Origin of the sequence: Enterobacter ludwigii (assembly GCF_001750725.1) — a bacterium.
GTDB classification, from domain to species: Bacteria; Pseudomonadota; Gammaproteobacteria; order Enterobacterales; family Enterobacteriaceae; genus Enterobacter; species Enterobacter ludwigii.
Genome location: NZ_CP017279.1, coordinates 3,436,637 through 3,551,979, shown reverse-complemented (window position 1 = coordinate 3,551,979; position 115,343 = coordinate 3,436,637). Strand labels below are relative to the sequence as shown.

Annotated in this window: 105 protein-coding genes, 9 tRNA genes, 3 rRNA genes, 2 pseudogenes and 1 riboswitch (1 of these 120 cut by a window edge); of the genes and pseudogenes, 47 read left to right on the top strand and 72 right to left on the bottom strand. The window is 54.6% G+C overall.

All coding sequences use genetic code 11. From position 1 onward, the window contains the following. Positions 1-20: 20 nt before the first annotated feature. Positions 21-578, top strand: a complete 558-nt coding sequence (locus BH714_RS16740) for a YtfJ family protein (RefSeq protein WP_014168347.1) — start codon at positions 21-23, stop codon at positions 576-578. On the opposite strand, the gene cysQ is transcribed toward BH714_RS16740, so the two are convergent. After that, the gene (cysQ, locus tag BH714_RS16735) at positions 572-1,312 is read right to left on the bottom strand and encodes a 3'(2'),5'-bisphosphate nucleotidase CysQ (RefSeq protein WP_014168346.1); all 741 of its coding nucleotides are present in this window, start codon (positions 1,310-1,312) and stop codon (positions 572-574) included. The two genes, BH714_RS16740 and cysQ, sit on opposite strands and share 7 nt — an antisense overlap. Positions 1,313-1,502: 190 nt before the next feature. On the opposite strand from cysQ, the gene BH714_RS16730 reads away from it, so the two are divergent. Beyond that, on the top strand, positions 1,503-3,446 hold the full coding sequence (locus BH714_RS16730; RefSeq protein ID WP_040018475.1) for a bifunctional 2',3'-cyclic-nucleotide 2'-phosphodiesterase/3'-nucleotidase: 1,944 nt from the start codon (positions 1,503-1,505) through the stop codon (positions 3,444-3,446). A gap of 44 nt (positions 3,447-3,490) precedes the next feature. Here BH714_RS16730 and BH714_RS16725 read toward each other — a convergent pair whose 3' ends face one another. Then, positions 3,491-3,877, bottom strand: a complete 387-nt coding sequence (locus BH714_RS16725; RefSeq protein WP_040018473.1) for a winged helix-turn-helix transcriptional regulator — start codon at positions 3,875-3,877, stop codon at positions 3,491-3,493. Positions 3,878-3,961: 84 nt separating this feature from the next. On the opposite strand from BH714_RS16725, the gene BH714_RS16720 reads away from it, so the two are divergent. The 3 genes from BH714_RS16720 to BH714_RS16710 all read left to right on the top strand — a co-directional run bounded on the left by BH714_RS16720 (position 3,962) and on the right by BH714_RS16710 (position 6,757). Beyond that, entirely contained in the window at positions 3,962-4,810 is an 849-nt protein-coding gene (locus BH714_RS16720) for an SDR family oxidoreductase (RefSeq protein ID WP_040018472.1), read from the top strand. 81 nt (positions 4,811-4,891) lie between these two features. After that, entirely contained in the window at positions 4,892-5,716 is an 825-nt protein-coding gene (locus tag BH714_RS16715; RefSeq protein WP_040018471.1) for an AraC family transcriptional regulator, read from the top strand. A 75-nt stretch (positions 5,717-5,791) separates the two neighbouring features. Further along, positions 5,792-6,757: a DMT family transporter gene (locus BH714_RS16710; RefSeq protein WP_040018470.1), complete on the top strand. Its 966-nt coding sequence runs from the start codon at positions 5,792-5,794 to the stop codon at positions 6,755-6,757. On the opposite strand, the gene BH714_RS16705 is transcribed toward BH714_RS16710, so the two are convergent. Further along, positions 6,754-8,403: a methyl-accepting chemotaxis protein gene (locus BH714_RS16705; protein WP_014168340.1), complete on the bottom strand. Its 1,650-nt coding sequence runs from the start codon at positions 8,401-8,403 to the stop codon at positions 6,754-6,756. The genes BH714_RS16710 and BH714_RS16705 overlap by 4 nt on opposite strands. 244 nt (positions 8,404-8,647) lie before the next feature. Here BH714_RS16705 and ytfE point away from each other — a divergent pair, with 244 nt between their 5' ends. Then, entirely contained in the window at positions 8,648-9,310 is a 663-nt protein-coding gene (gene ytfE / locus BH714_RS16700; protein WP_040018469.1) for an iron-sulfur cluster repair protein YtfE, read from the top strand. 65 nt (positions 9,311-9,375) lie between these two features. Here the strand turns inward: ytfE and cycA are convergent, their stop codons facing one another. Continuing rightward, positions 9,376-10,785: a D-serine/D-alanine/glycine transporter gene (cycA, locus tag BH714_RS16695; protein ID WP_014168338.1), complete on the bottom strand. Its 1,410-nt coding sequence runs from the start codon at positions 10,783-10,785 to the stop codon at positions 9,376-9,378. A gap of 313 nt (positions 10,786-11,098) precedes the next feature. Beyond that, on the bottom strand, positions 11,099-11,719 hold the full coding sequence (gene fklB / locus BH714_RS16690) for an FKBP-type peptidyl-prolyl cis-trans isomerase (protein ID WP_025205816.1): 621 nt from the start codon (positions 11,717-11,719) through the stop codon (positions 11,099-11,101). Positions 11,720-11,952: 233 nt separating this feature from the next. Here fklB and BH714_RS16685 point away from each other — a divergent pair, with 233 nt between their 5' ends. Next, positions 11,953-12,597 carry an OapA family protein gene (locus BH714_RS16685; protein ID WP_020882930.1) on the top strand — a complete coding sequence of 215 codons (645 nt, stop codon included), beginning with the start codon at positions 11,953-11,955 and terminating at the stop codon, positions 12,595-12,597. A gap of 45 nt (positions 12,598-12,642) precedes the next feature. Here the strand turns inward: BH714_RS16685 and BH714_RS16680 are convergent, their stop codons facing one another. The 5 genes from BH714_RS16680 to rpsF form a co-directional block, all read right to left on the bottom strand. Next, positions 12,643-13,572, bottom strand: coding sequence for a DMT family transporter (locus BH714_RS16680; protein ID WP_025205818.1), 930 nt, complete (start codon positions 13,570-13,572; stop codon positions 12,643-12,645). A gap of 150 nt (positions 13,573-13,722) precedes the next feature. Next, a complete protein-coding gene (rplI, locus tag BH714_RS16675) occupies positions 13,723-14,172 on the bottom strand; it encodes a 50S ribosomal protein L9 (protein ID WP_014168334.1) in 450 nt (149 codons plus the stop codon). A gap of 41 nt (positions 14,173-14,213) precedes the next feature. After that, positions 14,214-14,441 (bottom strand): 30S ribosomal protein S18, encoded by a 228-nt coding sequence (gene rpsR / locus BH714_RS16670; RefSeq protein WP_000135199.1) that lies wholly within the window; start codon positions 14,439-14,441, stop codon positions 14,214-14,216. A 4-nt stretch (positions 14,442-14,445) separates the two neighbouring features. Further along, entirely contained in the window at positions 14,446-14,760 is a 315-nt protein-coding gene (gene priB, locus BH714_RS16665; protein WP_003856035.1) for a primosomal replication protein N, read from the bottom strand. A 6-nt stretch (positions 14,761-14,766) separates the two neighbouring features. After that, positions 14,767-15,162 (bottom strand): 30S ribosomal protein S6, encoded by a 396-nt coding sequence (gene rpsF, locus BH714_RS16660; protein WP_014068637.1) that lies wholly within the window; start codon positions 15,160-15,162, stop codon positions 14,767-14,769. A gap of 341 nt (positions 15,163-15,503) precedes the next feature. Between rpsF and yjfY the strand changes: the two genes are divergently transcribed. Beyond that, entirely contained in the window at positions 15,504-15,779 is a 276-nt protein-coding gene (gene yjfY / locus BH714_RS16655; protein ID WP_025206244.1) for a DUF1471 family protein YjfY, read from the top strand. Positions 15,780-15,920: 141 nt separating this feature from the next. On the opposite strand, the gene BH714_RS16650 is transcribed toward yjfY, so the two are convergent. The 6 genes from BH714_RS16650 to ulaA are packed head-to-tail and all read right to left on the bottom strand — an operon-like array spanning position 15,921 to position 20,329. After that, positions 15,921-16,607, bottom strand: coding sequence for an L-ribulose-5-phosphate 4-epimerase (locus tag BH714_RS16650; RefSeq protein ID WP_032679424.1), 687 nt, complete (start codon positions 16,605-16,607; stop codon positions 15,921-15,923). After that, positions 16,600-17,460, bottom strand: coding sequence for an L-ribulose-5-phosphate 3-epimerase (locus BH714_RS16645; protein ID WP_040018467.1), 861 nt, complete (start codon positions 17,458-17,460; stop codon positions 16,600-16,602). The genes BH714_RS16650 and BH714_RS16645 overlap by 8 nt, the downstream gene beginning before the upstream one ends. A 9-nt stretch (positions 17,461-17,469) precedes the next feature. Continuing rightward, positions 17,470-18,120 carry a 3-keto-L-gulonate-6-phosphate decarboxylase UlaD gene (gene ulaD, locus BH714_RS16640; protein WP_008502901.1) on the bottom strand — a complete coding sequence of 217 codons (651 nt, stop codon included), beginning with the start codon at positions 18,118-18,120 and terminating at the stop codon, positions 17,470-17,472. A 13-nt stretch (positions 18,121-18,133) separates the two neighbouring features. Next, positions 18,134-18,601, bottom strand: a complete 468-nt coding sequence (ulaC, locus tag BH714_RS16635) for a PTS ascorbate transporter subunit IIA (protein ID WP_014168330.1) — start codon at positions 18,599-18,601, stop codon at positions 18,134-18,136. Between the two features lie 9 nt (positions 18,602-18,610). Then, the gene (gene ulaB, locus BH714_RS16630) at positions 18,611-18,916 is read right to left on the bottom strand and encodes a PTS ascorbate transporter subunit IIB (protein ID WP_014168329.1); all 306 of its coding nucleotides are present in this window, start codon (positions 18,914-18,916) and stop codon (positions 18,611-18,613) included. Positions 18,917-18,928: 12 nt separating this feature from the next. After that, positions 18,929-20,329 carry a PTS ascorbate transporter subunit IIC gene (gene ulaA / locus BH714_RS16625; protein WP_020882935.1) on the bottom strand — a complete coding sequence of 467 codons (1,401 nt, stop codon included), beginning with the start codon at positions 20,327-20,329 and terminating at the stop codon, positions 18,929-18,931. A 358-nt stretch (positions 20,330-20,687) separates the two neighbouring features. On the opposite strand from ulaA, the gene ulaG reads away from it, so the two are divergent. Continuing rightward, positions 20,688-21,752, top strand: a complete 1,065-nt coding sequence (ulaG, locus tag BH714_RS16620; protein ID WP_020882936.1) for an L-ascorbate 6-phosphate lactonase — start codon at positions 20,688-20,690, stop codon at positions 21,750-21,752. Positions 21,753-21,863: 111 nt separating this feature from the next. Next, positions 21,864-22,619 (top strand): HTH-type transcriptional regulator UlaR, encoded by a 756-nt coding sequence (ulaR, locus tag BH714_RS16615; RefSeq protein ID WP_014168326.1) that lies wholly within the window; start codon positions 21,864-21,866, stop codon positions 22,617-22,619. On the opposite strand, the gene yjfP is transcribed toward ulaR, so the two are convergent. After that, a complete protein-coding gene (gene yjfP, locus BH714_RS16610; RefSeq protein ID WP_040018466.1) occupies positions 22,616-23,338 on the bottom strand; it encodes an esterase in 723 nt (240 codons plus the stop codon). The two genes, ulaR and yjfP, sit on opposite strands and share 4 nt — an antisense overlap. Positions 23,339-23,475: 137 nt before the next feature. Here yjfP and bsmA point away from each other — a divergent pair, with 137 nt between their 5' ends. From bsmA to BH714_RS16595, 3 genes are all read left to right on the top strand, one after another. After that, a complete protein-coding gene (bsmA, locus tag BH714_RS16605; protein ID WP_088202980.1) occupies positions 23,476-23,805 on the top strand; it encodes a biofilm peroxide resistance protein BsmA in 330 nt (109 codons plus the stop codon). 148 nt (positions 23,806-23,953) lie between these two features. Further along, positions 23,954-24,229 (top strand): DUF1471 family protease activator YjfN, encoded by a 276-nt coding sequence (gene yjfN / locus BH714_RS16600; RefSeq protein WP_025206250.1) that lies wholly within the window; start codon positions 23,954-23,956, stop codon positions 24,227-24,229. 172 nt (positions 24,230-24,401) lie between these two features. Continuing rightward, positions 24,402-26,333, top strand: a complete 1,932-nt coding sequence (locus BH714_RS16595) for a methyl-accepting chemotaxis protein (protein WP_040018464.1) — start codon at positions 24,402-24,404, stop codon at positions 26,331-26,333. On the opposite strand, the gene BH714_RS16590 is transcribed toward BH714_RS16595, so the two are convergent. Continuing rightward, on the bottom strand, positions 26,330-27,952 hold the full coding sequence (locus BH714_RS16590; protein WP_025206252.1) for an isovaleryl-CoA dehydrogenase: 1,623 nt from the start codon (positions 27,950-27,952) through the stop codon (positions 26,330-26,332). The genes BH714_RS16595 and BH714_RS16590 overlap by 4 nt on opposite strands. A gap of 194 nt (positions 27,953-28,146) precedes the next feature. Between BH714_RS16590 and BH714_RS16585 the strand changes: the two genes are divergently transcribed. After that, positions 28,147-29,421 carry an MFS transporter gene (locus tag BH714_RS16585; RefSeq protein WP_040018462.1) on the top strand — a complete coding sequence of 425 codons (1,275 nt, stop codon included), beginning with the start codon at positions 28,147-28,149 and terminating at the stop codon, positions 29,419-29,421. Between the two features lie 67 nt (positions 29,422-29,488). On the opposite strand, the gene rlmB is transcribed toward BH714_RS16585, so the two are convergent. The 14 genes from rlmB to nnr form a co-directional block, all read right to left on the bottom strand. Continuing rightward, entirely contained in the window at positions 29,489-30,223 is a 735-nt protein-coding gene (gene rlmB / locus BH714_RS16580) for a 23S rRNA (guanosine(2251)-2'-O)-methyltransferase RlmB (protein ID WP_014168319.1), read from the bottom strand. A gap of 69 nt (positions 30,224-30,292) precedes the next feature. Further along, positions 30,293-32,734: a ribonuclease R gene (gene rnr, locus BH714_RS16575; RefSeq protein WP_025206255.1), complete on the bottom strand. Its 2,442-nt coding sequence runs from the start codon at positions 32,732-32,734 to the stop codon at positions 30,293-30,295. Between the two features lie 38 nt (positions 32,735-32,772). After that, a complete protein-coding gene (gene nsrR, locus BH714_RS16570) occupies positions 32,773-33,198 on the bottom strand; it encodes a nitric oxide-sensing transcriptional repressor NsrR (RefSeq protein ID WP_014168317.1) in 426 nt (141 codons plus the stop codon). Positions 33,199-33,390: 192 nt separating this feature from the next. Continuing rightward, positions 33,391-34,689 carry an adenylosuccinate synthase gene (locus tag BH714_RS16565; RefSeq protein WP_040019069.1) on the bottom strand — a complete coding sequence of 433 codons (1,299 nt, stop codon included), beginning with the start codon at positions 34,687-34,689 and terminating at the stop codon, positions 33,391-33,393. A 104-nt stretch (positions 34,690-34,793) separates the two neighbouring features. Then, positions 34,794-34,991 carry a DUF2065 domain-containing protein gene (locus BH714_RS16560; RefSeq protein ID WP_014168315.1) on the bottom strand — a complete coding sequence of 66 codons (198 nt, stop codon included), beginning with the start codon at positions 34,989-34,991 and terminating at the stop codon, positions 34,794-34,796. A 71-nt stretch (positions 34,992-35,062) separates the two neighbouring features. Next, entirely contained in the window at positions 35,063-36,067 is a 1,005-nt protein-coding gene (hflC, locus tag BH714_RS16555; RefSeq protein ID WP_014168314.1) for a protease modulator HflC, read from the bottom strand. Between the two features lie 2 nt (positions 36,068-36,069). Next, on the bottom strand, positions 36,070-37,332 hold the full coding sequence (hflK, locus tag BH714_RS16550; RefSeq protein WP_014168313.1) for an FtsH protease activity modulator HflK: 1,263 nt from the start codon (positions 37,330-37,332) through the stop codon (positions 36,070-36,072). 56 nt (positions 37,333-37,388) lie between these two features. Next, complete coding sequence (gene hflX, locus BH714_RS16545) at positions 37,389-38,669, bottom strand: ribosome rescue GTPase HflX (protein WP_020882944.1); 1,281 nt, start codon at positions 38,667-38,669, stop codon at positions 37,389-37,391. Between the two features lie 74 nt (positions 38,670-38,743). Next, entirely contained in the window at positions 38,744-39,055 is a 312-nt protein-coding gene (gene hfq / locus BH714_RS16540) for an RNA chaperone Hfq (protein WP_014168311.1), read from the bottom strand. Between the two features lie 85 nt (positions 39,056-39,140). Continuing rightward, the gene (miaA, locus tag BH714_RS16535; RefSeq protein ID WP_014168310.1) at positions 39,141-40,091 is read right to left on the bottom strand and encodes a tRNA (adenosine(37)-N6)-dimethylallyltransferase MiaA; all 951 of its coding nucleotides are present in this window, start codon (positions 40,089-40,091) and stop codon (positions 39,141-39,143) included. Beyond that, a complete protein-coding gene (gene mutL / locus BH714_RS16530; protein WP_025206257.1) occupies positions 40,084-41,928 on the bottom strand; it encodes a DNA mismatch repair endonuclease MutL in 1,845 nt (614 codons plus the stop codon). Before mutL ends, miaA begins: the two co-directional genes overlap by 8 nt. A gap of 9 nt (positions 41,929-41,937) precedes the next feature. Continuing rightward, the gene (gene amiB / locus BH714_RS16525; RefSeq protein ID WP_040018459.1) at positions 41,938-43,275 is read right to left on the bottom strand and encodes an N-acetylmuramoyl-L-alanine amidase AmiB; all 1,338 of its coding nucleotides are present in this window, start codon (positions 43,273-43,275) and stop codon (positions 41,938-41,940) included. Between the two features lie 16 nt (positions 43,276-43,291). Next, a complete protein-coding gene (gene tsaE, locus BH714_RS16520; protein WP_020882947.1) occupies positions 43,292-43,753 on the bottom strand; it encodes a tRNA (adenosine(37)-N6)-threonylcarbamoyltransferase complex ATPase subunit type 1 TsaE in 462 nt (153 codons plus the stop codon). Further along, the gene (gene nnr / locus BH714_RS16515) at positions 43,746-45,269 is read right to left on the bottom strand and encodes a bifunctional ADP-dependent NAD(P)H-hydrate dehydratase/NAD(P)H-hydrate epimerase (protein WP_040018457.1); all 1,524 of its coding nucleotides are present in this window, start codon (positions 45,267-45,269) and stop codon (positions 43,746-43,748) included. Before nnr ends, tsaE begins: the two co-directional genes overlap by 8 nt. Here nnr and queG point away from each other — a divergent pair. After that, positions 45,268-46,407 carry a tRNA epoxyqueuosine(34) reductase QueG gene (gene queG, locus BH714_RS16510; protein ID WP_040018456.1) on the top strand — a complete coding sequence of 380 codons (1,140 nt, stop codon included), beginning with the start codon at positions 45,268-45,270 and terminating at the stop codon, positions 46,405-46,407. The genes nnr and queG overlap by 2 nt on opposite strands. 269 nt (positions 46,408-46,676) lie before the next feature. Here queG and BH714_RS16505 read toward each other — a convergent pair. The 4 genes from BH714_RS16505 to orn all read right to left on the bottom strand — a co-directional run bounded on the left by BH714_RS16505 (position 46,677) and on the right by orn (position 47,737). Continuing rightward, a tRNA-Gly gene (locus BH714_RS16505) sits at positions 46,677-46,752 on the bottom strand. A gap of 36 nt (positions 46,753-46,788) precedes the next feature. Continuing rightward, a tRNA-Gly gene (locus BH714_RS16500) sits at positions 46,789-46,864 on the bottom strand. 36 nt (positions 46,865-46,900) lie between these two features. Continuing rightward, positions 46,901-46,976 (bottom strand) — tRNA-Gly (locus BH714_RS16495). 215 nt (positions 46,977-47,191) lie between these two features. Next, positions 47,192-47,737, bottom strand: coding sequence for an oligoribonuclease (gene orn, locus BH714_RS16490; protein WP_013095280.1), 546 nt, complete (start codon positions 47,735-47,737; stop codon positions 47,192-47,194). Between the two features lie 107 nt (positions 47,738-47,844). Between orn and rsgA the strand changes: the two genes are divergently transcribed. The 3 genes from rsgA (at position 47,845) to mscM (ending at position 53,306) form a co-directional block, all read left to right on the top strand. Further along, on the top strand, positions 47,845-48,897 hold the full coding sequence (rsgA, locus tag BH714_RS16485; RefSeq protein WP_020882951.1) for a small ribosomal subunit biogenesis GTPase RsgA: 1,053 nt from the start codon (positions 47,845-47,847) through the stop codon (positions 48,895-48,897). A 97-nt stretch (positions 48,898-48,994) separates the two neighbouring features. After that, a complete protein-coding gene (gene asd, locus BH714_RS16480; RefSeq protein WP_020882952.1) occupies positions 48,995-49,963 on the top strand; it encodes an archaetidylserine decarboxylase in 969 nt (322 codons plus the stop codon). A 19-nt stretch (positions 49,964-49,982) separates the two neighbouring features. Beyond that, complete coding sequence (mscM, locus tag BH714_RS16475) at positions 49,983-53,306, top strand: miniconductance mechanosensitive channel MscM (protein ID WP_025206261.1); 3,324 nt, start codon at positions 49,983-49,985, stop codon at positions 53,304-53,306. Positions 53,307-53,345: 39 nt separating this feature from the next. Here mscM and yjeM read toward each other — a convergent pair whose 3' ends face one another. Together yjeM and epmA are read right to left on the bottom strand one after the other, a co-directional pair. Beyond that, entirely contained in the window at positions 53,346-54,845 is a 1,500-nt protein-coding gene (gene yjeM, locus BH714_RS16470) for a glutamate/gamma-aminobutyrate family transporter YjeM (RefSeq protein ID WP_040018454.1), read from the bottom strand. 200 nt (positions 54,846-55,045) lie between these two features. Beyond that, a complete protein-coding gene (gene epmA, locus BH714_RS16465) occupies positions 55,046-56,023 on the bottom strand; it encodes an elongation factor P--(R)-beta-lysine ligase (protein WP_020882955.1) in 978 nt (325 codons plus the stop codon). A gap of 310 nt (positions 56,024-56,333) precedes the next feature. Between epmA and frdA the strand changes: the two genes are divergently transcribed. From frdA to frdD, 4 genes are read left to right on the top strand one after another with little or no spacing between them, the layout of a single operon-like run. Continuing rightward, entirely contained in the window at positions 56,334-58,124 is a 1,791-nt protein-coding gene (gene frdA, locus BH714_RS16460) for a fumarate reductase (quinol) flavoprotein subunit (RefSeq protein WP_040018452.1), read from the top strand. Continuing rightward, positions 58,117-58,851 carry a fumarate reductase iron-sulfur protein gene (frdB, locus tag BH714_RS16455; RefSeq protein ID WP_020882957.1) on the top strand — a complete coding sequence of 245 codons (735 nt, stop codon included), beginning with the start codon at positions 58,117-58,119 and terminating at the stop codon, positions 58,849-58,851. The genes frdA and frdB overlap by 8 nt, the downstream gene beginning before the upstream one ends. Before the next feature lie 10 nt (positions 58,852-58,861). Further along, positions 58,862-59,257, top strand: coding sequence for a fumarate reductase subunit FrdC (gene frdC / locus BH714_RS16450; protein WP_040018451.1), 396 nt, complete (start codon positions 58,862-58,864; stop codon positions 59,255-59,257). A gap of 10 nt (positions 59,258-59,267) precedes the next feature. Next, positions 59,268-59,627 (top strand): fumarate reductase subunit FrdD, encoded by a 360-nt coding sequence (gene frdD / locus BH714_RS16445; protein WP_020882959.1) that lies wholly within the window; start codon positions 59,268-59,270, stop codon positions 59,625-59,627. A gap of 29 nt (positions 59,628-59,656) precedes the next feature. On the opposite strand, the gene ampR is transcribed toward frdD, so the two are convergent. Continuing rightward, complete coding sequence (ampR, locus tag BH714_RS16440; protein ID WP_040018449.1) at positions 59,657-60,532, bottom strand: LysR family transcriptional regulator AmpR; 876 nt, start codon at positions 60,530-60,532, stop codon at positions 59,657-59,659. Between the two features lie 132 nt (positions 60,533-60,664). On the opposite strand from ampR, the gene blaACT reads away from it, so the two are divergent. After that, on the top strand, positions 60,665-61,810 hold the full coding sequence (blaACT, locus tag BH714_RS16435) for an ACT family cephalosporin-hydrolyzing class C beta-lactamase (RefSeq protein WP_040018448.1): 1,146 nt from the start codon (positions 60,665-60,667) through the stop codon (positions 61,808-61,810). 98 nt (positions 61,811-61,908) lie between these two features. Continuing rightward, positions 61,909-62,439, top strand: coding sequence for a lipocalin family protein (locus BH714_RS16430; protein ID WP_014168292.1), 531 nt, complete (start codon positions 61,909-61,911; stop codon positions 62,437-62,439). On the opposite strand, the gene sugE is transcribed toward BH714_RS16430, so the two are convergent. Next, the gene (gene sugE / locus BH714_RS16425) at positions 62,436-62,753 is read right to left on the bottom strand and encodes a quaternary ammonium compound efflux SMR transporter SugE (RefSeq protein WP_014168291.1); all 318 of its coding nucleotides are present in this window, start codon (positions 62,751-62,753) and stop codon (positions 62,436-62,438) included. The genes BH714_RS16430 and sugE overlap by 4 nt on opposite strands. Positions 62,754-63,015: 262 nt before the next feature. Between sugE and BH714_RS16420 the strand changes: the two genes are divergently transcribed. Then, positions 63,016-63,615, top strand: a complete 600-nt coding sequence (locus BH714_RS16420) for a LuxR C-terminal-related transcriptional regulator (RefSeq protein WP_040018447.1) — start codon at positions 63,016-63,018, stop codon at positions 63,613-63,615. 38 nt (positions 63,616-63,653) lie between these two features. Here the strand turns inward: BH714_RS16420 and ecnB are convergent, their stop codons facing one another. From ecnB to efp, 3 genes are all read right to left on the bottom strand, one after another. Then, positions 63,654-63,800: a lipoprotein toxin entericidin B gene (gene ecnB / locus BH714_RS16415; protein ID WP_014168289.1), complete on the bottom strand. Its 147-nt coding sequence runs from the start codon at positions 63,798-63,800 to the stop codon at positions 63,654-63,656. Between the two features lie 108 nt (positions 63,801-63,908). Further along, a complete protein-coding gene (locus BH714_RS16410; protein WP_025206267.1) occupies positions 63,909-64,040 on the bottom strand; it encodes an entericidin A/B family lipoprotein in 132 nt (43 codons plus the stop codon). Between the two features lie 58 nt (positions 64,041-64,098). Continuing rightward, positions 64,099-64,665: an elongation factor P gene (efp, locus tag BH714_RS16405; RefSeq protein WP_014882207.1), complete on the bottom strand. Its 567-nt coding sequence runs from the start codon at positions 64,663-64,665 to the stop codon at positions 64,099-64,101. A 40-nt stretch (positions 64,666-64,705) separates the two neighbouring features. Between efp and epmB the strand changes: the two genes are divergently transcribed. Then, positions 64,706-65,734 carry an EF-P beta-lysylation protein EpmB gene (gene epmB, locus BH714_RS16400; RefSeq protein WP_040018445.1) on the top strand — a complete coding sequence of 343 codons (1,029 nt, stop codon included), beginning with the start codon at positions 64,706-64,708 and terminating at the stop codon, positions 65,732-65,734. 63 nt (positions 65,735-65,797) lie between these two features. Here epmB and BH714_RS16395 read toward each other — a convergent pair whose 3' ends face one another. The 3 genes from BH714_RS16395 to BH714_RS16385 form a co-directional block, all read right to left on the bottom strand. After that, positions 65,798-66,151 carry a DUF4156 domain-containing protein gene (locus BH714_RS16395; RefSeq protein WP_020882965.1) on the bottom strand — a complete coding sequence of 118 codons (354 nt, stop codon included), beginning with the start codon at positions 66,149-66,151 and terminating at the stop codon, positions 65,798-65,800. Between the two features lie 137 nt (positions 66,152-66,288). Then, positions 66,289-67,932 (bottom strand): chaperonin GroEL, encoded by a 1,644-nt coding sequence (groL, locus tag BH714_RS16390; protein WP_014168284.1) that lies wholly within the window; start codon positions 67,930-67,932, stop codon positions 66,289-66,291. A 32-nt stretch (positions 67,933-67,964) separates the two neighbouring features. Continuing rightward, positions 67,965-68,258, bottom strand: coding sequence for a co-chaperone GroES (locus BH714_RS16385; RefSeq protein ID WP_003855929.1), 294 nt, complete (start codon positions 68,256-68,258; stop codon positions 67,965-67,967). Between the two features lie 178 nt (positions 68,259-68,436). On the opposite strand from BH714_RS16385, the gene yjeH reads away from it, so the two are divergent. Continuing rightward, entirely contained in the window at positions 68,437-69,675 is a 1,239-nt protein-coding gene (gene yjeH / locus BH714_RS16380; protein ID WP_040018443.1) for an L-methionine/branched-chain amino acid transporter, read from the top strand. A gap of 42 nt (positions 69,676-69,717) precedes the next feature. Here yjeH and BH714_RS16375 read toward each other — a convergent pair whose 3' ends face one another. Beyond that, complete coding sequence (locus BH714_RS16375; RefSeq protein WP_020882967.1) at positions 69,718-70,182, bottom strand: FxsA family protein; 465 nt, start codon at positions 70,180-70,182, stop codon at positions 69,718-69,720. Positions 70,183-70,517: 335 nt separating this feature from the next. Between BH714_RS16375 and aspA the strand changes: the two genes are divergently transcribed. From aspA to BH714_RS16345, 6 genes are all read left to right on the top strand, one after another. After that, complete coding sequence (aspA, locus tag BH714_RS16370; RefSeq protein ID WP_020882968.1) at positions 70,518-71,954, top strand: aspartate ammonia-lyase; 1,437 nt, start codon at positions 70,518-70,520, stop codon at positions 71,952-71,954. 116 nt (positions 71,955-72,070) lie between these two features. Beyond that, complete coding sequence (locus BH714_RS16365) at positions 72,071-73,372, top strand: anaerobic C4-dicarboxylate transporter (RefSeq protein WP_006178930.1); 1,302 nt, start codon at positions 72,071-72,073, stop codon at positions 73,370-73,372. Between the two features lie 113 nt (positions 73,373-73,485). Then, positions 73,486-73,809, top strand: coding sequence for a divalent cation tolerance protein CutA (cutA, locus tag BH714_RS16360; protein WP_014168278.1), 324 nt, complete (start codon positions 73,486-73,488; stop codon positions 73,807-73,809). Next, the gene (locus BH714_RS16355) at positions 73,785-75,488 is read left to right on the top strand and encodes a protein-disulfide reductase DsbD (protein WP_040018439.1); all 1,704 of its coding nucleotides are present in this window, start codon (positions 73,785-73,787) and stop codon (positions 75,486-75,488) included. Before cutA ends, BH714_RS16355 begins: the two co-directional genes overlap by 25 nt. A 49-nt stretch (positions 75,489-75,537) precedes the next feature. Continuing rightward, positions 75,538-76,113 carry a transcriptional regulator gene (locus tag BH714_RS16350; protein WP_020882970.1) on the top strand — a complete coding sequence of 192 codons (576 nt, stop codon included), beginning with the start codon at positions 75,538-75,540 and terminating at the stop codon, positions 76,111-76,113. 126 nt (positions 76,114-76,239) lie between these two features. Beyond that, positions 76,240-76,315 (top strand) — tRNA-Phe (locus BH714_RS16345). 315 nt (positions 76,316-76,630) lie between these two features. On the opposite strand, the gene rrf is transcribed toward BH714_RS16345, so the two are convergent. The 4 genes from rrf to BH714_RS16325 form a co-directional block, all read right to left on the bottom strand. Beyond that, a 5S ribosomal RNA gene (rrf, locus tag BH714_RS16340) occupies positions 76,631-76,746 on the bottom strand. Positions 76,747-76,809: 63 nt separating this feature from the next. Next, positions 76,810-79,716 (bottom strand): 23S ribosomal RNA (locus BH714_RS16335). 192 nt (positions 79,717-79,908) lie between these two features. Beyond that, a tRNA-Glu gene (locus BH714_RS16330) sits at positions 79,909-79,984 on the bottom strand. 85 nt (positions 79,985-80,069) lie between these two features. Then, positions 80,070-81,609, bottom strand: a 16S ribosomal RNA gene (locus BH714_RS16325). The 16S, 23S and 5S rRNA genes sit together here with 1 tRNA gene alongside, the layout of an rRNA operon. A 563-nt stretch (positions 81,610-82,172) precedes the next feature. On the opposite strand from BH714_RS16325, the gene purH reads away from it, so the two are divergent. Next, a complete protein-coding gene (gene purH, locus BH714_RS16320; RefSeq protein ID WP_040018438.1) occupies positions 82,173-83,762 on the top strand; it encodes a bifunctional phosphoribosylaminoimidazolecarboxamide formyltransferase/IMP cyclohydrolase in 1,590 nt (529 codons plus the stop codon). A gap of 15 nt (positions 83,763-83,777) precedes the next feature. After that, positions 83,778-85,070 carry a phosphoribosylamine--glycine ligase gene (gene purD / locus BH714_RS16315; protein ID WP_032679369.1) on the top strand — a complete coding sequence of 431 codons (1,293 nt, stop codon included), beginning with the start codon at positions 83,778-83,780 and terminating at the stop codon, positions 85,068-85,070. A gap of 43 nt (positions 85,071-85,113) precedes the next feature. Here the strand turns inward: purD and BH714_RS16310 are convergent, their stop codons facing one another. From BH714_RS16310 to hemE, 5 genes are all read right to left on the bottom strand, one after another. Next, complete coding sequence (locus BH714_RS16310; RefSeq protein WP_040018437.1) at positions 85,114-85,806, bottom strand: DUF1481 domain-containing protein; 693 nt, start codon at positions 85,804-85,806, stop codon at positions 85,114-85,116. An 11-nt stretch (positions 85,807-85,817) separates the two neighbouring features. Then, positions 85,818-86,090 (bottom strand): nucleoid-associated protein HU-alpha, encoded by a 273-nt coding sequence (gene hupA, locus BH714_RS16305; protein ID WP_002445246.1) that lies wholly within the window; start codon positions 86,088-86,090, stop codon positions 85,818-85,820. Between the two features lie 186 nt (positions 86,091-86,276). After that, the gene (locus tag BH714_RS16300) at positions 86,277-86,867 is read right to left on the bottom strand and encodes a YjaG family protein (protein ID WP_014168169.1); all 591 of its coding nucleotides are present in this window, start codon (positions 86,865-86,867) and stop codon (positions 86,277-86,279) included. Positions 86,868-86,911: 44 nt separating this feature from the next. Then, entirely contained in the window at positions 86,912-87,580 is a 669-nt protein-coding gene (gene nfi / locus BH714_RS16295; protein ID WP_025206412.1) for a deoxyribonuclease V, read from the bottom strand. 9 nt (positions 87,581-87,589) lie between these two features. Further along, a complete protein-coding gene (hemE, locus tag BH714_RS16290) occupies positions 87,590-88,654 on the bottom strand; it encodes a uroporphyrinogen decarboxylase (protein ID WP_020882986.1) in 1,065 nt (354 codons plus the stop codon). 1 nt (position 88,655) lies between these two features. On the opposite strand from hemE, the pseudogene BH714_RS24505 reads away from it, so the two are divergent. Further along, a pseudogene (locus tag BH714_RS24505) lies at positions 88,656-88,745 on the top strand (hypothetical protein); the annotation flags it as partial. Here BH714_RS24505 and nudC read toward each other — a convergent pair. Beyond that, positions 88,714-89,466, bottom strand: a pseudogene (gene nudC, locus BH714_RS16285) (NAD(+) diphosphatase); the annotation flags it as partial. The pseudogenes BH714_RS24505 and nudC sit on opposite strands and share 32 nt — an antisense overlap. 95 nt (positions 89,467-89,561) lie before the next feature. On the opposite strand from nudC, the gene BH714_RS16280 reads away from it, so the two are divergent. From BH714_RS16280 to BH714_RS16235, 10 genes are all read left to right on the top strand, one after another. Then, positions 89,562-90,059: an Rsd/AlgQ family anti-sigma factor gene (locus BH714_RS16280; protein ID WP_014168165.1), complete on the top strand. Its 498-nt coding sequence runs from the start codon at positions 89,562-89,564 to the stop codon at positions 90,057-90,059. Between the two features lie 99 nt (positions 90,060-90,158). Beyond that, positions 90,159-90,268, top strand: a riboswitch (TPP riboswitch). Between the two features lie 78 nt (positions 90,269-90,346). Next, the gene (thiC, locus tag BH714_RS16275) at positions 90,347-92,242 is read left to right on the top strand and encodes a phosphomethylpyrimidine synthase ThiC (RefSeq protein ID WP_040018436.1); all 1,896 of its coding nucleotides are present in this window, start codon (positions 90,347-90,349) and stop codon (positions 92,240-92,242) included. Beyond that, positions 92,242-92,877 carry a thiamine phosphate synthase gene (gene thiE / locus BH714_RS16270; RefSeq protein WP_032679970.1) on the top strand — a complete coding sequence of 212 codons (636 nt, stop codon included), beginning with the start codon at positions 92,242-92,244 and terminating at the stop codon, positions 92,875-92,877. The genes thiC and thiE overlap by 1 nt, the downstream gene beginning before the upstream one ends. Further along, positions 92,870-93,625, top strand: coding sequence for a HesA/MoeB/ThiF family protein (locus tag BH714_RS16265; RefSeq protein WP_040018434.1), 756 nt, complete (start codon positions 92,870-92,872; stop codon positions 93,623-93,625). Before thiE ends, BH714_RS16265 begins: the two co-directional genes overlap by 8 nt. Then, positions 93,609-93,809, top strand: coding sequence for a sulfur carrier protein ThiS (gene thiS / locus BH714_RS16260; RefSeq protein WP_040018433.1), 201 nt, complete (start codon positions 93,609-93,611; stop codon positions 93,807-93,809). The genes BH714_RS16265 and thiS overlap by 17 nt, the downstream gene beginning before the upstream one ends. Before the next feature lies 1 nt (position 93,810). Beyond that, positions 93,811-94,581, top strand: a complete 771-nt coding sequence (gene thiG, locus BH714_RS16255) for a thiazole synthase (protein WP_014168160.1) — start codon at positions 93,811-93,813, stop codon at positions 94,579-94,581. Further along, positions 94,578-95,711, top strand: a complete 1,134-nt coding sequence (gene thiH, locus BH714_RS16250; protein WP_014168159.1) for a 2-iminoacetate synthase ThiH — start codon at positions 94,578-94,580, stop codon at positions 95,709-95,711. The genes thiG and thiH overlap by 4 nt, the downstream gene beginning before the upstream one ends. 329 nt (positions 95,712-96,040) lie before the next feature. After that, positions 96,041-97,582 carry a sensor domain-containing diguanylate cyclase gene (locus BH714_RS16245; protein ID WP_040018432.1) on the top strand — a complete coding sequence of 514 codons (1,542 nt, stop codon included), beginning with the start codon at positions 96,041-96,043 and terminating at the stop codon, positions 97,580-97,582. A gap of 180 nt (positions 97,583-97,762) precedes the next feature. Then, positions 97,763-98,068 carry a PTS sugar transporter subunit IIB gene (locus BH714_RS16240; protein WP_014068453.1) on the top strand — a complete coding sequence of 102 codons (306 nt, stop codon included), beginning with the start codon at positions 97,763-97,765 and terminating at the stop codon, positions 98,066-98,068. A gap of 3 nt (positions 98,069-98,071) precedes the next feature. Further along, on the top strand, positions 98,072-98,389 hold the full coding sequence (locus tag BH714_RS16235) for a PTS lactose/cellobiose transporter subunit IIA (RefSeq protein ID WP_014168157.1): 318 nt from the start codon (positions 98,072-98,074) through the stop codon (positions 98,387-98,389). Positions 98,390-98,448: 59 nt separating this feature from the next. Here BH714_RS16235 and rpoC read toward each other — a convergent pair whose 3' ends face one another. The 13 genes from rpoC to BH714_RS16165 all read right to left on the bottom strand — a co-directional run bounded on the left by rpoC (position 98,449) and on the right by BH714_RS16165 (position 112,514). Continuing rightward, on the bottom strand, positions 98,449-102,672 hold the full coding sequence (gene rpoC / locus BH714_RS16230; protein WP_014168156.1) for a DNA-directed RNA polymerase subunit beta': 4,224 nt from the start codon (positions 102,670-102,672) through the stop codon (positions 98,449-98,451). Positions 102,673-102,748: 76 nt separating this feature from the next. Next, on the bottom strand, positions 102,749-106,777 hold the full coding sequence (rpoB, locus tag BH714_RS16225; RefSeq protein ID WP_020882980.1) for a DNA-directed RNA polymerase subunit beta: 4,029 nt from the start codon (positions 106,775-106,777) through the stop codon (positions 102,749-102,751). A 319-nt stretch (positions 106,778-107,096) separates the two neighbouring features. Beyond that, positions 107,097-107,462 carry a 50S ribosomal protein L7/L12 gene (gene rplL / locus BH714_RS16220; protein WP_014168154.1) on the bottom strand — a complete coding sequence of 122 codons (366 nt, stop codon included), beginning with the start codon at positions 107,460-107,462 and terminating at the stop codon, positions 107,097-107,099. Positions 107,463-107,528: 66 nt separating this feature from the next. Then, positions 107,529-108,026 (bottom strand): 50S ribosomal protein L10, encoded by a 498-nt coding sequence (rplJ, locus tag BH714_RS16215; RefSeq protein ID WP_004097644.1) that lies wholly within the window; start codon positions 108,024-108,026, stop codon positions 107,529-107,531. A 291-nt stretch (positions 108,027-108,317) separates the two neighbouring features. Beyond that, positions 108,318-109,022, bottom strand: coding sequence for a 50S ribosomal protein L1 (gene rplA / locus BH714_RS16210; RefSeq protein ID WP_006810530.1), 705 nt, complete (start codon positions 109,020-109,022; stop codon positions 108,318-108,320). 3 nt (positions 109,023-109,025) lie between these two features. After that, a complete protein-coding gene (gene rplK, locus BH714_RS16205) occupies positions 109,026-109,454 on the bottom strand; it encodes a 50S ribosomal protein L11 (RefSeq protein ID WP_008808007.1) in 429 nt (142 codons plus the stop codon). 155 nt (positions 109,455-109,609) lie between these two features. Further along, positions 109,610-110,155, bottom strand: coding sequence for a transcription termination/antitermination protein NusG (gene nusG, locus BH714_RS16200; RefSeq protein ID WP_003862341.1), 546 nt, complete (start codon positions 110,153-110,155; stop codon positions 109,610-109,612). 1 nt (position 110,156) lies between these two features. Continuing rightward, positions 110,157-110,540, bottom strand: a complete 384-nt coding sequence (secE, locus tag BH714_RS16195) for a preprotein translocase subunit SecE (RefSeq protein ID WP_003862342.1) — start codon at positions 110,538-110,540, stop codon at positions 110,157-110,159. 229 nt (positions 110,541-110,769) lie between these two features. Continuing rightward, positions 110,770-111,954, bottom strand: coding sequence for an elongation factor Tu (gene tuf, locus BH714_RS16185; RefSeq protein ID WP_014830236.1), 1,185 nt, complete (start codon positions 111,952-111,954; stop codon positions 110,770-110,772). A gap of 118 nt (positions 111,955-112,072) precedes the next feature. Beyond that, positions 112,073-112,148 (bottom strand) — tRNA-Thr (locus BH714_RS16180). Between the two features lie 6 nt (positions 112,149-112,154). Beyond that, a tRNA-Gly gene (locus BH714_RS16175) sits at positions 112,155-112,229 on the bottom strand. Positions 112,230-112,345: 116 nt separating this feature from the next. After that, positions 112,346-112,430, bottom strand: a tRNA-Tyr gene (locus tag BH714_RS16170). An 8-nt stretch (positions 112,431-112,438) separates the two neighbouring features. Continuing rightward, positions 112,439-112,514: transfer RNA gene (locus BH714_RS16165), tRNA-Thr, on the bottom strand. 315 nt (positions 112,515-112,829) lie between these two features. On the opposite strand from BH714_RS16165, the gene coaA reads away from it, so the two are divergent. After that, on the top strand, positions 112,830-113,780 hold the full coding sequence (coaA, locus tag BH714_RS16160) for a type I pantothenate kinase (protein WP_025206418.1): 951 nt from the start codon (positions 112,830-112,832) through the stop codon (positions 113,778-113,780). A 50-nt stretch (positions 113,781-113,830) separates the two neighbouring features. On the opposite strand, the gene dppF is transcribed toward coaA, so the two are convergent. Continuing rightward, positions 113,831-114,844: a dipeptide ABC transporter ATP-binding subunit DppF gene (gene dppF, locus BH714_RS16155; protein WP_040018430.1), complete on the bottom strand. Its 1,014-nt coding sequence runs from the start codon at positions 114,842-114,844 to the stop codon at positions 113,831-113,833. Further along, positions 114,841-115,343 carry the 3' portion of a dipeptide ABC transporter ATP-binding protein gene (gene dppD / locus BH714_RS16150; RefSeq protein WP_014168148.1) on the bottom strand. The gene runs 481 nt beyond the window's last position, so only the last 503 of its 984 coding nucleotides appear in the window; its start codon lies off the right edge, out of view; its stop codon occupies positions 114,841-114,843. The genes dppF and dppD overlap by 4 nt, the downstream gene beginning before the upstream one ends.

Genomic DNA, 115,343 nt, shown 5'->3' with positions numbered 1-115,343 from the left:
GCAAACAATAAGGAAACACCATGACCCTACGTACTATCCTTGCAGCAGCCTGCCTGCTTCTGCCCCTGTGGGCTAGCGCTCACGCGATTGAAAAAGGACAACGAGTACCACCAGTCGGCATTGCTGACCGGGGAGAATTGATTCTCGACAATGATAAGTTTAGCTACAAAGCGTGGAATAGCGCGCAGCTCGCAGGCAAAGTGAGAGTTGTACAACATATTGCCGGTCGTACATCCGCAAAAGAGAAAAATGCCAACCTGGTGGAAGCGATCAAGGCCGCAAAATTCCCACACGACCGCTACCAGACCACCACGATTGTTAATACTGACGATGCCATTCCTGGCTCCGGCATGTTTGTGCGTTCAAGCCTTGAGAGCAATAAAAAACTCTATCCGTGGTCGCAGTTTATTGTCGATAGCAACGGCGTGACGCGTAAGGCGTGGCAGCTGGAGGAAGAGAGTTCCGCAATCATCGTGCTGGATAAAGACGGCCGCGTGCAATGGGTGAAAGACGGGGCATTAACCCAGGAAGAGGTGCAGCAGGTTGTCGCCCTGCTGCACAAACTGCTGGCTCAATAAATAGAGACGCGGAAGCCGGGGTTAAGGAAGGATTCGCGCGGGGTGTAGTCCAGCGGCTTACCCTGCCAGTCATGAACATGTGCCCCGGCGGCCGTGGCGACCGCATGCCCTGCCGCGGTATCCCAGACGTTCGTTGGCCCAAAGCGAGGGTAGAGCTGAGCATGACCTTCCGCCACCAGACAGAATTTCAGTGATGAACCAATCGAGGTCGTCTGGTGTTCACCCAGCTGTTGCAGATATTCCTGCAGTTCGCTGTCGCTGTGCGACCGGCTGATCACCACCAGCGGTGGACGCGCATCGCGCACCTGAATCTGCTTACGCACGCCGCACTCTTCCTTCCACGCCTTACCGTCTGCAGCGCTGTACATGACTTTCATCACCGGCGCGTATACCACCCCAAGCACCGCTTTGCCTTTTTCAATCAGCGCGATGTTGACGGTGAACTCACCGTTACGCTTGATAAACTCTTTGGTGCCGTCGAGGGGGTCCACCAGCCAGTAACGCTGCCAGTGCTGACGTTCGTCCCAGCTCTGCGGCGCTTCTTCTGACAGGACCGGGATATCCGGCGTTAAGGCCTGCAGCCCTTGCAGGATCACCTTGTGAGCCGCGATATCTGCCGCGGTGACCGGAGAGTCATCTGCCTTGCTGACGACCTCCATCGGTTTTGCACCGTCATACACCTGCATGATGGCATCTCCCGCATCCCGTGCGAGCTGACAAATCTTATCTAACATTCTCCACCTCTTTGTTAACGCAGTGGGGTTAACTCTTTGTTTTAGTTATATCGTAATGGGAACAATTCCGCTATCTGTGAAGCAATTCTGGTTTCATGGCGCTTTTTTCTGTCAGGATTCACATTTCTGTAAGCAACACGCTATAGATACATACTCTTTTGTGGCCTGGATCGAAAAAAGGACTCCTCTGATGATTAAGTTTAGCGCAACGCTCCTGGCGACGCTGATTGCAGTGAGCGTACAGGCGGCGACGGTAGACCTGCGAATTCTGGAAACTACCGACCTGCACAGCAACATGATGGACTTCGATTACTACAAAGATACCCCGACGGAAAAATTCGGACTGGTACGCACGGCAAGTTTGATCGCTGCCGCCCGCAATGAAGTTAAAAACAGCGTACTGGTCGACAACGGCGATCTCATTCAGGGTAGCCCGCTCGGGGACTATATGGCGGCGAAGGGGCTGAAGAAAGGCGAGATCCACCCGGTGTATAAAGCGATGAACACCCTGGACTATACCGTCGGCAACCTGGGCAACCACGAATTTAACTACGGCCTGAAGTACCTGCACGATGCGCTGGCTGGCGCGAAATTCCCGTACGTTAACGCCAATATCATCGACGTTAAGACGCAGAAGCCGCTCTTTACCCCCTATCTGATTAAAGAGACCGAGGTTGTCGATCAGGACGGTAAAAAACAGACGCTTAAAATCGGCTATATCGGCTTTGTACCGCCGCAAATCATGATCTGGGATAAAGCCAACCTCGACGGTAAAGTGACCGTTAACGATATTACCGAAACTGCGCGCAAATACGTGCCGGAAATGCGCGAAAAAGGCGCAGATCTGGTGGTGGTGGTTGCGCACTCGGGACTCTCCGCCGATCCGTATCAGGCCATGGCGGAAAACTCCGTTTATTATCTGAGTGAAGTCCCGGGCGTCGATGCGATTCTGTTCGGCCACGCCCACGCGGTCTTCCCGGGTAAGGACTTTGCCAACATTAAGGGTGCAGACATCGAGAAAGGGACGCTCAATGGCGTGCCGTCGGTGATGCCGGGCATGTGGGGCGATCACCTTGGTGTGGTGGATCTGGTCCTCAATAACGACGGCGGCGACTGGAAGGTCACTCAGTCAAAAGCAGAGGCGCGCCCGATTTACGACGCTGCGGCTAAAAAATCACTGGCCGCCGAAGATAAAAAACTGGTCGACGTGCTGAAGCACGATCACGACGCCACCCGCGACTTCGTCAGCAAGCCGATCGGTAAATCGGCGGATAACATGTACAGCTACCTGGCGCTGGTGCAGGATGACCCGACTGTTCAGGTGGTTAACATGGCGCAAAAAGCCTATGTCGAACACGTTATTCAGGGCGACCCGGACCTGGCAAAACTGCCGGTGCTGTCGGCCGCGGCACCGTTCAAAGTGGGCGGGCGTAAGAATGACCCGGCAAGCTACGTTGAAGTCGAAAAGGGCCAGCTGACCTTCCGTAACGCCGCCGATCTCTACCTCTATCCGAACACCCTGGTGGTGGTCAAAGCGACGGGCAAAGAGGTGAAAGCGTGGCTGGAGTGCTCCGCCGGGCAGTTTAATCAGATTGATCCGCACAGCAGCAAGCCGCAGTCGCTGATTAACTGGGACGGGTTCCGGACCTATAACTTTGACGTGATTGACGGCGTAGAGTATCAGATTGATGTTACCCAGCCTGCAAAATATGACGGTGAATGCCAGGTCATTAACCCGCAGGCCGAGCGCATCAAAAACCTGACCTTTAAGGGCAAAGCCATCGACCCGAATGCCACCTTCCTGGTGGTAACCAATAACTACCGCGCCTACGGCGGCAAGTTTGCCGGCACGGGAGATAGCCATATTGCCTTTGCCTCACCGGACGAGAACCGCTCGGTGCTGGCGGCGTGGATCAGCGCGGAGTCCAAAAAAGCGGGGGGCATTCATCCGGCAGTGGACAACAACTGGCGCCTGGCTCCCATTCACAGCGACACGCCGCTGGACATCCGTTTTGAAACTTCACCGTCCGATAAAGCGGCGGCGTTTATTAACGATAAAGCCCACTATCCGATGAAGAAAGTTGCAACGGATGATATTGGCTTCGCCATTTATCAGGTGGATTTAAGCAAGTAACGCGGTGTGTGCCGGGTAGCGGCTTCGCCTTACCCGGCCTGCCTTTACGCCGCGCGTTCTTCCCGGTTCGCCATCACCTGCGGCGTATGCACTTCTATCCAGTCCGCCAGCGCGGCCACTTTCTCACTCACCTCTGTCCCTAACAGCGTCAGGCTATACTCAACGTGCGGTGGTACAACCGGATACGAGACGCGATTAACAAACCCGTCCTGTTCCAGCGCCTGTAGCGACTGGGCCAGCATCTTTTCGCTGACGCCTCCCATTTTTCGGCGCAGGTCGCTGAAACGGTGGGTTCCCTGCCGCAGGGCCACCAGAATCAGCACGCCCCAGCGGCTGGTGACATGTTTGAGAACCTCTCTGGAAGGACACTGTTCCGCGAAGAGGTTGCCATCGCGCATTTGTTCGCTGAGTGTCGGTATCGTTGTTTTCATACTTACCTTTATGTACGTACTTACTAAAAGTTAGCTATGGTGCTAGTGTGCCACAACACCAGACAAACACGAAGAGGATTCATCATGATCGCAATTACCGGCGCAACCGGCCAGCTTGGCCAGCTCGTTATCGAACAGCTGTTAAACACCGTACCGGCAAACCAGATTGTGGCGATTGTCCGCAATCCGGCAAAAGCTGAAGCCCTGAGCCAGCAGGGAATTACCGTTCGTCAGGGGGATTACGCTGACGAAAGCACAATGACCTCCGCGCTTAAGGGCATAGATAAGCTGCTGCTGATCTCCTCCAGCGAAGTGGGTCAGCGCGCCACCCAACATCAGAACGTCATTAATGCTGCCAAAGCCGCTGGCGTGAAATTCATCGCCTATACCAGCCTGCTGCATGCGGATAAATCGCCGCTGGGTCTGCACGTTGAACACGTCACGACGGAGAAGGCGCTGGCAGAGTCCGGCATCCCTTACGCCCTGCTGCGTAACGGCTGGTACACCGAAAACTATCTGGCGAGCGCACCGCCCGCGCTGGAGCACGGCGTATTTATTGGCGCGGCCGGTGAAGGCAAAATCGCCTCGGCCACCCGTGCGGATTACGCGGCTGCCGCGGCAAAAGTCATCTCCGGGGACGGCCATGCAGGCAACGTATACGAGCTGGCCGGCGACCACGCCTGGACGCTGAGCGAACTGGCAGCCGAACTCAGCAAACAGAGCGGCAAAAACGTGACGTATCAGAACATGAGCGAGGCGGATTTTGCCGCGGCGCTGAAGGGCGTTGGCCTGCCTGCCGGGCTGGCGGATATGCTGGCAGACTCCGATGTGGGCGCGTCTAAAGGCGGTCTGTTTGACGACAGCCATACGCTGAGCAAACTGATCGGGCGTCCAACCACACCGCTTTCAGAGAGCATTAAAGCCATCCTGTAAATGTTGCAAAATGGTTATTTTTTGTAGCATCCCCTCGGGTCATCTCTGATAATGGAGAGATGACTCATGAGGAGGTTCACCGTGCAGGGCGTACCGGAACAGTTCATTGATGAGAGAGACAGCGCGCGCTTTCGCCATCTGGCGCATTTGCCGGGCCTGGAGCTTTATCACGCGCATATTTCTGACTACGCCTTTGAGCCTCATACGCATGAAGCCTTCGGCATCGGCACCATTGAAACCGGTGCCGAACGCTTTCGCTATCGCGGTACTCAGCATCTCGCGGCGGAAAAATCCGTCGTGACCATGAACCCGGACGAGATCCACACCGGGGAATCGGCGACGGATGGCGGCTGGCGCTACCGGATGGTTTACATTGAACCCGATCTGCTGGAAGAGGTAACCGGTCTTCGCCACTGGTGGTTTAGCGACGTAACCCGCCATGACCCGCTGCGCTCACAGCAAATCGGCAGGCTTATCTATGGCCTGTGGCATACGGACGACCCGCTGGCGCAAAAAGGCTTGCTGCTGGATCTGATCGAGACCTTCCAGCCGTTAGCCCGCCACGCGCCGGTTACCCGGGAAGGTGCACACCGGTTCGAACGGGTTCGTGAGTATATGCACGACAACTACATGCACGCCCTGACGCTGGACGAGCTGGCCAACGTAGTCTCACTCAGCCCCTACCATTTTCAGCGCCAGTTCAAGGCGCATTTCCATGTCACTCCGCATCAGATGCTGATGGCTATCCGCCTGTGGCGCGCCAAAGCGTTTCTCACACACGGCATGCCCGCCGCCGAAGTCGCCACCGCGACCGGGCTGACCGATCAGTCCCATTTGACTCGCGCCTTTACCCGCCGCTATGGCATTACCCCCGTGCGCTACCAGAAACAGGTCGTTAAGCGCTGATGCGCAACCTCATACAATACGCGCGCCCTTCCCCCTCCTACACTGAACGCAGAATAAACCGATGTGGATGGAAAAATGATTAGTGGTGTGTTGTATGCCCTGCTTGCGGGTCTGATGTGGGGACTGATTTTTGTCGGCCCGCTGATCGTGCCGGAGTACCCGGCAATACTGCAGTCGACCGGACGTTATCTGGCACTGGGACTGATTGCTCTCCCGCTGGCGTGGCTCGGTCGTGCACGTTTGCGTCAGCTCGGCCGGCAGGACTGGTTCACCGCGCTGGCGCTGACCATGATGGGCAACCTTATCTATTATGTTTGCCTGGCGAGCGCCATTCAGCGAACCGGGGCACCGGTATCTACCATGATTATCGGCACGCTGCCCGTGGTGATCCCGGTCTTCGCTAACCTGCTTTACAGCCACCGCGACGGGAAACTGGCGTGGTCAAAAATGGTACCAGCGTTGGTGTGTACCGCCGTGGGGCTGGTCTGCGTCAACATTGCCGAGCTGCAGCATGGGCTGGAGAACTTCTCACTGTTGCGTTACGGTTCTGGCATCCTGCTGGCATTCGTTTCCGTGGTGTGCTGGGCGTGGTATGCCCTGCGCAATGCGCGCTGGCTGCGGGAAAACCCGGATAAACACCCGATGATGTGGGCGACGGCTCAGGCGTTGGTCACGCTCCCGGTTTCGCTTATGGGCTATGTGGGGGCCTGTCTCTGGTTAGGCCATCAGCAACCGGATTTCGCTCAACCGTTCGGGCCGAGACCGTGGGTCTTTGTCGGGCTGATGCTGGCGATTGCGGTGCTCTGCTCGTGGGTGGGTGCGCTGTGCTGGAATATCGCCAGCCAGAAGCTGCCGACGGTGATTTTAGGGCCGTTGATTGTATTCGAAATGCTGGCCGGGCTGCTTTACACCTTCCTGATGCGCCAGAGCGTACCGCCGCTGTTAACCGCCTGCGGGATTATATTGCTGGTCGTTGGGGTCGTGATGGCGGTGAGAGCAAAGCCGGAAAAACCGATGGTCGTTCCGGCTTCAGAGAGTTAAAACGTTTCCCAGTTCGCTTCAGACGTCGCCGCGACAGGTTTAGCCGCTGGAGTGTAGCTTTTCACCGGCGCGGCGTTGACCACCGGGTTGCGGGTAATTTTAAACACCGCCACCGCTTCGTTCAGGCGTGCCGCCTGATCTTCCAGCGCGGCCGCCGCTGCCGCAGACTCCTCTACCAGCGAGGCGTTCTGCTGGGTCACGCGATCCATCTCGGCCACCGCCTGACCTACCTGATCGATACCGCGGCTCTGCTCGTCAGAGGCAGAGGCAATCTCGCCCATGATGTCGGTCACGCGGGTGACCGCATTCACGATCTCCGCCATCGTCGCCCCGGCTTCGTTTACCAGCTGTGAGCCGGCATTCACGCGCTCGCCGGAATCATCGATCAGCGCTTTAATCTCTTTTGCCGCCTGAGCGCTACGCTGGGCCAGGGTACGCACCTCACCTGCGACCACCGCAAAGCCACGGCCCTGCTCGCCTGCACGCGCGGCTTCCACCGCCGCGTTCAGCGCCAGGATGTTGGTCTGGAAGGCAATGCCGTCGATTACGTTGGTAATTTGCGCAATTTTGCTGGAACTGGTCGCAATGTCGTCCATGGTGCGCACCACACCCTCCACCACGTTACCGCCCTTCTTCGCGGTTGAGGAGGCATCGAGCGCCAGACGGGAAGCCTGACGTGCGTTATCGGCGTTTTGTTTTACCGTGGCGGTCAGTTGTTCCATGCTGGCAGCCGTCTCTTCCAGAGAGGCGGCCTGCTGCTCGGTACGGGAAGAGAGGTCGTTGCTGCCCGCAGAGATTTCCCCTGCACCGGTGTAAATGGTGTCTGCACCTTCACGCACCACGCCCACCGTGTTTGCCAGCGAGGTTTGCATCTCCTGAACGTTGCGCGCCAGGATTGCCATTTCATTCTTACCCTCTGCCTGAATCGGCTGGGTCAAATCCCCTGCGGCAATGGCGCGGATATGGCCAATCACATCCTGCAACGGCAGCAGCAGAACGCGGCGCATCGCAATCCAGCTGGAGACGATCACGGCAATCACCAGCAGCATGACCGCAGAGAGGATCCACAGGATACGTTTATAATCGTTTTCGTTATCTTTAATCCCTCTGTCCGTGAGGACGGCCTGCGCTTCACGCCATTCACGGTACACGTTCTGCATCGCGGTCTGTTTCTGCTCCGCATTCTGCTTGAACATATCTTCCAGATTGCCCTGGCCCAGCAGGACGTTCATTTGCGTCAGCGTGGCGGAGTAAATACGGTACTGCTCTTCCAGACGGTTAGCCAGATTCTCGTCCAGACCCGGAGTATTAGGCAAAGCGTAGTATTTATCGTAATGGGACTGCGCATCCGCCAGCAGGTTCTTCGCCGTGTTCACCAGTTCATTCAACTGGCCGCCGTTAATCTGAGACGCCATGCTGCTTTGCAGACGCAGCATGCCGCGGTTCAGGGTCACGCGGGCCTGGTTGAGGCTGATCCATGCATCGGTAAACTCGGCGACATTCTGGCTTGAGAGCTGCGAGACGGTGAAGTTATCTTTGTCGTTATTCAGCGCGTTGATAAAAATGCCGGCGGAAATGACTTGCATGATGCCGAGCACAAGCAGCACCGAAATAAGAAGGGTAATGACTTTTATACGTTTAAACATGCGTTGCCTTTTTTATATGCAGGTTTGTCTGACGTGGATATATCGGCAGGCACGGCGAGTTGTTTACTGTTTCCCCACGTTAAAAAACTTTCTAAAGTAATTTCCTGCATTCATTCAGCAAGTTAAAAGTCATTATTTTTTGTGATCTGGTTCTCACTTTGCCCCTTCCCTCTAAAGGGTTATAGCGTCGCCTTAAAGATGCATTTAAAATGCACTTTATATTATTGATGATGAGGTAACTGCTATGGCCTTCCGCGACCAACCCCTTGGCGAGCTGGCGCTCTCCATCCCGCGCGCGTCCGCGCTGTTTCGTAAATACGATATGGATTACTGCTGTGGCGGTAAGCAAACCCTGGCACGTGCCGCCTCGCGTAAAGAGCTGGATGTGGGGCTCATTGAAGCGGAGCTGGCGCAACTGGCTGAGCAGCCTATTGAGAAAGACTGGCGCACTGCAGCCCTTGCCGACATCATCGACCATATCATTGTGCGTTTTCACGACCGTCACCGTGAACAACTGCCTGAACTGATCCTGCAGGCGACAAAAGTGGAGCGCGTTCACGCCGACAAACCTTCCGTACCGCGCGGTCTGGCGAAATACCTGACCCTGCTTCACGAAGAGCTTTCCAGCCACATGATGAAAGAGGAGCAAATCCTCTTCCCGATAATCAAACAGGGTATGGGCGGCCAGGCGATGGGGCCCATCAGCGTCATGGAAAGCGAACATGATGATGCAGGCGAACTGCTGGAAGTGATTAAACACACTACCCATAACGTTACACCGCCACCAGAGGCGTGCACCACGTGGAAAGCGATGTACAACGGCATTAACGAGATGATCGACGACCTGATGGAGCACATCAGTCTTGAGAACAATGTCCTGTTCCCGCGTGCCCTCGCAGGTGAATAAAAAAAGGCGCCCGAGAGCGCCTTCCTGAGGTTATCATTCGGCCACAGCATCTGTGGCCTTTTTTATTAACGCATGCCTGCCATACGTTTCTTACCGATAAATAACCATCCCAGCCCCAGCGCGATGAACCACAGTGGCGTGACGATTAACGCCTGACGGGTATCGTCTTCCAGCGTCAGCAGAACCAGCACGAAGACGAAGAACGCCATGCACACCCAGCACATCAGCTTGCCCAGCGGCATTTTGTAGATCGATTTTTCATGCAGGTGCGGACGCTGTTTGCGGTACACCAGGTAAGAACACAGGATGATGGTCCAGACGAACATGAACAGGATCGCAGAGACCGTGGTGATCATGGTAAACGCACCGATCACACTCGGGTTCACATAGAGCATCACCACACCGCCCAGCAGGCAGATACAGGAGAAGGTCAGCCCTTTCGCCGGCACCGCACGCTTAGACAGTTTGGCAAACGCGCGTGGCGCAACCCCTTCCTGTGCCAGACCAAACAGCATACGGCTGGTAGAGAACACCCCACTGTTGGCCGAAGAGGCCGCGGAGGTCAGCACCACGAAGTTAATCAGGCTTGCCGCCGCAGGCAGTCCAACCAGCACAAACAGCTCAACGAACGGGCTCTTGGTCGGTACAACGGAGCTCCACGGCGTCACGGACATGATGATAATCAGCGCGAACACGTAGAACATAATGATACGAATCGGGATGGAGTTAATCGCGCGCGGCAGGGATTTCTCCGGATCTTTAGTTTCCGCCGCCGTGGTACCGACCAGCTCAATCCCCACAAAGGCAAACACCGCAATCTGGAAACCGGCAAAGAAGCCACTGATGCCTTTCGGGAACCAGCCGCCGTCATTCCACAGATGCGCGAACGAAGCCTGAACGCCGGTTGGAGACTGGAAGTGCGTCAGTACCATCACCAGGCCGACAACAATCAGGGCGATAATCGCCACGATTTTGATCATCGCAAACCAGAACTCCATCTCACCGAACATTTTAACGGTGGCGAGGTTAAGGCTCAGCAGCAGAACAATCACCGCCAGCGAGGCCACCCAGTCCGATAACCCAGGGAACCAGAACTGCGCGTAGGCCGTGATGGCGACCACATCCGCCATGCCGGTCACCACCCAGCAGAACCAGTAGGTCCAGCCGGTGAAATAGCCCGCCCAGGGGCCAAGCAGGTCGGAAGCGAAATCGCTAAAGGACTTGTATTCGAGGTTCGAGAGCAGCAATTCACCCATTGCACGCATCACGAAGAAGAGCATAAAACCGATGATCATATAAACGAAAATGATCGACGGCCCGGCAAGACTGATGGTTTTACCTGACCCCATAAACAGCCCGGTACCGATGGCACCCCCAATGGCAATGAGCTGAATATGACGGTTTGTGAGATTGCGCCGTAGCGACTGTTCAGACGACGCCTCTTCGTCGGCGACGACTTTAACCTGATCTACCATGTGATATTTTCCTGTTTATGCCTGTCTGTGTTGTTAAGGCTCTTCTGGCCTTTAAATACGTCAAAAAAATAACGGTCCCCATGAAAGGACTCATCGATATTAGGTAAGAATCGGCGGGATGAATACTATGATTTGGATATTATGTTAATAATATGTTTAAAGTGAGTGTCATATCACTCATACAACGCGAAACAGCTCACAAAAATACACGCAACAGTTTCGTTTGCAAGATAAAATGTTGATTCCGTCGTAACTATAGGTTTTATCACTATATTCCTCTCCCCCGAAGAAGAGAGGAAATAAGAAAAGCTGATTACAGAATTTCCAGCAGCTCGACTTCAAACACCAGGGTGCTGAATGGCGGGATGGACGCACCAGCGCCACGCTCGCCGTACGCCAGGTTGTGCGGGATAGTCAGTTCCCATTTGGAACCCACTGGCATCAGGGTCAGCGCTTCGATCCAGCCCGCGATAACGCCGTTAACCGGGAATTCAGCCGGTTCGCCACGTGCTACAGAGCTGTCGAACACCGTACCGTCGATCAGTTTACCGGTGTAGTGCACGCGAACGTGGTCAGTACGCGCCGGGATTGCGCCGTCGCCCTGATTGATCACGCGGAACTGCAGGCCAGACTCGGTGCTGTTCACGCCTTCACGCTCACGGTTCTCTTCCAGATATTTCACGCCTTCTGCAGCCATCTCTTCGAAACGCGCGCGACGCACGGCGTCAGCACGTTCGTGGATTTCACGCAGCGCACGGTGCACAACATCAACCGGAACTGCCGGGTTGTTGCCTTCCAGCGCATCAGCGATACCCGCCACCAGCGCTTCGGGTAACAGACCTTCCAGGCCGGATTCGCTCAGCTGCTGTCCTACCTGCAAGCCGATACCGTAACTTGCCTGCGCTTCGATAGTGTCAAAAGTCGGGGTGGTCATGGGTTTTCCTTCCATCACATTTAAAGTAGCGGGCAGCATATCAGCCATGCCCTTATGGGTAAAACTTTGTCTGAAGTTAAGGTGACAAACCGCGACGAAACAGAAACAATAGAGAGAACCAGGATTAATCCCGAACGAATGTCACGGATGTCGGGTTTGCTACGCCGTTCAGGCAGTTAGCAAACTATACTTCGGAGCACAGGATAAAAAAGACGCGGAGCAGGAGGAGAGCCATGCCCGGGCGATTTGAACTGAAACCTACCCTGGCGAAAATCTGGCAGGCGCCGGACAATTTTCGCATCATGGACCCGCTGCCGCCTCTGCATCGCAGAGGGATCATCATTGGCGCGCTGATGGTGATCGTGGGTTTCCTGCTTCCTTCCGGTGGCGATGACGCCGACACCGCGACGGTGACCCGCAATGCCCAGCTGGATATTCAGTCGCAAACGCGACCGCAGCCGGACACCCAGCCTGTGCAGACGCAACTGGTCACCCCGTCGAACGATCCGGGACAGGTTGCGCCTGTTGAACCGGAACCCATTCAGGATGAACAGCCACAGGAACAGGCAGCGGCCCCGGCAGAGCCACAGGCTCAGCAGCCAACCGGCATTGAGCAGCAGTGGCGTTCCTATCGCGTAGAGCCAGGTAAAACCCTTGCGCAGCTGTTCCGCGACCACAATCTGCCGCCAACCGATGTGTATGCCATGGCGCAGGTGGAAGGCGCGGGCAAGCCGCTCAGTAATTTGCAGAACGGCCAGCTGGTGCAGATACGTCAGAATGCCAGCGGCGTCGTCACCGGGCTCACGATTGATACGGGAAATGGCCAGCAGGTGCTGTTTACCCGCCAGCCTGACGGCAGTTTTATCAGAGCACGTTAATGTTCCGGCCGGGTAAGGCGAGCCAGCCCCCCGGCAATGCCCTTCTTAGTGACTCCGCTTATTGACCCACCAGATCCCCGAGCAGACCAGCACCAGCGCAATCGCATATTTGATGTCCAGAATGTTTTCACCGAGGAAAATGGCGGACAGCACCGTCCCGGCAACGGGGATCACAAAGTTGAACGGGGCAATCATACTTACGCGGTTCACTTTCAGCAGCGCGCTCCAGAGGGCGAACGCTACCGAAGAGAGTAACGTCAGATACCCCAGCACCGCGACGGCCGTCATGCTATGCACTTCCAGCGTCCCTCCCGTGAGATAGCCACCCGCCACCAGCGCCGCGCCGCCGATAGCCAGCTGCCAGCCGGTCATTACTGTCGGGTCGACGGTCTGGGAGATGCGTTTTCCGTAAAGCGTGGCGGCAGAAAGGATAAAGGCTGCCAGCACCACAAACCCGTCGCCCTTCCAGACGAAGCTGAATTCGCTTAACCCGCCGTGGAAGTTAACCAGCATCACTCCGGCAAAGCCCAGAATACAGCCAAGCGTTTTGTTATAGCTGAGCTTGTCGTTGTGGTAGATGAAGTGCGCCAGCAGCACGCTGAAGAAAGTGCCGGTGGCGTTCATGATCGAGCCGTTCACACCTGTCGTGTAGGCCAGTCCGATATAAAAGAAGGTGTACTGAATGCTCGTCTGCGTCAGTCCCAGGACGGTCAATTGCCCAAACTGCCCGGGCGTGAACCTGCCGATGGGCTTGCGCTGTGCTAACGCAAAGAGAAGCAGCAGCACACCCGCAAACAGAAAACGGTAACCGGCGAACACGACCTTTGAGGGAATATCATCGGTGGCAATCTGGAAGAGTTCATAGCCGCTTTTTATGGCCGGGTAAGAGCTACCCCAAAGCAGACAGCAGAGCGTGGCGCAGGCATAGGCCACCTTTCGACGGGCAAATACGGGCGTGGGCAGAGCGGTTTCCATGTCGAATCTCATAAATAAAATTGCGTTTCATTTTATTATCAGAGAATGCGCCAGGAATAGCGACCCTACAAGCACTAAAGCGCGAGCCTGGTCCCTTAAAAAAGCAAAACGCCGGCACAAGGCCGGCGCTTCGACGTGAGCAGAGTAAAATTACTCAGCTACAACGTTAACAACCAGTTTAGCGAACACTTCGCTGTGAACCTGGAAGTCCACTTCGTGCTCACCAGTGGTACGCAGAACACCGTTCGGCAGACGAACTTCGCTCTTAGCCACTTTAACGCCAGCTGCAGTTACTGCATCAGCGATATCGCGGGTACCGATGGAACCGAACAGTTTACCTTCGTCGCCAGCTTTGGAAACGATGGTAACAGTGCCCAGTGCGTTGATTGACTCAGCGCGAGCATTAGCAGCCGCCAGAACGTCAGCCAGTTTGGCTTCCAGTTCAGCGCGACGTGCTTCGAAAAACTCTACGTTTTTCTTGGTAGCTGGAACAGCTTTACCCTGTGGAACCAGGAAGTTACGAGCGTAGCCCGCTTTAACGTTTACCTGATCACCCAGGCTGCCCAGGTTTGCTACTTTATCAAGCAGAATAACTTGCATTACCTTATCCTCTTAAAGTCGTATTAATGGACCGTGCCCGATTACTGATGACGATCAGTGTACGGCAGCAGGGACAGGTAGCGAGCGCGTTTGATAGCGCGAGCCAGCTGACGCTGGTATTTTGCACGAGTACCGGTGATACGGCTTGGGACAATCTTACCGCTTTCGGTGATGTAGTTTTTCAGCGTTGCGATATCTTTATAGTCGATCTCTTGAACGCCTTCCGCGGTGAAACGGCAGAACTTGCGACGACGGAAATAACGTGCCATATGGCTAGTCTCCAGAATCTATCAAATCAATCTGCTCGGCATGCAGAACCATTTTGCTCAGGCCGTTCTTTGCCTTGTGGCAAGAAATGAACCCCTGAACGATTACTGCGCTACCGACCGTTAAACTGTGAGTAATGGCCTGGTTTTCGTGTCCGCTAATAATAACGGGCATTTGGCACCACGCCTGCCGGTGAAAGCCGGCTTCCTCTTGCACAGAACGATGCTCAAGCACGAACTGGCAATGCGGAATTCCTGATGGACTGACCTTACGAAGGGGGGTCCTGCACACGGTACCGGACAACACCAGACGGTTGGTCATCAGAAATTACTCTTCAGAATCCCCAGCATCAGAATCATCTGCGGTTTCGTTTGCGAAATCATCGCGACGCTCACGGCGCTCGTCTTTCGCTTTAACCATCGGAGATGCTTCGGTCACTGCGTTTTTGGTACGCATAACCATGCTGCGGATAACGGCATCGTTGAAGCGGAAGGTAGTTTCCAGCTCATCGATCACTTCCTGCGGCGCTTCAACGTTCATCAGAACGTAGTGTGCTTTGTGCAGTTTGTTGATCGGGTAAGCCAGCTGACGGCGGCCCCAGTCTTCCAGACGGTGGATCGTACCTTCTGCACCAGTGATGGCAGCAGAGTAGCGCTCGATCATGCCCGGAACCTGTTCGCTCTGGTCAGGATGGACCATAAAAACGATTTCGTAATGACGCATCGAATTGCTCCTTACGGATTATTCAGCCTCCTGTCTGGGTCAGCCGAGGCCCGGGGAGGCAAGGAACGTGTTAAAGGTCGGCTGAAAAATTGACGCGTCATAATACTTGCGCGCCCCTGGAAACTCAAGCTGATTGCACAAATAATTCGCACAAAGCGTAAAGCTGGTCTAAGTGGGTGATTTAAAATTAATCACATCAGGAAGCGTTGTTTTTTTGAACAACAGCATCAGAAATGGTCACGCATCCCCGCCGGATAAATGATTACACTTTAATCAGAGACCTTATTTATAAAAGGAGAGCAACACCCCCTTTCACAGCACGCAGTCGTGGAGCGCATATCATGAAAAAAATCGCATTTGCCGTAATGGCTGCACTTTTGCTCAGTGCAAACGCGATGGCAGCCATCAAGATAGACGGCCGGCAGGCCCAAAACATGGATGATGTGCAGAGCTTAGGCGTAATCTACATCAATCATAATTTCGCCACTGAAAGTGAAGCAGATCAGGCACTCAATCAAGAGACCGATGCTCAGGGTGCACAATATTATCACGTCATACTGATGCGTGAGCCCGGCAGCAACGGCAATATGCACGCCAGTGCAGATATCTACCGATAACGCTTTAACGCTAGCACCAGGAAAGCCAACAAAGAGAACATAGCCATAGTTTAACTTGCCCCCTGCCCGGGGGCTTTTTTTTGCTAATGGCTCTGAAATACCACCGGTTACAACTGTTTTTCGGTATTCCAGAGCACTTATTCACTTCTGCCCGTAATAGGCGTTGGGCCCATGTTTACGCATGAAATGTTTATTCATAAGGTAATCATCAATGCCCTGAAGCTGCGGATTGATGCCGCGGGCGATCCACGCCATTCGCGCCACTTCCTCCATCACCACCGCGTTATGCACGGCATCGTGAGCGTCTTTTCCCCACGAGAATGGACCGTGCTGATACACCACAATACCCGGCGTATGCAGCGGCTCACGCTCAGCCAGCGTGTCGATAATGACGCGACCGGTGTTGAGTTCATACTCCCCTTCCACTTCGGCCTGCGTTAATGCCCGCGTGCAGGGAATATCGCCAAAGAAGTAGTCTGCATGCGTGGTGCCAAGAGCCGGAATGGGCAGCCCTGCCTGCGCCCAGGCCGTGGCATGGGTCGAGTGTGTATGTACAACGCCGCCCAGGGAGGGATAACGCTGATACAGTGCCAGATGGGTGGCGGTATCAGAAGAAGGACGCCACTTTCCGTCAACCACGTTGCCATGGAGATCGACAACCACCATGTCGTCGGCGGTCATGGATTCATAGGGCACACCGCTGGGCTTAATCACGACCCGCCCCTGCTCACGGTCAATGGCGCTGACGTTACCCCAGGTAAACGTCACCAGACCGTAGCGAGGTAGATCCATATTGGCCTCAAAGACCTGCTGCTTAAGCTTATGCATGCTCAGCCTCCATCAACCCAGCCCGCGCCATACGTTCACGGACCCAGTCCCGCGCCTTCGCCACTTCGGCTGCCGGGTCGTCCGACGTTTCACTCCACATCTCAATCAGGTAAGGCCCGCAATACCCTGTCTGTTTGAGCGTCTGGAAGCACCGTTCGAAATCCACCACCCCGGTGCCGAACGGAACATTTTTGAATACACCAGGCCGGGTATCTTTGACATGAACCGCCACGATATGACCAATACCCGCCTGCAGTTCCATCTGCACGTCGTTATCCCAGGCTGACAGATTGCCGATATCAGGGTAGAGCTGGAACCACGGATTATTCAGGTAGTGCGCGTAACCCAGCGCCTTGCTGATGGAGTTCATTAACGGATAATCCATGATCTCCATCGCCAGCGTCACCTGAGCACGGCTGGCCATGTCGACGCTCTCTTTCAGGCCGTCACGAAAACGACGGCGCGTTTCATTATTGGCGTCCTGATAGTAAACGTCATACCCCGCCAGCTGGATCACACGGATGCCGACATCCTGGGCAAAGCGAATGGCTTTACGCATGATCTCCAGCCCCTGAGCACGCACAGCATCATCTTCACTGCCAAGCGGAAAACGACGATGGGCGCTGAGGCACAGGGAAGGCACACGTACCCCCGTTTCAGCAATGGCGCTAACCAGTGCCAGACGCTGTTCGCGGCTCCAGTCCAGGCGAGACAGGCGTTCGTCCGTCTCATCCACTGACATTTCAACAAAATCGAAGCTGAGTTGTTTCGCCAGTTGCAGCCGCTCCAGCCAGCACTCCCCCGCAGGGAGTGCCTTTTCATAGATGCCGAGCGGGACTTGTTTAGACAACATACCCGCTCCTTAGCCCCAAAGCTGAGCGATTGAGCGTTTGAACTGACGCGCGGCTTCTACCGGAGAGGCGGCATCACGGATGCTACGGCCTGCGATAAAGACATGAATTGGGATACCTTTGAACAGCGGCAGATCTTCCAGCGCCAGGCCTCCGGTCACGGTCACTTTGAAGCCCATATCGGCCAGACGCTTAATCGCGCTGATATCCGCTTCCCCCCACGCTACCCCAGCGGCCTGCGCATCACGGCTGCGGTGATAAACCACCTGTTGAATGCCCGCGTCACGCCACTCCTGCGCCTGCTCCCAGGTCCAGAACCCGGTCAGCTCAATCTGCACATCACCGTTGAACTCTTTTGCCACATCCAGCGCACCTTTAGCCGTGTTGATATCCGCACAGCAAATAACGGTGACCCAGTCGGCATTGGCTTCAAAACACATACGGGAAAGAATTTTGCCCGCATCGGCAATCTTGGCATCCGCCAGCACGATTTTATGCGGATACAGCGCCTTCAGGTCGCGGACGGCGCGAACGCCTTCGCCCACGCATAGAATGGTACCGACTTCAATGATGTCCACTTCTTCCGCAATCAGGCGGGTGGTTTCGTAAGCGTGAGACAGCGTCTGGTTATCCAGCGCGACCTGCAACATTGGTAATGACATTTTCAATTCCCTCTTAAACTGCCGCCGCAGTGGCGTTATCAATTAAATCCAGCACATCCTGCTCGGTGCGGCAGGCGCGTAAACGGTCGAAGTTGGCCTCATCATCAAACAGATTCACGATCTGCATAATGCCCACCTCCTGGTGGGTGTTGGCATCAACAGCCGCCATGGTGATGAGGATGTCGACCGGGTCGTTATCTTCGTGGTTGAAAGCCAGTGGTGTTTTCAGCGTAACCAGCGCAAAGCCGGTTTTTTTAACACCCTCTTCCGGGCGGCCATGCGGCATCGCCAGCCCTGGTGCAATCACGAAGTAAGGGCCGTGCTCTGCAACGCCATCCAGAATGGCCTGGTAATAACGCGGCTCGACAACATCGGCTTTTACCAGCAGATCTACGCTAAGTTTCACCGCCTCCTGCCAGGTGCTGGCGTCGGCCTGTAAAAGGATGGAGCTGTTCTCTGCCAGCGAATCACGTAGTTTCATGTTGCGTCCTTACTTCACATCTTGTGGGAAATGCGCGTTGATCACTTCCAGCAGCTTTGGCCCAAAGTCGGCTGGCGACAGCATGTTGCGCACGCCTACCACATATTTGTTGCCTGTCACGGTGATCTCACCGGCGATGTGGGTAGAGGCGATGATGATGTCCGCGCCGTTCAGTTCACTTTTGTATTCGCCCACTGCGCAGCTGTTCACCGTGTGGTCGATGTTTGACTGGGTTAAAAACTGGTCCACTTTCATCTTCATGATCATGGAACTCCCTTGCCCATTGCCACACACAGCCAGGATACGTACGGTCATAATCGAAACTCCTTAATGAGCAGAAACTTCTGCTGTTTGTTTTTCTGCATCTTCTTCAGCCCGCAGAGTGCGACCAGCGAAGAACATATAAGCCAGAGCAATGAGGATGATGACAGCCATAAAGATCAGGCCAACGGAGGCGAAGCCCTGCATCATCGGTGGTGCCAGAATTGACCAGTCGGCCATGCCCATCCAGGCGCTCATACCGGTGAGCTTGACCGCCCACACACACCCGAAGATTTCCACCATCCCCATCACCAGGCAGATCTTGAGCGCCGCTCGCCAGCCACCAAAGTGGTTCGCAAAGACGCCGATGGTGGCGTTGGAGAAGAACATCGGGATAAAGCCAGGAATGATCAGAATGGAAGAGCCGCAGCCCACCAGGATACCCACCGCAATCAGCTGGCCGATGGTGCCCCACATGAAGCCCCAGACCACCGCGTTTGGCGCGAAGCTGTAGATAGCCGCGCAGTCAATCGCCAGTACCGCACCGGGAATCAGACGCTGAGAGATACCGTTGAAGGCTTCGGACAGCTCGGCAACGAACATACGCACGCCCTGGGTGATAATGAAAATCGCCACCGCGAAAGAGAAACCTGTTTGCAGGATATAGACAGTCCAGTGGGTTTTACCCGCCATCGCCTGTACGACGTCAATGCCAAAGGAGAGCAGAATGGCACCGAAGAAGAGGGTCATCACAATCGCCGTAGAAACGATATTGTCGTGGAAAATATTCAGCCAGCCCGGCAGTTTAAGATCTTCCACGCTCTCTTCTTTTTTGCCCAGATACGGCGCGACTTTATAGGCAATCCAGGAGGCAAACTGCTGCTGGTGGCCGATGGAGAAGCCGCAACCGTCGGTGACGTCCTGCGTGGGCTTGTACATCATGTTGGAGGTGATACCCCAGTAGAGCGAGACCAGCACCGCGGTGCAGATAATGGTCGTCCACATTGGGTAGCCAAAGATAAAGAAGGAAACCGCAATCAGCCCTGCCTGCTGGAACATGATATGGCCAGTCAGCATGATGGTGCGAATACCGGTAATGCGGCGCAACAGAACGTAAATGATGTTCAGCGCCAGCGCGAGCAGGACCGCATACCCTACCCAGCTGTAGGCATCGCCCATGCGATCGATGGTGGCCATCATCGAGGCGTAGGTGTCAGAGATGGCGCCGTTGATGCCATAGACTTCCGACATTTTGGCCACTACCGGCTTGAAGGTGCCGGTCAAAATGCCTGAACCCGCCTGCAACAGCATGAAACCGATGATGGTTTTAATGGTGCCTTTAATAATAACGCTGACGCTTTTACGCAGCAGGATATAGCCAAGGCACGTCACGATGCCCAACAACAGCGGGGCATTAGTCATTACCTGATTAAAGAACACGGTAAAGACGTTGTAGAGGATCTCCATAACTCTCTCCAGAAATGAGAACACGAGGGGCAATCCCTGTGCGGTTGGTGACAACACTCTATTAATCACAAATAATCATCACAAGATTAAATCTGATTATTTGTGACGCATCACGCAAATTATTTCCCTGGTGTTAGTAATGATTTTCACTTCGGCATGCCACATAGAATTATTTCCATATAATTCATGCAATTAATGATTAATACGGTAAAAGATAACAAGAAGCGAGAAGAGCGTCCGTGACGTCAGGCAGATAAAATTACACATTTTGATCGTTGCAATGCGCGTGAAATGGTGCCAGCATTAATCACAACAAATCACCAGTTGATTACTTTTGATTAAACCAGGAGTCAAAACGATGAGTAAAGTGAACACCATTACCCGTGAATCATGGATTCTGAGCACTTTCCCGGAATGGGGTAGCTGGCTGAATGAAGAGATTGAGCAGGAACAGGTTGCTCCTGGTACCTTTGCAATGTGGTGGCTGGGGTGCACGGGGATCTGGCTGAAATCAGAAGGTGGCGCGAATATTTGTGTCGATTTCTGGTGCGGCACCGGCAAACAGAGTCACGGTAACCCGCTGATGAAAAAAGGCCATCAGATGCAACGCATGGCGGGCGTGGAAAAACTTCAGCCAAACCTGCGTACCACACCGTTTGTTCTTGATCCGTTCGCCATTCGCCAGATCGATGCCGTTCTCTCTACGCACGATCATAACGATCATATTGATGTCAACGTGGCGGCAGCGGTCATGCAAAACTGTGCCGATGACGTACCGTTCATCGGGCCGCAAACCTGCGTGGATTTATGGATCGGCTGGGGCGTACCGAAAGAGCGCTGCATCGTCATGAAACCGGGCGATGTGGTCAAAATTAAAGACGTTGAGATCCACGCGCTGGATGCCTTTGACCGCACTGCACTGATTACCCTTCCGGCCGATCAGAAAGCCGCAGGCGTACTGCCAGACGGTATGGACGAACGTGCGGTGAACTACCTGTTTAAAACGCCCGGCGGTTCCCTGTACCACAGCGGTGACTCTCACTACTCAAACTACTATGCAAAGCACGGCAATGAGCATCAGATTGATGTGGCGCTCGGCTCATACGGGGAGAACCCACGCGGCATTACAGATAAAATGACCAGCGCCGATATGCTGCGCATGGCGGAAGCGCTGAACACCAAAGTAGTGATCCCTTTCCACCACGATATCTGGTCAAACTTCCAGGCCGACCCGCAGGAGATACGCGTACTGTGGGAAATGAAAAAAGATCGCCTGAAGTATGGCTTTAAGCCGTTCATCTGGCAGGTAGGAGGCAAGTTCACCTGGCCGCTGGACAAAGACAATCTCGAGTATCACTACCCACGTGGCTTTGATGATTGCTTTACTCTTGAGCCAGACCTGCCGTTCAAGTCATTCCTCTGATTATTAAGGCCCATCGCCAGACCCGAGTGTCTGGCGGTTTCATATTTCTTTTAGTAATTTCACGCTATTTCAAATATCATCTTTTAAAATCAATTCTTATCGGAATAGCTCATGACGGAAGCGCAACGGCATCAAATATTACTGGAACTCCTGGCGCAAACAGGGTTTGTCACCGTTGAGAAAGTGATCGAACGTTTAGGGATTTCCCCGGCAACAGCGCGGCGGGATATTAATAAGCTGGATGAAAGCGGTAAGCTGAAAAAAGTCCGCAACGGTGCGGAAGCGATTAGCCAGCAGCGTCCACGCTGGACGCCGATGAACATTCATCAGGCGCAAAATCATGATGAAAAAGTCCGTATTGCCAGAGCGGCATCGCAGCTGGTGAACCCCGGCGAGAGCGTGGTGATCAACTGCGGCTCCACGGCGTTTCTGTTAGGTCGGGAGATGTGCGGAAAGCCGGTACAAATCATCACGAACTACTTGCCGCTCGCCAACTATCTTATCGATCAGGAGCATGAAAGCGTGGTCATCATGGGCGGCCAGTACAACAAGAGCCAGTCCATCACACTCAGCCCGCAGGACAGCGAAAACAGTCTTTATGCCGGACACTGGATGTTTACCAGTGGCAAAGGCCTGACCGCGGATGGCCTCTACAAAACCGATATGTTGACCGCCATGGCAGAACAAAACATGCTTAACGTGGTGGGCAAGCTCGTTGTGCTGGTCGACAGCAGTAAAGTGGGCGAACGCGCAGGAATGCTGTTCAGCCGTGCTGAACAGATAGACATGGTGATCACCGGCAAAGGTGCCAACCCTGAGATCCTCCAGAAACTGAAAGATCAGGGTGTCAACGTCCTGTGCGTTTAAAGGTGCTGGCGGAAGAAGTCCACCGTGGCGTCCAGCGCCGTTGGCGTAATGCGGTGGCGAACGCCCGCTTCCCACAGGCAGGTCAGGTTGCCATCCAGCCCCTCGTGCTGTAGCGCCTGCTGAAGCCGGAACGTTTCTCCGGGTGGAACCACATCGTCCGCATCACCATGCCATAACAGCAAAGGACGATCGGCCAGACGCGGTAACGCCCGGGTAACCTCCCACTCTGCAAGCGCCGCCTCAACCTCTGTGAGTGCCTGAGGTGGAAAAAGCGTCTTCGCCAGTGAGGTAAAGTAGCCCGAGCCCATCAGACAAGCCACTGACTTCACTTCTGGATGGTGCGTCATGATCCCCAGCGCCGCCATCCCGCCCATCGATGCCCCAGCCACGGCCAGCCGATTATCAGCCACCAGCCCTGCCTGGTAAAGCGCATCGCGCAGCCCGGCAAACTCGGTCAGGCTACCATGCAAAATGTGCCAGAACTGCCCAAGTCGCGCCTGTTCGTTGCCGGTAAAACGTGCGCCGTGGTCAGGTGCATCCGGCATGACCACACGAAAACCGGCCTGCGCGAGTGCCACCGTAAAATAGCTGTAGACCAGCTTCGATGAGGTAAATCCATGATAAAACACTATAACAGGCAGTGGTTCCTCACGTTTTCCGGCGGGTGTTGCGTGTAATATTTCACGATCACCCAGATGGCGTATTTCAATTTCAATCATTGTCGACCCTGTAATGATGAATGATTCATAATGTTGAGAACTGGGTTACGATTTCACGCTATTTTCATTCGAAAATTACGCCCCAGCTAACACTTCGGGAACATTCCCCCAAAACTAAATTCACAGACAACTACACTTTGGCTATCAGGAAACGAGATATGTTTATGCGCAGGTTTGCTGCTTTATTGCTGATGTTACTGCTCAGTGGCTGTAGCGCGCTGCAGGGAACGCCACAACCCGCTCCCCCGGTCGCCGATCACCCGCAGGAAATCCGTCGTAATCAGACGGAAGGATTACAGCGTATGGGTACCGTCTCTGCGCTGGTTCGCGGCTCCCCGGATGACGCGGAAGAAGCAATAAAGGCACAAGCCGTCGCCGCCAAAGCAGATTATTACGTCATCATTATGATCGACGAAACCATCATTACGGGACAGTGGTACTCACAGGCCATTCTGTATCGTCAATGATCGTCTTCATTTGAACGACATTTACACTGCTTTGCGTCCATAGACACTTTCCTGTCCACAATAAACTCCATGCCCGCAACAATGGAAGTGAGTTTATTCGCGAAGGATTGCCCGGCGGATACCGGAGACATGTGAAATGGAGCTGACGATGAAACGAACTCTTGCTTTGACCACACTGTTGCTCTCAGCAGGTCTTGTGAGCACAACCGCGCAGTCAGCTGAATTTGCCAGTGCTGATTGTGTGACTGGCCTGAATGAAATTGGCCAGATCTCCGTGAATAATATTTCGGGGAGCCCGCAGGACGTTGAACGTGTCGTTGCATTAAAGGCCGATGAGCAGGGTGCTTCATGGTATCGCATTATCCAGATGCAGGAAGATCAGTACATCGATCACTGGCGGGTACAGGCCATTCTCTACGCGTAATCCACCCTCCGATAAAAGCCACTTACTTTTAGTGGCTTTTCGTTTTTGCAAATTTTTTATCTTTTAGCAAACCAATTAAAAACAATTAAATAACATTTTGTTACACTAAAACAGTAAACGTTATCTCTGCTGTGCCGTTGAAAAGCCATACCTTTTCAATGATGAGCAATTTATGATCAACTTTTTCCGTCGTGCAGGTCTGGGTGCAAAGCTGTCGCTGCTTACCGGTGCCAGTGTCGCCATCCTGTTTCTGTTTTTCACTTTTCTGCTCAGCCAAAAAGCCAGCCAGCAGCTTGAAGCCCTCGCGATAGAAGACCTGCATAATCAGTCCACCGGCATGGTCGATATGGTGCAGATGTTTAACACCAGCCTGAGTGAAGAGGTCGAGAGTTATACCCGGCTGTTTACCTCCTTTTTGCCCCAGCCACTGAGCGTTGATAACACTCAAACCCAGACGATTAACGGGATTAACGTTCCGCTCCTGAAAGGAGGGGAAACCGGACTGCATGAAAACAATTCCCTTTCAGACGATTTTCTGAGCCGGACAGGGGCAATTTCTACCCTGTTTGTGCGTAGCGGTAACGACTTTGTGCGCGTCGCCACATCGCTGCGCAAAGAGAACGGCGAGCGGGCAATGGGCACCGTTCTGGATACCACCAGCCCGGCCTTTGCCGCCGTCACCCGGGGCGAGGTTTATCGCGGTCTGGCGCTGCTGTTCGGCAAGCGCTACATCACCCAATACCAGCCGGTTAAAAACGCGGACGGCCAGGTCATTGCAATCATCTTTGTTGGTGTGGACATCACTCACTCCTGGAACGTCATGCGCGAGAAAATCCTCAACCGTCGACTGGGCGAGAGCGGTCACTTCTTTGTTCTGGACCGCAGCCACGGCAAAACGCGCGGGCAGTATCTGTTCCACACCAGCGCGGAGGGAAAAGTACCGGAGTGGGATAGCGCTATCCAGCAACAGCTGTTGAGTGATAAATCCGGCACGCTGGAGCGCGTCAGTGCCGATGGTCGCACGCTGACCATGGCGTATACGCCGCTGCCAGGCTGGAACTGGGCCATTGTCGGCGAAGTGGATAAATCGGTACTGCTCTCAAGCGTGACCGCCATGCGCGACCGCTTCCTGCTGGCAGGGGTGGTGCTGTCAGTGCTCTTCGCGGGTCTGTTTGTGGTCATTATACGACGCATACTGACACGCCCATTGCGCAATGTGATCCACCTGGCCCGACAGTATGCCGCAGGCGATCTGCGCTCCAGCCTGCCCGTGACCCGCCAGGATGAGGTCGGTCAGCTCATCGATGCCATTAACGGTATCGGAGGGGGACTGCAGAAAATTGTTCTTCAGGTGCGCGAGGCCGCAGCGGAGATCCATATGGGCACCAACGCGCTGGCATCCGATAGCGAAGAAATCTCCGGGCAGATTAACAAGCAGGCCAGCAGTGTAGAAGAGACGTCTGCCAGCATGGAGCAACTGGCCGCGACCGTGCAGCAAAATGCCGCCAACATGGAACAAACGCAGCAACTGGTAGGCGAAACGTCGCGCGCGGTACACCAGGGTGGTGAGACGGTCACCCACGCTGTCGCTACCATGGATGATATTCGCGAAGCATCAAAGCGAATCGAAGACATCACGCGCGTGATTGAATCCATCGCGTTTCAGACCAACATTCTGGCGCTTAACGCAGCGGTTGAAGCAGCCCGCGCAGGCGAGCACGGAAAAGGTTTTGCGGTGGTGGCGCAGGAAGTACGCGCGCTGGCAGGACGCAGCGCCAACGCGGTGAAGGAGATTGAACAGCTCATCGGTGATACGCTTAGAAAAGTCAGCGAAGGCCATGCGCTGTCTGAACAAACGCGTCTGGCGATGGATTCCATCATCGTGCATATCGATAACATCAACAAGCTGGTCACGGAGATTAACCATGCGTCCCGCGAGCAATCCGCGGGAATAGGCCAGGTTAATCTGGCCATGACCCACATTGGCGAAGCGTCGCACATCAACGCCGACCGCGTCCTACGCAGCGAACAAACCGCACACACGCTGCGTGAGAAAGGCTCACACCTCACCCAACTGGTGAGCCTGTTCCAGCTAAAGAGTTAGCCAACCCTGCCCGTGGCACGCAACAGCAGGTCATTTTGCACCTGCTCGCTCATCAGCGTACCGCCGCGGGTATCAAGCATCATGCGGCACCACGCCTGCGCCACGGGTGGCGATGCGTGCCGCAGCATCTGACTTCCGGCCCCCAGCAGGAAAAGCTGTTGCGTGATCTCCCGCCCCTGCGCCTCCTGCGGTTTTCGCAGTTTTTGCTGAAGCTGACGCCAGCTGCGATCGAAGTGCCTGTCCTGCCCTTTTACCTGGGCAAAATCATCCACAAGCAGGTCGAGGATGCCGGATTGCTTCGTCAGTACACGCAGAACGTCCAGGCACATAATATTGCCGGACCCTTCCCAGATGCTGTTCACGGGCATCTCACGGTACAAACGGGGAAGCTCACTCTCCTCGCAGTAGCCTGTGCCGCCGAGCACTTCCATGGCTTCCGCCGCAAACGGGATACCCGCTTTGCAGACGCTGTATTTCGCCGCGGGGGTGAAAAGCCGTGCCCAGGCGGCCTCCTGAGGATCGGCACGCCTGTCCCACGCCCGGGCCAGACGGAACAACAGTGCCGTCTGGCCCTCCAGCATCAGCGCCATGCGGCTCAGCACATCGCGCATGAGCGGCTGGTCGATAAGGTTTTTACCAAACGTCTGGCGTTGATGCGCATGGTAAAGCGCCACGGATAAAGCCCGACGCATCAGCCCATGGCTGCCCAGCGCGCAGTCAAACCGCGTCAGCCCGCCCATTCGGAGGATCTGGCGTACCCCTTCTCCTTCTTCCCCCAGCAGCCAGCCGGACGCATCCAGGAACTCCGCTTCGCTGCTGGCGTTAGAGCGGTTGCCGAGCTTCTCTTTTAGCCGCTCCAGACGTACGGCATTGCGTTGCCCGTCAGGCAAAAAGCGTGGAACAAAAAAGCAGGACAGCCCCCCTTTCGCCTGGGCCAGCACCAGATGCGCATCGCTTTGCGGCACAGAGAAAAACCATTTATGCCCGATAAGCCGGTAGCTGCCGTCACTGCACTTTTCCGCTTTGGTGGTATTGCTGAGTACGTCCGAGCCGCCCTGTTTTTCTGTCATCCCCATGCCAATCAGCAGGCCACGCTTTTGCGCCCCCGGCGCAAGATGAGGATCGTAACGATCGCTCATTAACGGCGTGATCCAGTCACGGAACGGCTCGGGCAGCGCCTGTTGCAGCAGCGGTGTAGCAGCAAAGGTCATGGTGACAGGGCAAAGCGTGCCCGCTTCTACCTGAGCGTGCAGGACAAAACGTGCAGCTCTGGCGACAAACGCGCCTTTGCGCGCCTCCTCTTCCCACGCCAGGTTATGGACACGGTTGGCGCAAAGTCCCTGCATTAAGAGGTGCCATGCGGGATGAAAGCGAACATCATCCAGTCGCTCCCCGGTGGCGTCATAGCGTAATAACTCCGGTGGATTAACGTTCGCCAGCCTGCCCAGTTCCAGCGATTCCGCGGTTCCTAACTGCTGGCCGATGCTGGCAAGAAGCTCGATATCCCACTCGGCGCCTTCGCGAACAACCGCGTCACGCAGAGCGCAATCAGAGAGGAAAAGGTTGCTGTTTGAGAGCGGTGCAGGTTGATTAAAAACGGTATGGGTCTGCCAGTGCATGCTGTCTCCCTCCTTCAGTGGCAATGAAGATAAGTATGGACAGGCCACGTGCACGCTGCATGGGAGTGAGGTCACACGATGACGATCCCGCTGATATCATTCGTGAAATAGCTCACAGAACATAAGAATAAACTATTTCGCGCATTCGCTTTTGTTGAATAATTTATTCTTACCCCCTTTCAGTGAGGAACGTTATGCAACCGGACGCGCACAAGCGTGCATTAATTGCAGGCTCCATTGGTAACTTTATCGAGTGGTATGAGTTTGCGGTCTATGGTTTTCTGGCGACCGTAATTGCGAAGAACTTCTTCCAGCTTGAGGGGGACGCGGGGCTGACCAGCCTGATCCTCACCTACGCTTCCTTTGCCATCGCCTTCTTCTTCCGCCCGCTGGGCGCGGTGGTGTTTGGCAGAATAGGTGACCGGATAGGCCGAAAACCGACGCTGATTATTGTACTGGTGCTGATGACGCTGGCCACCGCCGCAATCGGTATTGTGCCGGTCTATGCCAGCATCGGTATTGCCGCCCCGCTGATTATCACGCTGCTGCGCATCCTGCAGGGATTGTTCGCCGGTGGTGAGTATGGTGGCGCCGTCTCGCTGATGACCGAATTTGCCCCACGCGGCAAGCGGGGCCTCTACGGTGCATGGCAGTCATTTACCGTCGCGCTGGGCCTGTTAGCAGGCGCTGGCATTGTCGCACTGCTCTCCGCCCTTCTGACACCGGAAGCCCTGCATGACTGGGGCTGGCGCATCCCGTTCTTCCTGGCATTACCGATGGGCGTGGTGGCGCTGTGGCTGCGGGTGAGTATGGAAGAGACGCCAAGCTTTGTGCAGCAGCAGGAAAAGCCGGTTGCCGCTCAGGCTGATACCGTCGCCACGCTCAACGCCATTGCGATGGGCATTGGCCGGGTGATGGTCTGGTCAGCGGCAGGTTATACCTATCTGGTGATTATGCCCACCTATCTGCAGTCGGCGCTGCATACCGGGTTTAACCAGGCGCTGTTGATTGCGGTGATTTCGAATATCGGTTTTGCGCTGACGATTATTCCATCCGGGATCCTGAGCGACAAAATCGGACGCCGCACGGTGATGATCGTCGCCACCACGTTGCTGCTGCTCCTTGCCCTGCCGCTGCTGAAGGTTTTACAGGCGGAGTCCAGCACGCTGGCCATCAAAGCGCTGGTGGTGCTGATTGCGGGTGGTCTGGTGGGGATGCTGGCAGGCCCCGGGCCGGCGATGCTCTCAGAGATGTTCCCGACGCGCGTACGGTATACCGGGCTTGGGCTGGCTTATTCCCTGTCGAACGCCCTTTTCTCGGGCTGCGCGGGGTTGATTATTACCGGGCTGATTAAAGAGACGGGCAACCTGGATATTCCGGCTTATTACGTCATGGCGACGGCGGTAGTGAGTATCTTCGCGCTAATGACGCTCAGGAAGGATGACCATTTGCGGTCACTGGAGGAGTGAGTTTTTCACCGTCTGGTGACCCTCCCACAGAAAATATGAAAGGCCGTCCTCAGGACGGCCTTGCTGTTTATTCCCCGCGCTGACGTACCGCTTCAAACAGGCAGATACCTGTTGCCACGGAGACGTTCAGAGACGACACGCTGCCCGCCATTGGAATGCTGATCAGCTCATCGCAATGCTCACGGGTCAGACGGCGCATACCTTCGCCCTCGGCACCCATTACCAGTGCCAGACGGCCGGTCATCTTGCTCTGATAAAGAGTATGATCAGCTTCACCCGCGGTACCGACGATCCAGATATTCTCTTCCTGCAGCATACGCATGGTGCGCGCCAGGTTGGTGACGCGGATCAGCGGTACGTTTTCCGCTGCGCCACAGGCCACTTTCTTCGCCGTCGCGTTAAGCTGTGCAGAGCGATCCCTCGGCACGATAACGGCATGAACACCTGCCGCATCTGCGCTTCGCAGACATGCGCCAAGGTTGTGCGGGTCGGTCACGCCGTCAAGGATCAAGAAGAATGGATTTTCCAGCCCGGCGATAAGATCCGGCAGATCGTTTTCCTGATACTGACGGCCTGGCTTAACGCGGGCAATAATGCCCTGGTGAACGGCACCTTCACTTTTCTCATCCAGGAACTGGCGGTTCGCCAGCTGGATCACGACACCTTGTGCTTCCAGGGCGTGGATCAGCGGCATCAGACGTTTGTCTTCACGCCCTTTCAGAATAAACACTTCCTGAAAACGCTCCGGTGCGCGCTCCAGCAGGGCCTGCACCGCGTGGATGCCGTAAATCATTTCACTCATTGATGGTTCTCGTTCTGTCTTTTCTTTTCCCTCTCTCCGCAGGAGAGAGGGTCAGGTTGAGGGGGAGAATTACTCCGCCTGCTGTTTCTTCGCTGCGCGCTTTGCCCTGGTGGCAGCCGCGATTTTCTGCGTTTTGGTGGACGGCTTTTTCGCCTTCCGGGCCTCTTTCTTTGCGGCCTTCGGCTTCTGTTTCTTCTCACCGCGGAACGCGCTGTCTGGCTCGAAGTTTACCTTCTTACCCGCCTGACGACGTTTGCCACCGGTGTTGCCGTTGCCCCCTTTTTTCGTCTTTTCACGCGCCGTTTTACCCACATTACGCGGGGCACGCTCGCTGGAGATCAGGCTAAAGTCGATTTTACGGTCGTCCATATTAACGGCTTCGACCTTCACTTCCACGCGATCGCCAAGACGATAGGTCTGGCCGCCAGATTCACCAATCAGGCGCTGCCCGACCTGGTCGAAACGGTAGTAGTCGTTATCCAGGCTGGAGACATGCACCAGACCGTCGATAAACAGTTCATCCAGACGGACGAAGAAACCAAAGCCGGTGACGCTGGCAATCACGCCTTTAAAGACGTTACCCACCTGGTCCAGCATAAAGTCACACTTCAGCCAGTCTGCCACGTCGCGCGTCGCTTCATCTGCACGACGTTCGGCCATGGAACAGTGCTGACCGAGTTGCAGCATCTCTTCCATTGAATAATGGTAGCCACCGGTTTCGGTCGTATTACCTTTATGACCCTGCTCCTGCGCCAGCAGATACTTGATCGCGCGGTGCAGGGAAAGGTCCGGATAACGACGGATCGGCGAGGTAAAGTGGGCATAAGACTGCAGCGCCAGGCCGAAGTGACCGCGGTTTTCCGGATCGTAAATCGCCTGCTTCATGGAACGCAGCAGCATGGTCTGCAGCATTTCTGCATCCGGGCGATCGCCAATCGACTCCAGCAATTCAGCGTAATCACGCGGCTCTGGCTTGTTACCGCCAGGCAGTTCCAGACCCAGTTCAGCCAGCACGGAGCGGAACGCAGTGATGGCTTCGGTCGACGGTTTATCGTGAATACGGAACAGCGCAGGTTCTTTGGCTTTCTCAACAAAACGTGCCGCCGAGATGTTTGCCAGAATCATACACTCTTCAATCAGCTTATGGGCATCGTTACGCTGGGTCTGCTCAATACGTTCAATGCGGCGTTCAGCGTTAAAGATGAACTTCGCCTCTTCGCTCTCAAACGAGATCCCGCCGCGCTCTTCACGCGCCTGATCCAGCGTTTTGTAGAGGTTATGCAGCTCTTCGATGTGTTTCACCAGCGGCGCATACTGCTCACGCAGATCCTGATCGCCCTGCAGCATATGCCAGACCTTGGTGTAGGTCAGGCGCGCATGGGAGCTCATTACCGCTTCGTAGAATTTGTAACCCGTTAAGCGCCCTTTGGTGGAGATGGTCATCTCGCAGACCATGCAAAGGCGGTCAACCTGCGGGTTCAGGGAGCACAGGCCGTTAGACAAGACTTCCGGCAGCATCGGGATTACCTGCGACGGGAAGTAGACCGACGTTCCACGGCTGCGCGCTTCGTTATCCAGCGGAGTATGCGGGCGCACGTAATAGCTTACGTCAGCGATGGCAACCCACAGACGCCAGCCGCCGCCGCGTTTTTTCTCGCAATAAACGGCATCATCGAAGTCGCGGGCATCTTCACCATCAATAGTCACCAGCGGCAGATCGCGCAAATCCACGCGGCCCACTTTGGACTCTTCCGGCACGTCTTCTTTCAGGCCGACAACCTGCTCTTCAACCGCTTTCGGCCAGACGTAAGGAATTTCATGAGTACGCAGCGCCATATCAACGGCCATGCCGGTGCCCATGTTATCGCCTAACACTTCGACGATTTTCCCGACCGCCTTGGTGCGTCGGGTAGGACGCTGGGTGAGTTCAACCACCACCACAAAGCCCATACGGGCGCCCATCACCTCTTCAGGCGGGATCAGGATATCGAAGCTCAGGCGGCTGTCGTCCGGCACCACAAAGCCCACGCCTGCATCGGTAAAGTAGCGGCCAACAATCTGGCTTGTTTTAGGGACCAGGACACGCACCACGCGCGCTTCGCGGCGGCCTTTACGGTCCGCGCCCAGCGGTTGCGCCAGGATCTGGTCACCGTGAATGCACATCTTCATCTGTTCAGAGGAAAGATAAAGATCGTCTTTACGGCCTTCTACGCGCAGGAAGCCATAGCCATCACGGTGGCCGATAACGGTGCCTTTCAGCAGGTCAAGACGTTCGGGAAGCGCATAGCACTGACGGCGGGTAAAGACCAGTTGCCCGTCGCGCTCCATCGCGCGCAGGCGGCGGCGAAGGGCTTCAATTTGCTCTTCACCTTCAATGTTTAATTCAACGGCAAGTTCTTCACGATTGGCGGGTTTTTCGCGTTTTGTTAAGTGTTCAATGATGAACTCGCGGCTGGGGATAGGATTCGCGTATTTTTCGGCTTCGCGTTCCTGGAAAGGATCATGTGACATATCGGTTCCTCCGTTGTCAGCTCCGGTGGAAATTTTCTTCATTCCACCAGCAATAATTTATAAAGTGGTTGATTCTCTTCAACCAAATCGGCCAGCGTGTAGTTATCCAGTTCCTTGAGAAAACTTTGCACGGCCAGAGAAAGTGCCTGTTTAAGGCGACAAGCGGGCGTAATGTGGCAGAACGCGCTGCTGCAGTTCACCAGAGACAACGGCTCCAGTTCACGTACCACATCCCCAACACGAATACTCTGCGCCGGTTTACCGAGACGGATCCCACCATTCTTCCCGCGGACGGCAGCAACGTATCCGGCACGACTAAGTTGATTGATTATTTTGACCATATGATTACGGGACACACCGTATACCTCTGTAACCTCAGAGATACTGGTCATTTTCCCATCGGGTAACGACGCCATGTAAATCAGCGCGCGTAAGCCGTAATCGGTGAAACTTGTTAACTGCACATCAACCTCAGGAAAAAGGGAAAACGCGGATAAACCGCACAGATATTCATTAATGATGATAAACCAGCCAGATAGTAAGCGGCTAATTTATTTGACAGACGGGGCGAAAAAGCGGAGATCGAGGAGCGTTCGCCGGATGGCGCGACGCGTATCCAGCCTGCGGGTTGTCCCGCAGGCCAGCAGTCACGAAGATTATGCGTCGAACGGGTCGCGCAGGATCATCGTTTCAGTACGATCAGGGCCGGTAGAGATAATGTCGATCGGCACTTCGGTCAGTTCTTCAATACGCTTGATGTAATTCAGTGCTGCCTGTGGCAGACCGCTACGCTCTTTCACACCGAACGTCGTTTCAGACCAGCCTGGCATGGTTTCGTAGATTGGCTCGATGCCTTTCCAGTCATCCGCAGCCAGCGGAGTGGTGGTCACTTCGCGACCATCAGGCATACGGTAGCCTACGCAGAGTTTCACCTCTTTCAGACCGTCCAGCACGTCCAGTTTGGTCAGGCAGAAACCAGACAGGGAGTTAATCTGTACTGCGCGACGCACGGCTACCACGTCCAGCCAGCCGGTACGACGACGACGACCGGTGGTCGCGCCAAACTCGTTACCCTGCTTGCACAGGAACTCGCCGGTTTCATCAAACAGCTCAGTCGGGAATGGACCCGCACCCACGCGAGTGGAGTAAGCTTTGATGATGCCCAGAACGTAATCCACATAACGTGGACCCAGACCAGAACCGGTCGCAACGCCACCTGCGGTGGTGTTAGAGGAGGTGACGTACGGATAGGTACCGTGGTCGATGTCCAGCAGCGTACCCTGCGCACCTTCGAACATGACGAAATCGCCACGCTTGCGCGCCTGGTCCAGCAGATCGGACACATCAACAACCATACCGGTCAGAATGTCAGCAATCGCCATGACGTCATCCAGCACTTTCTGGTAGTCAACAGCGTTAGCTTTATAGAAGTTCACCAGCTGGAAGTTGTGATATTCCATCACTTCTTTCAGTTTTTCAGCGAACGTCTCTTTATCAAACAGATCGCCCACGCGCAGACCGCGACGAGCAACTTTGTCTTCATAAGCCGGGCCGATACCACGACCGGTCGTGCCAATCGCTTTCGCGCCACGCGCTTTTTCGCGCGCTACGTCCAGCGCCACGTGATAATCAAGGATCAGCGGGCAGGCTTCGGAGAGCAGCAGACGCTCGCGAACGGGGATACCACGGTCTTCCAGACCTTTCATCTCTTTCATCAGAGCAGCCGGAGACAGCACAACGCCGTTACCGATGATGCTGGTGACGTTTTCGCGAAGAATGCCTGATGGAATAAGATGGAGGACGGTTTTTTCACCGTTGATTACGAGAGTATGGCCTGCGTTGTGACCGCCCTGGTAGCGTACAACATATTTAGCCCGTTCAGTCAGAAGATCAACAATCTTCCCTTTACCTTCGTCACCCCATTGGGTGCCCAGTACGACGACGTTGTTACCCATTTTTTTCAAAATCACCGTTTGCTTAAAAATGGATTCTACCATCGCTTTTTCAGATATACAGCACTTTTTGACCTCAAAATACGCCAAACCAGATTACTTTTTGATCAGCCAATCGTTTTCCTCAACATGTAGTAGATAACGATGCCGGCAACCACAAGTCCGCCCCCAAATCGACGCAAAATATTATCCGGCAACTGGCTCAGAGAGGCTATCATCCGACGCCATGCACGCGGATAAAGCATCGGTCCAAGGCCTTCCAGCACCAGAACCAGGGCCAGCGCAAGCCAAATCGTTGAATTCATTTTTCATCCTTATAAAAGAAAACCACCGCTCCGTTGAGAGCGGTGGTTTGAATACTCAAACTGGCCTGAGTTTATCGCGTTGCGTTAGCCGGCGTCTTCATGTAACGGAAGAAATCGCTGTCCGGGCTGAGCACCATCACATCCTGGTTGCTCTGGAAGCTGTTCTCGTAAGCACGCAGGCTACGGATAAAGGCGTAGAAGTCGGGATCCTGGCTGAAGGCATCGGCAAACAGTTTTGCCGCTTCGGCATCCCCTTCACCGCGCAGAATACGGCCCTGACGCTCAGATTCTGCCAGCGTCTTGGTCACTTCGTAATCCGCTGCCGCACGCAGTTTCTCCGCCTCTTCCTGACCTTGTGAACGATGACGACGGGCTACCGCTTCACGCTCGGCGCGCATACGGTTGTAAATCGCCTCGGACACTTCCGCTGGCAGGTTGATCTGCTTGATACGGACGTCGACCACTTCGATACCCAGAGCAGCCATACTGTTCGGGTTGATCACCGGCACTTTGCCGTTGGTTTCAGCCTGAACGCGTTCTGCCGCTTTGGCAATGGCATCATCCGCTGCCGGGGTGGTGACTTCGTCTTCGGTTCCTGCAGAACCGGAGTTCAGCGCATCACGCACTTCCAGCGTCAGACGACCACGGGAGTCGGTGACGATGTCTTTCACATCCAGACGACCAATCTCAGAGCGCAGACGGTCAGAGAACTTACGTTTCAACAGCACTTCCGCCTGAGAAACGTCGCCACCGCCCGTTGCCAGGTAGTAGCGGCTGAAATCACTGATACGCCATTTGATGTAGGAATCAACGATCAGGTCTTTCTTCTCTTTAGTCACGAAACGGTCGGCCTGGTTATCCATGGTCTGGATACGGGCGTCGAGCGTTTTCACCGATTCAATCAGTGGCATTTTAAAGTGCAGGCCCGGCTCAAACACCAGCGGCTTGTTCTCGCTGTCGCGCAGAACTTTACCAAAACGCAGGGTAATTCCACGCTCGCCCTCTTTCACCACAAAGATAGAGGTATAAAGCACGACCAATACGATGATGATGATCGCAATAACTGACTTACGCATCCTTATTCCCCCTGACGCTGGTAGTCGTTACGCTGCGCGTTAGCACGGCGTTGGTCCATAATGTCACCATCGTTCGAAGAAGGCGTGGTTGTGGCGCTTGAGCTACCGGATGCCGCAGGTGGCAGACGCAGCAGGTTGTTGGCACCGCTGGTATCCGCCTTTGCCGCCGGCGCCGAACCGCCTTTCAGCATCTGATCCAACGGCAGTACCATCAGGTTTCCACCTTTGCTGTCGTTAACCAGTACCTTACGCGTATGGCTCAGCACTTTTTCCATGGTCTCAATATAAAGACGTTCACGGGTAATCTCCGGAGCCGCTTTATATTCTGGCAAAATCTTCGCGAAACGCGCCACTTCACCCTGAGCTTCCAGGACGGTCTGAGTTTTATACGCACGCGCTTCTTCAAGAATACGCTGCGCCTGACCGTTAGCACGTGGCTGAACTTCGTTGGTGTACGCTTCCGCTTCACGGATGTACTGTTGTTCGTTTTCACGGGCGGCAATCGCGTCATCAAACGCGGCCTTCACCTCTTCCGGCGGACGAGCAGCCTGGAAGTTGACGTCCAGCAGGGTGATACCCATGTTGTACGGGCGAATGGTCTCTTCCAGCTCACGCTGGGTATCGCTACGAATAACGGTACGACCTTCGGTCAGAATGCGGTCCATGGTGTATTTACCGATCACACCGCGCAGCGCACTGTCTGTGGCCTGGCGCAGACTGTCATCTGCACTGGTCACGCTAAACAGGTAGTGCTGCGGATCGGTGACGCGGTACTGGACGTTCATCTCAACGCGCACAACGTTCTCGTCGGAGGTCAGCATCACGCCGGAGGCCGCCAGTTCACGCACAGACTCCACGTTCACCGCGGTCACGTCGTCAATGAAAGTCGGTTTCCAGTTCAGACCTGGCTCAACCAGATGGCTGAACTTCCCGAAACGGGTGACCACACCGCGTTCCGCTTCTTTAATGGTGTAGAACCCGCTGGCAGCCCAGATGATCACCACGGCAGCGGCAACAATGCCCACCACGCGGCCCCCTAACTGCGGGCGCGGCCCCTGAGTGGAACCCCCACCAGAGCCAGAACCTTTACCTCCGCCAAGGCCACCAAGCTTCTTGCTTAGCTTGCGGAAGATATCATCCAGATCCGGCGGCCCCTGCTCGCGACCACCTTTGTTGCCATTTCCCCCAGAGTTGCCGCCTTGATTATTGCTGCTTCCCCACGGGTCGCGGTCTTGTCCGTTATTACCGGGCTGATTCCACGCCATGTATATGCTCCATATTTGTTATGCAAGGGCGAATTATTCAGGCATCCCCTTTCTGATCAGACGATATAGTCGACCAGCGCAGGTTCTTGTTTACAGAGGCGACGCCAGTCAACGATCGGCAAACGCACCTGCATCCCCACGCTGCCGTCATCCTCCATCCACTCTTTTTCTATCGCCTGAAGCTGATAAAACCGGCTGCGCAGCCTGCCTTCCTGTGGCGGCAATCGCAGCGTGTGCTGGGCTACCTCACCGGAAAGACGTTCTGTCAAAGCCTGGAAAAGCAGTGGCACACCAATACCGGTCTGAGCGGAAAGCCAGACCCGAATCGGTTTGTTCTCTTCATCTCGGTCGATACGCGGCTCAAAATCCTCCAGCATATCGATCTTGTTCATCACCAACAGCGTTGGGATGTCGTCGGCGTCGATCTCGTCGAGCACCACGTTTACCGCGTCGATGTTCTCCTGCAAGCGAACGTCTGCAGCATCAATGACGTGCAGCAGCAGGGTCGCCTGACGCGTCTCCTGCAGGGTGGCTTTAAACGCAGCCACCAGGTCATGCGGCAGGTGACGGATAAACCCTACGGTATCCGCCAGCACCGTTTCACCGACGTCGGCGACGTCAATACGACGCAATGTGGGGTCCAGGGTCGCAAACAGCTGGTCTGCGGCATAAACCTGGGCCTCAGTAATCTGGTTAAACAGGGTGGATTTACCGGCGTTGGTATACCCCACCAGCGACACCGTCGGGATGTCAGCTTTCGATCGCGCCCGACGTCCTTGCTCACGCTGTTTTTCAACGCGTTCCAGACGTGAAAGGATCTGGGTAATACGGCCACGCAACAGACGGCGGTCGGTTTCAAGCTGGGTCTCACCCGGACCGCGCAAACCAATCCCGCCCTTTTGTCTTTCAAGGTGGGTCCAGCCACGCACAAGCCGCGTTGCCAGATGGCGCAACTGCGCCAGCTCAACCTGCAGCTTACCTTCGTGAGTACGCGCACGTTGAGCGAAAATATCTAAAATCAAACCCGTGCGATCGATAACACGGCATTCGCAAAGACGTTCCAGGTTACGTTCCTGAGCCGGAGACAGCGCATGATCAAACAACACGACTGACGCGCCGGTTGCTTTTACGGCATCCGCAATTTCAACTGCTTTACCTTCACCAACAAAATACTTTGGGTGCGGCGCTTTACGGCTACCGGTAATCACCTGCATTGCTTCGACACCGGCGGAAGAGACCAGAGATTCAAACTCCTGGAGGTCTTCCATATCTTTGTCTTGCGTAAAATAGATGTGTACCAGCACCGCCTGCTCACCGGCATCATAACGGTCAAACAAGCGTAAATTCCTCAAAAAAGATCAGCGGGGAACGCAGGATCCCTGGCTCCCCGTGTGGATAACAGCCCGAAACCTTATTCGGTATCTTCGCTGTCCTGCGCAGGAGAAGAAGAACCCTGCGCGCTGCTGCCATGATGGTAGTTACTACCCGTGCCGCCGCCAGTGTTATTGCTGTGATGGGATACCGGACGAGACGGAACAACTGTAGAAATAGCGTGCTTATAGACCATCTGACTGACCGTGTTTTTCAACAGGATCACGAACTGATCGAAAGATTCAATCTGACCTTGCAGCTTAATACCATTCACCAAATAAATAGAAACTGGAACACGTTCCCGACGCAATGCGTTCAGGAACGGATCTTGTAAAGATTGCCCCTTAGCCATTCTATCTTTTCCTTATATGCTTGTTTTGTACTTAGAACCTTGCGATTCTGAAAAATTGCGCACGATACGACTCAATTGTACACATTCAGTGAGCGATATCACCAACAACCTCAATCACTTCGTTTAACGCCTGTTGCGGTTTTTCACTGTCTAACCAGTGAACACCGTCCCAACCGCGCAACCAGGTGATCTGGCGCTTCGCTAACTGTCTCGTGGCGCAAACACCTCGATAAACCATTTCATCATATGAAATCTCGCCTTCAAGATATGACCACATCTGGCGGTATCCCACACAACGAACGGAAGGCATATCCGTATGCAAATCTCCACGGGCAAATAGCGCCCGCACTTCTGCTTCAAAATCTGAAGCTAACATCTGATGAAAACGCTGCTCAATTCGTTGATGGAGCAGTTCACGGCTCGCCGGGGCGATGGCGAACTGATGCACCTGATACGGCAGAGCGTCTCCTGACGTTTGCGTCAGTTCCGTTAAAGTTTTACCCGAAATGAAAAAAACTTCCAGTGCCCGGGAAAGCCTTTGCGGATCATTTGGATGGATCCGTGCTGCGGCAACCGGGTCAATCTCGGCCAGTTGCTTATGCAAAACGTCCCATCCCTGCTCTGCCGCCTGCTGCTCAATTTTTGCTCTTACTTCCGGATCCGCTGATGGCAGAGGTGAAAGCCCCTCCAGCAACGCCTTGAAATAAAGCATGGTTCCGCCAACCAACAGCGGTATACGTCCCGCCGCCGTTATCTCGGCCATCTCGGCTAATGCATCGCGGCGGAAATCCGCTGCGGAGTATGCCTGAGCCGGGTCGAGAATATCCAGCAAACGATGCGGTGCCGCACGCAGTTCGTCTGCGTCAGGCTTCGCCGTGCCGATGTCCATCCCTCGGTAGATAAGGGCAGAATCGACACTAATCAACTCTACAGGCAAAACTTTACGCAACTCAATGGCCAGTGCCGTTTTGCCGGAGGCCGTGGGGCCCATTAAAAAAATCGCCTTTGGCAGGCTCGCCTTGCTTACGTCAATCATGTTTCAGGGCATTCATCGCCGTTTGTAAATCAACAGGTTGTAATAACCCACCTGGCGGTGTCTTCACCAGATGCGGACAAAGGCGTTCAACCTCCGCCAGCACGCTAATGGCCTGCGCCATACTCCACGGCGCATGTTCGCTTGCCAGATGGCGGGCGATCCACTGCGCGGTGTTGGCGGCATCAAACGACGTTTGCTGCGCCAGGTAGCCTATCAGTTCAGGAATCAAGTTTTGTAAATTTTGTTGGCGTAAGGGTAAAGGCACTGCGCGAATCGTCACATGTTGTGGTTCGAGCACCATTTCAATGCCCATCTGCGCCAACAGGGCCTCTGCGCGACGCAGTACCCCTGTTTCTTCAGGGGATATTTTTAGCCGAACGGGGATCAGCAGCGGTTGTGCACAGGCCGCGTTTTCACCCGGCGTAAGCTGCACTTGTTTAAGCCAGCGTTCCGCCACTGGCAATGCCAGAAGCATCACGTGGCCTTCGCGCTCCAGCAGCGCCATATCCGGGGCAATAATCGTCAGAACCCGGCCAAAACTCTGGCTGTGGCCGTCCAGTGAAGGCGCTGGCACCGCGACAGGCGCTTTGCGCTCCACCGCGGGGGTTTCCAGCAATTTCCGGTACAACGCTCCCTGCTGTTTTTGATAGCCAGGTTGGGCGTTTGGATAGTTCGCTCCCGTTGGGCGCGGTGTGCTACCCGCAGCAGAGAAACGCGGGGCATCCGGCTCACGCGCCACGGCAGGTTCAGCAAAATGGTTCCGGCCCGCTGCAACACGGTTTTCCGGAAACGCGCGCGGGGCGGGTTCTTCTTTTTCCAACGGCAGCGTCGGTTCAGCCTGCTGTTGCAATACGCTCAGCACGCCCTGATAGATAAAATCATGCACCAGACGTGACTGGTGGAACCGCACTTCATGCTTGGCAGGATGGACGTTAACGTCCACCTGGTGTGGATCGATTTCTAGATAGAGCACAAACGCCGGTTGCTGATCTGCACCCAGTTTATCTTCACAGGCCTGACGAATGGCGTGATTGATGAGGCGGTCACGCATCATACGACCGTTCACGTAGCAATACTGGATCTCAGCGAAGGCGGCGCTGCTCGCGTTGGGGTCAGCCACCCAGCCGCGCATGGCCAAATCGCCATGCTGCCACTCAATGGCCAGCGCGTGCTCGAGAAACGGTACGCCGCAGATAGCGCCCAAGCGGCGCTCTTTTTGCCCACCTTCCGCCACGGCGCGGTACTGGCGCATGACTTTGCCGTTATGGCTAAGGTTAATGGTCACGTCAAACCGCGCCAGGGCAATGCGACGAATGATCTCATCGATATGCCCAAACTCGGTTTTTTCGGTACGCATAAACTTGCGTCGGGCGGGGGTGTTATAAAACAGATCCAGCACTTCCAGCGTCGTACCGACCGGATGCGCCGCTGGTTTAATCGTCACGTCCATATCACGCCCTTCGGCGTACGCCTGCCAGGCTTCCTGCTGTTCAGCGGTACGGGAGGTGAGCGTGAGGCGGGAAACGGAGCTGATACTGGCCAGCGCTTCCCCGCGAAAACCGAGGCTAATGATCGCTTCCAGGTCATCAAGAGAGGCAATTTTACTGGTGGCATGACGCGCCAGCGCTAACGCCAGCTCGTCTTTTTTAATTCCACAGCCGTTGTCACGAATGCGAATCAGCTTTGCGCCGCCGCGTTCGATATCAATATCAATGCGGGTGGCCCCCGCATCAAGGCTGTTTTCTACCAGCTCCTTCACCACCGATGCAGGGCGCTCCACCACCTCACCGGCGGCGATTTGGTTCGCGAGCTGCGGCGGTAGAACCTGAATCGGCATGAATTCTCCTTAATTGGTCGCGGTCATCTCACCTGGCTGCGCTGCGCTGGCCGTCTGGGCGGCACCGCCCTGTGGCGCGGACTGCAGCGGATGCGCATCAAAGTATTTACGCAGACCGTTATAGATCGCTTCGGCAATTTGCTGCTGATAGCTGTCGCTGCCCAGCAGGCGTTCTTCAGCGTTATTACTGATAAAGCCTGTTTCCACCAGAATCGATGGAATATCCGGCGATCGCAGAACGCCCAGGCTCGCATGCTCCGGACGGCGCTTGTGCAATGACCCGATGCCCTGCAGCTGATTCAATACATTTGTGGCGACATCATACCCGACGCGCTGGGAATGACCGAATTGTAAATCCAGCACCGCCTGGCTGAGATACGGATCGGCCTGGCTGTTTGCCAGCACATCACCCGCGCCACCTAACAGTTCGGACTGTTTCTCGTGCTCTTCAAGCCAGTTTGCCATTTCACTGTTCGCCCGACGGTTTGACAGCACCCACACTGAGGCTCCCGTGGCGTTACGGTTTGGCGCGGCATCTGCATGAATGGACACCAGGAAATTGGCATTTTGCTTACGTGCCACATCCGAGCGGCCCATCACCGAGATAAAGTAATCGCCGTCGCGCGTCAGCACGCCTTTAAACATAGGGTCGTCATTTAGCAGCGTCCGCAGCTTACGGGCAACCGCGATGGTGACATTTTTCTCCCGCGTACCGCCCGGGCCAATTGCGCCGGGATCCTGACCGCCGTGCCCCGCATCAATGGCGATAATCACTTTATCACCGCTGACCGCGCGACGTGCGCTGGCCGCCGGCCGCGTCACGGTATTGCTGCTGGTAACGCTGGTAATGCGGTCGCTGTCCGTTTTAAACGGATTACGTGCCGGTTCAGATGGGCGCGGGGTATAAACCGGCTCTTCCACGCGTTTCGCCAACACCGGTGGAGGCGGAGGCGGCGGAGGGGCGTCAGCGTTGATGGTAAAGACCACCGTATAATTCGCACCGTTTTGCTGCTTAACCGCTCTGGTTTTACCCTTTTCGGTTAGGTCGACCACCAGACGCAATGACTGGCTATCTTTTGGCGAGCCGGAACGAATGCTTTTAACCAGATTATTGCCGCTGAACTGGAGCGGTAACCCCTGGATAACCCCGGTTTGTTTGATATCCAGCGCCACGCTGTGGCTGTCTGGCTGTGAAAAAGCATATTCCGGATCGCCCATAAAGCTGAACGTGATCCTGGCCTGGCTTTCGCCGTTCGACACCTGAATATCCGAGAGGCTTGCCGCCCCGGCCTGCGCGCACAGCAGCACCGTGGCAGCCAATAACCAACCTTTAACGCGACTAATCATCCCGTCATCCCTACGCTTAACCGGCCAGACGCGCCAGTAAGGAACTACCTGATGAGGAAACAGCACTGATGCGTGCCTCACGCCCTTGTGCCTGGTAATCTAAGTGAATTTCGACATCCGGGTCAGGCAACACACCCGCACCTTGTTGCGGCCACTCCACCAGGCAGATGGCATCATTGGCAAAATAATCACGGATCCCCATAAATTCCAGCTCCTCGGGATCCGCAAGGCGGTATAAATCAAAGTGGTACACCATGAGATTTTCAAGGGTGTACGGTTCTACCAGCGTGTAGGTTGGGCTTTTCACATTGCCTTTATGGCCTAACGCCTGCAGAAAACCCCGGCTGAAGGTGGTTTTACCCGCACCTAAATCACCATACAGATAAATGACGGTTGCCCCCTGACAGGCCTGTGCCACGCGTTTGCCAAGATCTAAAGTGGCTTGTTCATCAGGTAAAGAAATCGCTCGATTAGTCATTTTCTACGTCAATCACATCCGGGTTAACAACACGCCGTAGCGTGCAAAAAAGATCGGTGGCCAGCATTCCGCGTGTACCGTAACGTGCCGCCAGCTTATCCGCCGCGACACCATGGGCCACACAGCCAGCGCAGGCTGCATCATAAAGGGGAAGTTTCTGTCCAAGCAATGCGCCAATGATGCCGGAAAGCACATCGCCCATTCCGCCGCTCGCCATGCCCGCATTTCCGGCATCGACAATGCCCAGTGCCTCGTCGCTGGCGACAACGGTTCCTGCCCCTTTCAGAACGGCAACACCTCCGTAACGTTTTACCAGACGCCGGGCAGAAAGTAAGCGATCGCTTTCAATTTCTGCCACGCTGCAGTTAAGCAGGCGCGCGGCTTCGCCGGGGTGCGGCGTCAGAATGCGATTGTGACGCTTATCAGGATTGATTGCCAGAAGGTTCAGCGCGTCGGCATCCCACAGCATCGGTTTACGAAAATTCTCGACCTTCTGCAGGGCCTGTTTCCCCCAGGCCTGCTGCCCAAGCCCCGGGCCAATGACCACGACATCCGCCCATTCGAGACTCTCTTCAAGCGACTGCGGCGTCAATTCATGCACCATCAGCTCCGGACGGGCCGTAATAATTGGCGCACTATTTTCGATGCGCGTCAGCACCCGCACTAAACCGGCACCACAACGCAATGCCGCTTCCCCCGTCATGCGGATAGCCCCCGCCGTGCCGTGGTCACCTCCAATGATCACCAGCCTGCCGTGATCGCCTTTATGGGACGTCGGGCGGCGCGGCGGTAGCCACTGTGCCAGCAGCGAAGCATCAACGCGCGAAACGTGGGTTTCCTGTCCGGCAAGCCAGCTCTCCAGCCCCAGTGCGTTATGGTGCAACGTTCCCGTGACATCCCGCGCTTTACCGGTAAGCAGCCCCGGTTTCAGGGCGATAAAGGCAACGGTGTGCGCGGCCTGAATCACCGCGCCCGGCGTCGTGCCGGTTTGCGCCATCAGGCCAGAAGGTATATCCAGGGCCACCACCGGCGCGCTGTGGGCATTGGCACGTGCAATCAGGGTGGCAACCGGGTCGCGCGGCGCACTGCGTAGTCCGGTGCCCAGCAGGCCATCAATAATCACATCAATCTCTTCCGGCCAGACGATATCGGTGGCATGAATAACACCGCCCGCGTTCAGCCAGGCTTCCCGCGCCGCACTGGCCTCTTCTGGCAGCGGTTTATCGCTCTCCAGCGCCAGCAACGTCACGTGGATCCCGGCGGCAACCGCCAGTCGGGCGACGACATAACCGTCACCGCCGTTATTGCCGTGTCCGCATAAAATCAGCCAATGCGACGATTCAGGGTAAGCCGTGCGGGTAACGTTAAACGCCGCTTCGCCCGCGCGTTGCATCAGTTCATACAGGGTAATGCCGAGGCTGTCTGCGGCCTCTTTTTCGGCGTGCCGGAGGTCATCCGCATGCCAGATGGAATGTGGTATACTTTCGGGGTTTTTCTTCACAGTATGGTCCGTCATGTCACAGCCCCTCGATCTCAATGAATTAGCGCAAAAAATTAAACAGTGGGGTGCTGAGCTTGGCTTCCAGAAGGTGGGTATCACCGATACCGACCTTTCCGCCAGCGAGCCGAAACTGCAGGCATGGCTGGATAAACAATACCATGGCGAAATGGAGTGGATGGCGCGTCATGGCATGATGCGTGCCCGCCCACACGAGCTGTTACCCGGTACATTACGCGTCATCAGCGTACGCATGAACTACCTGCCCGCCAACGCGGCGTTTGCTCGCACGTTAAAAAATCCCGCTCTCGGTTACGTCAGCCGGTACGCCCTGGGCCGTGATTACCATAAGCTTCTGCGTAACCGTTTAAAAAAACTTGGGGAAACTATTCAGCAGCACTGTGTGTCGCTGAATTTTAGACCGTTTGTAGACTCTGCGCCTGTTCTTGAGCGCCCGATAGCAGAAAAAGCCGGGCTTGGCTGGACAGGTAAGCACTCACTTATCCTTAGCCGAGACGCCGGATCGTTCTTTTTCCTCGGTGAACTGCTCATAGATTTGCCGCTGCCGGTAGATGGTCCGGTAGAGGAAGGTTGCGGGCGCTGCGTGGCCTGCATGACCATTTGCCCGACGGGTGCCATCGTTGAGCCTTATACGGTGGATGCGCGCCGCTGCATCTCCTATCTCACCATTGAACTCGAAGGGGCGATACCGGAAGAATTCCGTCCGCTTATCGGGAACCGTATCTACGGCTGCGATGACTGCCAGCTGATCTGCCCCTGGAATCGTTACTCGCAGCTTACGGATGAAGACGATTTCAGTCCTCGTAAAGCGCTTCATGCGCCTCAGCTTATCGAGCTCTTCGCCTGGAGTGAGGCCTGGTTCCTGAAAGTCACCGAAGGATCCGCCATTCGGCGTATTGGGCATCTGCGCTGGTTACGAAATGTCGCCGTTGCGCTGGGTAATGCGCCCTGGGATGAAGCCACTATTCAGGCGCTCGAAAGTCGCAGAGGTGAGCACCCACTTCTTGATGAACACATAGAATGGGCGATTGCGCAGCAAATCGAGAAGCGCAATGCCTGCGTTGTCGAGGTGCAACTGCCGAAGAAACAACGGCTGGTGAGAGTGATTGAAAAAGGGCTTGTACGGGATGCTTGATATATTCACAGCCTGTGAATAAAAATAAAAACTCAAGCGCCATCGGGGCTGGCAATGAGGTCAAGTGATCTAAATAACATTTTGAAATGAAATTTACTTCATTAAATTCAGTACGTTACGAAGATATTATTCACCCTGCTAATTTTCTTCTGGTCTGTAACTGAGTAGGGCTTCTGTGGATAACTCTGTTCACAAGAGTATTTCAGATGCAATAGAAAACGTCCCCAACGAAGCATTCCGCTGTGGATAATCTGGAGATGATAAGAATTTGGAGCGGGAAACGAGACTCGAACTCGCGACCCCGACCTTGGCAAGGTCGTGCTCTACCAACTGAGCTATTCCCGCTTGGGTGGTCCGTGCTGTGGAAGCACTTTCAAATTTTGGAGCGGGAAACGAGACTCGAACTCGCGACCCCGACCTTGGCAAGGTCGTGCTCTACCAACTGAGCTATTCCCGCTTGGGTGGTCTGTGCTTTAGAAGCACCTTCAAATTTTGGAGCGGGAAACGAGACTCGAACTCGCGACCCCGACCTTGGCAAGGTCGTGCTCTACCAACTGAGCTATTCCCGCAAATTTGCACTGCTTTTGTTGCTGTCGTAACGTGTATTTCTCTGTCGTTACGGGAGGCGCATTATACGAGAAATCCGTTTAGCTGCAACCCCCCTAAAAGCGTTTTTTGTGAAATTCAGTTCAAGTGATGGAATATTCATCGCTTTGCACGTTTTTACACCATTCATGCGTTCTGTAGGCCGGGTAACGCGCAACGCCCCCGGCAACCGCCTGAATTACAGCTTAATAAAGTTCTCGCGATAATACGCCAGTTCGGCCACGGACTCACGGATATCGTCCATGGCCTGATGCGTTCCCTGCTTTTTAAAGCCATCCAGGATTTCCGGTTTCCAGCGACGCGCCAGCTCTTTCAGGGTGCTCACATCCAAATAGCGGTAATGGAAGTAAGACTCCAGCTCCGGCATGTACTTAAACAGAAAACGGCGATCCTGACCGATGCTGTTACCACAGATAGGTGATTTGCCCGCCGGAACCCACTGTTTCAGAAACTCAAGCGTTGCCAGCTCCGCCTCGCGATCGCCCATGGTGCTGGCCTTAACGCGCTCCACCAGCCCGCTCCCCGTATGGGTGCGCACGTTCCACTCATCCATTAACGCAAGCTGGTCGTCGGACTGATGAACCGCGATAGTCGGCCCTTCCGCCAGAATATTCAGGTTGGCATCGGTCACCAGGGTTGCAATCTCAATAATGCGATCGCGCTCGGGATCCAGCCCGGTCATTTCAAGATCGATCCAAATCAGGTTGTTTTCATCCGCGCTCATGTTATTTTCCACCCTTCTCGCATAACCGGCTGTAGCAGGTTAACTAGTATTAATTAGAGTGTATCATAGAGGTTTTGCCCCTTACGGGCGACCAGGAGCCAGCGCGATTGAGTAAAAATAAACTCTCCAAAGGGCAGCAGCGCCGTGTGAATGCCAATCACCAGCGCCGTCTTAAAACCACTTCGGAGAAGGTCGATTACGACGACAACCTGTTTGGCGAACCGATGGAAGGCATCGTCATCAGCCGTTTCGGTATGCACGCCGACGTGGAATCCGCCAACGGTGAGATTCACCGCTGCAACATCCGCCGGACGATTCGTTCTCTGGTGACCGGCGATCGCGTGGTCTGGCGCCCGGGTAAAGAAGCGGCGGAAGGCGTCACGGTAAAAGGCATCGTTGAGGCGGTCCACGCGCGTACGTCGGTACTGACCCGTCCCGATTTCTACGACGGGGTTAAACCTATCGCAGCCAACATTAACCAGATCGTTATCGTCTCGGCGATTTTGCCCGAACTTTCGCTCAATATTATCGACCGATACCTTGTCGCCTGTGAAACGCTGCAGGTTGAACCGATCATCGTACTCAACAAAATCGATCTGCTCGATGAAGACGGTATGAACTTCGTCAACGAGCAGATGGATATCTACCGTAACATCGGGTATCGCGTTCTGATGGTTTCCAGCTATACCAAAGATGGTCTGAAACCGCTTGAAGAGGCGCTTACCGATCGCATCAGCATCTTTGCGGGACAGTCCGGTGTGGGCAAATCGAGCCTGCTGAACAACCTTCTCGGCCTCCAGCAAGAGATCGTGACCAACGATGTGTCTGATGTTTCTGGCCTGGGCCAGCACACCACAACCGCGTCACGCCTGTATCACTTCCCGCACGGCGGTGATGTCATTGACTCCCCGGGCGTGCGTGAATTCGGTTTGTGGCACCTTGAGCCGGAACAAATCTTCAACGGATTTGTCGAATTCCATGATTATTTAGGTGCTTGCAAATACCGCGACTGTAAACATGACAATGACCCGGGCTGCGCTATCCGTGAAGCGGTCGAGAAAGGCGAAATAGCGGAGACCCGCTTTGAAAACTACCACCGCATTCTCGAGAGCATGGATCAGGTAAAAACGCGTAAAAACTTTTCTGATTCTGATAACTGACAACTAAGCTAAGCATCGCTAAAATCGTCCCCTTTTTTCAGGTTCCGGCGCTTTGCGGCCGGATCAGGAACGACAAAACAATGGCCTGGAGGCTACCTTGTTAAACTCATTTAAACTTTCGCTTCAATACATTCTGCCGAAACTGTGGCTCACTCGCCTGGCGGGCTGGGGCGCGAGCAAACGAGCGGGCTGGCTGACCAAACTGGTCATCGACCTTTTCGTAAAATATTACAAGGTCGACATGAAAGAGGCGCAGAAGCCGGATACCGCCAGCTACCGCACCTTCAACGAGTTTTTCGTCCGCCCACTGCGCGACGACGTGCGCCCGCTGAATACGGACCCTAACGTGCTGGTGATGCCTGCAGATGGCGTGATTAGCCAACTGGGTCACATCGAAGACGACAAAATCCTGCAGGCGAAAGGTCATAACTACAGCCTGGAAGCGTTGCTGGCAGGTAACTACCTGATGGCGGATCTGTTCCGTAACGGGACCTTCGCGACCACCTATCTCTCACCGCGCGACTATCACCGCGTGCACATGCCGTGCAACGGCATCCTGCGTGAAATGATCTACGTTCCGGGCGATCTGTTCTCCGTGAACCACCTCACGGCGCAGAACGTACCTAACCTGTTCGCCCGTAACGAACGCGTCATCTGCCTGTTTGATACTGAATTCGGCCCTATGGCGCAGATTCTGGTGGGCGCGACCATTGTCGGCAGCATTGAAACCGTCTGGGCTGGCACCATCACCCCACCACGTGAAGGCGTGATCAAGCGCTGGACCTGGCCTGCCGGTGAAGAAGAAGGCTCTGTCGCCCTGCTGAAAGGTCAGGAGATGGGTCGCTTCAAGCTGGGCTCAACCGTTATCAACCTGTTTGCACCGGGTAAAGTTAAGCTGGCCGAACAGCTTGAAAGCCTGTCGGTCACCAAACTGGGTCAGCCGCTGGCCGTCTCTACCGAAACCTTCGTAACGCCGGTGGCAGAACCTGCACCGTTGTCCCAAGAAGAGATCGACGCCGAGCACGACGCCAGCCCGCTGGTTGACGACAAAAAAGACGAAGGCTAATAACAGAAGGATCGCTGACGTGCGCCCGATTATCGTTCTACTGATGGCCTGGTGCCTCAGCATGGGGGCGTACGCAGCGACAGCCCCCGACGCAAAACAGATAACCCAGGAACTGGAGCAGGCAAAAGCGGCAAAACCCGCTCAGCCAGAGACCGTTGAGTCGCTCCAGTCCGCCCTGAACGCGCTCGCGGAGCGAAAAGGCTCCCTTGAGCGTGCGCAGCAATATCAGCAGGTTATCGACAACTTCCCCAAACTCTCGCAAACGCTGCGCTCGCAGCTCAGTAATCTGCGTGATGAACCGCGCGATATACCGGCGGACATGTCTTCTGATGCGCTGAATCAGGAGATCCTCCAGGTCAGCAGCCAGCTTCTGGAAAAGAGCCGTCTGGCTCAGCAGGAGCAGGAGCGGGCGCGTGAAATTGCCGACTCGCTCAGCCAGCTTCCCCAGCAGCAAACCGATGCCCGCCGCCAGCTTAATGAAGTTGAGCGTCGCGTTGGCACGCAAAGCGGCAACACGCCGCAAGCGCAGGCGCAGAATCTGGGGCTGCAGGCCGAATCTGCTCGCCTCAAAGCCCTTGTCGATGAACTGGAGCTGGCGCAGCTGTCCGCCAATAACCGCCAGGAGCTGTCGCGGATGCGCTCTGAGCTGGCGCAGAAGCAGAGCGAACAGCTGGATGCATATCTGCAGGCCCTGCGTAATCAGCTTAACAGCCAGCGACAGCGCGAAGCCGAGCGTGCGCTTGAAAGCACCGAACTGCTGGCGGAAAACAGCGCGAACCTGCCCAGCGGCATCGTTGAGCAGTTTAAGGTCAACCGCGAGCTCTCTGCGGCGCTGAACCAACAGGCGCAGCGTATGGATCTGGTGGCCTCGCAACAGCGTCAGGCTACCAATCAAACCCTGCAGGTCCGCCAGGCGCTTAACACGTTGCGTGAGCAGTCCCAATGGCTAGGGTCATCAAACCTGCTGGGTGAAGCGTTACGCGCGCAGGTCTCACGCCTGCCGGAAATGCCCAAACCGCAGCAGCTGGATACCGAAATGGCTCAGCTGCGCGTGCAGCGACTGCACTTTGAGGATCTGCTCAACAAACAGCCGCAAATCCGCCAGATCCGTCAGGCTGACGGACAGCCGCTGACCAGCGAGCAGAACCGCATTCTGGAAGCCCAGTTGCGTACCCAGCGTGAACTGCTGAACTCCCTGCTCCAGGGCGGGGATACGCTGATTCTGGAACTGACCAAGCTGAAGGTCTCTAATAGCCAACTGGAAGATGCGCTGAAAGAGGTGAATGAGGCAACGCACCGTTATCTCTTCTGGACCTCCGACGTGCGGCCGATGACCTTCTCGTGGCCGATTGAGATTGTTCAGGATCTGCGCCGCCTTATTTCGCTGGATACCTTCAGCCAGCTGGGCCAGGCCAGCGTGATGATGCTCACCAGTAAAGAGACCATTTTCCCGCTGCTGGCCGCACTGATTCTGGTGGGCTTCAGCATTTACTCACGCCGGTATTTCACCCGATTCCTGGAACGCTCCAGCGCCCGGGTGGGGAAAGTTACGCAGGATCACTTCTGGCTGACGTTACGCACCGTCTTCTGGTCGATTCTCGTCGCCTCACCGCTACCGGTCCTGTGGATGACGCTTGGATATGGCCTGCGGGAAGCCTGGCCCTACCCGCTCGCGGTGGCCATTGGCGATGGCGTCACTGCCACGGTGCCACTGCTGTGGGTGGTAATGATTTGCGCCACGTTCGCGCGGCCCAACGGTTTGTTCATCGCTCACTTCGGCTGGCCGCGTAATCGCGTTGCACGCGCCATGCGTTACTACCTGATGAGCATCGGACTGATTGTGCCGCTGATTATGGCGCTGATCATGTTCGATAAACTCAACGACCGGGAATTCTCAGGGTCGCTGGGCCGCCTCTGCTTTATGCTGATATGCGGGGCGCTGGCAATTGTCACGCTCAGCCTGAAACGCGCCGGTATCCCGCTCTATCTGGATAAATCCGGTAACGGCGACAACATGTTCAACCGGCTGCTCTGGAACCTGCTGCTGAGCGCACCGCTGATTGCCATGCTGGCAGCGACGGTGGGTTACCTGGCGACCGCCAAGGCGCTGCTGGCGAGGCTTGAAACCTCGGTGGCGATTTGGTTCCTGCTTCTGGTGGTGTATCACGTGATACGCCGCTGGATGCTGATCCAGCGCCGCCGCCTGGCGTTCGACCGTGCCAAGCACCGGCGGGCAGAGATCCTCGCCCAGCGTGCGCGTGGCGAGGAAGAGCCAAACCATGTCAACAGCACAGAAGGCACGACGGAAGCTGACGAAGTCGAGCTGGATCTGGATGCCATCAGTACCCAATCCCTGCGACTGGTACGCTCCATCCTGATGCTGATTGCCCTGCTGTCGGTGATCTTCCTGTGGTCGGAAATTCACTCCGCGTTTGGCTTCCTGGAAAACATCTCTCTGTGGGACGTAACGTCCACGGTACAAGGTGTGGAGAGCCTGGAGCCGATTACCTTAGGCGCGGTGTTGATTGCCATTCTGGTGTTGATCATCACCACCCAACTGGTGCGTAACTTCCCGGCGCTGCTGGAGCTGGCCCTGCTGCAGCATCTCGATTTAACCCCGGGGACGGGATACGCAATTACCACCATCACCAAATATCTGATCATGCTGTTTGGCGGGCTGGTCGGCTTCTCAATGATTGGCATTGAATGGTCGAAACTGCAGTGGCTGGTGGCGGCACTTGGTGTGGGGTTAGGGTTTGGCTTACAGGAGATCTTCGCCAACTTTATCTCTGGCCTGATTATTCTGTTCGAAAAACCGATTCGTATTGGCGATACGGTAACGATCCGCGACTTGACCGGCAGCATCACCAGGATCAACACGCGCGCCACCACGATCAGCGACTGGGACCGTAAAGAGATCATCGTGCCGAACAAGGCGTTTATTACCGAGCAGTTTATCAACTGGTCGCTGTCAGACTCCGTCACGCGTGTGGTGCTGACGGTACCTGCGCCGTCGGATGCCAACAGCGAAGAGGTCACTCAGATCCTCTACACCGCCGCGGAGCGCTGTTCATTTGTGATCGACAACCCGGCGCCGGAAGTGTTCCTGGTGGATTTACAACAGGGGATCCAGATTTTCGAACTGCGTATTTACGCCGCCGAAATGGGACACCGTATGCCACTGCGTCATGAGATCCACCAGCTGATTCTGGCAGGGTTCCGTGAGCACGGCATTGATATGCCGTTCCCACCGTTCCAGATGCGTCTGGAAAGCCTGGACGGGCGTAAAACGGGAAGAACGTTAACGTCAGCGGCGCGCACACGCCCGGCAGGAAGTCTGTAACCCTTCTCCCCTCCCTTCCGGGAGGGGAATGTTTAACCGCTACGCCACTTCCGTCAGCAACGCCACAGAACGTCGGCGGTAATTCTCATAAATCCCCATCGCCAGCAGTGAGAAGAAGACTGGGCCGCCCACCATCCACAGTGCGCTACTCCAGTCATTCGCCTCAATCACCGGCTGAATAACGGTAAAGATGTTGGCGAATGCCACTACCAGCACCACCACCGTGGTTGCCAGCAGCGTGGCGGCGCGCGTTTTGAAAATCACAAACGGACGCTCAAGATCCTGCTTCGCCTTAAAGAACGGGAAGGCCAGGCTCAGAAAGAGATAAGGCAGCGTCATCGACACGTTCGCCATCAGGGTCAGCTTGTTATAAAACGCTGACGCGGTATCCCCACCAAACGACACCAGCAAAATGAACACGCTGACCAGCAGGCACTGCATCCACATGGCGTTGGCGGGCATACCTGCGGTATTCAGTTGCGTCATGCGTGCAGGCCACAGCGCTTTTGGCGTGCCCTGAATTATCGCTTTCAACGGAGAGTAAATCAGCGTGAAAAACGCGCCGGTATAGGCAAGGAACATGGACAAGCCGGTGATGCGTGCAAACCAGACGCCCATCGTTGCCGCCGCTTCCGGTGTCAGATTCATCGCTTGTCCCAGCGTCATCCCCAGGCTTTTCATCAGCACATAGGTAATGTTGCCCAGGTTAGTGGTGTTGTTGCTGAGTACCTGCTGCCAGTTGGTGCTGACGCCCCAGAGGAAAATTGCCAGTGAATAACCAATGGAGATAACTATCGCGGCAAAAATAATGCCTTTCGCAAAGTTCTTTTCCGGGTTCTCGGTCTTGTCGACCAGACCGCCCACCGCCTCAATACCGCCGTACGCAAAAATGGCAAACACCACAAAGGAGAGCATAGCGAGCCCGGACTGATAGCTCGGGTTGGGCGAGGAAACGAAGTTCACCTCCTGAGCGAAATGTCCGCCGTTCAGGCACAGAATGGCAATGCTGACCACCAGCAGCACCAGATTCAGGCACATCACCGAGATCCCGCCCACGGCGGTAATGCGGGCAATTTTGTTGATGCCCTTAGACGCCACCAGCGTTACAACCACCATCCAGCAGACGGCCAGAATCCCGACCACCTGCGTGGAGCTCAGACCGGCCAAAGACCAGACCTGAGTGTGATCGCTACCGAAAACAAACGTCGAAAACGGTACCCAGACCTTGGCCGCCGTACTGACCATCCAGACCACATACGAGGAGAACCACATAAACGTGCCGATAAACGCGTAGCGCGGGCCGATGCTGTTGTTCATCCAGGAATAGATCCCGCCCTCTTCTTTGCGGTAGGCCGCCCCCATTTCCGCCATCATCAGCGCAAACGGTATGAAGAAAAACAGGGCCGAGACGATGTAGAACGGCGTTGCGCTGTAGCCCATCAGATAGAAAGCCGACGGGCTGTTGGCAAAGCCAAAGACGGAGGTAAAAATCATCAGGATGAGCCCGGTGAGGGTCATCTTTTTAAGTGACTGGGACATAGCGCCATCCAAAGGAAGTTAAACTGCGCGGATGGTAGCAGAAGACCAGACTAATATTGTGGCTATTAGGGGCAAATTAAGAAAAAGACCTGCGTACAGAGAATGTGGCAGTTTTTAATGTTGTCGTGCGGAAATGGAAAGGTTAATTGACATCAGAGGTGAGCCGGGTAAGCGACAGCGCTACCCGGCAATGCGATGCGTTATGCGCGATCGACCGTAAACGCGATCACTTCGCCCAGCTGTTCTGCACCCAGCGCCAGCATCACCAGACGATCAACGCCCAGCGCCACGCCGGAGCAGTCCGGCAGGCCCGCCTTCAATGCTTCCAGCAGATGGGTATCAATCGGCTGCTGCGGCAGACCACGTGCCGCGCGCTTGCGGTTATCCTGCTCAAAACGCTGCTGCTGTTCGCGTGCGTCGGTCAGTTCGTGGAAGCCGTTCGCCAGCTCGATACCTTTGTAATAGACCTCAAAACGCTCCGCCACGCGGTGATCTTCGGTGCTGATCTGCGCCAGCGAAGCCTGGCTTGCCGGGAAGTGATATACAAACGTCGGCCGGTCTTTGCCAATTTGCGGTTCAACGCCAAAGGTGAAGAGCAGTTGCAGCAGCGTGTCGCGGTCTTCTTCGGTATCTGCCACGTTGCTCAGATCCAGTTTTGCCGCCACTTCGCGCAGCTGCGCTTTATCCGCAGAGAGCGGATCAATTTCCAGGTAACGCTGGAAAACCTGCTGATAAGAGAGCGTTTCCGCTTCTGAGCACTCCAGCACCTGCTGCAGCAGATCGTCCACCTCGTTCATCAGGCGGTACATATCATAATGCGGACGGTACCACTCCAGCATGGTGAATTCCGGATTGTGGTGACGCCCCATCTCTTCATTACGGAAACTGCGGCACAGCTGATAGACCGGGCCACACCCTGCCGCCAGCAGGCGTTTCATGTGGTATTCCGGACTGGTCATCAGATACAAATTCATGCCCTGTGAGTGGCCAGGACCAACAAAACGGGTTTCAAACGGGACCAGATGAATATCCGTTACCGTTGCCTGACTCATGCACGGGGTTTCCACCTCAAGGACGCCGCGGTCGGCAAAGAAGCGGCGGATCTCCGCCATAATTGCAGCGCGTTTTAGCAGGTTGGGGATGGATGCGCTCGGCTGCCAGGTGGCCGTTTCGCTCATGAGTTTTTCTCCGATTTCAGACAAGGGCACGAAGTCTACTCGTTACCAGGGACGGAGACAAATTTTGCGCAGTAAAAAAGCGCATTTCATTTAGGCGAACAATTGCGCGACGAAATTCATTACTCACCGCGATAAATCGCCGCACAGAACAGCAAAAAAATCGAACACGTCAAATTTCCCTGACATACACGCGGTTATACTGCTTTACCCATAAAGGAGCAGTGGAAACGCTTTCGCAATCGTCCTTTTGGACGGGTGAACTACCTTTAGTTTATCGCGTTGCGAAATAACAAAAATCTGGAGGAATGTCGTGCAAACTTTTCAAGCCGATCTTGCCGTTATAGGCGCTGGCGGGGCTGGATTACGTGCTGCGATTGCTGCAGCACAAGCTAATCCCAACGCTAAAATCGCATTGATTTCAAAAGTCTATCCGATGCGCAGCCATACGGTTGCCGCAGAAGGAGGATCCGCCGCCGTTGCGCAGGATCATGACAGCTTCGAATACCATTTCCACGACACGGTTGCAGGGGGCGACTGGCTTTGCGAGCAGGATGTCGTTGACTACTTTGTACACCATTGTCCTACGGAGATGACCCAGCTTGAACAGTGGGGATGTCCGTGGAGCCGTCGTCCGGACGGCAGCGTCAACGTTCGCCGCTTCGGCGGGATGAAGATCGAACGCACCTGGTTCGCCGCCGATAAAACCGGCTTCCACATGTTGCACACCCTGTTCCAGACCTCCCTTCAGTTCCCACAGATTCAGCGCTTTGACGAACATTTCGTCCTCGACATTCTGGTTGATGATGGTCAGGCGCGCGGTCTGGTGGCGATGAACATGATGGAAGGCACCCTCGTCCAGATCCGCGCCAACGCAGTGGTAATGGCTACCGGCGGTGCGGGGCGTGTTTACCGCTACAACACCAACGGCGGTATCGTCACCGGTGACGGCATGGGCATGGCGCTTAGCCACGGCGTGCCGCTGCGGGATATGGAGTTCGTGCAGTATCACCCTACTGGCCTGCCGGGCTCCGGCATTCTGATGACGGAAGGCTGCCGTGGTGAAGGCGGGATCCTGGTCAATAAAAATGGCTACCGCTATCTGCAGGATTACGGCATGGGCCCGGAAACCCCGCTCGGCGAGCCGAAAAACAAATACATGGAACTGGGCCCGCGCGACAAAGTATCTCAGGCCTTCTGGCACGAGTGGCGCAAAGGCAACACCATCTCCACGCCACGCGGCGATGTGGTCTACCTCGACCTGCGTCATCTTGGCGAGAAGAAACTGCTGGAACGTCTGCCGTTCATTTGCGAACTGGCAAAAGCCTACGTTGGCGTCGATCCGGTGAAAGAGCCGATTCCGGTACGTCCAACGGCCCACTACACCATGGGCGGTATCGAAACCGATCAGCAGTGCGAAACCCGCATTAAAGGGCTGTTTGCCGTGGGCGAGTGCTCCTCTGTCGGCCTGCACGGTGCTAACCGTCTGGGGTCAAACTCACTGGCGGAGCTGGTGGTCTTTGGCCGCATGGCGGGCGAACGCGCGATGGAGCGTGCTGCCACCGCCGGCGAGGCGAACAGCGCGGCGCTGGATGCCCAGGTCGTTGACGTCGAAAAACGGCTGAAGAGCCTGGTGAACCAGGAAGGAAATGAAAACTGGTCGAAAATCCGCGACGAGATGGGCCTGTCGATGGAAGAAGGCTGCGGTATCTACCGTACCCCTGAACTGATGCAAAAAACCGTGGATAAGCTGGCAGAGCTGCAGGAGCGCTTCAAGCGCGTGCGCATTACCGATACCTCCAGCGTGTTCAACACAGACCTGCTCTATACCATCGAGTTGGGTCACGGCCTGAACGTGGCGGAATGTATGGCGCACTCTGCGCTGGCACGTAAAGAGTCACGCGGCGCGCATCAGCGTCTTGATGAAGGCTGCACCGAACGTGATGACGTCAATTTCCTGAAACACACTCTCGCCTGGCGCGATGCGGATGGCACCACCCGTCTGGACTACAGCGACGTGAAAATCACGACGTTGCCACCGGCTAAACGCGTGTATGGCGCAGAAGCAGAAGCCGCCGAGAAGAAGGAGAAGGCGAATGGCTGAGATGCAGAAACTGAAAATCGAAGTGGTGCGCTACAATCCGGAAGTGGACACCGCACCGCACAGCGCATTCTATGAAGTCCCTTATGACGAGCAAACCTCTCTGCTGGATGCGCTCGGCTATATCAAAGATAACCTTGCGCCGGACCTGAGCTACCGCTGGTCGTGCCGTATGGCAATCTGCGGCTCCTGCGGCATGATGGTCAACAAGGTGCCGAAACTGGCCTGTAAAACTTTCCTGCGTGAATACACCAAAGGCATCAAAGTAGAAGCGTTGGGTAACTTCCCGATTGAACGCGATCTGGTGGTCGATATGACCCACTTTATCGAAAGTCTGGAAGCGATTAAGCCGTACATCATCGGCAATCCACGTACGCCGGATCAGGGGACGAACACCCAGACGCCAGCTCAGATGGCGAAATACCATCAGTTCTCCGGCTGCATCAACTGTGGTCTGTGCTACGCCGCGTGTCCACAGTTTGGCCTGAATCCAGAGTTTATTGGCCCGGCGGCCATTACCCTGGCGCACCGCTATAACGAGGACAGCCGCGACCACGGTAAAAAAGAACGTATGGCGCAGCTTAACAGCCAGAACGGCGTCTGGAGCTGTACTTTTGTGGGCTACTGCTCCGAAGTCTGTCCGAAGCACGTCGACCCGGCCGCCGCTATTCAGCAGGGTAAAGTGGAAAGCTCGAAAGACTTTCTTATCGCCACCCTGAAACCACGCTAAGGAGTGCATAATGACGACTAAACGCAAAGCCTACGTGCGGCCAATGCCGTCCACCTGGTGGAAGAAACTGCCGTTTTATCGCTTCTATATGCTGCGTGAAGGCACCGCGGTGCCGGCGGTCTGGTTCAGCCTGGAGCTGATGTACGGCGTTTATGCCCTCAAACATGGCCCTGAAACCTGGGCCAGCTTTGTCGGCTTCCTGCAAAACCCCATCATCGTGATCCTGAACCTGATTGTGCTCGCGGCAGCGCTGCTTCATACCAAAACCTGGTTTGAACTGGCGCCAAAAGCGGCGAACATCATCATTAAAGACGAGAAAATGGGGCCAGAGCCTGTCATTAAAGGGCTATGGGGAGTGACGACCCTCGTCACTGTGGTCATTCTGTTTGTCGCACTGTTCTGGTAAGGAGACTACTGTGATTAATCCAAATCCAAAACGTTCTGACGAGCCGGTCTTCTGGGGACTGTTTGGCGCAGGGGGGATGTGGAGCGCCATCATCGCGCCGGTCATCATCCTGCTGGTCGGTATTATGCTGCCACTGGGGCTGTTTCCGGGCGATGCGCTGGGTTACGAGCGAGTACTGGCCTTTGCCAGCAGCTTTATTGGCCGTGTGTTCATCTTCCTGATGATCGTCCTGCCGCTGTGGTGTGGCCTGCACCGTATTCACCACGCGATGCATGACCTGAAAATCCATGTCCCGAGCGGGAAATGGGTGTTCTACGGTCTGGCAACCATCCTGACGGTGGTTACGCTGATTGCCGTGGTTACTATCTGATACATCAGGCCCGCATCCCGGCGGGCCTGTCATTTCTGCATTTTCCCCACCAGCCACTGTGCAAACTCACGCATTGCAGGGGTTTCTGTCCGTGACTGCAATCGGGTTAACCAGTAACTGCCCAGCTCAATCTGTGTCGCAAACGGCTGAATGATACGTTCGCTGTTCAGCAGATGAGTGAACATACTCACAGGCGCGATAGCAATTCCCACGCCGGCCTGCGCGGCTTCCAGCATGGTAACGGATGAATCAAACACCATCACCCGATGCGTTGGTGACGGCGGGAGTTCGCCCGCGGCCTGCATCCACGCCGACCATTCGTCGCGTCGGTAGGAGCGCAGCAGCGTAAATTTTAGTATGTCCGCCGGTGCTTGTAGCCCGACGGCAATTTCAGGCGTGCACAGCGGAGCCAGCGGCGCAGAACACAGAAACGTCGCTTCAGTGCCATGCCACGCCCCTCCACCGTAGCGGATCGTGTAATCAAGCCCTTCGGCGGCCGGATCGACTCGGTTATTATGGGTCGAAAGATGCAGATCGATATGCGGATAGCGGCGACGGAAATCATCCAGCTGCGCGAACAACACCCCGGTCGCAAAAGTCCCCACCACGCCAATTTTAAGCTTCTCCAGCGCGCGATGACTGGCAAAGCGATCCAGCATGCCGGCGATACGATCAAACGAATCGTTCAGCACCGGCAGCAGATTCTCGCCCTCTGTCGTCAGCATCAATCCGCGCGAAACCCGGACAAACAGCTGACAGTTCAGATGCTGTTCCAGCGTCTTAACGTGCTGACTGATGGCTGAATGGGTGACATTCAGCTCAATGGCAGCATTAGTAAAACTGAGGTGCCTTGCAGCGGCTTCGAAGGCACGAAGCGAATTAAGCGGTAAATAGCTGCGTGTCATCGACCCATCCGTTAGAAAAATTAACAGCTAATGCTAAATTTAACCGTTTGTCAGCCACAGTCAAATCCAACAGACTGGGTATGTCTGACGGGCCCAGACACTCCCTTGACTCGCTATTACGGAAGATAACTGATGATGAAAAAATCCCTGTGCTGCGCCCTGCTGCTCAGCATCTCCTGCGCTACATTAGCCGCACCTCTGTCAGAAACACAGCTGGCGAAGGTCGTGGAACGTACCGTTACGCCCCTGATGAAAGCGCAGTCTATTCCGGGTATGGCGGTCGCCGTGATCTATCAGGGCCAGCCGCACTACTTCACCTTCGGCAAGGCCGATGTCGCCGCGAACACACCCGTCACTGCACAAACGCTGTTTGAGCTGGGCTCAATCAGCAAAACCTTCACCGGCGTTCTGGGTGGCGATGCTATTGCTCGCGGTGAAATGTCGCTGGGCGATCCGGTGACCAAATACTGGCCTGAACTGACCGGCAAACAGTGGCAGGGCGTTCGCATGCTGGACCTGGCAACCTATACTGCCGGTGGCCTGCCGTTACAGGTGCCCGATGAGGTTACCGATAATGCCTCGCTGCTGCGTTTTTACCAGTCCTGGCAACCACAGTGGGCGCCAGGAACCACGCGTCTTTATGCGAATGCCAGCATCGGTCTGTTTGGGGCTCTGGCAGTGAAACCTTCTGGCATGCGCTTTGAGCAGGCGATGACGGAGCGGGTCCTGAAGCCGCTTAACCTGAACCATACGTGGATTAACGTTCCGAAGGCAGAAGAACAGCATTACGCCTGGGGTTATCGTGACGGTAAAGCGGTTCACGTTTCGCCGGGCATGCTCGATGCCGAAGCATATGGCGTGAAAACCAACGTGAAGGATATGGCGAGCTGGGTGGTGGCTAACATGGCCCCCGATGGGGTACAGGATGCCTCACTGAAGCAGGGCATGGTGCTTGCACAGTCTCGCTACTGGCGCACAGGCTCGATGTACCAGGGCCTGGGCTGGGAGATGCTCAACTGGCCGGTAGAAGCCAAAACCGTGGTGGAGGGCAGCGACAACAAGGTAGCGCTTGCACCGTTGCCCGTGGCAGAAGTGAACCCTCCGGCTCCACCGGTAAAAGCGTCATGGGTACATAAAACAGGCTCGACGGGCGGATTTGGCAGCTACGTGGCATTTATTCCTGAGAAGGAACTCGGCATCGTTATGCTGGCGAACAAGAGCTACCCGAACCCGGCACGCGTGGAAGCGGCATACCGTATTCTGAGCGCTCTGCAGTAAAATCTTGCCGGGTGATGCTGATGCCCACCCGGCCTGCAAAATTCCCGCATTTTCCTTGCTGTCATCTACACTTAACAAAAAACAGTAAGGAAACTCCTATGCGCATTTTGCCTGTTATCGCCGCAGTGACAGCCGCGTTTTTAGTGGTTGCCTGCAGCTCCCCTACTCCCCCTCCCGGCGTCACCGTTGTCAGCAATTTCGACGCACAACGTTTTCTTGGAACATGGTATGAAATTGCGCGCCTTGACCACCGTTTTGAACGGGGTTTAGAGAAGGTCACAGCAAATTACAGCCCGATGGATGACGGCGGTATTCAGGTTATCAATCGGGGCTATAATCCGGACCGTGAAATGTGGCAGCAGTCGATTGGACAAGCGTACTTTACCGGCGACCCGCGACGGGCCGCGCTCAAAGTCTCCTTCTTCGGCCCGTTCTATGGCGGATATAACGTGATCGCGCTCGACAGAGAGTACCGTCACGCGCTGGTCTGCGGGCCGGATCGCAACTATCTGTGGATCCTCTCTCGCACCCCAACCCTTTCACCTGAGATGAAACAGCAGATGCTGGACGTCGCGACCCGGCAAGGGTTTGATGTGTCGAAACTCATCTGGGTAGAACAACCCCATTAATGGGTGCTGAGCTTCAACCCAATAATACCGGCCACAATCAGGGCGAGGCTGGCGATACGCGCCAGACTCGCTGACTCCCCCAACAGCAGGATCCCCGTGATGGCTGCCCCCACGGCGCCAATTCCCGTCCAGACGGCATACGCTGTCCCCACCGGTAAAGAACGCATCGCCCACGAGAGCAAAACGATACTCACAATCATCGCGGTGATGGTAATAACGCTGGGTGTCAGGCGGGTAAAACCGTGGGTGTACTTCAGACCTATCGCCCATACAACTTCGAGCAGGCCAGCAATAACAAGAATGATCCAGGACATTTCAGGCTCCTTAACTTAAATGCAAGTTGGGGCCGTCCCCGATGAAGGAAGCGCTTACGGGTCGTCCCGCAAGGCAAAGATTACGCCTCATATTTTGGTTAGCGTGCGATTTTTTTTCAATCCTTTTGTGCTGAACATGTTAAGGCAAGAAATAGCCGCAGTATGCCGCGCAGTTCAGGCATTTATCACTCATCCGACTTCTCTATGATGATGTGCTTTCTGATGGCAGGAAGCCAAACCACTAGCCGACTGCGAATATAATATGTTCAAAATTCTTTTGATTGACCGTTGTCACTTCACCCGCACCGGGTTTGAAGCATGGCTCAATCATTCCGGTTTATTTCCGGAAAACGTCGTTGTGACCGGCCTGAATAATCTTTTCCTCGCCAGAGAGCACATTCTGCAATGGAAACCGACGCTGGTTATTGCTGACCTGCATGGGTTCAGACAAGATGTACATCCCTTTCAGTCCCTCTCATCTTTGCTGAACGCCAGCGAAAGAGTGCCCTTTATTTTGCTGCAATCGGGTGAGGATAGTGAAATGACCGCCTGGCTGAAGCAATTCCCGGTCTGGTCATCGCTGTTGAAAAATGCCCGTCTTGAACAACTGGGGACAGTTATCCAAGACGCACTAATTTCGCACGCGAACAGTGAAAAGCCAAAGGTAACCGCGCCTTTGCTGACGCGCCAGGAGGAGAAAGTGCTGACGTTGTGGATGGAGGGTGCCAGCAATCAGAAAATTGCGGCTCACCTGAGTATTAACGGTAAAACGGTCTATACCTATAAACGGAATATCCGCATGAAATTGCATATGGATACGCGTTATTCACCGTTTTTATCCCTGCAGGAATCAGAAAGCTGACGGTACGAAACCCGTCTGGTTCCGTACCGTTTATTCAATTACTGCTGTGCTTTACTTGCCGCACCAGAGATTGCGCTACCACCTTCAGAAATATCCTGACCAACGCCACGCGTGGTATTACAGGCTGTTAATACTGAAGAAAGTACCAGGACTGAAAAGATCGCTGCAATTGTCTTCTTAACCATAATATCTTCCTTTTATAGCCAAAGTTGTTTTGTGTATAGCAACTTAAGAATAGACAATATCCCGTCGTTTGACGGAAAAGGACGCATTTTTAGGAAAATTAGACGGGGTTAACTGGCCGCGTGAGAAATGATATGGCCGAGATCCTGGATATCTTCCCCCATTCCACGCGTGGTGTTACAGCCGGAAAGCAACGCGCTGGACAGCGCTAACAGAAGCAGAATTTTAACGGTACGGTTCATCATCCCTGCCTGCAAAAAACAGGCGCAGCGGGCGCTGCGCCTTCAGTCTTGACGTAAATTACTTCACGCGAGATACGTATTCGCCGGAGCGGGTATCTACTTTGATCACTTCACCAGTCTGTACAAACAGTGGAACTTTAACCACTGCACCGGTGGACAGGGTAGCTGGCTTGCCGCCAGTACCTGCGGTATCACCTTTCAGACCTGGGTCGGTTTCAACGATTTCCAGCTCTACGAAGTTTGGTGGGGTAACAGCGATAGGCTGGCCGTTCCACAGGGTCACGATGCACTCAGCCTGGTCCAGCAGCCATTTTTCGCTATCGCCAATCGCTTTAGCATCCGCAGACAGCTGCTCGAACGTTTCGTTGTTCATGAAGTGCCAGAACTCACCGTCGTTGTACAGGTAAGTCAGGTTCATATCGACAACATCAGCGCCTTCAGCGGAGTCAGTAGACTTGAAGGTTTTCTCAACACGGGTACCGGTCAGCAGGCGACGCAGCTTAACGCGCGCGAATGCCTGGCCTTTACCTGGTTTAACGAATTCGCTGGCTTCAACCGCGTACGGTTCGCCGTCCATCATGATTTTAAGACCAGCACGAAAATCGTTGCTATAGTACGTTGCCATAAGGCCCTCTAAATTTGTTAACTGGTAGCTAAGCCACAAAATGGCGCATATTGTAACCCTAAACACCCCGTCCAGAGAAGATTGGTTATCGCAACTTGCCGATGTAATCACCAGTCCTGATGAATTGCTGCGTCTGTTAGACCTCGATCAGCACCCAGAGTTGCTTGCAGGCCGCGAGGCTAAGCGACTTTTTGCCCTGCGTGTTCCCCGCGCGTTTGTTGCCCGTATGGAGAAAGGAAACCCTGACGATCCATTATTAAAACAAACGCTTACTACGCAGGAAGAGTTTATATCGGCGCCAGGATACAGCACCGATCCTCTGGAAGAGCAGAACAGTGTGGTACCGGGTTTACTGCACAAATATCTCAACCGTGCTCTTCTGCTGGTGAAAGGCGGCTGCGCGGTAAACTGCCGTTATTGTTTCCGTCGCCACTTCCCGTATGCCGAAAATCAGGGTAATAAACGCAACTGGCAGGTCGCCCTGGACTATATCGCCGCCCATCCGGAACTGGATGAGATCATTTTTTCAGGTGGCGATCCGCTGATGGCAAAAGATCATGAGCTGGACTGGCTGTTGACCCAGCTTGAAGCCATTCCACACATTAAGCGTTTGCGCATCCACAGCCGTTTACCGATTGTTATTCCGGCACGTATTACGGACGGTCTGGTATCTCGCCTTGAGCAGTCTCGTTTACAGGTTCTGCTGGTGAACCATATCAACCATGCGAATGAAATCGACGAGGCATTCCGTGCGGCGATGGCGCGTCTGCGCAAAGCGGGTGTGACGCTGTTGAACCAGAGCGTGTTGCTGCGCGGTGTGAATGATAATGCCCGGGTTCTGGCGGAGCTCAGTAATGCGTTATTCGATGCGGGCGTGATGCCCTACTACCTGCACGTACTGGATCGTGTGCAAGGCGCGGCGCATTTCATGGTCACGGATGATGAGGCCCGGCAGATTATGCGCGAACTGTTAACGCTGGTTTCAGGCTATATGGTGCCGAAGCTGGCGCGAGAGATTGGCGGTGAGCCGAGTAAGACGCCGCTGGATTTGCAACTGCGGCAACAATAATGGCAGGTGGCGCTACGCTTATCCGCCCGGTGGGGTTGGGCGCAGCGCCATCAGCAATGTAGATCAGTTAGGGCACTTATAGACCTGGCCATTCATCTGGCTGGCCGTTGGCACGAAGCTGGACAACATCCCTTGCGACGGGCTGCTCACACCATAAATCACGTTGCCACCCATCTCTGCAGCCTGGTTACGCAGCGCGTTAGCGGCACCGCGCATAGATCCACCTTCTTCACCATGCTGACCCGACATCCAGTTGCTTTGCTCACCGGTTGCCGTGCCTAAAAACTGGCACTCGTTACCCGGCTTATCTTCAACAAAGCGAACGCCCTGACCTGCAGCAGACAGCTCATTGCTGGAGCTACAACCCGCCAGCAGCAATGCTGCTCCTACGATCCCTGCACAGACTTTTACGCGCATGTTATTCCTCGTTTTCAATAAGCTGGACAGCAGATGTTGTCCGTGTGTAAACCTTATACTAAAAAGATGACCAAAAGAAAAACCCCCGAGCATTTCTGCCCGGGGGTTTTTCTCATTCTAAGCGGTAAAGCGCACGATTACATCATGCCGCCCATACCACCCATGCCGCCCATACCCGCAGCACCTAAGTCAGGTGCGTCGCCTTTAGGCATGTCGGTCACCATGCACTCGGTAGTGATCATCAGACCCGCTACAGAGGCCGCGTACTGCAGTGCAGAACGGGTCACTTTGGTTGGATCCAGGATACCGAAGTCGATCATGTTGCCGTATTCTTCAGTTGCAGCGTTGTAACCGTAGTTACCTTCGCCCGCTTTCACCATGTTCGCAACCACGGATGGCTCTTCACCGGCGTTGGAAACGATCTGACGCAGTGGTGCTTCCATTGCGCGCAGCGCAACTTTGATACCCACGTTCTGATCTTCGTTCTGAGCAGTCAGGCCAGCCAGTTTAGCGGCAACACGCACCAGCGCGACACCACCACCAGCTACCACGCCTTCTTCTACTGCTGCACGGGTCGCGTGCAGAGCATCGTCAACGCGTGCTTTCTTCTCTTTCATTTCAACTTCAGTTGCCGCGCCCACTTTGATTACTGCCACGCCGCCTGCCAGTTTCGCTACGCGCTCCTGCAGTTTTTCACGGTCGTAATCAGAGGTTGCTTCTTCAATCTGCTTACGGATCTGAGCAACACGGCCCTGAATAGCCGCTTCTTCACCCACGCCATCGATGATGGTGGTGGTGTCTTTGTTGATCACAACGCGTTTAGCCTGGCCCAGGTCTTCCAGGGTCGCTTTTTCCAGCTCCATACCGATCTCTTCAGAGATTACGGTACCGCCAGTCAGGGTAGCGATATCCTGCAGCATCGCTTTACGGCGGTCGCCGAAGCCAGGTGCTTTAACCGCAGCCACTTTCACGATGCCACGCATGGTGTTAACCACCAGGGTCGCCAGTGCTTCACCTTCAACGTCTTCAGCAATGATAACCAGCGGCTTGCCTGCTTTCGCAACGGCTTCCAGCACTGGCAGCATTTCACGGATGTTGGAGATTTTCTTATCAGCCAGCAGGATGAATGGGCTTTCCAGCTCAACAGCGCCCGTTTCTGGCTTGTTGATGAAGTATGGGGACAGGTAACCGCGGTCGAACTGCATACCTTCAACCACGTCCAGTTCGTCTTCCAGACCGGTACCGTCTTCAACGGTGATCACGCCTTCTTTACCGACTTTGTCCATCGCTTCCGCGATCAGTTTACCTACGGTTTCGTCGGAGTTAGCGGAGATAGTACCAACCTGAGCAATCGCTTTAGAGTCGGAGCATGGAACGGACAGCGCTTTCAGCTCTTCAACCGCCGCAGTAACCGCTTTGTCGATACCGCGCTTCAGATCCATTGGGTTCATACCCGCAGCAACGGCTTTCAGACCTTCGGTGATGATAGCCTGTGCCAGTACGGTTGCGGTGGTGGTACCGTCGCCTGCAGCGTCGTTCGCTTTAGAGGCAACTTCTTTCACCATCTGCGCGCCCATGTTTTCGAACTTGTCTTCCAGCTCGATTTCACGTGCTACTGAAACACCGTCTTTAGTGATGGTTGGCGCGCCGAAGGATTTATCCAGCACTACATTACGGCCTTTCGGGCCCAGGGTCACTTTAACTGCATCTGCCAGTACGTTTACGCCGCGGAGCATTTTTACACGAGCGTCGTTACCGAATTTTACGTCTTTAGCTGCCATGTTCTTATTTCCTCAAATTCTCGTGCGTAAAATTACGCTTCAACAATTGCCAGAATGTCGCTTTCGGACATGATCAACACTTCTTCATTGTCGATCTTCTCGGATTTCACGCCGTAGCCATCGTTGAAAATTACGATGTCACCAACTTTAACGTCCAGTGGCTGCACAGTTCCGTTTTCCAGAATGCGGCCCTTACCGACAGCGATGATTTCGCCACGCGTTGATTTTGCTGCTGCAGAACCAGTCAGAACGATGCCGCCAGCAGACTTGGTTTCAACTTCTTTACGTTTGACGATCACACGATCATGTAACGGACGAATACTCATTGATAGCTCTCCTTTGAGAAAGTCATTATCAGTTATGGATGACGCCGGTCCGCACGCGGTTTTCCGACTAGTGCCCTGAGAGATGGGGATAGCTTTTTCCCCCTTCAAGGGGCAGACGAAAAAAAATTTGCGAAAGTGTTACCATCGCCTCTCTTTTGATCGTGGCAGGGCGATGTCAATGAGTGGACTAAAACAGGAGTTGGGACTGGCGCAGGGCGTGGGTCTGCTGTCGACCTCCTTGTTAGGTACGGGTGTGTTTGCGGTACCCGCGCTGGCAGCTCTGGTGGCCGGCAATAATAGCCTGTGGGCGTGGCCAGTGCTGATTGTGCTGGTGTTTCCGGTCGCGGTCGTGTTTGCCATCCTCGGACGGCATTTCCCCAGCGCGGGCGGCGTAGCGCACTTTGTCGGTATGGCGTTTGGTCCGCGACTGGAGCGGGTCACCGGCTGGCTGTTTCTTTCTGTTATTCCGGTCGGTCTACCGGCAGCGTTGCATATCGCGACCGGTTTTGGCCAGGCGCTGTTTGGCTGGCATAACGAGCAACTGCTGCTGGCCGAGCTGGGTACGCTGGCCATCGTCTGGTGGGTCGGCTCACGGGGTGCCAGCTCGAGTGCCAACCTGCAAACCGTCGTTGCAATACTGATTGTGGCCCTCATTGTCGCCATCTGGTGGAAAGGGGATATTACGCTGAAGGAGATCCCCTTCCCCGCGGTAAGTGAGGTCAACCATTCGCAGCTGTTCGCTGCGCTATCGGTAATGTTCTGGTGTTTTGTCGGGCTGGAGGCGTTCGCCCATCTGGCCTCTGAGTTTAAACAACCGGAACGGGATTTCCCGCGCGCCCTGATGATTGGCCTGCTGTTAGCAGGTACCGTTTACTGGGCCTGTACCGTGCTGGTACTGCATTTCAACGCGTTCGCCGCGGATAAAGCGGCCGCTGCCTCGCTGCCGGGCATTGTGGTGCAACTGTTTGGTCTGAAAGCGCTGTGGGTCGCCTGTGTTATTGGCTATCTGGCTTGTTTCGCCAGCCTCAATATCTACATCCAGAGCTTTGCGCGTCTGGTGTGGTCGCAGGCGCTTGATAAACCAGAGAGCCGCCTTGCGCACCTGTCTAAACGTCAGCTGCCGTTGAATGCGCTTAATACCGTGCTGGGCTGCTGCGTCTTGAGTTCGCTATGTATTTACGGGCTGAATATCAATCTTGATGCCCTGATCGTGTACGCCAACGGGATTTTCATCATGATCTACCTGCTGTGCATGCTGGCGGGTTGTCGTCTGCTGAAAGGTCGCTATAAAGCGCTGGCAGTGGTTGGTGGCGTGCTTTGCCTGCTGTTGATGGCGATGGTGGGGTGGAAAAGCCTGTATGCGATTAGCATGCTGGCGGGGCTGTGGCTGTTTTTACCGAAACGCGGCACCCTGTAAAACAACGCCCGGTAGCGATTCGCTTACCGGGCCTGGCCTCTTTTACCGATCGTCTTTATGGTCTAAACGGTCGCGCTGTTCATCTTTACGCTGATACTCCCCTTCGAAAGTATCCCCCGGCCCTGTACTGAATCCACCGCCCGGCATACGGCTAAAACGCAGATGCGGCAGTAGCTTCATGGTCAGGTGTTTTTGCACCGGTGGCAGAAGCAGCAGCAGGCCGAGGAAGTCGGTGAAGAACCCCGGCAGGATCAGCAGCAAGCCAGCAATAATCAGCGAGACGCTTTTGATCATCTCTGCGGCCGGGCTTTCGCCTGCGGCCATCTTCTGCTGCATTATCAGGAAATTTTTGAAACCCTGATTACGCACCAGCGACATGCCGATCACCGAAGTGAAAATCACCAGAATCAGCGTTAACAGGACACCCAGTACATGGGCGACCTGGATAAAAATTGAAATCTCGATGTAAACATAGAGAAAGAAAGCAATAAATGGTACCCAGCGCACTGGCATCTCCTGTGTGGCAGGTGCCCTCAGGCCCCTGTCTGAATGTGTTCGCGAAACGCGTCTGTAAGAAATGGTGACGGTTAGCCAAAATTCAATCGGTTTGCACGGATATTTTTTCTGGAAATTTTAAAGCGGTGACTCATTTCACAGATTAATAATTATCATGGAATCGGGTCGATAATAAGTGATCCAGATTACGGCAATTCGCTATCATCAGCATATGATCTCGAACATCTGGCTGATTGAGGGAATAATCGTCGGTCAGAAAATATTCAAAACCACATAAATACTGTGTGTTTAGTACAATCCATCGGCAGCTTGAAAAGAAGGTTCACATGTTAAACAACATTCGTATCGAAGAAGACTTGTTGGGTACCAGGGAAGTTCCAGCGGATGCCTACTATGGTGTTCACACTCTGAGAGCGATTGAAAACTTCTACATCAGCAACAACAAAATCAGCGACATCCCTGAATTTGTACGTGGCATGGTGATGGTGAAAAAAGCCGCAGCACTGGCCAATAAAGAGCTGCAAACCATTCCGAAAAGCGCGGCAAATGCGATTATCGCTGCCTGCGATGAAGTGCTGAACAACGGCAAATGCATGGATCAGTTCCCGGTCGATGTCTATCAGGGCGGCGCGGGCACCTCCGTTAACATGAACACCAACGAAGTACTGGCAAACATCGGCCTGGAGCTGATGGGTCATCAGAAAGGTGAATACCAGTATTTGAATCCGAACGACCACGTTAATAAATGTCAGTCCACTAACGACGCCTACCCAACCGGCTTCCGTATCGCGGTGTATGCCTCCGTGGTGAAACTGGTGGACGCCATTAATCAGCTGGGTGATGGCTTCCAGCGCAAAGCCGTTGAGTTCCAGGACATCCTGAAAATGGGTCGTACCCAGCTGCAGGACGCGGTTCCGATGACCCTCGGTCAGGAATTCCACGCGTTTAACGTGCTGCTTAACGAAGAAACTAAAAACCTGCTGCGCACCTCCGAGCTGCTGCTGGAAGTGAACCTGGGCGCAACCGCCATCGGCACACGTCTGAATACGCCGGACGGTTACCAGCAGCTGGCGGTACAGAAGCTGGCTGAAGTCTCTAACCTGCCGGTTGTGCCTGCGGAAGATCTGATTGAAGCCACCTCCGACTGCGGCGCGTACGTTATGGTTCACAGCGCCCTGAAACGTCTGGCGGTGAAACTCTCCAAAATCTGTAATGACCTGCGCTTGCTCTCTTCCGGTCCGCGCGCTGGCCTGAATGAAATCAACCTGCCAGAGCTGCAGGCCGGTTCGTCCATCATGCCGGCGAAAGTGAACCCGGTAGTGCCAGAAGTGGTGAACCAGGTCTGCTTTAAAGTCATCGGTAACGATACAACCGTGACCATGGCCTCTGAAGCTGGCCAGCTGCAGCTGAACGTCATGGAGCCGGTCATCGGCCAGGCAATGTTTGAATCCATCCACATTCTGACCAACGCCTGCTATAACCTGCTGGAGAAATGCGTTAACGGCATCACCGCAAACAAAGAAGTTTGTGAAGGGTATGTCTACAACTCCATCGGCATCGTCACCTACCTCAACCCGTTCATCGGCCACCATAACGGCGACATCGTCGGTAAGATTTGCGCCGAAACAGGTAAGAGCGTGCGTGAAGTCGTTCTGGAGCGTGGACTGTTGACCGAAGCCGAGCTGGACGATATCTTCTCGGCCCAGAACCTGATGCACCCGGCATACAAAGCGAAACGATATACCGATGAAAGCGAACAGTAGCAGTTCAGGCTAGGCTTCCTTAAGGCACGTCACTTGTGACGTGCCTTTTTTCTTTATAGGCGTTACCAAAATACAACAATTCAATATCAACTTGTTAATAAGCAAGGCAGGTCCTTATGTTTGGAGCAGAACTCGTCATCGTCCTGTTGGCGATTTATTTGGGAGCAAGACTCGGGGGTATCGGCATTGGTTTTGCCGGCGGTCTCGGGGTGCTCGTACTTACCCTTATCTTTCAGATTAAACCCGGCGCAATCCCTTTTGACGTTATCGAAATCATCATGGCGGTTATTGCCGCTATCGCAGCCATGCAGGTGGCAGGCGGTATGGACTACCTGGTGAGCCTGGCGGAGCGTATGTTACGCCGCCATCCAAAATACATTACCTTCCTTGCCCCGCTGGTGACGTGGTTTATGACCATTCTCGCCGGTACTGGCCACACCGCCTTCTCCACGCTGCCGGTCATTACCGAAGTGGCGAAAGAGCAGGGCATCCGTCCGTCTCGTCCACTCTCGATTGCCGTGGTCGCGTCCCAGATTGCGATTACCGCATCACCTATCTCCGCTGCGGTGGTCTTCTTCGCCGGTATCCTTGAGCCTATGGGCGTGAGTTACCTGACGCTGCTGGCCATCTGTATTCCGGTGACGCTGATTGCAGTGATGATCACCGCCGTGCTGTGTAACTTCCTCGGCGCCGAACTGAAAGACGATCCGGTTTATCAGGAGCGTCTGGCAAAAGGTGAAGTGAAACTGCGTGGTAGCCAGGTCTTCGAACTGAAGCCGCATGCAAAACGCTCTGTCTTGCTGTTCCTGATCGGTATCGTTGCGGTCATGTTCTACGCAACCGCCATCAGTGACACCGTGGGTCTGATCCAAAACCCGGTCCTGCCGCGTAACGAAGCGATTGTGGTATTCATGCTGACTATCGCTACGCTGATCAGCATCACCTGTAAAATCGACACCAGCGAAGTGCTCAACGCCAGCACCTTTAAATCCGGTATGAGCGCCTGCGTGTGTGTACTGGGTGTGGCCTGGCTTGGTGATACCTTCGTGAAAGCTCACATCAGCGATATCCAGACCGTTGCGGGCGACCTGCTGCACAACTATCCGTGGCTCCTGGCTGTGGTGCTGTTCTTTGCCGCAACCCTGCTTTACTCTCAGGCGGCCACCACCAAAGCCCTGATGCCTGCGGCGCTGATGCTGGGTGTTACCCCGCTGACGGCTATTGCCTCGTTTGCTGCCGTTTCTGCACTGTTCGTTTTACCCACCTACCCAACCCTGCTGGCGGCGGTTGAGATGGATGACACTGGCTCGACTCGCATCGGTAAGTACGTGTTTAACCATGCGTTCCTGATCCCGGGCGTGGTGGCTATCTCGCTGTGCGTGATCCTCGGCTTTATCATTGGCGGCATCGTGCTGTAAACAATGATGGGTTGTAAAAATAGTTAAAAACGGGCCGCTCTGCGGCCCGTTTCATTAATGACCAATAGCCTTGCGTGATATAGTGAAGACTTTCGTGATGAGGAGGTCGACTTGTGAACACGCCTGATGCTGTTGTTGTCCTTTGTACCGCCCCTGATGAAGCCTCTGCCCAGGATCTCGCCGCCAAAGTGCTGGCCGAAAAACTGGCAGCCTGCGTGACGCTCCTTCCTGGCGCCACCTCCCTTTACTACTGGGAAGGTAAACTGGAGCAGGAGTACGAAGTCCAGATGTTGCTCAAAACCAATCTGGCGAACCAGCAGGCACTCCTGGACTGCCTCAAATCTCATCATCCTTATCAAACCCCCGAACTGCTGGTATTGCCAGTGGTCCACGGCGACAACGATTATCTCTCATGGCTCAACGCTTCCTTACGCTGATCCTGCTGCTGTGCAGCACATCAGTTTTTGCCGGGTTATTTGACGCTCCCGGCCGTTCGAACGTTATTTCTGCCGACCAGGCATTTGTTTTCGATTTTCAACAAGATCAGCATGACCTGAATCTTACCTGGCAGATAAAAGAGGGGTATTACCTCTATCGCAAGCAGGTCAGCATCACGCCTGCTCAGGCAAAGGTAGGCCCACTTCAGATGCCTGCGGGCGAGTGGCATGAAGACGAGTTTTTCGGCAAAAGTGAAATCTATCGCCAGCGGTTAAGCGTGCCCGTGGCGGTCAATCAGGCCGATAAAGGCGCCACCGTGACCGTCACGTATCAGGGCTGTGCCGACGCGGGCTTCTGCTATCCGCCGGAAACCAAAGTCATTCCGCTGAGCGAAGTTAAAGCGGCCGACAGTATGCCTGCGCCTCCCGCAGATGAGAGCGCCGGAATGAAGGACGACGGTCACACAGCACTGCCCTTCTCCGCCTTGTGGGCTTTACTGATTGGTATCGGCATCGCCTTCACGCCGTGCGTGCTGCCCATGTATCCGCTTATCTCCGGGATTGTCCTCGGCGGCAAGCAACGTCTTTCAACCACACGCGCCCTGCTGCTGGCCTTTATCTACGTGCAGGGTATGGCGTTGACCTACACCGCACTGGGCCTCGTGGTTGCTGCTGCCGGACTGCAGTTCCAGGCTGCACTTCAGCACCCTTATGTGCTGGCTGGCCTGTCGATCGTATTTATTCTGCTGGCGCTGTCGATGTTTGGTTTGTTCAGCTTACAGCTGCCGTCCGCGTTGCAGACTCGCTTAACGCTGATGAGTAACCGTCAGCAGGGTGGCTCCCCGGGCGGCGTGTTCGTGATGGGTGCCATCGCCGGGTTGATTTGCTCACCGTGCACTACCGCGCCACTGAGCGCAATCCTGCTGTATATTGCCCAGAGCGGTAACATGTGGCTCGGCGGTGGTACGTTGTATCTCTACGCGCTGGGAATGGGTCTGCCATTGATTCTGGTAACGGTATTTGGCAACCGTCTGCTGCCCAAGAGCGGCCCGTGGATGGAGACGGTGAAAACCGCGTTTGGTTTTGTCATTCTGGCGCTGCCGGTGTTCTTGCTCGAGCGTATTATCGGCGACGTCTGGGGGATGCGCCTGTGGGCAATGCTCGGTGTTGCCTTCTTCTGTTGGGCGTTTATCACAAGCCTGGCAGCGAAAAAGCCGTGGATGCGTCTGGTGCAAATCCTCCTGCTCGCCGCCGCGCTGGTGAGCGTACGGCCACTGCAGGACTGGGCATTTGGCACACCCGCGGGACAAACGCAGACGCATTTGAACTTCATCCAGATAAAGAACGTGGATGAACTCAACAGCGCGCTGGCACAGGCGAAAGGCAAACCGGTCATGCTGGATCTGTATGCGGACTGGTGTGTCGCCTGTAAAGAATTTGAAAAGTACACGTTTAGCGATCCGCAGGTGCAAAGTGCACTGAAAGAGACGGTTCTGCTCCAGGCGAACGTCACCGCCAACAGTACAGCGGATAAGGCACTGCTGAAGCAACTTAACGTGCTGGGTCTGCCAACCATTCTGTTCTTCAATGAACAGGGCCAGGAGCAGCCCGCACAGCGTGTAACCGGGTTTATGGACGCGACGGCATTCAGCGCGCATTTGCGCAATCGCCAACCGTAAACAACACTTGAAACGGGACAAACCGTTGGGAATAACGGAGGAGATAACCGTGCAACGCGAAGACGTACTGGGACAAGCCCTGCAATTACTTGAGATTCAAGGGATCGCCAGCACCACGCTTGAGATGGTAGCCGACCGTATTGATTATCCTCTGGATGAACTCATGCGCTTCTGGCCGGATAAAGAGGCGCTGCTTTACGATGCCCTGCGTTATCTCAGCCAGCAGGTTGATGTCTGGCGCAGACAGCTGATGTTAAATGAAGAACTGACTGCGGAGCAAAAGCTGCTGGCGCGTTATACCGCCCTGAGTGAATGCGTAAGCAACAACCGTTATCCGGGTTGCCTGTTTATTGCCGCCTGCACCTTTTACCCTGACCCCGGCCATCCTATCCATCAACTGGCGGATCAGCAAAAGCGGGCGGCGCATGATTTCACGCACGAACTGCTGACCACGCTCGAAGTGGATGACCCGGCGATGGTCGCTAAGCAGATGGAGCTGGTACTGGAAGGTTGCCTGAGCCGCATGCTGGTAAACCGTAGCCAGGCCGATGTGGATACAGCACACCGTCTGGCCGAAGATATCCTGCGTTTTGCGCAGTGTCGTATGGGTGGTGCGCTGACGTAATCTGTCTGAAGAATTTGACCTGTTCGGCGCGTAAACCGTCAGATTGCCGCAAAGTTAAGCAGTTGAACGGCTTTTCCCGAAATAGTGTTGACGATCAGGCGCGATTGCGGTTTAATGCGCTCCGTTGCCCGGATAGCTCAGTCGGTAGAGCAGGGGATTGAAAATCCCCGTGTCCTTGGTTCGATTCCGAGTCCGGGCACCACTATTTAAAGAACCCAGCCTATGGCTGGGTTTTTGCTTTTCTGCGTCTGATGAACTCTCCTGTAACCACTCTCTGGTCACATCCTCGTAAACCTGTTCCTGCAGTATTTCATGGCGCTTAAAGTGGTCCTGTGCACGCTAAATTCCGTACTGATCTGAAGTGTTTGGGGGATCCTGAAGGGAGATGATGGTGTTTGGGGTTACCGTATCGTGGCTTCGCCTTGTCTGGCGGCACTCTTTGGGGAATTCAGATGTGTATTTCGCGCCCCAAAGCAAAAAACCCCGCACCATACGGTACGGGGTTCTTTTAATTGATGCCTGGCAGTTCCCTACTCTCACATGGGGAGACCCCACACTACCATCGGCGCTACGGCGTTTCACTTCTGAGTTCGGCATGGGGTCAGGTGGGACCACCGCGCTAAAGCCGCCAGGCAAATTCTGTTATCTGTATCAGCTGAAAATCGTCTCTCATCGCCAAAACATCTTCGGCGTTGTAAGGTTAAGCCTCACGGTTCATTAGTATCGGTTAGCTCAACGCATCGCTGCGCTTACACACCCGACCTATCAACGTCGTAGTCTTCAACGTTCCTTCAGGAGACTTAAAGTCTCAGGGAGAACTCATCTCGGGGCAAGTTTCGTGCTTAGATGCTTTCAGCACTTATCTCTTCCGCATTTAGCTACCGGGCAGTGCCATTGGCATGACAACCCGAACACCAGTGATGCGTCCACTCCGGTCCTCTCGTACTAGGAGCAGCCCCCCTCAATTCTCCAGCGCCCACGGCAGATAGGGACCGAACTGTCTCACGACGTTCTAAACCCAGCTCGCGTACCACTTTAAATGGCGAACAGCCATACCCTTGGGACCTACTTCAGCCCCAGGATGTGATGAGCCGACATCGAGGTGCCAAACACCGCCGTCGATATGAACTCTTGGGCGGTATCAGCCTGTTATCCCCGGAGTACCTTTTATCCGTTGAGCGATGGCCCTTCCATTCAGAACCACCGGATCACTATGACCTGCTTTCGCACCTGCTCGAGCCGTCACTCTCGCAGTCAAGCTAGCTTATGCCATTGCACTAACCTCCTGATGTCCGACCAGGATTAGCTAACCTTCGTGCTCCTCCGTTACTCTTTGGGAGGAGACCGCCCCAGTCAAACTACCCACCAGACACTGTCCGCAACCCGGATTACGGGTCTACGTTAGAACACCAGCCATTAAAGGGTGGTATTTCAAGGTTGGCTCCACGCAGACTGGCGTCCACGCTTCAAAGCCTCCCACCTATCCTACACATCAAGGACCAGTGTTCAGTGTCAAGCTATAGTAAAGGTTCACGGGGTCTTTCCGTCTTGCCGCGGGTACACTGCATCTTCACAGCGAGTTCAATTTCACTGAGTCTCGGGTGGAGACAGCCTGGCCATCATTACGCCATTCGTGCAGGTCGGAACTTACCCGACAAGGAATTTCGCTACCTTAGGACCGTTATAGTTACGGCCGCCGTTTACCGGGGCTTCGATCAAGAGCTTCGCGTTACCGCTAACCCCATCAATTAACCTTCCGGCACCGGGCAGGCGTCACACCGTATACGTCCACTTTCGTGTTTGCACAGTGCTGTGTTTTTAATAAACAGTTGCAGCCAGCTGGTATCTTCGACTGATTTCAGCTCCACCCGCAGGGGCTTCACCTACATATCAGCGTGCCTTCTCCCGAAGTTACGGCACCATTTTGCCTAGTTCCTTCACCCGAGTTCTCTCAAGCGCCTTGGTATTCTCTACCTGACCACCTGTGTCGGTTTGGGGTACGATTTGATGTTACCTGATGCTTAGAGGCTTTTCCTGGAAGCAGGGCATTTGTTACTTCAGCACCGTAGTGCCTCGTCATCACACCTCAGCGTTAACAAGGAACCGGATTTACCTGGAACCTCCGCCTACATGCTTAAACCGGGACAACCGTCGCCCGGCTAACATAGCCTTCTCCGTCCCCCCTTCGCAGTAACACCAAGTACAGGAATATTAACCTGTTTCCCATCGACTACGCCTTTCGGCCTCGCCTTAGGGGTCGACTCACCCTGCCCCGATTAACGTTGGACAGGAACCCTTGGTCTTCCGGCGAGCGGGCTTTTCACCCGCTTTATCGTTACTTATGTCAGCATTCGCACTTCTGATACCTCCAGCACCCCTCACAGGACACCTTCAACGGCTTACAGAACGCTCCCCTACCCAACAACGCATAAGCGTCGCTGCCGCAGCTTCGGTGCATGGTTTAGCCCCGTTACATCTTCCGCGCAGGCCGACTCGACCAGTGAGCTATTACGCTTTCTTTAAATGATGGCTGCTTCTAAGCCAACATCCTGGCTGTCTGTGCCTTCCCACATCGTTTCCCACTTAACCATGACTTTGGGACCTTAGCTGGCGGTCTGGGTTGTTTCCCTCTTCACGACGGACGTTAGCACCCGCCGTGTGTCTCCCGTGATAACATTCTTCGGTATTCGTAGTTTGCATCGGGTTGGTAAGCCGGGATGGCCCCCTAGCCGAAACAGTGCTCTACCCCCGAAGATGAGTTCACGAGGCGCTACCTAAATAGCTTTCGGGGAGAACCAGCTATCTCCCGGTTTGATTGGCCTTTCACCCCCAGCCACAAGTCATCCGCTAATTTTTCAACATTAGTCGGTTCGGTCCTCCAGTTAGTGTTACCCAACCTTCAACCTGCCCATGGCTAGATCACCGGGTTTCGGGTCTATACCCTGCAACTTAACGCCCAGTTAAGACTCGGTTTCCCTTCGGCTCCCCTATACGGTTAACCTTGCTACAGAATATAAGTCGCTGACCCATTATACAAAAGGTACGCAGTCACCCCATAAAAGAGGCTCCCACTGCTTGTACGTACACGGTTTCAGGTTCTTTTTCACTCCCCTCGCCGGGGTTCTTTTCGCCTTTCCCTCACGGTACTGGTTCACTATCGGTCAGTCAGGAGTATTTAGCCTTGGAGGATGGTCCCCCCATATTCAGACAGGATACCACGTGTCCCGCCCTACTCTTCGAGTTCACAGCCTGTGTGCTTTCGTGTACGGGACTTTCACCCTGTACCGTGCGACTTTCCAGACGCTTCCACTAACACACAAGCTGATTCAGACTCTGGGCTGCTCCCCGTTCGCTCGCCGCTACTGGGGGAATCTCGGTTGATTTCTTTTCCTCGGGGTACTTAGATGTTTCAGTTCCCCCGGTTCGCCTCGTTAACCTATGTATTCAGTTAACGATAGTGTGTCGGAACACACTGGGTTTCCCCATTCGGACATCGCCGGGTCAAAGGTTCATATCACCTCGCCGGCGCTTTTCGCAGATTAGCACGTCCTTCATCGCCTCTGACTGCCAGGGCATCCACCGTGTACGCTTAGTCGCTTAACCTCACAACCCGAAGATGTTTCTTTCGATTCATCACCGGTTTGCGAAAATTTGAGAGACTCGAACACACATAACATGTGTGTCGTTTCAATTTTCAGCTTGATCCAGATTTTTAAAGAGCAAATATCTCAAACGTCACCCGAAGATGAGTTTTGAGATATGTCGGCAGGTGACTTTCACTCACGAACCAGCAAGTGGCGTCCCCTAGGGGATTCGAACCCCTGTTACCGCCGTGAAAGGGCGGTGTCCTGGGCCTCTAGACGAAGGGGACACTGAAGTCTCAATCGCAAGACGCCTTGCTATTTACTTTTCATCAGACAATCTGTGTGGACACTACAAAGGCAGGTTCTTTAAGGTAAGGAGGTGATCCAACCGCAGGTTCCCCTACGGTTACCTTGTTACGACTTCACCCCAGTCATGAATCACAAAGTGGTAAGCGCCCTCCCGAAGGTTAAGCTACCTACTTCTTTTGCAACCCACTCCCATGGTGTGACGGGCGGTGTGTACAAGGCCCGGGAACGTATTCACCGTAGCATTCTGATCTACGATTACTAGCGATTCCGACTTCATGGAGTCGAGTTGCAGACTCCAATCCGGACTACGACGCACTTTATGAGATCCGCTTGCTCTCGCGAGTTCGCTTCTCTTTGTATGCGCCATTGTAGCACGTGTGTAGCCCTACTCGTAAGGGCCATGATGACTTGACGTCATCCCCACCTTCCTCCAGTTTATCACTGGCAGTCTCCTTTGAGTTCCCGGCCGGACCGCTGGCAACAAAGGATAAGGGTTGCGCTCGTTGCGGGACTTAACCCAACATTTCACAACACGAGCTGACGACAGCCATGCAGCACCTGTCTCAGAGTTCCCGAAGGCACCAAAGCATCTCTGCTAAGTTCTCTGGATGTCAAGAGTAGGTAAGGTTCTTCGCGTTGCATCGAATTAAACCACATGCTCCACCGCTTGTGCGGGCCCCCGTCAATTCATTTGAGTTTTAACCTTGCGGCCGTACTCCCCAGGCGGTCGACTTAACGCGTTAGCTCCGGAAGCCACGCCTCAAGGGCACAACCTCCAAGTCGACATCGTTTACGGCGTGGACTACCAGGGTATCTAATCCTGTTTGCTCCCCACGCTTTCGCACCTGAGCGTCAGTCTTTGTCCAGGGGGCCGCCTTCGCCACCGGTATTCCTCCAGATCTCTACGCATTTCACCGCTACACCTGGAATTCTACCCCCCTCTACAAGACTCTAGCCTGCCAGTTTCGAATGCAGTTCCCAGGTTGAGCCCGGGGATTTCACATCCGACTTGACAGACCGCCTGCGTGCGCTTTACGCCCAGTAATTCCGATTAACGCTTGCACCCTCCGTATTACCGCGGCTGCTGGCACGGAGTTAGCCGGTGCTTCTTCTGCGGGTAACGTCAATTGCTGCGGTTATTAACCACAACACCTTCCTCCCCGCTGAAAGTACTTTACAACCCGAAGGCCTTCTTCATACACGCGGCATGGCTGCATCAGGCTTGCGCCCATTGTGCAATATTCCCCACTGCTGCCTCCCGTAGGAGTCTGGACCGTGTCTCAGTTCCAGTGTGGCTGGTCATCCTCTCAGACCAGCTAGGGATCGTCGCCTAGGTGAGCCGTTACCCCACCTACTAGCTAATCCCATCTGGGCACATCTGATGGCAAGAGGCCCGAAGGTCCCCCTCTTTGGTCTTGCGACGTTATGCGGTATTAGCTACCGTTTCCAGTAGTTATCCCCCTCCATCAGGCAGTTTCCCAGACATTACTCACCCGTCCGCCACTCGTCACCCGAGAGCAAGCTCTCTGTGCTACCGTTCGACTTGCATGTGTTAGGCCTGCCGCCAGCGTTCAATCTGAGCCATGATCAAACTCTTCAATTTAAGTTTGATGCTCGTGAATTAAACTTCGTAATGAATTACGTATGTTCACTCAGAGACTTTGGTATTCATTTAGTGTCCGAAGACATTAAGAATCCATGTCACTTTGAGTGCCCACACAGATTGTCTGATAAATTGTTAAAGAGCAGTTGCGACGCGGCTTACAGCTCACCGTCGCGAGGTGGCGTATATTACGCTTTCCTCTTTCAGAGTCAACCCTGAAGTTCAGGATTTTTTCTCTTCAACCGACCGGGTTATCTGTGAAGTGATTCACATCCGCCGTGTCGATGGAGGCGCATTATAGGGAGTTCTCTGCAGGCCGCAACCGCTAAATGACAGAAAAATGACTGACTGCTGCATTCCCCAGCAAAACCCCGCCTTATACCCTTTTACACACAGACTTATCCACAGGGATGCGAAAAAGTGAAAATTCGCGAGCGTTGCGCAAACGTTTTCGTTAAAATGCTCGCGCTTAACAAGGATGCCTCGTCAGGTGTGTTAGATGAGTTTTTCGCTGGAAAATTCATCTAACGCTCTCTGTAATCGTGAAATCCAGGGGATTTACCATGCAACAACGTCGTCCAGTCCGCCGCGCTCTGCTCAGTGTTTCTGATAAAGCCGGTATCGTCGAATTCGCTCAGGCACTTTCTGCACGCGGTGTGGAGCTGCTTTCTACAGGTGGTACCGCTCGCCTGTTAGCAGAGAAAGGTCTGCCGGTAACCGAAGTGTCCGATTACACCGGTTTTCCGGAAATGATGGATGGACGCGTCAAGACCCTGCACCCGAAGGTCCACGGCGGTATTCTTGGTCGTCGCGGCCAGGACGACGGCATTATGGAAAAGCATGATATCGCGCCAATCGACATGGTCGTCGTTAACCTCTACCCGTTCGCACAGACCGTTGCCCGCGAAGGCTGCTCTCTGGAAGACGCCGTCGAAAACATTGATATCGGCGGCCCAACCATGGTGCGCTCAGCGGCTAAGAACCATAAAGATGTTGCCATCGTGGTGAAGAGCAGCGACTACAACACCATTATTAATGAGATGGATGCCAACGAAGGGTCGCTGACGCTGGAGACGCGTTTCGACCTCGCCATCAAAGCATTCGAGCACACCGCCGCGTACGACAGCATGATCGCCAACTACTTCGGTAGCCTGGTGCCTGCTTATCATGGCGAAAGCACTGAACCTTCCGGCCGCTTCCCGCGTACGCTGAACCTGAACTTCATTAAGAAGCAGGATATGCGTTACGGTGAGAACAGCCACCAGCAGGCTGCCTTCTATATAGAAGAAGAGGTAAAAGAAGCCTCTGTTGCGACCGCACAGCAGGTTCAGGGCAAGGCACTCTCCTATAACAACATCGCTGACACCGATGCAGCGCTCGAGTGCGTGAAAGCGTTCAGTGAACCCGCCTGCGTAATCGTGAAGCACGCGAACCCATGTGGCGTAGCGGTAAGCACCTCCATTCTCGACGCCTATGATCGCGCGTATAAAACCGACCCAACCTCTGCATTCGGCGGCATTATCGCCTTCAACCGCGAGCTGGACGCTGACACAGCACAGGCCATCATCTCCCGTCAGTTTGTCGAAGTGATCATCGCTCCTTCTGCATCCGACGAAGCCCTGAAAATCACCGCGGCAAAACAGAACGTGCGCGTACTGGTGTGCGGCCAGTGGGCTGAGCGCGTACCGGGTCTGGACTTCAAACGCGTGAACGGCGGTCTGCTGGTTCAGGATCGCGATCTGGGCATGGTCACCGCGGGCGATCTGCGCGTCGTGACGAAACGCCAGCCTACCGAGCAGGAACTGCGTGACGCGCTGTTCTGCTGGAAGGTTGCGAAGTTCGTGAAATCCAACGCGATTGTCTATGCAAAAGAGAACATGACCATCGGAATAGGCGCAGGCCAGATGAGCCGCGTTTACTCCGCGAAAATTGCGGGTATCAAAGCAGCCGATGAAGGTCTGGAAGTGAAAGGCTCGGCAATGGCCTCTGACGCCTTCTTCCCGTTCCGTGACGGTATCGACGCTGCTGCGGCAGTGGGCATTACCTGTGTTATCCAGCCTGGCGGCTCAATCCGTGACGACGAAGTCATTGCCGCTGCTGACGAACACGGTATTACGATGATCTTCACCGACATGCGTCACTTCCGCCATTAATCCACGGAGCAGAAAATGAAAGTATTAGTCATTGGTAATGGCGGGCGCGAGCACGCTCTGGCGTGGAAAGCGGCCCAGTCGCCGCAGGTGAAAACCGTCTTTGTGGCACCGGGTAATGCCGGTACTGCGCTGGAACCCACGTTACAGAACGTCGCTATCGGCGTGACCGATATCCCGGCCCTGTTGAGCTTTGCTCAGCAGGAGAAAATCGATCTGACCATCGTGGGTCCGGAAGCGCCGCTGGTGATTGGCGTCGTTGACGCCTTCCGGGCTGCTGGCCTGCAAATCTTCGGCCCAACGGAAGGGGCTGCACAGCTGGAAGGTTCGAAAGCCTTCACCAAAGATTTCCTTGCACGTCATAACATCCCGACGGCGGAATATCAGAATTTCACCGAAGTAGAGCCAGCCCTGGCTTACTTACGTGAAAAAGGTGCGCCTATCGTTATCAAAGCCGACGGTCTGGCCGCCGGTAAAGGCGTTATCGTGGCGATGACACTCGAGGAAGCCGAAGCCGCGGTTCAGGATATGCTGGCAGGCAACGCCTTTGGCGATGCGGGCCATCGCATCGTGATTGAAGAGTTCCTTGACGGTGAAGAGGCGAGCTTTATCGTGATGGTCGACGGCGAGCATGTTCTGCCGATGGCCACCAGCCAGGATCATAAACGCGTTGGCAATGCAGATACCGGGCCGAACACCGGCGGTATGGGCGCTTACTCCCCTGCCCCTGTGGTCACTGACGAAGTGCATCAGCGCACCATGGACCGCATTATCTGGCCAACCGTCAAAGGCATGGCTGCTGAAGGTAATACTTACACCGGTTTCCTCTATGCAGGCCTGATGATCGACAAGCAGGGCAATCCGAAGGTGATTGAGTTCAACTGCCGCTTCGGCGATCCGGAAACACAGCCAATCATGCTGCGCATGAAATCTGACCTGGTGGAACTGTGTCTTGCCGCCTGTGAAGGTAAGCTGGATGAGAAAACGTCTGAGTGGGATGAACGTGCTTCTCTGGGCGTGGTGATTGCTGCAGGCGGTTATCCGGGCAATTACAATACCGGTGATGAGATCCACGGTTTACCGCTGGAAGAATTGGAAGGCGCGAAGGTATTCCACGCCGGCACGAAGCTGTCTGACGACGATCGCGTGCTGACCAATGGCGGCCGTGTACTGTGTGCGACCGCGCTGGGTCACACCGTTGCAGAAGCACAGAAGCGTGCCTATGCGCTGATGGCAGATATTCACTGGAACGGTAGCTTTAGCCGCCAGGATATCGGCTATCGCGCAATTGCGCGTGAGCAGGGCGAGTAATTCTTCAGCCAGCCCCTCTCCCGTCAGGGAGAGGGGACGTCACTCAAAAACTCTTTTCTGTCGGCTGCCAGGTGCAGAAGTCTTCGTTCGCGACCAGCAGCAGTTGAGAACCTTCCGGCGCTTCCAGCCACGCCACACTCACTTCCATGGATGAATGCCGCTGACGGCGCTCAATATGTTCGGTTGCCCAGGCTTCAAGCTCAGGCTTAACGGTTTGCCCTTCGCAGGTTGTTACCGTGCCATCGGCATGCCAGCGCCCCTGGCGCAGCACAACGCGTCCCTGACGCAGCGCATCGCTGGTCTGGCGGATTTGTTCGGCACGATAACGATAGAGTGCGACTTGATCGCTGGAAAGCTGCTGTTTTTGACCGCTGACTTCCCGCTGCATAAAGCTCAGCTCGCCATGGTCATCAAAACGCACTTTCACATGTTCGGGGGTCTTGCTGTAGACATTCAGTTCTATCAGCGACAGGTCATCGCCCTGCCAGCGATACTCCGCGGTCGACGTATTGCCGTTATGCCACGGACTGAAAGCAGAAAGCAGATGCACTTCGCCGCCAGAATCTTTGCGCCAGATCCTCACCGCACCCTGGTTGTCAGCGTAGCCGCTGGCGGTAAACGGTGGCAGAGAGGTGTCGTGGCTACAGGCGGACAGAAACATCACGCTCGCCAGCGCGAAGAGACCACGCCAGACAGACAAAAGGGGCGTTGCCGCCCCTTCGTTAAAACTGTTCACTGCCACGCGTCTTACTTAACAGCGTCTTTCAGTGCTTTACCAGAAACAAATGCCGGCACGTTAGCTGCGGCGATTTTGATTTCTTTACCGGTCTGCGGGTTGCGGCCAGTACGCTCAGCGCGGTGGTTCACTTTGAAGGTACCGAAACCAACCAGTTGTACAGCATCACCTTCTTTCAGAGACTCAGTAATAGCAGCCAGGGTAGATTCCAGAGCAGCTTTAGCCTGCACTTTAGACAGATCAGCCTTGTCCGCAATTACATCAATCAGTTGAGTCTTGTTCATAAGTTATCCTTTCAATGTGTTTATCGCTTGCTAAGCATCGAGTGCGACGAAAATGCCAAAAAAGCACTCTCCTGCATACACGCACCGATAGCCACTTTTTTTCGCCCCCCAAATGTAGACCAGACAAGGGGCGAAAGGGAAGAGTCGAGGAGCGACAAAACGAGCGTTATATCAAGTTTTGTTGTCTCATTGGTTAAAAATTATACCAATATTGCTCTCACCAGCCTCACGTAAGTCCGCACGGAGCCCTTTTATCAGCTCAATATCGCGTTCTTCACACTCTGCCAGCAGGCGGAAAATTTCCCACTGGATATCCCATTCCTGCTCAACAGCGGGGTTCACTCGCAGCTCTTCGTCGGTCATTTCCCGACCTTCCTGGGTCATTTCCAGCATCGCGACGGTCGTAATGGATGCCTTGCTGACTTCGATAGCATGCTCCAGCGTTTCACCGCTCAGACGGGAATGAATCAGCTCGCTTAATGCCACGCAGGCATCAATGGCCGGATAGACCCCATACAGGTCGTAGTCATCCGCCGCCGGGATCGCCTCTTCAAGCTTTTCAAGCTGAGAGTCGAAGTTCACCTTAGCGTCTTTGACCGTCAGCGTCTCCCAGATTAAATCCAGGATGCGGCGATAAATCTGCCCTTCACCAAAGCCTGTCTGCTTGCAGAACGCGGCATAGTTGGGATACATGCGCTCGCACAGGCAAGCCATAAAAGTCACGTGCTGCCAGCTTTCCAGCTTCTCAAGGCGCAGATGAATCGGGTTTTGTAGCATGATGAGGTCTCGAATCGAAAATTAGCCGCAGTTTACCTGAATCATCACTGAATTTCTTGCCAACGCGTAAAAGCCGGACGCCCTGACGCTACCGCATCAGCCCAGCGGGTGGGCTCCGGTAAGCGATACCCTTTCATGCAGCGTTGCACCCAGGCCAGCGCACTGTCCGTGCTTACCCGATGCCCGGTGGCGATAAACAGGGGGTTACAACGCGCTTTACTGCGCCAGACCCACGCCAGTTGCTCACCCTTATCGATGAGAGGTGCCAGCGCGCCTGGCTCGGCGGAGAGCGGCTCAAACGCACCGCACAGGCGTTTTTTAGCCACACCGATAGTAGGGACATCCACCAGCAGCCCAAAGTGGCTGGCGACGCCTAAGCGGCGCGGATGAGAGATACCATGGCCGTCGACAAACAGCAGGTCGGGTTTTTGCGAGAGTTGCTCCCACGCTGCCAGCAGCGCGGGATATTCACGGAATGAGAGAAAGCCAGGAATGTACGGCATGGTGGTGGCGATACGCGCCACCTTGTACTCCACCAGTTCCAGCGAGGGATATTTCAGCAGCACCATTGCCGCCCGCGTCACTTCACCTCCCTGCTCAAACCCCACATCTGCTCCGCCAATGTACTGCGGCGGGTCTGTGTCCAGACGATCCTCGCGGATCACGGATGAGGCCAGTTCTATCTGTTGAGCGCGTAATGACGCGAGATCCATAACCACTCCTTACTGATGATAATGTGCAGAAAGTCGGTGCACCGCCTCCACAAACGCGCCAGCGTGTTCTGGCGGTACATCCTGATGAATACCGTGCCCGAGGTTGAACACGTGTCCTTCGCCCTGGCCGAAACCAGCAAGAATGGAGGCCACCTCTTCCTCAATACGGGCAGGCTGAGCATAGAGCATAGACGGGTCCATGTTGCCCTGCAGCGCCACTTTGTCACCCACGCGACGGCGCGCATCGGCAATATCGGTTGTCCAGTCGAGACCCAGCGCGTCACAGCCGGTTGCGGCCATGGCTTCCAGCCACTGTCCGCCGCCTTTAGTGAACAGCGTCACCGGCACCCGGCGACCTTCGTTTTCACGCAGCAGGCCATCGACGATTTTATGCATGTAATACAGCGAGAACTGCTGGTAATCGCGCCCGGTCAGCACGCCGCCCCAGGTATCGAAAATCATCACCGACTGCGCGCCTGCTTTAATCTGCGCGTTAAGATAGAGTGTGACGCTCTTCGCCAGCTTGTCGAGCAGCGTATGCAGCGCCTGTGGCTCCGCGTACATCATCTTTTTAATGACGGTAAAGGCTTTGCTGCTGCCACCTTCCACCATATAGGTCGCCAGCGTCCACGGGCTGCCTGAGAAGCCAATCAGCGGCACTTCGCCTTTCAGTTCACGGCGAATTGTGCGCACGGCGTTCATCACGTACCCCAGCTCCTGCTCAGGATCCGGTACCGGCAGCTTATCAACGTCGGCTTTGCTTTTGATCGGGGAGGTGAAACGCGGACCTTCACCGGTTTCGAAATAGAGCCCAAGGCCCATGGCATCCGGAATGGTCAGAATGTCCGAAAAGAGAATAGCGGCATCCAGCGGGTAGCGGCGCAGCGGCTGGAGCGTCACTTCGCAGGCCAGCTCGGCATTTTTGCACAGCGACATAAAATCACCCGCCTGCGCACGCGTGGCTTTGTACTCTGGCAGATAGCGCCCCGCCTGGCGCATCATCCACACCGGGGTGACATCAACGGGCTGGCGCAGCAGCGCACGCAGATAACGATCGTTCTTCAGTTCGGTCATTTTGCAGTTCCTTATTGCGTCAGTCCGTGAGTGTAACACTACTCATACTCGGCCCGACACATTGCCACGGTATCTTCTATCAGCCGACGGGCTACCGTTCCCGGCGGGGGTAACAGTGGCAAATCGTCATAACGGTACCAGTTCGCGTCCAGCAGCTCTTTCTGGTCGATAACAATCTCACCGCTATCGTATTCGGCCATAAACGCCGTCATCAGCGACTGCGGGAACGGCCACGGCTGAGACGTTACGTAACGCAGGTTCTTCACCCGGATCCCGCTCTCTTCCATCACTTCACGCGCCACCGCCTGCTCCAGCGTTTCGCCCACTTCAACGAACCCGGCAAGAACAGTATGAATGCCGTTGCGATGGCGGGTATGTTGCGCCAGCAGAATGGAATCGTCACGCCGGATAGCGACGATAATGCACGGCGCAATCTGCGGATAATAGCGTTCACGGCAGTGGCTGCAGAGCATGGCCCACTCGGTTTTGCTCGGGTGCATGGTATGCCCGCAGTAGCCGCAGTATTTATGCGATCGGTAAAACTCGGCCAGCTGCACGCCACGGCCTGCCAGCTGGAACAGGCCCACATCAAGATCCAGCACCTGACGAACTGATCCCATGTCCTGGCGGCGAGGCTGCTGGATCAACCACACCGGCTCCCCTTGCCACTCGCCGATCTTCAGCGCAGGCTGACCAACGAGATCGAAACGATCGGCAGTGCCATAGGGTATTTCCCCACCGGGCAGCCATAATTTTTGTTCGTGACTGACAATCCACCAACCCAGATCTGATTTTTCAATAATACGATCCATATCTATTGCACTACCTTCGCTTCACTGACATGTTGTTAGCATTGTGGTTACATTTTGGATAAGCAGAATCAATTCTAAACCTTGCGGAGTCGAACATGTTAAACCAGCTAGAAAGCCTGACTGAGCGCGTTAGAGGAAGTAACAAACTGGTGGATCGCTGGCTACATGTGCGCAAGCATCTACTCGTGGCTTATTACAATCTGGTCGGTATTAAGCCTGGCAAAGAATCGTTTATGCGGCTGAATGAAAAAGCGCTGGATGATTTTTGTCAGAGCCTGGTCGACTACCTGTCCGACGGCCATTTCAATATTTATGAACGCATTATCCGCGAAATGGAAGGCACTAGCCCGTATTTAACGGCATCCAAACTCTACCCGCTGCTGGAAGCCAATACCCAGCAGATCATGAATTACTACGATTCCACCCTCGAGAACGCCATCGATCACGACAACTACCTTGAGTTTCAACAGGCGCTGTCCGATCTCGGCGAAGCGCTGGAAGAGCGATTCTCGCTGGAAGATAAGCTGATCGCCCTCGTGCTGGATAACGATTCTAAGGCCAGCAACGAAGATAACATCGCGCGGCCTGCTTGAGTTCTTAATCGTTAACGAGTAGTTTACAAACATTCGCCCCTCTCAGGAGGGGGGTATTACACGAAATCATTCATGCGATAGCGTGAACGATGGCGTGTAAATTTCTTGTCGGAGTGCCCAGTGTGAAAGCACGGGCTGAGACCGTTAATTCGGGATCCGCGGAACCTGATCAGGCTAATACCTGCGAAGGGAACAAGAGTAAAACTGCTGTAGTATCGCCCCCGGGCGATCTCCTCTTGCTTCATCCGTCGTCTGACAAGCCATGTCCTTCACTTTTGGAATGAGCTATGTCTACTACTAAACTGACCCGCCGCGAACAGCGCGCACACGCCCAACACTTCATCGACACCCTGGAAGGCACCGCTTTCCCGAACTCTAAGCGTATTTACATCACCGGCTCTCAGGCGGATATCCGCGTTCCGATGCGCGAAATCCAGCTTAGCCCGACGCTTCTTGGCGGCAGCAAAGAAAACCCGCAGTATGAAGACAACGAAGCCGTGCCGGTCTACGACACGTCTGGCCCGTACGGCGATCCTGATGTGGCCATTAACGTGCAGCAGGGTCTGGTAAAACTGCGCCAGCGCTGGATTGACGCGCGTAACGACTGCGAAGAACTGACGGTTCGCAGCTCTGCCTACACCAAAGAGCGTCTGGCCGACGATGGCCTGGATGAACTGCGCTTCGCGGGCCTGCTGACGCCGAAACGTGCGAAAGCGGGCAAATGCGTTACCCAGCTGCACTATGCGCGTCAGGGGATCGTCACCCCGGAGATGGAGTTTATCGCTATCCGTGAAAACATGGGCCGTGAGCGCATCCGTAGCGAAGTGCTGCGCCACCAGCATCCGGGCGAAGGTTTCGGTGCCCGCCTGCCGGAAAACATCACCCCGGAGTTTGTACGCGATGAAGTGGCCGCTGGCCGCGCGATTATCCCCGCCAACATCAATCACCCGGAATCCGAACCGATGATTATCGGCCGCAACTTCCTGGTGAAGGTCAACGCCAATATCGGTAATTCCGCGGTCACCTCCTCCATCGAAGAAGAGGTCGAGAAGCTGGTCTGGTCAACGCGCTGGGGCGCGGACACGGTAATGGATCTCTCCACCGGGCGTTATATCCACGAAACCCGCGAGTGGATCCTGCGTAACAGCCCGGTGCCTATCGGAACGGTGCCGGTCTATCAGGCGCTGGAGAAAGTGAACGGTATCGCTGAAAACCTCACCTGGGAAGCGTTCCGCGACACGCTGCTGGAGCAGGCTGAACAGGGTGTAGACTACTTCACCATCCACGCGGGGGTGCTGCTGCGCTACGTGCCGATGACCGCGAAGCGTCTGACCGGCATTGTCTCGCGCGGGGGCTCAATCATGGCGAAGTGGTGTCTGTCTCATCATCAGGAAAACTTCCTCTACGAACACTTCCGCGAGATCTGCGAAATCTGTGCCGCTTACGACGTCTCGCTGTCGCTGGGCGACGGCCTGCGCCCTGGTTCCATTCGTGATGCCAACGACGAAGCGCAGTTTGCCGAACTGCACACGCTGGGCGAGCTGACCAAAATCGCCTGGGAGTATGACGTGCAGGTGATGATTGAAGGCCCGGGCCATGTCCCCATGCAGATGATCCGCCGCAATATGACGGAAGAACTGGAGCACTGCCATGAAGCACCATTCTATACCCTGGGGCCGTTGACCACCGATATTGCCCCGGGTTACGACCACTTCACCTCCGGAATTGGTGCGGCGATGATCGGCTGGTTCGGTTGCGCCATGCTCTGCTATGTGACGCCAAAAGAGCACCTCGGTCTGCCCAACAAAGAGGACGTGAAGCAGGGGCTTATCACCTACAAAATTGCCGCCCACGCTGCGGACCTGGCGAAAGGCCATCCGGGCGCGCAAATTCGCGATAACGCGATGTCGAAGGCCCGCTTTGAATTCCGCTGGGAAGATCAGTTTAACCTCGCGCTCGACCCGTTTACCGCCCGCGCCTATCACGACGAAACCCTGCCGCAGGAGTCCGGCAAAGTGGCCCATTTCTGCTCCATGTGTGGGCCAAAATTCTGCTCAATGAAGATCAGCCAGGAAGTGCGTGACTACGCCGCCGCGCAAACCATTGAAGTGGGCATGGCGGATATGTCAGAAACCTTCCGCGCGAAAGGCGGCGAAATCTACCTCAAAAAAGAGGAGGCGTAATGTACCAGCCCGATTTCCCACCCGTGCCCTTTCGTTTGGGGCTCTACCCGGTGGTGGACAGCGTGGAGTGGATTGCCCGCCTGCTGGAGGCAGGTGTACGCACGCTGCAGCTACGCATCAAAGATAAACGCGATGAGGAGGTGGAGAACGATGTCGCTGCCGCCATCGCGCTGGGGCGTCGGTATAACGCCCGCCTGTTTATCAACGACTACTGGCGACTGGCGATAAAGCACCAGGCCTACGGCGTGCATCTGGGTCAGGAGGATCTGGAGACCACAGACCTGAATGCCATCCGGGAAGCCGGTTTGCGCTTGGGTGTCTCGACCCATGACGATATGGAGATTGACGTGGCGCTGGCGGCACGCCCTTCGTACATTGCGCTTGGACACGTCTTCCCGACGCAAACTAAACAGATGCCCTCCGCGCCACAAGGGCTGGCACAGCTGGCGGCTCACGTGAAGCGTCTTGCGCAGTACCCGACCGTGGCCATCGGCGGGATTAGCCTTGAACGCGCGCCGGCCGTGCTGGATACCGGTGTCGGCAGTATCGCCGTCGTCAGTGCCATCACCCAGGCCGCAGACTGGCAGGCCGCCACCCGGCAGCTCTTACAACTGGCAGGAGCAGGCGATGAATGATCGTGACTTTATGCGCTATAGCCGCCAGATCCTGCTGGAGGATATCGCCATCGACGGGCAGCAAAAGCTGCTCGCCAGCCGGGTTTTGATTGTCGGGCTGGGCGGATTAGGCGCGCCTGCCGCGCTCTATCTGGCCGGTGCAGGCGTGGGCACGCTGGTACTGGCCGATGACGACGAGGTGCATCTTAGCAACCTGCAGCGTCAAATCCTCTTTACCACCGAGGATATCAACCAGCCCAAAGTACACATTACCCGCCAGCGCCTGAACCAGCTGAACCCGGATATTGAGCTCATTGCGTGTCAGGAGCGGCTCAGCGGCGACAATCTGCTCCGAGAAGTCGCCCTGGCCGACGTGGTGCTGGACTGCACCGACAATATGGCAACCCGCCAGGCGATCAACGCCGCCTGTGTCGCAAAAAATACGCCGCTTATCACCGCCAGCGCGGTGGGATTCGGCGGGCAGATGATGGTCCTGACACCGCCGTGGGCGCAGGGCTGCTATCGCTGTCTGTGGCCAGACGATGCTGAGCCAGAGCGTAACTGTCGCACCGCGGGCATTCTTGGCCCGGTTGTGGGGGTGATGGGTACCCTGCAGGCGCTCGAGGCCATCAAGCTGCTCAGCGGAATGGAGACCGAGCGCAACACGTTGCGGTTATTTGACGCCCGCTCCAGCGGCTGGCGTCATCTGGCGTTACACCGCGCCAGCCACTGCCCGGTATGTGGAGGCGGCAATGCGCATTCTCTTTAACGATGAGCCGATGAAATGCGAGGACGGGCTCACCGTTACCGTGCTGCTCGATAAGCTTCGCCAGCTCAAGCCGGGAACGGCGCTGGCGCTCAATCAACAGATCCTGCCGCGCGAGCAGTGGGAACATCAGCAGGTCAGTGAAGGCGACCAGATCCTGCTGTTTCAGGTTATCGCAGGGGGCTGAGATGTTACGTATTGCCGATAAAGTCTTTGATTCACATCTGTTTACCGGAACCGGGAAATTCGCATCACCCCAGCTGATGGTCGATGCCATCCGTGAAAGCGGCAGCCAGCTGGTCACGCTGGCGTTAAAGCGCGTGGATCTGCGCCATCACAGTGATGCCATTCTGGCGCCTTTACTGGAAGCTGGCGTCACGCTACTGCCAAATACTTCCGGCGCGAAAACGGCCGAAGAGGCCATTTTCGCCGCTCAACTTGCGCGTGAAGCGCTCGGCACACGCTGGCTGAAGCTGGAAATTCACCCGGATGCTCGCTGGCTGTTGCCCGACCCGATCGAGACGCTGAAAGCGGCGGAAAAGCTGGTACAACAAGGGTTCATCGTTCTGCCTTACTGCGGTGCCGATCCGGTACTCTGCAAACGGCTGGAAGACGTTGGCTGCGCCGCCGTTATGCCGCTGGGCGCACCTATTGGCTCCAACCAGGGGCTGGAAACCCGGGCAATGCTGGAGATCATCATTGAGCAGGCCACCGTGCCGGTGGTGGTGGATGCGGGTATTGGCGTACCAAGCCATGCCGCGCAGGCGCTGGAAATGGGGGCGGACGCGGTGCTGGTGAACACGGCCATCGCGGTTGCCGACGATCCGGTCATGATGGCGCGCGCGTTTCGCATGGCGGTGGAGGCTGGCCTGCTGGCACGGCAATCAGGCCCTGGCTCGCGCAGTTTTCAGGCGCAGGCCACCAGCCCGCTGACCGGTTTTCTGGAGGCAATCTCATGACCACCTTTACCGACCGCTGGCGGCAGCTTAACTGGGACGACATTGCCCTGCGCATCAACAGCAAAACGCCGGTCGACGTCGAGCGCGCACTGAATGCGCGCCATCTGACCCGCGACGATTTAATGGCCCTGCTCTCCCCTGCGGCCAGTGCTTATCTGGAGCCGATGGCCCAGCGCGCCCAGCGTCTCACCCGACAGCGCTTTGGCAACACGGTGAGCTTTTACGTCCCGCTCTATCTCTCAAACCTGTGCGCCAATGACTGTACCTACTGCGGCTTCTCCATGAGCAACCGCATTAAGCGTAAGACGCTTGATGAGGAGGAAATCGCGCGCGAGTGTGCGGCCATCCGGGAAATGGGCTTCGAGCATCTCCTGCTGGTCACCGGTGAGCACCAGGGCAAAGTCGGGATGGACTACTTCCGCCAGCACCTTCCTGCCATTCGTCGTCAGTTCGCCTCGTTGCAGATGGAAGTGCAGCCCCTGTCGCAGGATGAGTATGCGGAGCTCAAAACGCTCGGACTGGATGGAGTGATGGTCTATCAGGAAACGTACCACGAAGCGACCTACGCCCGGCATCACCTGAAGGGCAAGAAACAGGACTTCTTCTTCCGCCTTGAAACGCCGGACAGGCTCGGACGTGCCGGGATCGACAAAATTGGCCTTGGTGCGCTGATTGGGCTTTCCGATAGCTGGCGCGTGGATTGTTATATGGTGGCGGAACATCTGTTGTGGCTTCAGCAGCACTACTGGCAGAGCCGCTACTCCATCTCCTTCCCCCGGCTGCGCCCGTGTGCTGGCGGGATTGAACCGGCCTCACTCATGGATGAGCGCCAGCTGGTACAAACGATCTGCGCGTTTCGCCTGCTTGCCCCGGAGGTTGAATTATCGCTCTCAACACGTGAATCACCGGCGTTCCGCGACCGCGTGATCCCGCTTGCGATAAACAACGTGAGCGCATTTTCCAAAACACAGCCGGGCGGTTACGCCGATGATCACCCTGAACTGGAGCAGTTTGCCCCGCATGATGGACGACGTCCGGAAGCGGTCGCCGCGGCCCTGAGCGCGCAGGGGCTGCAGCCGGTCTGGAAAGACTGGGACAGCTGGCTGGGAAGAGCCTCGCAATTACGCTGAAACATACTGCAACTCCGCAGAAATAAAACGAGGCGGCACGGAGAGTCACAACCGGATGATTGTCAGCTATCGTCCGGTTTTTTATTGTCATGTGGTCAGCAACGGACGCTGACCAGGGCGAAAAGCTTCTTCCTCGTTTCGCCCTGCCTCTGACTTATCGTGCACACTGAATTTCTGATTTTATGAGTAATTTCTTAGCCATTCTTAAGATAAATCATCTCGTCTGAAATCGTGTTCCGTATAATTAACAGCTAACCGCAGGACTGCGACTATGCTGAGAGGATATCGGCAGACGAAAAGCATTCACCCTCAGGAATGATGTACAACTCATGGCACTTCACAGCAAAAAACTCTCTTTTACCCGGCCAATAATAGCCAGCTTCGCAGGGATACTGTGCAGTTTTGCACTGATCGCTGTCGTGGTTACGCTTTCGCAAAGAAAGGATTTTCTTGAGGATTATCATAAAATTAATGGTAATTTCACGCATAATCTGGCGGTTAACTATACCGAATCAATGTTGCGTGAAAACGACTATATTCTTGGTCGTTCTGCGATGTACTTTTCCCGCAACGAGATACTGAATGAGACGCTGAACGTCAACCCGACGCAAGGGTTGCAGATGTTGATGCATTTGCAAAACCTGATGCCGACCGTGTCATCCATCTCGCTGGCCGACACGGAGGGGCATTATTTGCACGCTCCAGAAGCGCCTCCCACGGAAAAGAGTAAAAACGTCGATCCGCGGACGCGCCCGTGGTTTGTCGCCCACGCGGAAGCCAGTATTTTCAGCCATTATACCCACCCTTATATGGACTACTTTACCGGGCATCCAACGGTCACGCTTTATAAGCCGTTGATTTCAACAGAAGGCAGACTCAAGGGAACGCTCGCCTTTCATCTTGATTTGGCGTCGATGGGGTATACCCTTCGACAGATGGTGGCTCCTGTACAAGGGGAATTCTTCGTCGTCGAGCGCGACGGAACCGTGGTGCTTCATCCTGATACGGGCGCGCTGTTCAAAAAATACGTGAGCGAAGCGCTGATGGACAAAATGACCAGCGGCGAGGGTCATTTATACGACCGGAAAAGTAAAACCTGGTATTACTACTACTCCTTCACTAACCCGGATTGGTTTGTCATCTACCGGGTCTCTGGCGCGACCCTGACGGATATTACCCGCCACGAAACCACTATCGTTGGCTGGGGATTTGCACTGGCGGCGATTATTATCATTCTCTTCGGTTTGTACCTTCGCCATGCCTCGCGTACCGTGCTGATGCATATTATCAACGCCATCAAAACTGGCGACGTCAGCCAGGCTCCGCGTCTGGAAGCGATGCTGAGTCATACCATCCAGTCGAATAAAGAGCGTGAAATGGCATATGTCCGCCAGGCAACCCACGATGCGCTAACAGGCTGCAAAAACCGCCGCGCGTTCGATACCGATGTGGAAGAGTTAATGGCGGCTCAACAGCCTTTCGCACTGGCGCTGGTGGACATCGATAACTTCAAATCAATCAACGATACCTGGGGCCACCTTAGCGGCGATATTGTCCTGCGTAACGTGGCACGTGAAGGGATCCAGATCATGCAACCGCACCACATCTCAGTGTACCGGTACGGTGGAGAAGAGTTTGCGGTGGTCTTCCAGGCTGCGCAAATTGCTGATGCAATCTCGTTGCTGGAAGCGTGGCGTACCACCATTGAAAAACGCGTCTGGCGGGAAGAAAACCTGCAGGTCACGTTCAGTGCAGGCCTGGGGGAATGGCATTTCGAACCGCTGGAGCAATTTGTCGGGAGCGTGGATAACGCACTTTACAGCGCAAAACAGCAGGGTAAAAACCGCATCCTTCAGACCTCCATCCGTTAATTTCTTCCCTCCCACGCTGTCCGTTTCGACGGGCAGCGTGCGCTTTCATGCAAAATTGTAACCGGTTTCAGAAAATCACCCATTTCTTTGTGATGCCTGACACACAATCGCGGTAAAGCGGTTGTTGAAGCGGTCTGCACGGGATAATTATCAATAAACACATGTAGATCGAGGCTGATTATGAAGAACATCGTTTTATGCTGTGCAGCGGGAATGTCAACCAGCATGCTGGTTCAACGTATGAAAGACGCCGCGCAGAAAAAAGGGGTTGAAGTCACCATTAAGGCCGTTCCGGTTGCGGAGTTTAAAGATAATATCGCGACGGCTGACATCGTATTGCTGGGGCCACAGGTTAAATACGAGCAGGCTAAACTTCAGGCGCAGGCCGATCCGCTGGGTAAAAAGGTCGCGGTGATCGACATGATGGATTACGGCATGATGAAAGGTGATGTCGTCCTGGAAAAAGCGCTTAAATTACTGGAGTGACCCGTGGAAGATTTAGAAACAACGATCATGGAACTGCTGGTCAACGCGGGAGCAGCGCGCAGTGCTGCCCTTACGGCGTTGCAGATGGCCCGTAAAGGTGACTTTGACGAAGCCGAAAAGGCGATGGAAGAGTCGCGTGAATACGTGAAACATGCCCACACCATCCAGACGCAGCTGATTGGTCTTGATGAAGGGACCGGAAAGCTGCCGGTTAACCTGATCACCGTCCACTCTCAGGATCACCTGATGAACGCGATGGTCATTCAGGACCTGGCGGGCGATATGATTGAGCTGTATCGTCGGCTACCGCTGATAAACTGAAAAATATGCAGACATAAAAAAACCCGCCGAAGCGGGTTTTTTATTTGCTGAATCAACGATTACTCGTTGTCAGAACCACCCAGACCTGCGTTCAGCAGCTCTGCCAGGCTCGCGGATGCATCTTCAGCAGTTACCTGCGGTGCAGCTGGCAGTTCGCCTGCAGCACGACGACGCATACGATCCTGATGGTACGCATAACCGGTACCAGCCGGGATCAGACGACCCACGATAACGTTCTCTTTCAGACCGCGCAGTTCATCACGCTTACCTGCTACAGCGGCTTCGGTCAGGACACGCGTGGTCTCCTGGAACGATGCTGCAGAGATAAAGGACTCGGTTGCCAGAGACGCTTTGGTGATACCCAGCAGATCGCGCGAGAAGGTCGCAGCGATTTTGCCGTTCGCTTCCAGATCGCGGTTAGCGATCTTGACGCGTGAGTATTCAACCTGCTCGCCTTCCAGGAACTCAGAGCTGCCCGCGCTATCGATGGTTGCTTTACGCAGCATCTGACGAACGATAACTTCGATGTGTTTATCGTTAATCTTAACGCCCTGCAGACGGTATACGTCCTGTACTTCGTTAACGATGTAACGAGTAACAGCATGCACACCACGCAGACGCAGGATGTCGTGCGGCGCTTCTGGACCGTCGGAAACCACGTCACCACGTTCTACACGTTCACCTTCGAACACGTTGAGCTGACGCCACTTAGGAATCATCTCTTCGTACGGCTCGCTGCCATCTACTGGGGTGATAACCAGACGGCGTTTACCTTTGGTCTCTTTACCGAAGGAGATGATACCGCTGATTTCAGCCAGGATTGCAGGCTCTTTCGGACGACGTGCTTCAAACAGATCCGCAACGCGTGGCAGACCACCGGTGATGTCCTTGGTACCGCCGGATTCCTGAGGAATACGCGCCAGGGTGTCACCAGAACTGATCTGTACGCCATCTTCCAGCTGTACAATCGCTTTACCCGGCAGGAAGTACTGCGCAGGCATATCGGTACCAGGGATCAGAACGTCGTTACCCTGAGCATCAACGATTTTCAGTGCAGGACGTAGATCTTTACCACCGGCAGTACGCTCAGCAGAGTCCAGAACGACCAGAGAAGACAGACCGGTCAGCTCGTCGGTCTGACGAGTAATGGTCTGGCCGTCGATCATGTCAGTGAAGCGGATGAAACCACTTACTTCGGTGATAACCGGCATGGTGTGTGGATCCCAGTTTGCAACGGTTTCACCGCCGGCAACCTGCTCGCCATCACCTTTCGCCATAACAGCACCGTAAGGCACTTTATAGCTCTCTTTGGTACGACCGAATTCGTCGATCAGCTTCAGCTCGGTGTTACGAGAGGTCACAACCAGCTTGCCTGCGGAGTTAACAACAGACTTCGCGTTGCTGAGCTTGATGCTACCTTTGTTTTTCACCTGGATGCTGGATTCAGCAGCCGCACGAGATGCCGCACCACCGATGTGGAACGTACGCATCGTCAGCTGTGTACCCGGTTCACCGATGGACTGTGCCGCGATAACACCGATTGCTTCACCTTTGTTGATGATGTGGCCACGCGCCAGGTCACGACCATAGCAGTGCGCACATACACCGAAATCGGTGTCACAAGATACAACGGAACGAACTTTCACAGAGTCAACAGAGTTCGCTTCCAGCAGGTCACACCACTGTTCGTGCAGCAGCGTGTTGCGTGGAACCAGAATGTCTGCGGTACCCGGCTTCAGAATGTCTTCCGCGGTTACACGACCCAGTACGCGATCGCGCAGCGGCTCTTTAACATCACCACCCTCGATAACCGGGGTCATGGTGATACCTTCGAGGGTGCCACAATCGTCTTCGGTCACAACCAGGTCCTGCGCAACGTCAACCAGACGACGCGTCAGATAACCGGAGTTCGCTGTTTTCAGTGCGGTATCCGCCAGACCTTTACGCGCACCGTGAGTAGAGATGAAGTACTGGAGTACGTTCAGACCTTCACGGAAGTTCGCGGTGATTGGCGTTTCGATGATGGAGCCATCTGGCTTCGCCATCAGACCACGCATACCTGCCAGCTGACGAATCTGTGCTGCAGAACCACGCGCACCGGAGTCGGCCATCATGTAAATGCTGTTGAAGGAAACCTGCTGCTCTTCTACGCCGTCACGGTTAATCACGGTTTCGGTTTGCAGGTTATCCATCATCGCTTTGGATACACGATCGTTCGCCGCAGCCCAGATATCGATAACTTTGTTATAGCGTTCGCCCGCGGTAACCAGACCAGACTGGAACTGCTCCTGGATCTCAGCAACTTCGGCTTCCGCTTCAGAGATGATCTCGTGTTTCTTCTCTGGGATAACCATGTCATCGATACCAACAGATGCACCTGAACGCGCTGCATATGCAAAGCCGGTGTACATTGTCTGGTCAGCGAAGATAACCGTCGGCTTCAGACCCAGAATGCGGTAACAGGTGTTCAGCATTTTGGAGATCGCTTTCTTACCCAGCGCCTGGTTGACGATGGAGAAAGGCAGACCTTTCGGTACGATCATCCACAGAATGGCACGGCCAACGGTCGTGTCTTTCAGGCTGGTTTTCGCAACGAATTCGCCGTTAGCATCTTTTTCATATTCAGTGATACGCACTTTGACACGCGCATGCAGAGAGGCCAGGCCAGCGCGATAGATACGCTCAGCTTCTTTAGGGCCAGTCAGCACCATGCCTTCGCCTTTGGCGTTAACACAGTCGCGGGTCATGTAGTACAGACCCAATACAACGTCCTGAGAAGGAACGATGATTGGTTCACCGTTCGCTGGAGACAGGATGTTGTTAGTAGACATCATCAGCGCACGCGCTTCGAGCTGGGCTTCCAGCGTCAGCGGTACGTGAACAGCCATCTGGTCACCATCGAAGTCGGCGTTATATGCCGCACAAACCAGCGGGTGCAGCTGGATAGCTTTACCTTCGATCAGTACCGGTTCAAATGCCTGGATACCCAGACGGTGCAGTGTTGGTGCACGGTTCAGCAGTACCGGGTGTTCGCGGATAACTTCGTCCAGGATATCCCAAACGACAGCTTCTTCACGCTCAACCATTTTCTTAGCGGCTTTGATGGTGGTGGCCAGGCCACGCAGTTCCAGCTTGCCGTAGATGAACGGTTTGAACAGCTCCAGTGCCATTTTCTTCGGCAGACCGCACTGATGCAGACGCAGGTATGGACCTACGGTGATAACAGAACGACCGGAGTAGTCAACACGCTTACCGAGCAGGTTCTGACGGAAACGACCCTGTTTACCTTTGATCATATCGGCCAAAGATTTCAGAGGACGTTTGTTAGAACCGGTGATCGCACGACCGCGACGACCGTTATCCAGCAGGGCATCTACCGCTTCCTGCAGCATACGTTTTTCGTTACGTACGATGATGTCCGGCGCAGCCAGATCCAGCAGACGTTTCAGACGGTTGTTACGGTTGATAACGCGACGATACAGATCGTTCAGATCCGACGTTGCGAAACGACCACCATCCAGCGGAACCAGCGGACGCAGATCTGGCGGCAGAACCGGCAGAACGGTCAGGATCATCCACTCTGGTTTGTTACCAGACTGAACGAACGCTTCCAGCAGTTTGATACGCTTGGTCAGCTTTTTACGCTTGGTTTCGGAGTTGGTTTCGTTCAGCTCTTCACGCAGCTGCTCGCACTCTTGCTCCAGGTCCATGCTTTTCAGCAGGGCCTGAATAGCTTCCGCACCCATCTTCGCGTCGAATTCGTCACCGAACTCTTCCAGCGCGTCCAGATACTGTTCTTCGGTCAGAATCTGGTGGCGTTCCAGGTTCGTCATACCGCCTTCGATAACCACATAAGATTCGAAGTACAGAACACGTTCGATATCGCGCAGCGGCATATCCAGCAGCAGGCCGATACGGGACGGCAGAGATTTCAGGAACCAGATGTGCGCAGTTGGAGATGCCAGTTCGATGTGGCCCATGCGCTCACGGCGCACTTTGGTCTGGGTCACTTCAACGCCGCACTTCTCACAGATCACACCACGGTGTTTCAGGCGCTTGTACTTACCGCACAGGCACTCGTAGTCTTTTACTGGCCCGAAAATTCGTGCACAGAAAAGGCCGTCACGCTCAGGCTTGAACGTACGGTAGTTGATGGTTTCCGGCTTTTTAACTTCACCGAAAGACCATGAACGGATCATGTCTGGCGAAGCCAGAGCAATTTTGATCGCATCAAACTCTTCGGTTTTAGTCTGCGCTTTCAGAAACTTTAATAAATCTTTCACGGATTTGCTCCCGTCGGAGTTAGCACAATCTGGTGTCGGGGGTTAGCCCGACACCAGTGACCTGTTTGAGCGAGAATTACTCGTCTTCCAGTTCGATGTTGATACCCAGCGAACGAATCTCTTTCAACAGTACGTTGAAGGACTCTGGCATGCCCGGTTCCATCTGATGATTGCCGTCCACGATGTTTTTATACATCTTGGTACGACCGTTCACGTCATCAGACTTAACGGTGAGCATTTCCTGCAGGGTGTATGCTGCGCCGTATGCTTCCAGCGCCCACACTTCCATCTCCCCGAAGCGCTGACCACCGAACTGCGCCTTACCACCCAGCGGCTGCTGAGTAACCAGGCTGTAAGAACCGGTAGAACGAGCGTGCATCTTGTCGTCGACCAGGTGGTTCAGTTTCAGCATGTACATGTAACCTACGGTTACCGGACGCTCGAACTGTTCACCGGTACGGCCATCAAACAGCGTAATCTGACCAGACGTTGGCAGACCACCCAGTTGCAGCAGCTCTTTGATTTCAGCTTCTTTTGCACCGTCGAATACCGGCGTTGCAATCGGCATACCTTTGCGCAGGTTCTCTGCCAGACGCAGCACTTCTTCATCGCTGAAGGTGCTCAGGTCGACTTTCTGACGAACGTCGGTACCCAGATCGTAGGCACGCTGGATGAATTCGCGCAGTTTCGCGACTTCTTCCTGCTGTTTCAGCATGGCGTTGATCTTATCGCCGATACCTTTCGCAGCCATACCCAGGTGGGTTTCCAGAATCTGACCGATGTTCATACGAGACGGTACGCCCAGTGGGTTCAGTACGATATCTACCGGCGTACCGTTAGCATCGTGCGGCATATCTTCGATCGGGTTGATCTTAGAGATAACACCCTTGTTACCGTGACGACCTGCCATCTTATCACCAGGCTGGATCTGACGTTTAACAGCCAGATACACCTTAACAATCTTCAGCACGCCTGGTGCCAGATCGTCGCCCTGAGTGATTTTACGGCGTTTCGCTTCGAGTTTTTTCTCGAACTCGTGTTTCAGTTCGTCATACTGCTCAGCCAGCTGTTCCAGCTGATTTTGTTTCTCTTCGTCGGTCAGGCCCAGTTCCAGCCAGCGATCGCGTGGCAGTTTGTCGAGCTTCTCAGCTTCAACGCCACCGGCAACCAGCACCGCATAGATACGGCTGAACAGACCCGCTTCGAGGATCTGCAGTTCTTCAGACAGGTCTTTCTTAGCCTGTTTGAGCTGCATCTCTTCGATTTCCAGTGCACGCTTATCTTTTTCAACGCCGTCACGGGTGAAGACCTGAACATCGATAACCGTACCGGAAACACCGTTTGGTACACGCAGAGAAGAGTCTTTAACGTCAGACGCTTTCTCACCGAAGATAGCACGCAGCAGTTTCTCTTCTGGCGTCAGCTGGGTTTCACCTTTCGGCGTTACCTTACCAACCAGAATGTCGCCGCCGGTCACTTCTGCACCGATGTAAACGATACCGGATTCATCCAGTTTGGAGAGCGCAGCTTCACCCACGTTAGGGATGTCAGCGGTGATCTCTTCTGGCCCCAGCTTGGTGTCACGGGACACACATGCCAGTTCCTGAATGTGGATGGTAGTGAAACGATCTTCCTGAACCACACGCTCGGAGACGAGGATGGAGTCTTCGAAGTTGTAACCGTTCCACGGCATGAACGCTACGCGCATGTTCTGACCGAGCGCCAGTTCACCGAGGTCAGTGGACGGACCGTCTGCCAGCACGTCGCCGCGCTCAACGGGCTCACCCAGAGACACACAAGGCATCTGGTTGATACAGGTGTTCTGGTTAGAACGGGTGTATTTGGTCAGGTTATAAATGTCGATACCTGCTTCGCCCGGGTACATCTCGTCTTCGTTAACTTTGATAACGATACGGGAAGCATCCACGTACTGAACAGTACCGCCACGTTTAGCCACCGCAGTAACACCGGAGTCAACGGCAACAGCACGTTCCATACCGGTACCAACCAGCGGCTTATCAGCACGCAGAGTTGGAACGGCCTGACGTTGCATGTTCGCACCCATCAATGCACGGTTGGCGTCATCGTGTTCCAGGAACGGGATCAGGGACGCACCGACGGATACCACCTGCTGGGTGGATACGTCCATGTAGTCAACCTGGTCGCGGCTGAACAAGCTGGATTCGCCTTTGCTACGGCAGGTAACCAGATCTTCTACAAAGTGGCCTTCGTCATCCAGGTTGGAGTTCGCCTGAGCGATAACGTAGTTGCCTTCTTCGATAGCAGACAGGTAGTGAATTTCGTCAGTTACAACACCGTCGGTCACTTTACGGTACGGCGTCTCAAGGAAACCGTATTCGTTAGTCTGTGCGTACACGGACAGGGAGTTGATCAGACCGATGTTTGGACCTTCAGGCGTTTCGATTGGACATACGCGACCGTAGTGAGTCGGGTGTACGTCTCGAACTTCGAAGCCTGCACGTTCACGGGTCAGACCGCCTGGGCCGAGTGCAGAGATACGACGTTTGTGCGTGATCTCAGACAGCGGGTTGTTCTGGTCCATGAACTGAGACAGCTGGCTGGAACCGAAGAACTCTTTCACTGCTGCAGAAATCGGCTTGGCGTTGATCATATCCTGAGGCATCAGGGTATCCAGATCGCCCAGAGACAGACGCTCTTTCACCGCACGCTCAACACGTACCAGGCCAACGCGGAACTGGTTTTCCGCCATTTCGCCTACGGAACGGATACGACGGTTGCCGAGGTGGTCGATATCGTCCACTTCGCCTTTGCCGTTACGGATATCGATGAGCTTCTTCATCACTTCGATGATGTCGTCTTTGCTCAGGATACCGGAACCTTCGATCTCATCACGCAGCAGAGAACGGTTGAACTTCATACGACCAACCGCGGACAGATCGTAGCGGTCTTCGGAGAAGAACAGGTTCTCGAACAGGCTTTCAGCCGCTTCGCGAGTCGGTGGTTCACCAGGGCGCATCATGCGGTAGATTTCTACCAGCGCGCTCAGACGATCGGTCGTTGGATCGACGCGGATAGTCTCAGAGATATAAGGACCGTGGTCCAGATCGTTGGTGAACAGCGTTTCGATGCGTTTGTGGCCAGACTGGCTCAGCTTAGCCAGCAGATCCAGGCTCAGCTCCATGTTCGCCGGGCAGATCAGCTCGCCAGTTGATTCATCAACGTAATCTTTCGCGGCTACTTTTCCAGCAATGTATTCAACCGGAACTTCGATGAGTTTGATATCATCTTTTTCCAGCTGACGGATGTGGCGCGCGGTAATACGGCGGCCTTTTTCCACATACACTTTGCCGTCGGCTTCGATGTCGAACGACGCGGTCTCACCACGCAGACGCTCTGGCACCAGCTCCATCTGCAACTTGTTGTCGCGGATTTCAAAGATTACTTTCTCAAAGAACAGGTCCAGGATCTGTTCAGTGGTGTATTGCAGCGCACGCAAAATGATGGTCGCAGGCAGTTTACGACGACGGTCGATACGGACAAACAGGTTGTCTTTAGGATCGAACTCGAAGTCCAGCCAGGAACCACGGTAAGGAATGATACGCGCGTTATACAGTACTTTACCGGATGAGTGTGTTTTACCTTTATCGCTGTCGAAGAAGACACCCGGGCTACGATGCAGCTGGGAAACGATAACACGCTCAGTACCGTTGATGACGAAAGTACCGTTGTCTGTCATGAGTGGAATTTCACCCATGTAGACTTCTTGTTCTTTAATGTCTTTTACGGTGCCTTCTGGCGCTTCGCGCTCATAGATCACCAGACGCAGTTTTACGCGCAGCGGTGCGGAATAGGTCACGCCACGGATCTGACATTCCTGAACGTCAAACACCGGTTCGCCAAGGCGGTAGCTGACGTACTGCAGCTCGGAGTTACCGCTGTAGCTCTGAATCGGGAACACGGAACGGAAGGCTGCTTCCAGGCCGTACTGCCCTTCAGGATCTTGCTCGATAAACTTCTGGAACGAGTCAAGCTGGATAGAAAGGAGATATGGAATGTCCAGAACTTGTGGACGTTTACCAAAATCCTTACGAATACGTTTTTTCTCGGTATAGGAGTAAACCATAGGGTTCCTCAGCTCGCTGACAAGTCGACCCATCTGTCCGACGAAGGGACAGTTTGTGCAACACCATTTTGTGGACCGGAAAATTGAATACTTTCCGCAATACCTGTTGCTATCACGCTTAAATCATTTCGTCGCGATTTACACAGAGCGCGCACCCTGTCGCAATATATTAAGTCGTCGATAGAAACATGCATTGTCAGGACAACCAGTAGTCAAACAGTGTGAAATGCTACTGATGCCTTACAGCGCAAAAAGGCTGGTGACTAAAAAGTCACCAGCCATCAGCCTAATGACTTAGGCTGCAACCAGAAAAGTTGGCTTATTTAACTTCAACTTCAGCGCCAGCTTCTTCCAGAGATTTTTTCAGTGCTTCTGCGTCGTCTTTGCTCACGCCTTCTTTCAGCGCAGCTGGAGCAGCTTCTACCAGGTCTTTAGCTTCTTTCAGACCCAGGCCAGTTGCGCCACGTACTGCTTTGATAACAGCAACTTTGTTAGCGCCAGCAGCTTTCAGAATTACGTCGAATTCAGTTTTTTCTTCAGCAGCTTCAACCGGGCCAGCAGCTACAGCTACAGCAGCAGCAGCGGAAACACCGAATTTTTCTTCCATTGCAGAGATCAGTTCTACAACGTCCATTACGGACATAGCTGCAACTGCTTCAATGATTTGATCTTTAGTGATAGACATTTAAATTGTTCCTGAAAATCAGAATAAGTTTATACGTAAGCAAATGCTTTATAAAGATAACTGCGATTAAGCAGCTTCTTTTGCATCGCGAACAGCAGCCAGAGTGCGAACCAGTTTGCCAGCCGAAGCTTCTTTCATGGTTGCCATCAGGCGTGCAATTGCTTCTTCGTAGGTCGGCAGGGTTGCCAGGCGATCGATTTGCGATGCCGGGATCAACTCACCTTCAAAGGCTGCAGCTTTGACCTCAAATTTTGCATTCGCTTTCGCGAACTCTTTGAACAGACGAGCAGCAGCGCCCGGGTGTTCCATAGAGTATGCAATAAGGGTCGGACCAACAAACGTGTCTTTCAGGCACTCGAAAGGAGTACCTTCAACTACGCGACGCAGCAGGGTGTTACGAACAACACGCATGTATACGCCAGCTTCACGACCTGCTTTACGCAGTTCAGTCATTTTGTCTACAGTAACGCCACGGGAATCCGCAACTACTGCAGACAGCGCGCCTTTGGCTACTTCGCTGACTTCAGCAACAATCGCTTGTTTGTCTTGAAGATTTAAAGCCATTAGCTTTGCTCCTGGATGTTTGCCGGAACTCATGTTCCGGAACTCACTTCACTCTCCCCAACGGAAAGAGCGTCTTAATACGGTGAGCAGAAACAAGCCAGAGTATCCAAAAATAATCTTAGCGTTCTGTCACCGTCTACGCAGGGCATTAAGTTTCTTGCGAAACACCTGCGGTCTTCGACGGAGGCCTGGATTAGGCCAGGCTCCAACGAACAAATCTTTTAGCCGCTAACTTTTGTTAGCAAACGTGGGGGTAAGATTGTAGACAAAATCACCGCCCACGTAAAGGCATTAGTTTGCAGCAGCGCTCAGGCCAGCCTGGTCAACTGCAACACCTGCACCCATGGTGGTGGAGATGCTAACTTTCTTGATGTACACGCCTTTCGCCTGAGTTGGTTTTGCTTTTTTCAGCGCAACCAGCAGAGCTTCCAGGTTTTCTTTCAGTTTGTCAGCGTCAAAGTCCACTTTACCGATGGTGGTGTGGATGATGCCGTTTTTGTCGTTACGATAACGAACCTGACCTGCTTTAGCGTTCTTAACAGCTTCAGCAACGTTAGGGGTTACAGTACCCACTTTCGGGTTTGGCATCAGGCCGCGTGGACCCAGAACCTGGCCCAGCTGGCCAACAACGCGCATTGCATCTGGAGAAGCAATAACAACGTCAAAGTTCATTTCGCCTTTCTTGATCTGGTCAGCCAGATCTTCCATACCTACCAGTTCAGCGCCGGCAGCTTTAGCCGCTTCAGCGTTTGCACCCTGAGCAAATACAGCTACGCGTACGGAACGGCCAGTACCATGTGGCAGTACAGTTGCACCACGAACGTTCTGATCAGATTTACGAGCATCGATGCCCAGGTTAACAGCAACGTCAACGCTTTCAACGAACTTAGCGGTAGCCAGTTCTTTCAGCAGAGCGATAGCTTCGTTGATGTCGTACTGTTTGGTCGCATCAACTTTGTCACGGATCACGGACATGCGCTTGGTCAGTTTAGCCATTTCTTAGTCCTCCACTACCAGGCCCATGGAACGTGCAGTACCTTCGATTGAGCGAGTCATCGCTTCAATGTCGGCACCAGTCATGTCGGCAGCTTTGGTCTGCGCGATTTCCTGCAGCTGAGCGCGGGAAATTTTACCCACTTTGTCTTTGTTCGGTTTACCGGAACCAGACTTGATACCCGCCGCTTTCTTCAGCAGAACTGCTGCTGGAGGGGTTTTGGTAACGAAAGTGAAAGAACGGTCAGCGTATACAGTGATAACAACTGGGATTGGCAGACCTTTTTCCATGGATTCGGTTTTGGCGTTGAACGCTTTACAGAATTCCATGATGTTCACACCCTGCTGACCCAGAGCTGGACCAACTGGTGGACTTGGGTTCGCCATACCTGCTGCAACCTGCAGCTTGACGTAGGCTTGTACTTTCTTAGCCATTCTAAAATCCTCTGATTGGGTGATAACGCCTCAAGGAGGCTCCCCGTGAATAAAATCGTTTTACAGGCCGTAGCCCATAAAAACAAAAGGCGCGAAATTGTATTCCAATCTCGCGCCTTGTGCAACGATTAAATCGTCGCTTTTTTGATCGCTGCTTAGGCTTTTTCGACCTGGGCAAAGTCCAGTTCTACCGGGGTCGCACGACCGAAGATAGAAACGGACACTTTCAGGCGGGACTTCTCGTAGTCCACTTCTTCAACCACGCCATTAAAGTCAGCAAACGGACCGTCATTAACACGAACCATTTCACCCGGCTCAAACAGCGTTTTCGGACGCGGCTTATCACCCACCTGCTGCAGGCGGTTCATAATCGCATCAACTTCTTTGTCGCTGATTGGCGCCGGACGGTCAGACGTGCCGCCGATAAAGCCCATCACGCGCGGTACGCTGCGCACCAGGTGCCAGCTCGCGTCGTTCATAACCATCTGAACCAGCACGTAACCCGGGAAGAATTTACGCTCGCTTTTGCGACGTTGGCCGCCACGGATCTCGACCACTTCTTCGGTCGGAACCATAACTTCGCCAAATAACTCTTCCATGTTGTGTAATTTGATATGCTCACGCAGCGACGTTGCTACGCGGCCTTCAAAACCGGAAAACGCCTGAACGACGTACCAGCGCTTTTTAGGGGCTTCAGACATCTCAGAACCTCAGGCCAGTGATAAAGGATACCAGGCGAACCAGAATACCATCCAGTCCCCACAGGATCAGTGACATTACAGCGGTAACCGCCGCTACGATCAGCGTGGTGTGCAATGTTTCCTGGCGAGTCGGCCAAATTACCTTGCGGACTTCGGTACGCGCTTCGCGAGCAAAAGCGACAGTCGCTTTGCCTTTTGTCGTCAACAGCGCGACACCACCCGCTGCAGCAATCAGAATTACCACTGCAAGCGCGCGTAGCGGCAGCATCATGTCACGATAAAGGTAGTTGCCGACAATCGCTACAATCAGCAGCACGGCTACGACTACCCATTTCATCGCTTCCAGGCCGCGCCCGCTCCCTTGAGCTTCGGTATTCGCACTCATAAACCAACCTGTCAGAAGTATTCTACAAACATTTTCACCCCGCGATTGCGAGGCAAACCAAATCGAAATGCTAATTCGCTTTTCGGATTATACGCTCTCTGCAGAGCCTGTCTCAGCAATGATTATGACAAATTTAATCACTGATGAGCCAGGTTCTGATCTGAAAGCGTGCAAAAAGGGCATCAAATGATGCCCTTTTATTGCGCATTGCGTCAAATGTTATCAGCAATTAGCCGAGAACTTTAGCAACCACGCCCGCGCCAACGGTACGGCCACCTTCACGGATTGCGAAACGCAGACCGTCGTCCATCGCGATTGGGTGGATCAGCGTCACAACCATCTTGATGTTGTCGCCTGGCATTACCATCTCAACGCCTTCTGGCAGTTCGATAGTACCGGTCACGTCAGTTGTACGGAAGTAGAACTGTGGACGGTAGCCTTTGAAGAACGGAGTATGACGGCCGCCTTCGTCTTTGGACAGGATGTACACTTCAGATTCGAACTTGGTGTGTGGCTTGATTGAGCCTGGCTTAGCCAGTACCTGACCACGTTCGATTTCTTCACGTTTGATACCACGCAGCAGAACACCTACGTTCTCACCAGCACGGCCTTCGTCCAGCAGTTTGCGGAACATTTCAACGCCAGTACAGGTAGACTTAGCAGTCTCTTTGATACCAACGATTTCAACTTCTTCGCCAACTTTGATGATACCGCGCTCAACACGACCGGTAACAACGGTACCACGACCGGAGATGGAGAATACGTCTTCGATTGGCAGCAGGAACGGCTTGTCGATCGCACGCTCTGGTTCTGGGATGTAAGAATCCAGGAAGCCAGCCAGTTCGATGATTTTCGCTTCCCACTCAGCGTCGCCTTCCAGCGCTTTCAGCGCGGAACCACGAACGATTGGAGTGTCGTCGCCTGGGAAATCGTACTGAGACAGCAGTTCACGAACTTCCATCTCTACCAGTTCCAGCAGCTCTTCGTCATCAACCATGTCACATTTGTTCAGGAACACGATGATGTAAGGAACGCCTACCTGGCGACCCAGCAGGATGTGCTCACGAGTCTGAGGCATTGGGCCGTCAGTCGCAGCAACAACCAGGATCGCGCCGTCCATCTGCGCAGCACCGGTGATCATGTTTTTAACATAGTCGGCGTGGCCTGGGCAGTCTACGTGTGCGTAGTGGCGAGTCGGGGTGTCGTACTCAACGTGAGAGGTGTTGATGGTGATACCACGAGCTTTTTCTTCTGGTGCGTTATCGATCTGGTCGAATGCACGAGCAGAACCACCGTAGGTTTTAGCCAGAACGGTAGTGATTGCAGCGGTCAGCGTTGTTTTACCATGGTCAACGTGGCCGATAGTACCGACGTTAACGTGCGGTTTTGTACGTTCAAACTTTTCTTTAGACATCGATTGTCCCTCTAAGACACGGATAAATCGGTGATATCACCACATCAACCAGGCGAAATGCCTGAATTGTTGAATACAGTAAAATTGAAACAGAGAGAAACGGGAAGGAGAAGTGAAGTGGTGCTGATACCCAGAGTCGAACTGGGGACCTCACCCTTACCAAGGGTGCGCTCTACCAACTGAGCCATATCAGCACGTATTGGAGCGGGCAGCGGGAATCGAACCCGCATCATCAGCTTGGAAGGCTGAGGTAATAGCCATTATACGATGCCCGCATCCTGAAACTCGGCTACCCAGTTCTTTCTGTAACAAAAAAAGAGATTTCTCTCTTTTTAGGTTCGAGCTGATTCAATTTTCAAACCAGCTCCGGCGGCTTAACGCTGCCAGAAAGTGGTGGTGGGGGAAGGATTCGAACCTTCGAAGTCTGTGACGGCAGATTTACAGTCTGCTCCCTTTGGCCGCTCGGGAACCCCACCGGACTTGATGGTGCCGACTACCGGAATCGAACTGGTGACCTACTGATTACAAGTCAGTTGCTCTACCTACTGAGCTAAGTCGGCATCAAGTAGCGCGCATTCTATGGAGACATGCGCAGTCATGCAACTAAAAAATTGCATAAAACGTTCTTTCGCTCACATTTTATTCGAAACCAGGGTTAACCGCTGTAAATTCATCCACTCAAGGTCAAAAATTCAACATCGGCGCCCGATTTACACCACTTATACCGTATCGTGATGGCTCCCGCGTAAAGCATCGCTTCCCCATATTTTTTCTTATTATTCCTGTCATCTGGTGTTAACCTCCTGCCCATTGTCCAAAATTAACTACGTTGAGCCCGGACGCGCTGTGTTGTGCTGGCTCACTGAAGCATGCTTATGAGCAAAAAAGAGCAAACGTTAATGACACCTTATCTTCAGTTTAACCGTAGCCAGTGGGCTGCACTGCGTGACTCCGTCCCGATGACGCTGACGGAAGGCGAAATCGCACGGTTAAAGGGGATAAACGAAGATCTGTCGCTGGAAGAAGTGGCAGAAATCTATTTACCACTCTCGCGCTTGCTTAACTTCTATATCAGCTCCAACCTGCGCCGTCAGGCGGTGCTGGAGCAGTTCCTCGGGACGAACGGCCAACGCATTCCTTATATCATCAGCATTGCAGGCAGCGTGGCCGTCGGTAAAAGCACCACCGCACGTGTATTGCAGGCGTTACTGAGCCGCTGGCCAGAACACCGCAGCGTGGAGCTCATCACCACTGACGGTTTCCTGCACCCGAATGAGGTGTTAAAGGAACGCGGGCTAATGAAGAAGAAGGGCTTCCCGCTCTCTTATGATATGCACCGTCTGGTGAAATTTGTCTCTGACCTGAAATCGGGCGCGCCTAACGTCACTGCTCCGGTATATTCGCACCTGATCTACGATCGCATCCCGGGTGGAGACAAAACGGTGGTTCAGCCGGATATCCTGATCCTCGAAGGGTTAAACGTCCTGCAAAGCGGGATGGATTATCCTCACGATCCCCATCATGTGTTTGTCTCTGACTTCGTCGATTTCTCTATTTATGTCGATGCGCCGGAAGACCTGCTGCAGAACTGGTATATCAACCGCTTCCTGAAGTTCCGTGAAGGCGCGTTCACCGACCCTGACTCCTATTTCCACCACTACGCCCAGCTTTCTGAAGAAGAAGCCATTAATGTGGCGCGAGGGCTGTGGAATGAGATCAACTACGTGAACCTGAAAGAGAACATCCTGCCCACACGTGAGCGCGCCAGCCTGATCCTTACCAAGAGTGAGAAACACGCTGTCGACCAGATCCGTCTGCGCAAGTAATCACGCAGACATAAAAAAACCGGCTTAGCGCCGGTTTTTTTATTGATGGATTACGCCACCGGCTTTTCGCCATTCTCATCCTGATCGACCGCGAAGCAGGCAACCAGCTGACCGCCATAATCCTTGAGCTGTGGCTGCAACTGGGTGCACGGGCCAAAGCGGCGACTGCAGCGGGCGTTGAATGCACAGCCTGGAGGCGGATTCAGCGGGCTGGGCAATTCACCCGTCAGCTTGATGCGCTCGCGACGATCGTCAGGGTTCAGGCGCGGGGTCGCAGACAGCAGCGCCTGGGTGTACGGGTGACGAGGATGAGTAAAGATCTGCTCTTTTGTCCCCTTCTCCACGCAGCGCCCCAGATACATCACCATCACTTCGTCGGCAATGTGCTCCACAACCGACAGGTCGTGCGAAATAAACACGTACGACAGCCCCATGTCCTGCTGCAGATCCATCATCAGGTTCAACACCTGCGCACGCACAGAAACGTCGAGGGCAGATACCGGCTCATCGGCGATGACCACGTCAGGGTCGAGCATCAAACCACGCGCAATTGCGATACGCTGGCGCTGGCCGCCAGAGAACATATGCGGATAACGATCGTAATGCTCGGTCTTCAGGCCCACTTTCGCCATCATCGCCAGCGCTTTTTCACGACGCTGCTCTTTGTTCAGATTGCTGTTAATCAGCAGGGGCTCTTCCAGAATCTGTCCCACTTTTTTACGCGGATTCAACGATCCGTACGGGTTCTGGAACACAATCTGGATTTTCTGACGGCGCAGTTTCTGCGCCTGCGGATCGTGCTTGAGCAGGTCCTGTCCCTGATAATAGAGCTCACCGCCGGTGGGGACTTCAATCATCGTCAGCAAACGACCCAGCGTCGATTTGCCACAGCCTGACTCACCGACCACCGCCAGCGTTTTGCCGCGTTCAAGGGTAAAGGAGACGCCATCCAGCGCTTTCACCAGGCGTTCAGGCGCAAACAGCCCCTTCTTCACCGGATAGTATTTTTTCAGGTCGATAGCCTGCAACAGCGGTTGTTGCTTGGTGGCCTGTTGCGTACTCATAGTGTTGGCCTCCCGGCATCATCGAGTGGGTAGTGGCATTTCGACTGACGACCGTCAGCAAGCAGGTTGAGCTCTGGCTCTTCTGCACGACATTTGTCTGTAGCATACGGACAACGCGGATTAAGCAGGCAGCCCTGCGGTCGGTCATATTTACCCGGTACGACGCCCGGAAGTGATGCCAGGCGCGCTTTGTCCTGGGCAAACTCCGGCAGCGCACGCAAAAGCGCCTGCGTATACGGGTGACGCGGCGCGCGGAAAATATCGTGCGAATGTCCAGTCTCGACCACCTGACCTGCATACATCACGATAATTTTGTGCGCCGCTTCGGCCACCAGCGCCAGGTCATGCGTAATCAGCACCAGCGCCATGTTCTCTTTCTGCTGCAGTTCCAGCAGTAGCTCGATGATCTGCGCCTGGATAGTCACGTCCAGCGCCGTTGTCGGTTCATCCGCAATCAGCAGTTTTGGCCGACAGGCAATCGCCATGGCGATCATCACAC

What these genes read in the sequence shown, in the direction of transcription:
- BH714_RS16565 (WP_040019069.1), bottom strand. Translation starts at nt 34,689, where the DNA reads ATGGGTAACAACGTCGTCGTACTGGGCACCCAATGGGGTGACGAAGGT.
- hemE (WP_020882986.1), bottom strand. Translation starts at nt 88,654, where the DNA reads ATGACCGAACTGAAGAACGATCGTTATCTGCGTGCGCTGCTGCGCCAG.
- ulaD (WP_008502901.1), bottom strand. Translation starts at nt 18,120, where the DNA reads ATGTCATTACCAATGTTGCAGGTCGCGCTGGATAACCAGACGCTGTCT.
- rpsF (WP_014068637.1), bottom strand. Translation starts at nt 15,162, where the DNA reads ATGCGTCATTACGAAATCGTTTTTATGGTCCATCCTGACCAGAGCGAA.
- BH714_RS16585 (WP_040018462.1), top strand. Translation starts at nt 28,147, where the DNA reads ATGCAACCGGACGCGCACAAGCGTGCATTAATTGCAGGCTCCATTGGT.
- secE (WP_003862342.1), bottom strand. Translation starts at nt 110,540, where the DNA reads ATGAGTGCGAATACCGAAGCTCAAGGGAGCGGGCGCGGCCTGGAAGCG.
- thiS (WP_040018433.1), top strand. Translation starts at nt 93,609, where the DNA reads ATGCGCATTCTCTTTAACGATGAGCCGATGAAATGCGAGGACGGGCTC.
- hupA (WP_002445246.1), bottom strand. Translation starts at nt 86,090, where the DNA reads ATGAACAAGACTCAACTGATTGATGTAATTGCGGACAAGGCTGATCTG.
- BH714_RS16245 (WP_040018432.1), top strand. Translation starts at nt 96,041, where the DNA reads ATGGCACTTCACAGCAAAAAACTCTCTTTTACCCGGCCAATAATAGCC.
- tsaE (WP_020882947.1), bottom strand. Translation starts at nt 43,753, where the DNA reads ATGACTAATCGAGCGATTTCTTTACCTGATGAACAAGCCACTTTAGAT.
- nfi (WP_025206412.1), bottom strand. Translation starts at nt 87,580, where the DNA reads ATGGATCTCGCGTCATTACGCGCTCAACAGATAGAACTGGCCTCATCC.
- BH714_RS16395 (WP_020882965.1), bottom strand. Translation starts at nt 66,151, where the DNA reads ATGCGCGTAAAAGTCTGTGCAGGGATCGTAGGAGCAGCATTGCTGCTG.
- rplL (WP_014168154.1), bottom strand. Translation starts at nt 107,462, where the DNA reads ATGTCTATCACTAAAGATCAAATCATTGAAGCAGTTGCAGCTATGTCC.
- BH714_RS16240 (WP_014068453.1), top strand. Translation starts at nt 97,763, where the DNA reads ATGAAGAACATCGTTTTATGCTGTGCAGCGGGAATGTCAACCAGCATG.
- thiC (WP_040018436.1), top strand. Translation starts at nt 90,347, where the DNA reads ATGTCTACTACTAAACTGACCCGCCGCGAACAGCGCGCACACGCCCAA.
- nusG (WP_003862341.1), bottom strand. Translation starts at nt 110,155, where the DNA reads ATGTCTGAAGCCCCTAAAAAGCGCTGGTACGTCGTTCAGGCGTTTTCC.
- thiG (WP_014168160.1), top strand. Translation starts at nt 93,811, where the DNA reads ATGTTACGTATTGCCGATAAAGTCTTTGATTCACATCTGTTTACCGGA.
- rplA (WP_006810530.1), bottom strand. Translation starts at nt 109,022, where the DNA reads ATGGCTAAACTGACCAAGCGCATGTCCGTGATCCGTGACAAAGTTGAT.
- BH714_RS16265 (WP_040018434.1), top strand. Translation starts at nt 92,870, where the DNA reads ATGAATGATCGTGACTTTATGCGCTATAGCCGCCAGATCCTGCTGGAG.
- ytfE (WP_040018469.1), top strand. Translation starts at nt 8,648, where the DNA reads ATGGCCTTCCGCGACCAACCCCTTGGCGAGCTGGCGCTCTCCATCCCG.
- rpsR (WP_000135199.1), bottom strand. Translation starts at nt 14,441, where the DNA reads ATGGCACGTTATTTCCGTCGTCGCAAGTTCTGCCGTTTCACCGCGGAA.
- miaA (WP_014168310.1), bottom strand. Translation starts at nt 40,091, where the DNA reads ATGATTGACGTAAGCAAGGCGAGCCTGCCAAAGGCGATTTTTTTAATG.
- rplI (WP_014168334.1), bottom strand. Translation starts at nt 14,172, where the DNA reads ATGCAAGTTATTCTGCTTGATAAAGTAGCAAACCTGGGCAGCCTGGGT.
- rnr (WP_025206255.1), bottom strand. Translation starts at nt 32,734, where the DNA reads ATGTCACATGATCCTTTCCAGGAACGCGAAGCCGAAAAATACGCGAAT.
- ampR (WP_040018449.1), bottom strand. Translation starts at nt 60,532, where the DNA reads ATGACACGCAGCTATTTACCGCTTAATTCGCTTCGTGCCTTCGAAGCC.
- orn (WP_013095280.1), bottom strand. Translation starts at nt 47,737, where the DNA reads ATGAGCGCGGATGAAAACAACCTGATTTGGATCGATCTTGAAATGACC.
- mutL (WP_025206257.1), bottom strand. Translation starts at nt 41,928, where the DNA reads ATGCCGATTCAGGTTCTACCGCCGCAGCTCGCGAACCAAATCGCCGCC.
- BH714_RS16365 (WP_006178930.1), top strand. Translation starts at nt 72,071, where the DNA reads ATGTTTGGAGCAGAACTCGTCATCGTCCTGTTGGCGATTTATTTGGGA.
- ulaR (WP_014168326.1), top strand. Translation starts at nt 21,864, where the DNA reads ATGACGGAAGCGCAACGGCATCAAATATTACTGGAACTCCTGGCGCAA.
- cysQ (WP_014168346.1), bottom strand. Translation starts at nt 1,312, where the DNA reads ATGTTAGATAAGATTTGTCAGCTCGCACGGGATGCGGGAGATGCCATC.
- BH714_RS16730 (WP_040018475.1), top strand. Translation starts at nt 1,503, where the DNA reads ATGATTAAGTTTAGCGCAACGCTCCTGGCGACGCTGATTGCAGTGAGC.
- amiB (WP_040018459.1), bottom strand. Translation starts at nt 43,275, where the DNA reads ATGATTAGTCGCGTTAAAGGTTGGTTATTGGCTGCCACGGTGCTGCTG.
- rpoB (WP_020882980.1), bottom strand. Translation starts at nt 106,777, where the DNA reads ATGGTTTACTCCTATACCGAGAAAAAACGTATTCGTAAGGATTTTGGT.
- fklB (WP_025205816.1), bottom strand. Translation starts at nt 11,719, where the DNA reads ATGACCACCCCGACTTTTGACACTATCGAAGCGCAGGCAAGTTACGGT.
- BH714_RS16410 (WP_025206267.1), bottom strand. Translation starts at nt 64,040, where the DNA reads ATGAACCGTACCGTTAAAATTCTGCTTCTGTTAGCGCTGTCCAGCGCG.
- ecnB (WP_014168289.1), bottom strand. Translation starts at nt 63,800, where the DNA reads ATGGTTAAGAAGACAATTGCAGCGATCTTTTCAGTCCTGGTACTTTCT.
- BH714_RS16685 (WP_020882930.1), top strand. Translation starts at nt 11,953, where the DNA reads ATGCCCGGGCGATTTGAACTGAAACCTACCCTGGCGAAAATCTGGCAG.
- thiH (WP_014168159.1), top strand. Translation starts at nt 94,578, where the DNA reads ATGACCACCTTTACCGACCGCTGGCGGCAGCTTAACTGGGACGACATT.
- frdB (WP_020882957.1), top strand. Translation starts at nt 58,117, where the DNA reads ATGGCTGAGATGCAGAAACTGAAAATCGAAGTGGTGCGCTACAATCCG.
- queG (WP_040018456.1), top strand. Translation starts at nt 45,268, where the DNA reads ATGTCACAGCCCCTCGATCTCAATGAATTAGCGCAAAAAATTAAACAG.
- rplK (WP_008808007.1), bottom strand. Translation starts at nt 109,454, where the DNA reads ATGGCTAAGAAAGTACAAGCCTACGTCAAGCTGCAGGTTGCAGCAGGT.
- BH714_RS16740 (WP_014168347.1), top strand. Translation starts at nt 21, where the DNA reads ATGACCCTACGTACTATCCTTGCAGCAGCCTGCCTGCTTCTGCCCCTG.
- ulaA (WP_020882935.1), bottom strand. Translation starts at nt 20,329, where the DNA reads ATGGAGATCCTCTACAACGTCTTTACCGTGTTCTTTAATCAGGTAATG.
- rlmB (WP_014168319.1), bottom strand. Translation starts at nt 30,223, where the DNA reads ATGAGTGAAATGATTTACGGCATCCACGCGGTGCAGGCCCTGCTGGAG.
- sugE (WP_014168291.1), bottom strand. Translation starts at nt 62,753, where the DNA reads ATGTCCTGGATCATTCTTGTTATTGCTGGCCTGCTCGAAGTTGTATGG.
- tuf (WP_014830236.1), bottom strand. Translation starts at nt 111,954, where the DNA reads ATGTCTAAAGAAAAGTTTGAACGTACAAAACCGCACGTTAACGTCGGT.
- BH714_RS16420 (WP_040018447.1), top strand. Translation starts at nt 63,016, where the DNA reads ATGTTCAAAATTCTTTTGATTGACCGTTGTCACTTCACCCGCACCGGG.
- frdC (WP_040018451.1), top strand. Translation starts at nt 58,862, where the DNA reads ATGACGACTAAACGCAAAGCCTACGTGCGGCCAATGCCGTCCACCTGG.
- BH714_RS16300 (WP_014168169.1), bottom strand. Translation starts at nt 86,867, where the DNA reads ATGCTACAAAACCCGATTCATCTGCGCCTTGAGAAGCTGGAAAGCTGG.
- BH714_RS16705 (WP_014168340.1), bottom strand. Translation starts at nt 8,403, where the DNA reads ATGTTTAAACGTATAAAAGTCATTACCCTTCTTATTTCGGTGCTGCTT.
- BH714_RS16710 (WP_040018470.1), top strand. Translation starts at nt 5,792, where the DNA reads ATGATTAGTGGTGTGTTGTATGCCCTGCTTGCGGGTCTGATGTGGGGA.
- epmA (WP_020882955.1), bottom strand. Translation starts at nt 56,023, where the DNA reads ATGAGCGAAACGGCCACCTGGCAGCCGAGCGCATCCATCCCCAACCTG.
- yjfY (WP_025206244.1), top strand. Translation starts at nt 15,504, where the DNA reads ATGAAAAAAATCGCATTTGCCGTAATGGCTGCACTTTTGCTCAGTGCA.
- ulaG (WP_020882936.1), top strand. Translation starts at nt 20,688, where the DNA reads ATGAGTAAAGTGAACACCATTACCCGTGAATCATGGATTCTGAGCACT.
- nnr (WP_040018457.1), bottom strand. Translation starts at nt 45,269, where the DNA reads ATGACGGACCATACTGTGAAGAAAAACCCCGAAAGTATACCACATTCC.
- blaACT (WP_040018448.1), top strand. Translation starts at nt 60,665, where the DNA reads ATGATGAAAAAATCCCTGTGCTGCGCCCTGCTGCTCAGCATCTCCTGC.
- BH714_RS16430 (WP_014168292.1), top strand. Translation starts at nt 61,909, where the DNA reads ATGCGCATTTTGCCTGTTATCGCCGCAGTGACAGCCGCGTTTTTAGTG.
- BH714_RS16590 (WP_025206252.1), bottom strand. Translation starts at nt 27,952, where the DNA reads ATGCACTGGCAGACCCATACCGTTTTTAATCAACCTGCACCGCTCTCA.
- epmB (WP_040018445.1), top strand. Translation starts at nt 64,706, where the DNA reads ATGGCGCATATTGTAACCCTAAACACCCCGTCCAGAGAAGATTGGTTA.
- yjfN (WP_025206250.1), top strand. Translation starts at nt 23,954, where the DNA reads ATGAAACGAACTCTTGCTTTGACCACACTGTTGCTCTCAGCAGGTCTT.
- BH714_RS16680 (WP_025205818.1), bottom strand. Translation starts at nt 13,572, where the DNA reads ATGGAAACCGCTCTGCCCACGCCCGTATTTGCCCGTCGAAAGGTGGCC.
- rplJ (WP_004097644.1), bottom strand. Translation starts at nt 108,026, where the DNA reads ATGGCTTTAAATCTTCAAGACAAACAAGCGATTGTTGCTGAAGTCAGC.
- purH (WP_040018438.1), top strand. Translation starts at nt 82,173, where the DNA reads ATGCAACAACGTCGTCCAGTCCGCCGCGCTCTGCTCAGTGTTTCTGAT.
- ulaB (WP_014168329.1), bottom strand. Translation starts at nt 18,916, where the DNA reads ATGACCGTACGTATCCTGGCTGTGTGTGGCAATGGGCAAGGGAGTTCC.
- dppF (WP_040018430.1), bottom strand. Translation starts at nt 114,844, where the DNA reads ATGAGTACGCAACAGGCCACCAAGCAACAACCGCTGTTGCAGGCTATC.
- purD (WP_032679369.1), top strand. Translation starts at nt 83,778, where the DNA reads ATGAAAGTATTAGTCATTGGTAATGGCGGGCGCGAGCACGCTCTGGCG.
- BH714_RS16650 (WP_032679424.1), bottom strand. Translation starts at nt 16,607, where the DNA reads ATGCATAAGCTTAAGCAGCAGGTCTTTGAGGCCAATATGGATCTACCT.
- BH714_RS16595 (WP_040018464.1), top strand. Translation starts at nt 24,402, where the DNA reads ATGATCAACTTTTTCCGTCGTGCAGGTCTGGGTGCAAAGCTGTCGCTG.
- BH714_RS16725 (WP_040018473.1), bottom strand. Translation starts at nt 3,877, where the DNA reads ATGAAAACAACGATACCGACACTCAGCGAACAAATGCGCGATGGCAAC.
- efp (WP_014882207.1), bottom strand. Translation starts at nt 64,665, where the DNA reads ATGGCAACGTACTATAGCAACGATTTTCGTGCTGGTCTTAAAATCATG.
- yjeM (WP_040018454.1), bottom strand. Translation starts at nt 54,845, where the DNA reads ATGTCCCAGTCACTTAAAAAGATGACCCTCACCGGGCTCATCCTGATG.
- BH714_RS16560 (WP_014168315.1), bottom strand. Translation starts at nt 34,991, where the DNA reads ATGAATTCAACGATTTGGCTTGCGCTGGCCCTGGTTCTGGTGCTGGAA.
- thiE (WP_032679970.1), top strand. Translation starts at nt 92,242, where the DNA reads ATGTACCAGCCCGATTTCCCACCCGTGCCCTTTCGTTTGGGGCTCTAC.
- BH714_RS16280 (WP_014168165.1), top strand. Translation starts at nt 89,562, where the DNA reads ATGTTAAACCAGCTAGAAAGCCTGACTGAGCGCGTTAGAGGAAGTAAC.
- priB (WP_003856035.1), bottom strand. Translation starts at nt 14,760, where the DNA reads ATGACCAACCGTCTGGTGTTGTCCGGTACCGTGTGCAGGACCCCCCTT.
- BH714_RS16355 (WP_040018439.1), top strand. Translation starts at nt 73,785, where the DNA reads ATGGCTCAACGCTTCCTTACGCTGATCCTGCTGCTGTGCAGCACATCA.
- groL (WP_014168284.1), bottom strand. Translation starts at nt 67,932, where the DNA reads ATGGCAGCTAAAGACGTAAAATTCGGTAACGACGCTCGTGTAAAAATG.
- ulaC (WP_014168330.1), bottom strand. Translation starts at nt 18,601, where the DNA reads ATGAAACTACGTGATTCGCTGGCAGAGAACAGCTCCATCCTTTTACAG.
- yjeH (WP_040018443.1), top strand. Translation starts at nt 68,437, where the DNA reads ATGAGTGGACTAAAACAGGAGTTGGGACTGGCGCAGGGCGTGGGTCTG.
- hfq (WP_014168311.1), bottom strand. Translation starts at nt 39,055, where the DNA reads ATGGCTAAGGGGCAATCTTTACAAGATCCGTTCCTGAACGCATTGCGT.
- hflC (WP_014168314.1), bottom strand. Translation starts at nt 36,067, where the DNA reads ATGCGTAAGTCAGTTATTGCGATCATCATCATCGTATTGGTCGTGCTT.
- coaA (WP_025206418.1), top strand. Translation starts at nt 112,830, where the DNA reads ATGAGCAAAAAAGAGCAAACGTTAATGACACCTTATCTTCAGTTTAAC.
- BH714_RS16645 (WP_040018467.1), bottom strand. Translation starts at nt 17,460, where the DNA reads ATGTTGTCTAAACAAGTCCCGCTCGGCATCTATGAAAAGGCACTCCCT.
- yjfP (WP_040018466.1), bottom strand. Translation starts at nt 23,338, where the DNA reads ATGATTGAAATTGAAATACGCCATCTGGGTGATCGTGAAATATTACAC.
- hflK (WP_014168313.1), bottom strand. Translation starts at nt 37,332, where the DNA reads ATGGCGTGGAATCAGCCCGGTAATAACGGACAAGACCGCGACCCGTGG.
- cycA (WP_014168338.1), bottom strand. Translation starts at nt 10,785, where the DNA reads ATGGTAGATCAGGTTAAAGTCGTCGCCGACGAAGAGGCGTCGTCTGAA.
- BH714_RS16720 (WP_040018472.1), top strand. Translation starts at nt 3,962, where the DNA reads ATGATCGCAATTACCGGCGCAACCGGCCAGCTTGGCCAGCTCGTTATC.
- aspA (WP_020882968.1), top strand. Translation starts at nt 70,518, where the DNA reads ATGTTAAACAACATTCGTATCGAAGAAGACTTGTTGGGTACCAGGGAA.
- BH714_RS16385 (WP_003855929.1), bottom strand. Translation starts at nt 68,258, where the DNA reads ATGAGTATTCGTCCGTTACATGATCGTGTGATCGTCAAACGTAAAGAA.